The organism is Micromonospora sp. NBRC 110038 (assembly GCF_020884815.1).
In the GTDB taxonomy this organism is placed as follows: domain Bacteria; phylum Actinomycetota; class Actinomycetes; order Mycobacteriales; family Micromonosporaceae; genus Micromonospora; species Micromonospora haikouensis.
This window is the reverse complement of record NZ_BBOL01000011.1, coordinates 1-113,805: the sequence shown is the minus strand read 5'-3', so window position 1 is coordinate 113,805 and position 113,805 is coordinate 1. Positions and strand designations below refer to the sequence as shown.

Here is a 113,805-nt window from a genome sequence, read left to right as displayed (position 1 = left end):
CCGCGCACTCCCCGGGGCTGTGCGTGGCCGACCTGCGCATCGCCCGCGGGCTCGACTACTACACCGGCACCGTCTACGAGACGTCGCTGGCCGGCTACGAGCGGTTCGGCTCGATCTGCTCCGGCGGCCGGTACGACAACCTGGTCAGCGCCGGTGGCGCGTCCTTCCCCGGGGTCGGCATCTCGATCGGGGTGAGCCGGCTGCTCGGGCTGCTCTTCGGCGCGGGCGCGCTCACCGTGTCCCGCAGCGTGCCGACGTGCGTGCTGGTCGCGGTGACCAGCGAGGAGCGGCGGGCGGCGAGCAACGCCGTCGCCGACGCGCTGCGCCGCCGGGGGGTGCCCACGGAGGTCGCGCCGAGCGCGGCGAAGTTCGGCAAGCAGATCCGGCACGCCGAGCGGCGCGGCATCCCGTACGTGTGGTTCCCCGGCGCCGACGGGGCGCCCGACGAGGTGAAGGACATCCGCTCCGGCGAGCAGGTGGTCGCGGCGGCCGGGGAGTGGACCCCGCCCCGGGCCGACCTGTCGCCCCTGGTGAGCTGAGGGGACGCCGCGCGGGCCGGGCGCTACTGGCGCGTACGGCGCGGAAGACCTACGGTGGCGTAAGTTACGCCACCGTAGGGAGAACCTCGTGACCGAACTCAGCCAGACCGCCCTGCTCGTCGAGCTCGAACCCGTCGTGGCGAAGAACCTCGACCGCCACCTCTCGATGGCGAAGGAGTGGTTCCCGCACGAGTACGTGCCGTGGAGCGAGGGGCGCACCTTCGACGGCCCGCTCGGTGGGCAGGCGTGGTCGCCGCAGGACTCGACGATCCCCGAGATCGCGCGCACCGCACTGATCGTGAACCTGCTGACCGAGGACAACCTCCCCTCGTACCACCACCAGATCGCCACCCTCTTCGGCCCGGACGGGGCGTGGGGGACGTGGGTGGGCCGGTGGACCGCCGAGGAGGGCCGGCACGGCACCGCCATCCGCGACTACCTGACGGTGACCCGGGCGGTGGACCCGGTGGCGCTGGAGCGGGCCCGGATGGTGCACATGACCGCCGGCTACACCAACTCCCACGACGACTCGATGCTGCGCTCGCTGGCATACGTGTCGTTCCAGGAGCTGGCCACCCGGATCTCGCACCGCAACACGGGCCGGGTGGCCGGCGACCCGGTGTGCGAGGCGCTGCTGGCCCGCGTCGCCGCCGACGAGAACCTGCACATGGTCTTCTACCGCAACCTGCTCGCCGCCGCCCTGGAGGTGGCCCCGAGCCAGGCGATGCGGGCCATCGCCGAGGTCCTCGCCGACTTCCAGATGCCCGGCGTGGGCATCGAGGGCTTCGCCCGCAAATCGGTGGCGATCGCCCTGGCCGGCATCTACGACCTGCGTCAGCACCGCGACGAGGTGGTCGTCCCGGTGCTGCGGCAGTGGGACATCTTCAACGTGACCGGGCTGAACGCCGACGGCGAGGCCGCCCGCGACCAGATTGCCGCCCACCTGGACACCCTCCAGGTGCACGCGTCCCGTTTCGAGGAGAAGCGCGACGCCCGCGCGGCCCGCCTGGCCGCCGCCCGCTGACCCGTCCCCCGGAACGGGGGTGGCGGGTGGCTCGGGTGAAACGGGGCGAAGCCGGGTCTTGCGAGTGAATCCAAGTATGTGAATACTTCAGTTCACTCGGCCGGTTCACCCCAGCTCCGGCCGGTGGTCCTCGGGTCCGTCACCCCCGGCGCGACCCGTTCACCCCCTTCCGGGAGGTTGTTACATGCGACCCACGAGGTCAACGCTCCTCCGCGCCGTGTCCGTCGCCGCCGCCGGCACCCTGGTCGCCACCGCGCTGATCGGCGCCCCCGCCCAGGCCGCCCCCGCCGCCTCGCCCGACGCCGCCGCCACCCTGGCCGAGCGGCTCGGTGACCGCTCCGCCGGCACGTACGCCGACGCCAGCGGCAGGATGGTCGTCACCGTGACCGACGCGGCCGCCGCCCGCCAGGTCCGCGCCTCCGGCGCCATCGCCAAGCTCGTCAAGCGGGGCGCCGCCGAGCTGGACCGGGCCACCGCCGAGCTGGAGCGCTCCGCGAAGATCCCGGGCACCGCGTGGTGGACCGACCCGGTCACCAACCAGGTCGTCGTCTCCGTCGACAGCACCGTCACCGGCGCCAAGCTGGAGCGCGTCAAGGCCGCCGCCGCCCGGACCGGCGGCGCCGTCCGCATCGAGGCCGAGGCCGGCGTGCTGAGCACCCGCATCTCCGGCGGCCAGGCGATCTACGCCGCCGGCGGCGGCCGCTGCTCGCTCGGCTTCAACGTGCGCAGCAGCTCCGGCGTGACCTACTTCCTGACCGCCGGGCACTGCACCAACATCGCCTCGACCTGGTACTCGAACTCGGGCCAGACCAGCGTCCTGGGCACTCGCGCCGGCACCAGCTTCCCGGGCAACGACTACGGCATCGTCCGGCACAGCAACTCCGCCAACGCGACCGGCAACGTCTCCCTCTACAACGGCAGCTACCAGGACGTCACCGGCGCGGCCAACGCGTTCGTCGGCCAGAGCGTGCAACGCTCCGGCAGCACCACCGGCCTGCGCGGCGGCACGGTCGGGGCGCTCAACGCCACGGTGAACTACGCCGAGGGCTCCGTCTCCGGCCTGATCCGCACCAACGTCTGCGCCGAGCCGGGCGACAGCGGCGGCTCGCTGTTCAGCGGCACCAGCGCCATCGGCCTCACCTCCGGCGGTAGCGGCAACTGCACCCGCGGCGGCACCACCTACTTCCAGCCGGTCACCGAGGCGCTCAGCGTCTACGGCGTCAGCATCATCTGATCCACCGCGCCCTCGCGAAGCGGGTCGCCGGCCTCCGGCGGCCCGCTTCCGGCGTACCCCGGCACCCGGCGGAGCCGGAAGAGGCCGGGACCGGCGGCCCGGTCGGGCGGGATCCGCGCGCGGATCGACTGGGCGGGCCGAACCGGGGTACCTTGCGCCCGGTGAGCGCCACACCGCCTTCCGCCCCGCCCGCGTCGGCCTGGGCCCCGCTGCGCCTCGCCGTGTTCCGCAGCCTGTGGCTGGCCGTGCTGGCCAGCAACGTCGGCACCTGGATGCAGACCGTCGGCGCCCAGTGGCTGCTGGTCGACCAACCCAACGCCCCCACCCTGGTCGCCCTCGTGCAGACCGCGAGCATGCTGCCGGTGCTGCTGCTGGCCCTGCCGGCCGGCGCGCTCGCCGACACCCTCGACCGGCGTCGGCTGCTCATCGGCGTGCAGTGCTTCCTGGCCGCCGTGGGGGTGCTGCTGACCGCGCTCACCGCCGCCGACCGGATGCCGCCGGCCCTGCTGCTCACCCTCACCTTCGCCCTCGGCGTCGGCCAGGCCCTCACCCTGCCCGCCTGGCAGGCGGTGATCCCGGAGCTGGTGCCCCGGGAACAGCTCGTCAACGCCTCCGCGCTCGGCTCGATCAGCGTCAACCTGGCCCGCTCCGTCGGCCCGGCGGTGGCCGGCGTGCTGGTCGCCCAGGCCGGGGTGGCGGTGGTCTTCGCGGTGAACACCGCGTCCTTCGCGATCTTCGCCGGGGCGCTGCTGCGCTGGCGGCCGGACCGCCCCGACGGCCCGGCCATGCCGGAGCGGTTCACCGCCGCGCTGCGCGCCGGCGGCCGGTACGTGCGCCACTCGCCGGTCGTCCGCCGCATCCTGCTGCGGGCCGCGCTGTTCGTGGTGCCCGGCAGCGCGCTGTGGGCGCTGCTGCCGCTGGTGGCCAGCCAGCGCCTCGGCCTGGGCCCCGGCGGGTACGGCGTGCTGCTCGCCGCGCTCGGCGTCGGCGCGGTCGCCGGCGCGCTCGTGCTGCCCCGGGTGCGCCGGGCGCTCACCGCCAGCCAGCTCCTCCTCGTCGCCGGGCTGGTCTACGGCGGGGCGCTGCTGGTGCTCGCCCTCGTGCCCGTGCCGGCCCTGGTCACGGCGGCGCTGGTGCCCGCCGGGCTGGCCTGGATGACCGTGCTGTCCACCGTGAACGCCGCGATGCAGCTCTTCCTCCCCGGCTGGGTACGCGCCCGGGGGCTGTCGGTCTACCAGATGGTCTTCGCCGGCGGGCAGGCGCTCGGCGCCCTCGCCTGGGGCGCGCTCGGCGAGCTCGCCGGCCTGGTCACCGCGCTCGCCGTGGCCGGGGCGGCCATGGCCGTCGCCGCGCTCACCGTGCCGCTGTGGCCGCTGCGCGACACCCGCGGGGTCGACCGGAACCCGGCCGTCTACTGGCCCGAGCCGCACCTGATGCTGGACGCGCACCCGCGCACCGGGCCCGTGCTGGTGACCGTCTCCTACACCGTGCCGCCCGAGCGGCAGGACGCCTTCGTCGAGGCGATGCGGGCGGTGGGCCGGTCGCGGCGGCGCACCGGGGCGATGCGCTGGGGGCTGTTCCGGGCGGGGGAGCGGGCGCACGGCTTCGTCGAGGTGTACCAGGTGCCGTCCTGGGAGGAACACCTGCGCCAGCACGGCGGCCGGCTCACCGGCGCCGACCGGGCGGCGGAGGAGCGGGCGAGGGCGCTCACCGAGGGCGACGTCCACGTCGCCCACCTCCTCCCCGCCGACGAGCCGTAGCGACCGCGCCGTGGTCAGCGCCGGCTCAGCCACCCGGCGACCAGCGCGGGGCAGAGCGCCTCCGCGCCGGCGGCCACCCGCTCGGCCAGGCCGATCCGCTCCCCGCCGGTGGCCAGCTCGATCGCGAACCAGGCCACCGGCACCAGCAGCCCCACCGCAAGCGCGGCCCAGGCGGCCCGCCCGTGGGTGTGGTGAGCCGGGTGCCCGCCTCCCGGGCGCAGCGCGTCCCCGCGCGGGCGGCCGGCCCGTGGCCCCCCGGTGCCGGCGGGGGCGAACGCCGGCCAGACGGCCAGCGCGCCGAACGCTACGGCGGCGGCCAGCGCGTGCGGCGCCGAGCCGCCGTCGGCCGGCAGCGGGAACGCCGCCACCGCGAGCGTGGCGACCCCGCCCAGCGCGAGCAGCGCCCGCCCCCCGACCGCCAGCGGCCGCAACCCGGCGGCGGTCACGCAGTGGCACAGGCCGAGCCCGACGAGGCCGAGCGTCATGATCCACCGGTCGGCCGCGCCGACGGCCGCGAGCGCGCTGATCGTGCCGGAGACCTGGTCGAACCCGCCGGGCTGCCGGGCCGCGCCGAGCAGCCAGCCGCCGACCAGGAACACCGGCGCCGCGCCGGCGGAGAGCAGGGCCCACGGGGGTACGACACGCATCCGGCACACCGTACGCGGCGCGGGGCGGGTCGGCCGCTCGGCGGTGCTCCGGCGGCGCATCGGCGGCGCTCCCACGGCGCGGGACGGGTTAGCAGGGGTCCCTTGTACAACAGAAAGCGTTGACAAGGGCCCCTCCTTACCCCCAACCGCGCCCGGTGACGGCAGGGGGCGGGGCACCCTGACAGAATGCGAGGGCAGACCGAACGCAGACGATGAGGAGACGCAAGCCGTGATCCGTACCCATGACGCCGGCAGCCTGCGCGCGACGGACGCCGGCACCACGGTGACGCTCGCCGGGTGGGTCGCCCGCCGGCGCGACCACGGCGGTGTCATCTTCGTCGATCTGCGCGACGCCTCGGGCGTCGTGCAGGTGGTCTTCCGCGAGGAGGACGCCCACGCGCTGCGCAACGAGTTCTGCGTGAAGGTGACCGGCGAGGTGACCCGCCGGCCCGAGGGCAACGAGAACCCGGAGCTGCCCACCGGCGAGATCGAGGTGACCGCGAGCGGGCTGGAGGTGCTCTCGGAGGCCGCGCCGCTGCCGCTGCCCGTCGACGACCAGGTCGAGGCCGGCGACGACATCCGGCTCAAGTACCGCTACCTGGACCTGCGCCGGGGCGGCCCGGCGAAGGCGATGCGGCTGCGGTCGCGGGCCAACCAGCTCGCCCGGGGCGTGCTGCACGAGCGTGACTTCCTGGAGATCGAGACGCCGACGCTGACCCGGTCCACCCCGGAGGGCGCGCGCGACTTCCTGGTCCCGGTCCGGCTCCAGCCGGGCAGCTGGTACGCGCTGCCGCAGTCCCCGCAGCTGTTCAAGCAGCTGCTGATGGTCGGCGGCATGGAGCGTTACTACCAGATCGCCCGCTGCTACCGCGACGAGGACTTCCGCGCCGACCGGCAGCCGGAGTTCACCCAGCTCGACATCGAGATGTCCTTCGTCACCGAGGACGACGTGATCGACCTCGGCGAGGCGATCGTGTCGGCGCTCTGGTCCGACCTGGCCGGCTACGAGATCCCCCGGCCCATCCCGCGCATCACCTGGCACGACGCGATGGCCCGGTACGGCTCCGACAAGCCGGACCTGCGCTACGGCGTGGAGCTGACCGAGCTGACGGACTACCTGCGCGGCACGGCGTTCCGGGTGTTCGCCGGGGCGATCGACGCGGGCGGCTACGTCGGCGCGGTCGTCATGCCGGGCGGCGCGGGCCAGACCCGCAAGGAGCTGGACGGCTGGCAGGACTGGGCGAAGGCGCGCGGCGCGAAGGGCCTCGCGTACGTGGTGCTCGACGCCGAGACCGGCGCGCCGCGGGGCCCGGTGGCGAAGAACCTCTCCGAGGAGCACCTGGCGGGGCTGGCCGACGCGGTCGGCGCGAAGCCCGGCGACGCGGTGTTCTTCGCGGCCAGCGCCGACGCCCGGGAGGCGCAGGAGCTGCTCGGCGCGGCCCGCATCGAGATCGCCAAGCGGGCGAAGCTGATCGACGAGTCGGCGTGGGCGTTCTGCTGGGTGGTCGACGCCCCGATGTTCGAGAAGACCGACGAGGGCGGCTGGACGGCCGTGCACCACCCGTTCACCTCGCCGAACGCCGAGTGGGTGGACCGGTTCGAGGAGGCACCGGACCGGGCGCTGGCGTACGCGTACGACATCGTCTGCAACGGCAACGAGATCGGCGGCGGGTCGATCCGTATCCACCGGGGCGACGTGCAGCAGCGGGTGTTCGACCTGCTCGGCATCACCCCCGCCGAGGCGCAGGACAAGTTCGGCTTCCTGCTGGAGGCGTTCAAGTACGGCGCCCCGCCGCACGGCGGCATCGCGTTCGGCTGGGACCGGGTCTGCATGCTGCTGGCCGGCGCGGACTCGATCCGCGAGGTGATCGCGTTCCCGAAGACCCGGGGCGGCTTCGACCCGCTGACGGGCGCGCCGACGCCGATCACCGCGCAGCAGCGCGCCGAGGCGGGCATCGACGCCAAGCCGAAGGCCCCGACCGGCGCGCACGCCGGCACCGCCGGCCCGGCCGCCCCGGTGGCCGACCCGGTCTGAGCGAGCGGCGATCCCGGCGGGCGGCGCTTCGGCGGCCGTCCGCCGGCCGGCGGGAGGAAGCGGGGGCGTGACGCTGCTCGTGGTGGGTGCCAGCGGGTACCTCGGCGGCGAGGTGTGCCGCCGGGCCGTCGCGGCGGGGCAGCGGGTGGTCGGCACGTACCACGCCAACCCCGGCGCGCCGGCCGGCGTCGAGGCGCGCCGGCTCGACGTGACCGACCGGGCCGCCGTGCGCGCGCTGGTCGCGGAGGTGCGGCCGGCCGCCGTGGTGAGCACCCCCTACCGGTACGACGACTGGACGGTCACCGCCGACGGCGCGGCGAACGTGGCGTACGCCGCCGCGGAGGCGGGGGCGCGGCTGGTGCACCTGTCCAGTGACGCGCTGCACGCCGGCCGGCCCGAGCCGTACGCCGACGACGACGTGCCGACGCCGGTGTTCGCGTACGGGGCGGCGAAGGCGGCGGCGGAGACCGCCGTGCGGGCGGTCGACCCGGGCGCTGCGCTGGTGCGTACCTCGTTGATCGTGGGCGACGAGCGGAGCAAGCAGGTCCGGCTCTGCCTGGCCGCCCTCGCGGGCCGGGGGGCCCTGTTCACCGACGAGCTGCGCTGCCCGGTCGACGTGGGCGACCTGGCCGCCGCCGTGCTGGAGCTGGCCGCGTCGGACTACGCCGGCCTGCTCAACGTGGCGGGGCCGGACGCGGTCAGCCGCGCCGAGCTGGGGCTGCTGGTGGCCCGGCGGTTCGGGCTCGACCCGGGCGGCCTGCGCACCGCCACGAGCGCCGCGTCGGGCCTGGTCCGCCCCGTCGAGGTACGCCTCGACAGCTCCCGCGCCGCCGGCCTGCTGCGCACCCGCCTGCGCGGGGTGCACGAGCTGCTCGGCTGAACCGACCCGCCGCATCCCCGACTCTGCACAGATGTTGTGCACAACTTCTGTGCACAGTTATTGTGCATGCCATGGAGAACGTCTCGGAAACCTCGGAGAACGGGGCGGCGCGGCCCGCGCCGCGTACCGTCCGGCTCGACCACCGGCAGGTGCGGGTGCTCGCCCACCCCCTGCGCATGCGCCTCGTCGGGGCGCTGCGGGTGAAGGGCCCCGCCACCGCCACCGACCTCGCCGAGACGCTCGGCACCAACACCGGCGCGACCAGCTACCACCTGCGGCAGCTCGCCGAGGTCGGCCTCGTCGTGGAGGACCCGGAGCTGGGCACCGGGCGGCAGCGCTACTGGCGCGCCGCGCACCAGGTGACCCAGTGGGAGCCCAGCGACTACGACGACGACCCCGACGCCCGCGCCGCGATCGAGTGGATCGAGGGCGACCAGGTGCGCTACCTGACGCAACACGCCGAGCAGTGGTTCGCCCGGCGGCACGAGTGGCCGCCGGCCTGGCGCGACGCGTTCGGCATGGGCGACGTGTTCATGACCGTTCCGCCCGAGCGCCTCCAGGCCCTCAAGGACGAGCTCTGGGCGGTCTTCGAGCGCTACCGCGCGGAGGCCGACCCCGCCGCGCCCGGCGCCGAGCAGGTGCAGATCTACCTGGCCGCCTACCCGATGCTGGCCGAGCTGCGCCTCGCCGCCCCGATCTCCGACGCCGCCCCGCTTCCCGACGAGGACAAGCCGTGACCGCGCTGACCGTACGCCAGGTCCACGTCCGCTACCTGGTCCTGTACGGCCTGCGCTGGCTGCCGGGCGGCCTGATGATCCCGGTGATGATCCTGCTGATGCAGGAGCGCGGGATGTCGCTGTCCCAGATCGGCCTGGCCGGCATCGCGCAGGGCCTCATCGTCCTCGCGCTGGAGCTGCCGACCGGCGGGCTCGCCGACGCGCTCGGCCGCAAGCCGGTGCTCGCCGCGGCCTGGGCCGTCGGCCTCGTCTCGTTCGCCGTCTTCGCCGTGGCGCACTCGTTCTGGCTGTTCTTCCTGGCCTGGGCGTTGCAGGGCGTCTACCGCGCGCTCGACAGCGGCCCCCTGGAGTCCTGGTACGTCGACGCCACCCTCGCCGCCGACCCCGACGCCGAGTACGAGCGCGGCCTCGGCCACGCCGGCACCGTCATCGGCCTCGCCATCGGCGCGGGCGCGCTGCTCAGTGGCGGCCTCGTCGCCCTCGGCCCGGTCGGGCCGGTCAGCGCGCTGACCCTGCCGGTGCTGGCCGCCATCGTGCTGCAGGCCGTGCTGCTGGTCGCCTTGCTGGTCCTGCTCCGGGAGGCACGCACCGCCCGGGGGCCGGCGGCCCTGCGCGCCTCGGTGGCGGCGGCCCCCCGCATGGTCGGGCAGGCGGTGGGCCTGCTGCGCCGCTCCCGGGTGCTGCTCGCCCTGGTCGCGGTCGAGCTGTTCTGGGGCTTCGGCATGGTCACCTTCGAGACGCTGCTGCCCGTACGCCTCGCCGAGGTGGTCGGCGACGCCGACCGGGCCGCCGCGCTGCTCGGCCCGGCCAGCTCGGCGGCCTGGCTGGCCAACGCCCTCGGCGCCGCGCTCATCCCGCTCCTGTCCCGCCGGATCGGGGCCGCGCCGGCCGCCGGGCTGCTGCGGATCCTGCAGGGCGCGACCGTGGTCGGCATGGGCCTGCTCGCCGGCCCGGTGGGGGTGATCGTCGCCTACCTGGCCTGCTACGCCGTGCACGGCGCGTCCAACCCGCTGCACATGGGGCTGCTGCACCGCCAGGTCGACGGCCCGTACCGCACCAGCGTGCTCTCGCTCAACTCGATGGTGGCCCAGCCGGCCGGTGCGCTCGGCGCGCTGACGCTGACGGCCCTCGCCGAGCACACCAGTGTCAGCGCGGCGATGCTGGTCGGCGCGGTGGTGCTCGCCATGGCCGCCCCGCTGTACCTGCCCGCCTGGCGGGCCGGTCGCGCCCCCGCCGTTGCCGATCCCACCCCCGCCCCCGCCGCTTCCAGGGAGCCCGTTCCTGCACCGCGGGCGAGCGGGCGGTGACCCACCGTCGCGCAGGCGAGCCCGGTCCACCGTGGAGATTGGCGATCGGACCGATTGGGTACATCACGCGGCGACCTACTGGGAACCCCCACCGGAGGACCGTCATGCTCGCCATTCTCGCGGCCGTCGTCTTCGGCTTCGCCCTGTTGCTCGACCTGCTCGACACCGACTTCGGCGCGCCGGACCTGTTCAACGTGCACACCCTGCTGATGCTGGGCCTGCTGCTGCTCTCCCTCTACCTGGCCGGCGTGGGCAGCGGTCCGCGCGGCGGTGGTGGCGGCCGCTGGTACCGGGGCCGCCGCCCCGGCCGCGGCTGACCGTAAATGATCTAACCGGGCCGGGCCCGCAGCGCAGTTCCGGCGCGGCGGACCCGGCCCGGTACTGTCTTCGTGATGGAGTCCGACGCTCTCTTCTCCCTCGGCGCACCCGCCGGGGCGCACAGCGCCCCCACGGGTGCCGTCGGCGTCGACGGCTTCACCCCCGTGGGGGCCGACTCCCCGCTTCCCGTCCGGATGCGCCCGGCCAGCATCGACGAGCTGGTGGGGCAGCAGCACCTGCTCGCGCCGGGCGCGCCGCTGCGCCAACTCGTCGGCGGCGCCACCCCGATGTCGGTGATCCTCTGGGGGCCGCCCGGCTGCGGGAAGACCACGATCGCCCACCTTGTGGCGAACGCCACCGACCGCCGCTTCGTGGCCATGTCGGCGCTCACCGCCGGGGTCAAGGACGTCCGCGCGGTGATCGACACCGCCCGCCGGCAGCGCCGCTCCGGGGGCCCGCCGACCGTCCTGTTCATCGACGAGGTGCACCGGTTCAGCAAGACCCAGCAGGATTCGCTGCTCGCCGCGGTGGAGGACCGGACGGTCACCCTGCTCGCGGCGACCACGGAGAACCCGTACTTCTCGGTCATCTCACCGCTGCTGTCGCGGTGCGTGCTGCTCACCCTCCAGCCGCTGGACGACGCGGCCGTGCGCGACCTGCTGCGCCGGGCGGTCACCGACGCGCGCGGCCTCGCCGGCGCGTTCACCCTCCAGGCCGACGCCGAGGACCATCTCGTCCGCCTCGCCGGCGGCGACGTGCGCAAGGCCCTGACCGCCCTGGAGGCCGCGGCTGCCTCGGCGGCGGCGCTGGGCGTCGACCGGATCGACCTGGCCACCGCCGAGCAGGCGGTGGACGTCGCGGCGGTGCGCTACGACCGGGCCGGCGACGCGCACTACGACGTGACCAGCGCCTTCATCAAGAGCATGCGCGGCTCCGACGTCGACGCGGCGCTGCACTGGCTGGCCCGGATGCTGGTGGCCGGCGAGGACGCCCGGTTCATCGCCCGCCGCCTGGTCATCTTCGCCAGCGAGGACGTCGGGATGGCCGACCCGGGCGCGCTGGGTGTGGCCACCGCCGCCGCGCAGGCCGTGGAGTTCGTCGGCCTGCCCGAGGCGCAGCTCAACCTCGCCCAGGCCGTGATCCACCTGGCCACCGCGCCGAAGTCCAACTCGGCGACCACCGCGATCGGGGCCGCCACGGCCGACGTCCGCGCCGGCCGGGGCGGACCGGTCCCGCGCGGCCTGCGCGACGCCCACTACTCCGGCGCGCGGGGGCTCGGCCACGGCACGGGCTACCGCTACCCGCACGACGACCCCCGGGGAGTGGTCACCCAGCAGTACGCTCCCGACGATCTTGTCGGTGCCGACTACTACCGTCCCAGCGGGCACGGTGCGGAGCGGGCGGTGGCCGCCCGGCTGCCCCTGCTGCGCCGGATCGTCCGGGGGCTGCCGGCCCCGGCGCGTCCGGACGAACCCGCCCCGGCAGGGAACGGCCGCCACCCGTCGGGCAACGGGCACGCCAGCGCGGCGGACGAGGACGGCACGGGCGCCGTCGGGGAGGGTCAGCAGTGAGATCCCGTGGTTCGGAGCGACCGGAGGACGGCCCCGAGGAGCGGCGCGAGCCGCGCCCCAAGGGGCGCCGGTGGGGCCGGGGCCGACCCGACAGCGAGCCCGAGGAGCCGGTGGCCGGCGAGGAGTTCGGCTGGATCGACGACCTGCGCTCCGCCAAGCAGCAGCGCGGCGAGCTGGGGCCCGGCGGCGCGCCGGGGCAGGCCCCGCCGCCCGACCAGCCCGACCCGCAGGCACGACAGGCTCCGACCGCGCCTGCGGCCCCGGCGCGCGGCGGCGAACCGGGTCCGGCGCGTCCGCGACCGGTCGACGGCCCGTGGCCCGGCTCGCCGCAGCCGGCCCGCCGCCCCGGGCCCGCCGAGCCGCCCCGCCCGCCGCAGGCCGCACCGCCGCACCTCCTGCCGCAGGGCCCTCCGCAGCCGCCCCACCAGCCGAACCGCCCGCCGCACGGCTCGGCGGAACCGCCCCGGGCTCCCCAGCAGGCGGCCCGGCCACCGCAGGGCCCCGCGCAGCCGCCGGCAGGGCCGTCGGCCCCGCCGGCCGGGCCGATGCCGGGGCCGGCCCAGTCGTCGGTCCCGCCCCGCCCGACGGGTCAACCGTCCGGGCCGCCGTACCCGGCGGGTCAGCCCGCCCGGGCCCCGTACCCGGCGGACGCCGCGCCCCGGCGTCCGCGCGACGACGGTGAACCGTCCGGCGAACTGCCCCGAGCGGCGGCACCGGCGGGCGAGCGGGCCGGCGGACCCTCGGCGTCGGCGACCGGTGCACCCGGGCAGCGCCCCCGCCCGCTGGGTCCACCCGGAGCACCCGTGGCCCCGCCCGCGCGTGTTGGTCAGTCCTCGACCGGCGACTGGCCGGTCGTCCCCGCCGGGTCGCCCCCGGCCGGCCGGGCCGCCGCCCCGGCACCTCCCGCCGGCCGGGCCGCCGCCCCGGCACCTCCCGCCGGCCGGGCCGCTGCCCCGCCGCCGCCTGCCGGCCGGGCCGTCAGCCCGCCGCCTCCGGCCGGTCGGGCCGCGGCTCCGCCGTCCGGGCCGCACCGCGCCGCGCCGGGGCCCGCGGGCCCGCCCTACCCGGCCCCGATGCCTCCCGGCGACGGGCCCCGGCGCGGGCCGGCGGGCGAGCGCCCCGGCGGCCCCGCCGCACCCGCCGCGGACGAGCCGACGGGTCGTGGCACCGCCGGGCCGGTCGCGCCCGTGCCCGGCCCGGTCGGTCGCCGGCGGGCCGCCGAGGAGCAGCCGCCGATCGTCCCGCTCAGCGGCAACGCCCCCGAGGTGCCCGGGGTGCCCAACGGCCCCACCGGCGCGGATCCGGCCGTCGCCCAGGGGCCGGCGGCCGCAGGCCGGGAGCCCGGCCGCCGCCGGGCCCAGCCCGAGGCGGACCCGGGCGAGGCGACGTCGCACCGTCCGACCGGCCCCGTCGACGCCGGGTACCCCGGCCCCGTCGAGCCGGGCGGCCCCCCGCAGGGCCGGGGCGACCGGCCGCAGCGTCCGGCGGAGTGGCTGCGCCAGGCCGGTCGGGGCACCCACACGGACACCGCGATGCCGATGGTCAACCGGGCGGGCGTGCCCGCGCCGCCACCGGGTGTCGCGCCGCCGGTCGGGGAGCCGGGCCACCGGCCCGGTGACGGCGGCCGGGGCACCGGGGCGCCGCACGGCACCGGTGCCGGGCCGGCAGCCCCGATGGGCAGGGCCCGGCCCGCCACCGCGCCCGTCGACCCGGCGGAGGAGCCGGTCCCACTGCCCACCGGCCGGGCGGCGGCGCCGTCCCGTCCGCAGGTCGCGGGCCCACGCACCGGGGAACCCCGTCCGCCGGCAGATCCCCGTGCGGGAGGCCGCCGTCCGGCAGCGGACCCGCGTACGGGCGAGGTGGGCCGGCCACCGGTGGACCCGCGTACGGGTGAGCTGCGGCCCCCTGCGGTGGATCCGCGCACCGGTGAACTGCGTCCCGGGCCGGCGGAGGAGCGCCGCCCGCAGGCCCCGCCGGTCGGGTCCGGCCCTCGGCCCGGTGCCGGCCCCCGCTCCAGCCCGGATCCCCGGTCCGAGGCTGCCGCCGTCCCTCGGCCCGCAGGCTCCGCCCCCGAGTCCGGGCCGACCGCCCGGGCCTCGGCGGCCCCCACCGCGCCCGGTCGAGCCACCCCACCCGGTGGTCCCGCCGCCGGCCGGGTCGTTCCCGGGCCCGGTGGCGCCGGCCCGGTCCACCCGCCGTCCGGCCCCGCCGGCCGGGCCGCGCCTCCGTCCGGCCCCGCCGTACCTCCGTCCGGTCCCGCTGGCCGGGACGTGCCTCCGTCCGGTCCCGCCGGGCGCGCGACGCCGCCGGGGGGTCCCGCCGGCCGGGCCGCGCCGCCCGGCGCACCGACCGCCGGCCCCCACCAGCCCGGCGTGGCACGGGTGGTGATCCCGCCCGGTCGCCCGGGCGAGCGGCCGGCCGACCAAGCCGACGGCCGCGCGGCCCCGCCGCAACGCGACTCCGGCAGCGCGGCGGTGCCGCAGCGCGGCCCCGGCCCCGTGCCGCCGGCGCAGCCGGGCGGGCCCGGCGAGGCGCACCCGCACCACCGTCCGCCGGAGCCGGCCGCCGGTGCGGCGTCGGTGGTCCGCCCCGACCAGCCGCCCGCGGTGGCCCGGGCCGCCGCCGTGGTGCCGGCCGTCGACGCGCCCCCGGCCCGGCCCGGCCCGGACGCGGACCGGTCCGGCCCGCAGGAGCACCGGCCCGGCCTGGAGGTGCACCGGCTCGGCCCGGGCCCCGCCGTCCGTCCGGGCGGCGACGCATCCGGCCCCGGCCCTGGCGGCGCGGAGCCTGCCGGGGCGGCCCAGTTGCGCCGGGCCGCGAACGCGGACGACCCGGACGATGCGGACGAGGACGCGTCGGGTGGCCTGCGCGGCGCCCGGTCGGAGCTGCGGCGGCAGATGCGGGAACGCCGTCGGCTGCGGATGGGCGTGCTCGCGCTGGTCAGCGTGGTGCTGCTGGGTGCCCTGCCGCTCTACTTCGGCATCCGTACGCTGAGCCGCGACCCCGTCTTCGACACCCTCGACGGGCTGAACGTGCCCGGCTGGGCGGCCACGAAGACCGTCGACAACGTCAGCGGCAGCCGCTGGTGTGTGGAGGAGTGCCGGCTGCGCGAGCGCACCGTCGAGTCGCAGCGGCCGGTCGAGGAGACGGCGCGGGCCTACGAGCGGGCCCTGACCGAGTCCGGCTGGCAGCAGTGGAAGGTGACCCGCTGCCCCGAGCAGCCGGCGAAGGGCGACTACACCTGCTGGCGTCGCGACGAGCTGACCCTCGACCTGTGGGTACGCGAGCCGACCTGCGTCCCGCCGCCGATCGACGGGGAGCCCGCGCCGACGTCCCTGGCCACGCCCCCCGCAGCGGGGGAGTGCAATGGGTCGTTGGTGTCGGTGAAGGTCCGCAACGCCATCGACGACGAGCGGACCCGGCCCCAGCCGAGCACCGACCCGTCGCTCACCGGCGAGGATCCCTTCCCGACCCTGAGCGAGGATCCGCTCGGCGAGTTGACGCCGACACCGTCACCGTCGTGAGCCGGGTTTCATCACTGACGGTAGGGTCTGGGGCTGGTAGGCCCGCCTGCCCCCGCTGACCCGGGGCGGGTCGCCGTACGACGGTGTGGGTATGACGGTCGCGCGTTCCGGGGCGTCGGGCCCCGGAACTCTGCTGGAGGAGGACAGGCGTGAGTTTTGGAGAGGTCGCGGCGCTGATCGCGGCGATCGCGTTCGCGATGCTCGTGTTGATCCTGACGCTGCCCATCCTGCGGCTGCGGCACACCGTGGACGCGGCCACCCGCATGATCAACGACCTCAACGACCGCACCGCGCCCCTGCTCGGTGACGTCAACACCACCGTGAAGAACGTCAACACCGCCCTGGAGCAGGTGCAGGTCTCGCTGGACGGGGTCAACCTCCAGCTGGCCAAGGTGGACACGATGACCACCCACGCCCAGAACGTCACCGCCAACGTGGCGAACCTGGCCACCGTGGTCTCCGCCGCCGCCGCGAACCCGCTGGTGAAGGTGGCCGCCTTCGGCTACGGCGTACGCCGGGCCGCCGCCGCCCGCCGGCACGCCGAGACCGAGCGCGAGGTGCGCGACACCATCAAGCAGCAGCGCCGCGCCGCCAAGCGCGGCAACGCCTGAGCCGGCCGGCGACGGAGGGATGAGATCATGAGGCGCCTGTTCTGGCTGGGCATCGGGCTGGCCGTCGGCGTGGTGGTGGTGCGCAAGGCGACCCAGGCCGCGCACGCGTACACGCCGGCCGGCATCGCCGGTGGCCTGTCGCAATCCGCTGGCGGTCTGGTGGAGTCGCTGCGTAGCTTCGTGGAGGACGTCCGGATCGGGATGGCCGAGCGCGAGCAGGAGATCCACGAGGCGTTCGCCCGGGGCGAGGCGTTCGACGACCAGTTCGCCGAGCTGCGGGAGGACCCGCGCATCGGCGACCGAGAGATCTTTCCGGAGGAGCACCAGCGATGAAGACGGCGGAGATCAAGCGGCGGTATCTCGCCCACTTCGAGGCGAACGGCCATGCCGTGGTGCCGTCCGCTCCGCTGCCCGCCATCAGCGACCCGAACCTGCTGTTCGTCAACGCCGGCATGGTGCAGTTCGTCCCCTACTTCCTGGGGCAGCACACCCCGCCCTACTCCCGGGCGGTCAGCGTGCAGAAGTGCATCCGCACCCCGGACATCGACGAGGTCGGCAAGACCAGCCGGCACGGCACGTTCTTCCAGATGAACGGCAACTTCTCCTTCGGTGACTACTTCAAGGCCGGGGCGATCCCGCTCGCCTGGGACCTGGTCACCAAGTCGGTCGCCGAGGGCGGCTTCGGGCTGGACCCGGAGCGGATCTGGGCGACGGTCTACCTCGACGACGACGAGGCGGCCGAGATCTGGCGTTCCGTCGGCATGCCGGCCGAGCGGATCGTCCGGCGGGGCAAGAAGGACAACTTCTGGTCGATGGGCATCCCCGGCCCGGCCGGCCCGTGCTCCGAGCTGTACTACGACCGGGGCCCCGCCTACGGGCGCGAGGGCGGCCCGGAGGTCGACGAGGACCGGTACCTGGAGTTCTGGAACCTCGTCTTCATGCAGTTCCAGATCGACGACGTGCAGAGCAAGGAAATCTTCCAGATCGTCGGCGACCTGCCGAAGAAGAACATCGACACCGGCATGGGCCTGGAGCGGATGGCGTCCCTGCTGCAGGGCGTCGACAACCTCTACGAGATCGACGAGGTCCGGCCGATCCTGGCGCGCGCCGCCGAGCTGACCGGCAAGCGGTACGGCGCGCACTCCGGCCACGTGGCCAGCGAGTCGCACCCCGACGACGTGCGGCTGCGGGTGATCGCCGACCACGTGCGCACCGCGCTGATGCTGATCGGCGACGGGGTCACCCCGAGCAACGAGGGGCGCGGGTACGTGCTGCGCCGCATCATGCGCCGCGCCATCCGGGCGGTGCGGCTGCTCGGCTGGCAGGACCGGGCGCTGCCCGAGCTGCTGCCGGTGGCGCGGGACTGCATGGCCCCGTCGTACCCGGAGCTGGCGGCCGAGTTCGACCGGATCTCGCAGTACGCGTACGCCGAGGAGGACGCCTTCCTGGCGACGCTGCGCGCCGGGACGACGATCCTGGACACGGCGATCGCCGAGACCAAGTCGGCGGGCAAGCCGGCGCTGTCGGGCGACAAGGCGTTCCAGCTGCACGACACCTACGGCTTCCCGATCGACCTGACCCTGGAGATCGCGGCCGAGCAGGGCCTCCAGGTCGACGCCGACGGCTTCCGCCGGCTGATGGCCGACCAGCGGGCCCGGGCCAAGGCCGACGCGCGGGCGCGCAAGACCGGGCACACCGACCTGTCGGCGTACCGGTCGGTGCTGGACGCGGGCGGGCCGGTGGAGTTCACCGGCTACACGGAGCTGAACCGGGAGTCCCGGGTCCGCGCCGTGCTCTCCGGCGGCGACCAGGTCGGCGCGGCCGCCGAGGGTGACACGGTCGAGCTGGTGCTCGACACCACCCCCTTCTACGCCGAGGGCGGCGGCCAGCAGCCCGACCAGGGCCTGATCACCGTCGGCGGCGGCCAGGTCGAGGTCTTCGACGTGCAGCAGCCGGTGCCGGGCCTGATCGTGCACCGCGCCCGCGTCGTCCGGGGCGAGGTGCGCGCCGGCGAGACCGGGTACGCCGAGATCGACGTGACTCGGCGGCGGGCCATCTCCCGCTCGCACACGGCCACCCACCTGGTGCACCAGACGATGCGCAACTTCCTCGGCGAGTCGGCCACCCAGGCGGGTTCGCTGAACGCGCCGGGCCGGCTGCGGTTCGACTTCAACACCCCGACCGGGGTGTCGCCGAGCGTCTTGCACGACGTGGAGCAGCAGGTCAACGAGGTGCTCCTGGCCGACCTGGAGGTGCACGCCTTCGTCACCAGCCAGGAGGAGGCCCGCCGCATCGGCGCGATGGCCCTGTTCGGCGAGAAGTACGGCGAGCGGGTGCGGGTCGTCGAGGTCGGCGACTACGCCCGGGAGCTGTGCGGCGGCACCCACGTGGCCCGCTCGGCCCAGCTCGGCCTCGTCAAGATCCTCTCCGAGGCGTCGGTCGGTTCGGGCGTACGCCGCATCGAGGCGCTCGTCGGCATGGACGCGTTCGGCTTCCTGGCCCGCGAGCACCTGCTGGTCTCCCGGCTCGCCGAGCTGTTCCGGGTCCCCGGCGACCAGGTCGCCGACCGGGTGGAGCAGACCGTCACCCAGCTCCGCGACGCCGAGAAGGAGCTGGAGAAGCTGCGCGCCCAGCTCGTGCTCGGCGGAGCGGCGGCCCTCGCCGGGCAGGCGAAGGACGTGCGCGGGGTGGCGTACGTCGGCACCGAGGCGCCCGAGGGCGCGGCCGGCAACGACGTGCGGACCCTGGCCCAGGAGATCCGCGGCAAGATCGACCCGGCGCGGCCGGCCGTGGTGGCCGTGGCGGCCCGGTCGAACGGCAAGGCGTCCCTCGTGGTGGCCGTGAACGCGGCGGCCCGCAGCCGGGGCCTGGCGGCGAAGGACCTGGTCAAGGCGGCGTTCTCCGGTCGGGGCGGCGGCAGCGACGACCTGGCCCAGGGCGGCGGCCTGCCGGCGGCCGAGGCGCCGAAGCTGCTGGCCACGGTCGAGCAGGCGATCGCCGACGCGTAGCGCGCCGCACGTCGGGTCAGGGCGGGCCGTCACGGTCCGCCCTGACCCGTTCCAGGGCAGGACGAAAACCGCTTCCGGGCGGACAACGGTCTTTTCAGGGCAGGATGAACGGTCTTTCAGGGCAGGATGAACGGAAGATGACCGAAACGGTGCACGGTGTCCGGCTGGGCGTCGACGTGGGGCAGGTGCGGGTCGGGGTCGCCCGGTCCGACCCGCACGGGGTGCTGGCCACCCCGCTGGTGACACTCGCCCGGGACCTGACAACGGCCGAGGATGCGGTGCCCAGCGACATGGCCGAGCTCGTCGCCCTGATCGCCGAGCACGAGTGCGTCGAGGTGGTCGTCGGCCTACCGGTCAACCTCTCCGGCCAGCACGGCCCGGCCGCCCGGAATGTGAAGGCGTATGCTGACCGGTTGGCTGACGTAATAGCGCCCGTTCCGGTAACGCTCACCGACGAGAGGATGTCGACGGTCGTGGCTTCTCGTAGGCTTGCCGAGCGTGGCGTCCGGGGAAAGCGCCAACGCGCGGTGGTCGACCAGGCCGCCGCGGTCGAGATCCTGCAGAGCTGGCTGGACGCGCAGCGGAGGCGGACGCGATGATCGACGATCTGGACCTCGGTTTCGACGAGTCGGAACGGAGTGGTGACAAGGGCAAGCACCGGCGCAGCTACGTACGCAAGCGCAAGGGCGAGTCGGGCGGGAGCGGGGGCAAGACCGCGCTCGCCCTGCTGATGGCCTTCGTGCTGCTCGGCGTCATCGGCGGCGGGGCCTTCTACGGCTTCGACCGGGTGCAGAGCTACTTCGTCACCCCCGACTACGACGGGGCCGGCACGGGCGAGGTGACCGTCGAGATCAAGCAGGGCGCGCTGATCGCCGACATGGCCGTCGCGCTCTACGACGCCGGGGTGGTCAAGAGCGCCAAGGCGTTCATCGAGGCGGCCGAGGCCAACTCGCGCAGCAAGAACATCCAGCCCGGCACCTACAAGGTGCGCAAGCAGATGAGCGGCGAGCAGGCCCTGGTCATGCTGCTCGACCTGAAGAACAAGATCACCAACCAGGTCACCATCCCCGAGGGCCGCACCGCCAAGAACATCTACAAGCTGCTGTCGGAGAAGACCAAGATCCCGGTCAAGGAGTTCGAGGCCGCCGCGAAGGACCCGGAAGGGCTCGGCGTGCCGGACTGGTGGTTCAAGCGCACCGACGGCAAGCCGGCGAAGAAGTCGGTCGAGGGCTTCCTCTACCCGGACACGTACGAGATCCCGCCCAAGGCCACCGCCGAGATCCTGCTGTCGACGATGGTGCAGAACTTCCTCACCGTCACCGGCGAGATGAAGTTCGCCGACCGGGTGCAGGAGGAGCGGGGCGGCATCAGCCCGTACGAGGCGCTGATCGTCGCGTCCCTCGCCCAGGCCGAGGCCGGCAACAAGGACGACCTCGGCAAGGTCGCCCGGGTGGCCTACAACCGGGTGTACGGCGAGTTCCCGTGCAACTGCCTGGAGATGGACGTCACGGTCAACTACTACCTGGAGCTGACCGGGCAGAAGACCAAGACGTCGAAGGACATGACCGACGCCGAGTTGGACGACAAGAAGAACCCGTACAACCGCAAGCTGCGCGGGATGATCCCCAGCCCGATCAACAACCCTGGCAAGCAGGCCATGGAGGGGGCAATGGACCCGCCGCCCGGTAAGTGGCTCTACTTCGTGGCGATCGACAGGCAGGGGCACTCCGCCTTTGCCGAGACGTACGAGGAGCAGCTCCGCAATCAGAGGAAGGCGGAAGAGGCCGGAATCATCTGAGTTGCCGAGGGATCGTCCGGTCCGCCCAACGGGTGGGCCGGACCGTCGCGGGTTGGGTCTGCATCGATAATCACCTTGATGAGCTATTGATGGATCCCTACGCTCTGACGGACGGTAGTCACTACACGGACGGGGAGCGGGCTTTGATCAAGATGAACGCATGGGCCACGAGGGCTGGAATCGTCGCTACGGGCACCGCGGTGGTGCTCGCTTTCGCAGCGGTGCCGGCCCAGGCGGCCGAGATCACCAAGAGCACCACCGGCGCGTCGGGACGTGCTGTCTACATCAAGAATGGTGACTGGGACCTCTTTGCCACCGACACGCTGACCGACGGGCACTGCGCGCGTTGGCAGGAGCGGGCCCCCAGCAGTAGCAGTTGGTCTTACAAGGGCAACTCCATCTGCACCGCGACCGAGGGTTGGGCGGGTTTTGCGCGCTCCGGCTACTCCTACCGGATCTGCCGCACCGGTGTCGGCAACTGCTCGACGGTGGCTACGCTTCCCTAGTTCGGAACCTTGGATGAGGGAGTGACGTGTCGGTTTACAGGGCGGCGGTGGTCGGCAAGCCGATCAGTCACTCCCTCTCCCCGGTGATCCACAACGCCGGCTACGCCGCCGCCGGCCTCGCCGGGTGGTCGTACACGACGATCGAGTGCGCGGAGGCGGAGCTGGCGGCGATGGTCGCCGGCCTCGGCCCCGAGTGGGCCGGGCTGTCGGTGACCATGCCCTGCAAGGAGGCCACCCTCGCCCTCGCGGCCGAGGTGTCGCCCGTCGCCGCCGCGATGGGCGCGGCGAACACGCTGGTCCACCGCCCCGACGGCTCCTGGTACGCGGACAACACCGACGCCGCCGGCATGATCGAGCTGCTCGGCGCGGCCGGCGTGCCGCCGGGGGCCCGGTTCACCGTGCTCGGCGCGGGCGGCACCGCGCGGGCCGCCCTGGCCGCCGCCGCCCGCCTCGGCTCGGGCACGGTGACCGTGGTGGCCCGTCGCGCGTCGGCCATCGACGAGCTGCGCCCGGCCGCCGACGCGCTCGGCCTGCGCCTGGCCGGTGCCGACTGGGCCGACGCGGCCGGGCACACCGACGCCGACGTGGTCGTCTCCACCGTCCCGAAGGGCGTCGCCGACCCGATCGCGGCGCACGCCTGGTGGCGGCCCGGCGCGGTCTACTTCGACGCGTTGTACGACCCGTGGCCCACCCCCCTCGCCGCCTCGGCCAAGGCGGCCGGCTGCCGGGTGGTGTCCGGGCTGGACCTGCTGGTCGCCCAGGCGGTCGGCCAGTTCGAGCACTTCACCGGCGTCCGCGCCCCGGTCGCGGCGATGGCCGCCGCGCTGTCGGCCGAGGTGGGCATCGAGATCCGCCCGACCCGCTAGCCCCGGTCCTGCTCGCCCCGCCCCGCCCCGGTCGCGCCCGCCCCGCCCCGCGCGGCGGCGCGCTCGGTTCAGCGCCGCCATGTCGGCGACATGGCGGTATCCGCACCCACGGATACCGCTACCTCCCCGACATTCGCCGTCGACCGAGCGGGCCGGGCCCCCGGTGTGCATCCGGGGGCCGGCCGGCGTCAGTGGGGGCGACACCAGGCGTTCGGGTGCGGTTCCTAGCGTCCGGGGCATGTTGACCTTGAACCGACGGCCGCGCCGGCCCGTGGCCGTTCTCGCGGCACTCGCCACGACCGCCGGCCTGCTCGCCGCCGTCCAGATATCCGCCCCCGCCCCGGCCGCTGCGAAGCCCGGTGACGTCGTCGTCGCCGAGGACTTCTCCGCCGGTACGCTGCCCGCCGGCTGGCGGGCCATCGACGGGGAGTGGACGGTGCGCGACGGCCGGCTGCGCGGCACCGCCACCAGCGGCACCAAGAAGATCACCTTCGGCCGGCACCTCACCGACTTCCGGTTCTCCGCGACCGTCCGCTTCGAGTCCGTCGCCGAGGCGACCCGGTGGACGGCGCTCGGCCTCGACGTGCCCGCCGACGGGCGTACCCCGTGGTGGATCGCCACCATGCGCAGCGGCACCACCGCCGCGAACGGCCTGGAGTTCGCCCAGCTCACCACCGCCAACGCCTGGAACGTCACCAACACCGGCTCCGCGCCGTACGCCGCCGGCACCGGGCGGGACATGTTGGTCGCCGTGGAGGTGCACGGCAACCAGGCCCGCTGGTTCCTCGACGGCCGCCAGCTGCTGCGCACCAGCAGCCTCACCCGGTCCACCGACGGCGGGCAGGCCCTGATCGTCAACGGCGGCAGCGTCTCCTTCGACGACGTGCTGGTCACCGAGCTGCCGCCGAACGGCTACCTGCGCCCGGCCGGCGCACCGCTGACCGTCATCGCGCACCGGGGCGCGTCCGCCGCCGCCCCTGAGAACACCCTCGTCGCGCAGGAGATCGCCCGCCGCTCCGGCGCGGACTTCGTCGAGAACGACGTGCAGCCCAGCCGCGACGGGGTGCCGTTCGTGCTGCACGACGCCACCGTCGACCGCACCACCGACGGCTCGGGCGCGATCCGTACCCTCACCGCCGCCCAGCTCAAGGCGCTCGACGCCGGCTCCTGGTTCGCCCCGCAGTACGCCGGGGCCCGGCTGCCCACCCTCGCCGAGCAGCTCGCCGACCTGCGGACCCGGGGCGGCAACCTGCTGCTGGAGATCAAGGGCGCGCACACCCGTGACGAGGTCGCCCGCATCGTCGAGGTGATCCGCGCCGAGAAGATGACGACCCGCGTCTTCGTGCAGAGCTTCGAGGTCGACGCCCTGCGTTACACCCGGGAACTCGCGCCCGAGCTGCCGACCGGCCTGCTGCGCAGCGGCCTGGACGCCGATCCGGTCGCCGTGGCGCGGGAGCTGGGCGTCACGGCTTACAACCCGACGGGTACGGCGCTGCTGGCCCGGCCGTCGGTGATCGCCGACCTGCACGCCGCCGGTGTCGCCGTCATGGCCTGGACGGTCGACTCGCCGGCCCAGTGGCAGCAGCTGGAGCGGATCGGCACCGACGGGATCATCACCAACCGGCCGGCGGAGCTGGCCGGTTGGAACGCCGCCGGTCAGCTCGGCGCGGCCGTCCCCACCGTGTCGATCGCCGCCCCGGCCGACGGGGTCGAGCTGGACCGGGCGCAGCGGCCGGTGCTCACCGTGCCGGCCACCGACGCCGACACCGTGACCGTCACCCTCGACGGGGCGGCGGTGCCGGTGGGCAAGCCCCTCGACCTGACCGCGCTGGCTGCCGGCGCGCACCGGCTGCGCGCCGTGGCGAGCGGCCCGAAGGGCACCGCCACCGCCGAGGCCACCTTCACCGTCGCGGTGACCCCGGCCGGCCTCGGTCACCTGGTGCTCACCTCCGGCGCTGCGGACCAGGCGCTGACGGTGCTCACCAACCACCTGGTGAAGGGCCGGTACGCGCAGCTGGCCCGGTACGCCGAACGGCACGCCGGCCGCTTCCTGCCGGAGGCGAAGGCACGCGTCATCGCCGCCGACGCCCGCACCCTGGCCACCCGCTAACCCCGCCCCGCCCCGCCCCCGCTTGCGCCCCGCCTCGCCCCGCCCCGGTCGGTGATCAAGAGGTTTGCGTCATCGTGAAGATCAAACTTGACGCTTTTCTCTTGATCACCGGGCCTGGGGCGGGGCGGGGGGCGGGTGGGGTCCGGGTCGGGTGCCCCGCGTTGGGTCCGTGGCGTCGGGGCGGCGCGTCCGTAGGGCGGGACGCGGTGGGCGGCCCGGTGGGACGTAACCCGGGCGTGACAGACTTGCCCACGTGTTGCGCTGGTTGACTGCAGGTGAATCGCACGGTCCCGCCCTCGTCGCGATGCTGGAGGGCGTGCCCGCCGGGATCGAGGTGACCACCGGCGAGATCGCCGGTGAGCTGGCCCGCCGCCGGCTCGGCTACGGCCGGGGCGCCCGGATGGCCTTCGAGCAGGACGTCGTCGAGATCATCGGCGGGCTCCGGCACGGCGTCACCCTCGGCAGCCCCGTCGCCATCCGGGTCGGCAACTCCGAGTGGCCCAAGTGGCAGACGGTGATGGCCGCCGACCCGGTGGACCCCGACGAGCTGGCCCGGCAGGCCCGCAACGCGCCGCTGACCCGCCCGCGTCCGGGCCACGCCGATCTCGCCGGCATGCAGAAGTACGGCCACACCGACGCCCGGCCGATCCTGGAGCGGGCCAGCGCGCGGGAGACCGCCGCCCGGGTCGCCGTCGGCACCGTCGCGAAGGCCCTGGTGAAGCAGGCCCTCGGCATCGAGATCGTCTCGCACGTCGTGGAGCTGGGCCCGGTCGCCGCGAAGCCGGGGCTGCGCCCCACGCCGGAGGACGCCGAGCGGATCGACGCCGACCCGCTGCGCTGCCTCGACTCCGACGCGAGCGCCCGGATGGTCGCCGAGGTCGATGCCGCGAAGAAGGCCGCCGACACGCTGGGCGGCGTGGTCGAGGTGCTGGCGTACGGTGTGCCGCCGGGCCTGGGCAGCCACGTGCAGTGGGACCGCAAGCTCGACGCCCGGCTCGCCACCGCGCTGATGTCGATCCAGGCGATCAAGGGTGTGGAGATCGGCGACGGCTGGTTGCAGGCCCGCTCCCGTGGCTCGGAGGCGCACGACGAGATCGTGCCGACCGCGACCGGGGTGCGCCGGGTGACCGACCGGGCCGGTGGCCTGGAGGGCGGCATCACCACCGGCGAGCCGCTGCGGGTGAAGGCGGCGATGAAGCCGATCTCGTCGCTGAACCGGGCCCTGGCCACGGTGGACGTGACCACGGGGGAGCCGGCGACCGCCATCAACCAGCGCTCCGACGTGTGCGCCGTGCCGGCCGCCGCCGTGGTCGCCGAGGCGATGGTGGCGCTGGTGCTCGCCGAGGCCGCCGTGGAGAAGTTCGGCGGCGACTCGGTGGCCGAGATGCGCCGCAACCTGGCCGGCTACCTCGACTCCCTGGTGATCCGGTGAGCCCGACTTCGCCCGACGACTCGGCGCTGCCCGGTGACCCGGTCGGCCGGACGCGGCCGGTGGTCGTCCTCGTCGGGTCGCCTGGCTCCGGGAAGACCACCGTCGGGGAGACGCTCGCCGCGCTGCTCGGGGTGGAGTTCCGCGACACCGACGCCGACATCGAGGCGATGGCCGGCAAGCCGATCCCGGAGATCTTCGTCGACGAGGGCGAGGACCACTTCCGTGCCCTGGAGCGGGCCGCCACCGCCGCGGCGCTGACCTCCTGCGCCGGGGTGCTCGCCCTCGGCGGCGGCGCGGTGCTCGCCGAGGAGAACCGCGCCGCCCTGGTCGGGCACACCGTGGTGCACCTGAGCGTCGAGCTGGCCGACGCGGTGAAGCGGGTCGGGCTGGGTGCCGGCCGGCCGCTGCTGGCGATCAACCCGAGGGCGACGCTGAAGCACCTGATGGACCAGCGCCGCCCGCTCTACGCGGAGGTGGCGACCGCGACGGTGGTCACCGACGGGCGTACGCCGGAGGAGATCGCCGCCGAGGTCGCCGCCCTGCTCAAGCCCTGACGCGCTCCCCGCCCCCGGTTGCCTTCATGGAGCTGAGCAGCCCGACCTCCGGCTCCAGCGCGCCGTCCTGACCCAGCGACAGGAAGTCGGCCTCGACCGCCGCCCGGTCGAGCACCCCCGCGCGCACCGCGTGGTAGCGCACCACCGACCAGACGAAGACGTCGAGGCTGTCGAAGCGGGTGCCGCCCTCGACGACCTCCTCCTCGTGGAACCACAGGCCGACCTGCCCGTTGGCGAGCACCACGTGCAGGTTGCCGCCCCCGTCGGCGCCGACGGAGTAGACGTCGTCGTCGGTGAGCACCGTCTCGTAGTCGGCGTCCAGGATTCCGCAGTCGTTGCCCGCGAAGTCGAACCCGTAGGACCAGTCGTAGCTGTCCAGGAACTGGGGCATGCGCCCCGACCGCACGCGCTGGTCGAACGCCGCCAGGGCCGTGGCGGCCGTCGGCGGGAGCCGGTCGAGCATCGGCGCGACCGGCCGGGTCCCGGCGGGAACCGTGACGGGCGGACGGTCGGCGAACCAGCGGGCGAGGTCGGCGTCGAGCCCGTTGGCGACGTAGCCGACGAGGTCGTCAGGGGTGAGCGTCACCGGCGGATGCTAACCGGCCCCACCGACACGCGGCGGTGCCTCACCCGCGGGCGCCAGGTGGCGAGCAGGGCCAGCGCCAGGGCGATCTCGGCCAGGTCGCCGCCGTAGTACATGACCGTCGCCCCGGCGCGCAGCTGCTCCGGCGGGGCCGGGACGTCCACGGCGAGTCCCGCGTACAGCAGTTGGGCGAGGGCGGCGTGGGCGGCCACGGCGACCCCGAGCACCACGAGCCGCGCCGGCACCCGGGGGCGGTGCGGGCCGGGGTCGGGGCCGGCGACCGACCAGGTGAAGAGTAGCCCGGAGAGCAGGAAGTGCAGGTGCACCAGGTGGTGCAGGGCCGGGTGCGCCAGCGTCGCCCGGTACAGCGGCGTCAGGTACAGCGCGTACAGCCCGCCGGTGGTGAGCGCGAGGCCGGTCACCGGGTGGCCGAGCGCGGCGAGGGCGGGGCGGCGCAGCAGCCGTACCAGGGCCCGGCCTCGCCGCCGGTCGATGCTGCGCAACGCCAGGGTGACCGGCGCGCCGAGCACCAGCCCGAGCGGCGCGAGCATGCCGACCAGCAGGTGCTGCCACGCGTGCGCGGCGAAGCCGCCGGCCGGCAGGGCCAGCCCCGCCGCCAGCAGGCCGGCCCCCGCGCCGAAGGCCGCCGTGCGCCGGTGCGGCCAGCCGCCGCCCGGCCCGCGCTGCCGCAGCGCGGCGGCGAGATAGACCCAGAACAGCACCAGGGGTACGAGCAGCGCGGGCCCAGGCGCGTACCCGTCGTGCCCGCCGTGGCTGCCTCCGCCCACTGCCAGGCCCCCGATCATGTCGGGTCACCGGCGGTCGGCGCAGACGTCCACGGTCGTGCCGCGGCGCTGCACCAGCCAACCGACGGCGACCAGCGCCGCCCCGAGCGCCAGGAACCCGAGGTCCCACCACGTCCGGTACGCGCCCTCGCGCACGTGGTGGATGCCGAGCAGGTGGTGGTCGACGATCCCCTCGACGAGGTTGAACAACCCCCAGCCGACCAGCGCCCAGCCCCACAGCACGGGGGAGCGCCACAGCAGCCCCCGCGACCCGGTGACCCGGGCGTAGAGCAGGGCCAGGCCGGTCAGCACCGCCACCCAGGTCACCACGTGGAAGATCCCGTCCCACAGGGTGTTCATCTCCAGGCCGGGCACGGTGTCCACCGGGTACGCCTTGACCCCGACGTTGTCGCTGCCGGTGCCGCTGAGCATGTGGTGCCACTGGAGCACCTGGTGCAGCACGATGCCGTCGGCGAAGCCGCCGAGGCCGACGCCGAGGATCGTGGCGGGCAGCCGGATGTCGGCGCCCTCGGTGCTGGGTGTGCTCATCGCGGGGTACCTCCGCCTCGTCGGCCGGCCCGTGCCGGAACGCCGTCCGTGCTGGAAACGCTGCCCCCGCCCTGCCCGGCTAAACGCCGCCGGCCGCCGCCGGTGACGTGCGGGTGGCGCTGCGCCGAGCGCGGGCGTCGCGCCGCGCGTGGTGTTAGGAAGGGGCCCTTCCTATGCAGGAAGCGTTAACAAGGTGCCCTTCCTTGCATGCGATCCGTGCGCCACGGAGTGGACAGGCGGCGTCGTGGGGGCCGTGGCTGGACTAGGCTGCCGGGCGATGGACGAGGTGACCCGGATTCCGGTCGGCGGCGAACGGCCGTACGACGTGTTGGTGGGACGCGACCTGCTCGATTCGCTCCCGACGTTGCTGCCCGGCGCGACCCGGGTGGCGGTGCTGCACGCGCCGCCGCTGAAGGGGCTGGCCGACGCGATCGGCGCGCGCCTGGCGGCGGCCGGGGCGGCCCCCCTGCTGGTGGAGGTGCCGGACGCCGAGGCGGGCAAGGCCATCGAGGTGGCCGCCGCGTGCTGGGACCGGCTCGGCGAGGCGGGCTTCACCCGCACCGACGCGGTGGTGGGGGTGGGCGGCGGCGCGGTCACCGACCTGGCCGGCTTCGTCGCGGCCTGCTGGCTGCGCGGGGTGCGCTGGGTGCCGGTGGCGACGTCGCTGCTGGGCATGGTCGACGCGGCGGTGGGCGGCAAGACGGGGATCAACACGGCGGCCGGCAAGAACCTCGTGGGCGGCTTCCACCCGCCGGTCGGGGTGCTGTGCGACCTCGCGGTGCTCGACAGCCTCCCGCCGGCCGACTTGGCGGCCGGGCTGGCCGAGGTGGTCAAGTGCGGGTTCATCGCCGACCCGGTGATCCTCGACCTGGTCGAGCGGGACCGCGCGGCGGCGACGGACCCGACGTCGCCGGTGGTCCGGGAGCTGATCGAGCGGGCGATCCGGGTGAAGGCCGACGTGGTCTCCGGCGACCTGCGCGAGTCCGGGGTGCGCGAGGTGCTCAACTACGGTCACACCCTGGCCCACGCGATCGAGAAGGTGGAGGGGTACCGCTGGCGGCACGGGCACGCCGTGTCCGTCGGCCTGGTCTACGCGGGGGAGTTGGCGCGGCTGGCGGGCCGGCTTGACCCGGAGACCACGGCGCGGCACCGCACGGTGCTGACGGCGCTGGGGCTGCCGACGGCGTACCGGGCCGACGCGTGGCCGCAGCTGCTGGCCGCGATGCGGGTCGACAAGAAGAGCCGCGGCTCGCGGCTGCGGTTCGTGGTGCTCGACGCGCTGGCCCGCCCGGCGATCCTGGAGGGCCCGGACGACGAGCTGCTGCACGCCGCCTACCGGGAGGTCTCCTCATGAGGGTGTACGTGCTCAACGGGCCGAACCTGGGCCGGCTGGGCACCCGCCAGGTCGACGTGTACGGGGCGACCAGCTACGCCGACCTGGTGGGGCTGTGCGAGGCCACCGGCCGGGAGCTGGGGCTGGACGTGACGGTGCGGCAGACCGACGCCGAGCACGAGCTGGTGGGCTGGCTGCACGAGGCGGCCGACGAGCAGGCGGCGGTGGTGCTCAACCCGGCCGCCTGGTCGCACTACTCGATCGCGGTGCGGGACGCCTGCGCCCTGCTGCGCGGCCCGCTGGTGGAGGTGCACATCTCCAACATCCACGCCCGGGAGGAGTTCCGCGCGCACTCGGTGGTCTCGGCGGTGGCGACGGGGGTGATCTGCGGGTTGGGCGTGGACGGCTACCGGCTCGCCCTGCACCACCTGGCGGCCCGCGCGGAGGCGGCCGGCGCGAGCGCGGAGGCTGCCCGCGCGGGCGCGGGAACGACCGGCGGCTGACGGCGGGTACGGCCGGCGGCGGCAGCTAGTAGACTTGCCAGGTCTGTCCGCCAATTGATGATCAAGGCAGGAAATGGCCACCACCAACGACCTGAAGAACGGCCTGGTACTCAACCTCGACGGGGAGCTCTGGGCCGTCGTGGAGTTCCAGCACGTCAAGCCCGGTAAGGGTGGCGCCTTCGTGCGTACCACGCTGAAGAACGTGCTGTCCGGCAAGGTGGTCGACAAGACCTTCAACGCGGGCACCAAGGTCGAGACCGCGACCGTGGACAAGCGCACGATGCAATACCTCTACGCCGACGGCGAGGACTACGTCTTCATGGATCTGGAGACGTTCGACCAGATCACCGTCCCCGGGGGCACCGTCGGCGAGGCCGCCAACTACCTCCTGCCGGAGGCCGAGGCGACCGTCGCCACCCACGAGGGCGTGCCGCTCTACATCGAGCTGCCGACCTCCGTGGTGCTGGAGATCACCTACACGGAGCCGGGCCTGCAGGGCGACCGGTCCACCGGCGGCAACAAGCCGGCGACGGTCGAGACCGGCGCGACCGTGCAGGTGCCGCTCTTCATCACCACCGGCGAGAAGATCAAGGTCGACACCCGCGACGGCCGTTACCTCGGCCGCGCCTGATGGCCGAGGGGCCCAAGCAGCAGATGCCGGCGCGCCGCAAGGCGCGTAAGCGGGCGCTGGACGTGCTCTTCGAGGCCGACCTGCGCGACCGGCCGCCGGTGGAGGTGCTCGCCGGCTACGTCGAGCGGATCGAGAAGCCCCACCCGGAGCACCTGGGGTACGCGGTCGGCCTCGTCGAGGGGGTGGCCGCGCACCTGGACCGGATCGACGAGCTGATCGCCAGCTACGCCGAGGGGTGGACGCTGGACCGGATGCCGGCGGTGGACCGCAACCTGGCCCGCATCGCCGTCTACGAGCTGCTCTACGTCGACGAGCTCGACGACGCGGTGGCGATCAGCGAGGCCGTCGAGCTGGCCCGGCAGATGTCGACCGACGACTCGCCGCGCTTCCTCAACGGGGTGCTCGGCCGGATCGCCGAGTACGCCACCCGCTGACCGTCGCCCCTCGGGGCGCCGGCCGGCGAGGCGGTGTCGAAAAGGGCCCGTGCCTGCGGCACGGGCCCTTTCGGCGTGACCTTTGTCGGGGCGCGAAGAGCTCCCCGTGGGCGCGTCAGGACGCGAAGAACGCCCGCGGGTCGGCGACGAGCACGCCGTGCTCGGTGAGGCGCTCGATCAGCCCGGACGGCGAGGCGTCGTAGACGATCGCCAGGGCGCGCAGGTCGTCGGCGCGGATGGAGAGCACCCGGCCGTTGTAGTCGCCCCGCTGCTGCTGGATGGCGCGGGCGTACCGGGCGACGTAGGCCAGGTCCTCGGAGGCGTCGTCGTAGAGCCGCTCCAGGTCCAGGACGATCTTGCTGGTGGGCTCGTGTCGCACCCCGCTGCCGTCGGGCAGCAGCTCGGAGACGGGCACCCGGTAGAAGTCGGCCAGCTCGGCCAGGCGGGACACCGTGACGGCGCGGTCACCGCGCTCGTACGAGCCGACCACCACGGCCTTCCACCGCCCGTTGGACTTCTCCTCCACTCCCTGCAGGGACAGGCCCTGCTGCTGGCGGATGGAGCGCAGGCGGGCGCCCAGCGACTTGGCGTATTCAGAGGGCATTCGGACACTCCCAGTGCTGCTCGGGGTTCACCCCGCGATCGCTACGGAGCGTGACGGTACGGGGATTGCGACAACTGGTCAAGTGGTCGTGACCCTACCGTTGGGCTGGGCGGGTGGAGTTATCCCGATTCGCCAGCCTGATTCTGGGGTCAGTGCCGGCGTCGGCCCCTCCCATGACCGCTGGTAACGTGGCATGCAGCCCCCGCCCGGGTCGCCCGCGGCCCGCCGGAGGCGTCAGACGTCCTTTAACGACCCGTCCCGTGAGGCGGGGAAGGAGGTCCGCCGTGGCCTACCCGTCGGCTGCCCACACGTCGCCACCGCGACAACCCTCGGTGAAGGTGATCCTCGCCGCAGCGGACGTCTCGCGCGTGGTCGACCGCATCGCACACCAGATCCTCGAGAAGACCCAGGGCGCCGCCGACACGGTGCTGCTCGGGATTCCCACCCGCGGGGTGCCGCTCGCCCGGCGGCTCGCCGCCCGGATCGGCACCTTCGAGGACGTCGCCGTCCCGGCCGGCGTGCTCGACATCACCCTCTACCGCGACGACCTGCGCCGGCACGCCACCCGCGCGGTCGGCCCGACCCAGCTCCCGGCCGGCGGGATCGACGGCAAGCGGGTCGTCCTCGTCGACGACGTCCTCTTCTCCGGCCGCACCGTCCGGGCCGCCCTCGACGCGCTCAGCGACGTGGGCCGCCCCGCCTCGGTGCAGCTCGCCGTCCTGGTCGACCGCGGCCACCGGCAGCTGCCGATCCGCGCCGACTACGTCGGCAAGAACATCCCGACGGCGCTGGCCGAGAACGTGAAGGTCACCCTCGCCGAGACCGACGGCGCCGACGAGGTCAGGCTGTACGGGGAGGCGACCGCCGCATGATCCGCCACCTGCTCTCCGGCGCCGACCTGGACGCCGCCACCGCCACCCTGATCCTGGACACCGCCGCCGAGATGGCCACGGTCGCCGGCCGCGAGGTCAAGAAGCTGCCCGCGCTGCGCGGGCGGACCGTGGTGAACCTCTTCTACGAGGACTCCACCCGCACCCGGATCTCGTTCGAGGCGGCGGCGAAGCGGCTCAGCGCCGACGTGATCAACTTCTCGGCCAAGGGATCCAGCGTGACCAAGGGCGAGAGCCTGAAGGACACCGCGCTCACCCTCCAGGCGATGGGTGCCGACGCGGTCGTCGTCCGGCACCCCGCCTCGGGCGCCCCGCACCGGCTGGCCGACTGGGTCGACGGGTCGGTGGTCAACGCCGGCGACGGCACCCACGAGCACCCCACCCAGGCGCTGCTCGACGCGTACACGATGCGGGCCCGGCTGGGCCGGCTCGCCGGCCTGCACGTCGCGGTCGTCGGGGACGTGCTGCACTCCCGGGTCGCCCGCTCCAACGTGCTGCTGCTGTCCACCCTCGGGGCGAAGGTCACCCTGGTCGGGCCGCCCACGCTGATCCCCGTCGACATCGCGCAGGCCCTCGCGCCCGGCATCGACGTCTCCTACGACCTCGACGCCGTGCTGCCGAACGTGGACGTGGTGATGATGCTGCGGGTGCAGCGGGAGCGGATGACCGACTCCTACTTCCCCTCGGCCCGCGAGTACGCCCGCCGCTACGGGCTCGACGCGCCCCGGATGCGCCGGCTGCCGGAGCACGCGATCGTCATGCACCCCGGGCCGATGAACCGGGGCATGGAGATCACGCCCGAGGTCGCCGACTCGCCCCGCTCCACCATCGTCGAACAGGTCGCCAACGGGGTCTCCGTGCGGATGGCCGTCCTCTACCTGCTGCTCGGGGGGAACAACCTGTGACCGCGTACCTGATCACCAACGTGAGCGTCGTCGGCGCCGCGCCGACCGACCTGCTGATCCGCGACGGCGTCGTCGCGCAGACCGGCGCCGGCCTCACCGCGCCCGACGCCACCGTGGTCGACGGCACCGGGCTGGTCGCCCTGCCCGGCCTGGTCGACCTGCACACCCATCTGCGCGAGCCGGGCCGCGAGGACGCCGAGACCGTGGAGTCCGGCTCCCGGGCGGCGGCGCTCGGCGGCTACACGGCGGTCTGCGCGATGGCGAACACCTCCCCGGTCGCCGACACCGCCGGCGTGGTCGAGCAGGTCTGGCGGCTCGGCCGGGAGGCCGGGCTGGTCGACGTGCAGCCGATCGGCGCGGTCACCGTCGGCCTGGCCGGCGAGCGCCTGGCCGAGCTGGGCGCGATGGCCGACTCTGCGGCCCGGGTGCGGATCTTCTCCGACGACGGGCACTGCGTCGCCGACCCGAAGCTGATGCGCCGGGCGCTGGAATACGTCAAGGCGTTCGACGGGATCATCGCCCAGCACGCCGAGGAGCCCCGGCTCACCGAGGGCGCGCAGATGCACGAGGGCGAGGTGTCCACCCGGCTCGGGCTGACCGGCTGGCCGGCGGTCGCCGAGGAGGCGATCATCGCCCGGGACGTGCTGCTCGCCGAGCACGTCGGCAGCCGCCTGCACGTCTGCCACGTCTCCACCGCCGGCAGCGTCGAGGTGCTGCGCCAGGCCAAGGCCCGGGGGGTACGCGTCACCGCCGAGGTGACCCCGCACCACCTGCTGCTGACGGACGCCGTCGTGAGCGGGAGGAGCGAGCTTGCGAGCCCCGCACTCGCGAACAACTGGAGCCCAGCCGGAGCCTACGACCCGGTGTTCAAGGTCAACCCGCCGCTGCGCACGGCCACCGACATCGCCGCGCTGCGCGCCGCGCTGGCCGAGGGCGTGATCGACGTCATCGCCACCGACCACGCCCCGCACGCCGTGGAGGACAAGGAGTGCGAGTGGGCGTACGCCCGGCCGGGCATGCTCGGCCTGGAGACGGCGCTGTCGATCGCGCTGGACGTGCTCGGCCCGCAGTGGGACCTGATCGCCGAGCGCATGTCGCGCGCCCCGGCCCGCATCGCCGGGCTGGACGGCCACGGCGTCGACCCGGCCCCCGGCGTGCCGGCCAACCTGACCCTGGTCGACCCGGCGGCCCACCGGGTGATCGAGCCCGCGGAGCTGGCCAGCCGCAGTCGCAACACCCCGTACGCCCGCATGACGCTGCCGGGTCGCATCGTGGCGACCTTCCTGCGCGGCGAGCCGACGGTCCTGGACGGAAAGGCTGTTAACTAATATGGAGAAGCGCAGGAGCGCGATCCTGGTCCTGGAGGACGGGCGTACGTTCCACGGCGAGGCGTACGGCAGCGTCGGCGAGACGTTCGGCGAGGCGGTCTTCAACACCGGCATGACCGGCTACCAGGAGACCCTGACCGACCCGTCCTACCACCGGCAGGTGGTGGTGCAGACCGCCCCGCACATCGGCAACACCGGCGTCAACGCCGAGGACGACGAGTCCGCCCGGATCTGGGTCGCCGGCTACGTCGTGCGCGACCCGGCCCGGGTCCCCTCGAACTGGCGGTCCACCGGCACGCTGGCGGACCGGCTCGCCGCCGAGGGCGTGGTCGGCATCAGCGGCGTGGACACCCGGGCGCTGACCCGGCACCTGCGCGAGCGCGGCGCGATGCGGGTCGGCATCTCCAGCGTCGACGACGACCCGCGCGCCCTGCTGGCCCGGGTCCGCCAGTCGCCGCAGATGGTCGGCGCGGACCTCTCCGCCGAGGTGAGCACCGCGCAGCCGTACGTCGTCGAGGCCGAGGGCACCCACCGGTTCACGGTGGCCGCCCTGGACCTGGGCATCAAGCGCAACGTGCCGCGCCGGCTCGCCGCGCGCGGCGTCACCACCCACGTGCTGCCCGCCGGGTCGAGCATCGACGACCTGCTCGCCACCGGCGCGGACGCCGTCTTCTTCTCGCCCGGTCCGGGCGACCCGGCGACCGCCGACGGCCCGGTGGGGCTGGCCCGGGAGGTGCTGACCCGGCGGATCCCGCTGTTCGGCATCTGCTTCGGCAGCCAGATCCTCGGCCGGGCGCTGGGCTTCGGCACCTACAAGCTCGGCTACGGCCACCGGGGCATCAACCAGCCGGTGCTCGACCGGGCCACCGGCAAGGTCGAGGTGACCAGCCACAACCACGGCTTCGCCGTGCAGGTGCCGGGGGCCGGGCAGGGCGCGGTCGTGCCCGACCAGGTGATCGACACCGAGTTCGGCGGCGTCGAGGTGTCACACGTCTGCCTCAACGACAACGTGGTCGAGGGGCTGCGGGCGCTCGACGTGCCCGCCTTCACCGTCCAGTACCACCCGGAGGCGGCGGCCGGCCCGCACGACGCGGACTACCTGTTCGACCGCTTCGCCGAGCTGATCGAAGGCCGGACCCACAGCGAGGGGCGCGCGCATGCCTAAGCGGACCGATCTCAAGCACATCATGGTGATCGGCTCGGGGCCGATCGTCATCGGGCAGGCCTGCGAGTTCGACTACTCCGGCACCCAGGCGTGCCGGGTGCTGCGCAGCGAGGGGATCCGGGTCAGCCTGGTCAACTCCAACCCGGCGACGATCATGACGGACCCGGAGTTCGCCGACGCCACGTACGTCGAGCCGATCACCCCGGAGTTCGTCGAGCTGGTCATCGCCAAGGAGCGCCCCGACGCGCTGCTGCCCACCCTCGGCGGGCAGACCGCGCTGAACACGGCGGTCGCCCTGCACGCGGCGGGCGTGCTCGACAAGTACGGCGTCGAGCTGATCGGCGCGAACATCGAGGCGATCAACCGGGGCGAGGACCGGCAGCTGTTCAAGGACATCGTCGCCAAGGCGGGCGTACGCCTGGGGCTGGCCGACCCGGCGGGCCTGGTGCCCCGCTCGCGGGTCTGCCACTCGATGGCCGAGGTCGAGGCCACGGTCGCCGAGCTGGGCCTGCCGGTGGTGATCCGGCCGTCGTTCACGATGGGCGGCCTCGGCTCCGGCATGGCGCACACCGACGCCGACCTGCAGCGCATCGCCGGTGCCGGCCTGGCCGCCAGCCCCGTGCACGAGGTGCTCATCGAGGAGAGCGTGCTCGGCTGGAAGGAGTACGAGCTCGAACTGATGCGCGACCGCCACGACAACGTGGTGGTCGTCTGCTCGATCGAGAACGTCGACCCGATGGGCGTGCACACCGGCGACAGCGTGACCGTCGCCCCGGCGATGACGCTGACCGACCGGGAGTACCAGCGGCTGCGCGACCTCGGCATCGCGGTGCTGCGCGAGGTCGGGGTGGACACCGGCGGCTGCAACATCCAGTTCGCGGTGAACCCGGCCGACGGCCGGATCGTGGTGATCGAGATGAACCCCCGGGTGTCGCGCTCGTCGGCCCTGGCGTCGAAGGCGACCGGCTTCCCGATCGCGAAGATCGCCGCGAAGCTGGCCATCGGCTACACCCTCGACGAGATCCCCAACGACATCACGTTGAAGACCCCGGCGGCGTTCGAGCCGACCCTGGACTACGTGGTGGTGAAGATCCCCCGGTTCGCGTTCGAGAAGTTCCCCGGCGCGGACCCGGAGCTGACCACCACCATGAAGTCGGTCGGCGAGGCGATGAGCCTCGGGCGCAACTTCACCGAGGCGCTCAACAAGGCGATGCGCTCGATGGAAACCAAGGCGTCGGGCTTCTGGACCACCCCGGACCCGGAGGGTGCGACGAAGGAGAACACGCTCGCCGCGCTGGGCACGCCGCACGACGGCCGGCTCTACACCGTGGAGCGGGCGCTGCGGCTCGGCGCGTCGGTCGCGGAGGTCTCCGCCGCGTCCGGCGGGATCGACCCGTGGTTCCTGGACCAGATCGCCGCGCTGGTGGAGCTGCGCGCGGAGATCGTCGACGCCCCGGTGCTCGACGTGGACCTGCTGCGTCGCGCCAAGCGGGCCGGCCTGTCCGACCGGCAGCTCGCCGCGCTGCGCCCCGAGCTGGCCGCCGAGGACGGGGTACGCACCCTGCGCCACCGGCTCGGCGTCCGCCCGGTCTACAAGACGGTGGACACCTGCGCCGCCGAGTTCGAGGCGACCACGCCCTACCACTACTCGACGTACGACTCCGAGACCGAGGTCGCGCCGTCGGCCCGGCCCAAGGTGATCATCCTGGGCTCGGGGCCGAACCGGATCGGCCAGGGCATCGAGTTCGACTACTCGTGCGTGCACGCCGTCCAGGCGCTGCGCGCCGCGCCCGTCGGCTCGGCCGCCGCCGGTGGCGGCGGCTACGAGACCGTCATGGTCAACTGCAACCCGGAGACCGTGTCGACGGACTACGACACGGCCGACCGGCTCTACTTCGAGCCGCTGACCTTCGAGGACGTCCTGGAGGTCTGGCACGCCGAGGACTCGTCCGGCAAGGCGGCCGGCGGGCCGGGCGTGGTCGGGGTGGTCGTGCAGCTCGGCGGGCAGACCCCGCTGGGCCTGGCGCAGCGGCTGAAGAACGCGGGCGTGCCGATCGTGGGCACCTCCCCGGAGTCGATCCACCTGGCCGAGGAGCGCGGCGCGTTCGGCGCGGTGCTGGCGCGGGCCGGGCTGCGCGCCCCGGCGCACGGCATGGCCACCTCCTACGAGGAGGCGAAGGCGATCGCCGCCGAGATCGGCTACCCGGTGCTGGTCCGCCCGTCCTACGTGCTCGGCGGGCGGGGCATGGAGATCGTCTACGACGACCCGACGCTGCGCGACTACATCGGGCGGGCCACCGACATCTCCCCGGACCACCCGGTGCTGGTGGACCGGTTCCTCGACGACGCCATCGAGATCGACGTGGACGCCCTCTGCGACGCCGACGGCGAGGTCTACCTCGGCGGCGTGATGGAGCACATCGAGGAGGCCGGCATCCACTCCGGCGACTCGTCCTGCGTGCTGCCGCCGATGACGCTGGCCGGCTCGCACCTGGCGCAGGTGCGCCGCTACACCGAGGCCATCGCCCGGGGCGTGGGGGTGCGCGGCCTGCTCAACGTCCAGTACGCCCTCAAGGACGACGTGCTGTACGTGCTGGAGGCCAACCCCCGCGCGTCGCGGACGGTGCCGTTCGTGTCGAAGGCCACGGCGGTGCCGCTGGCCAAGGCGGCGGCCCGGATCGCGCTCGGCGCGACGGTCGCCGAGCTGCGTGCCGAAGGGCTGCTCCCGCCGACGGGCGACGGCGGCACCCTCCCGGCCGACGCGCCGATCGCGGTGAAGGAGGCGGTGCTGCCGTTCAAGCGGTTCCGCACCCCGACCGGCAAGGGCGTCGACTCGCTGCTGGGCCCGGAGATGAAGTCCACCGGCGAGGTGATGGGCATCGACACCAAGTTCGGGCACGCCTTCGCCAAGAGCCAGTCCGCCGCGTACGGGTCGCTGCCGACGTCCGGGCGGATCTTCGTCTCGGTGGCCAACCGGGACAAGCGCGGCATGATCTTCCCGATCAAGCGCCTGGCCGACCTGGGCTTCGAGATCGTGGCGACCGCCGGCACGGCGGAGGTGCTGCGCCGGCACGGCATCGCCTGCGAGCAGATCCGCAAGCACTACGAGGCCGGGGCGGGCGCCGACGCGGTGTCGATGATCCTCGCCGGCGACGTGGCGCTGGTGGTGAACACCCCGCAGGGTTCCGGGGCGAGCGCCCGTTCCGACGGCTACGAGATCCGCAGCGCCGCCGTGACGGCGGACATCCCGTGCATCACCACCGTCCCGGGTGCGGCGGCGGCGGTGATGGGCATCGAGGCCCGCATCCGGGGCGACATGACCGTGCGTCCCCTGCAGGACCTGCACGCCACCCTGCGGGCGGGCGAGTGACCGCCGACGGCCGGGGGAGCGGCCGGTGATCTTCGAGCGGGTGGTGCGGCCCGGCCTGTTCCGCCTCGGCGCCGGCGACGCCGAGGCCGCCCACGAGTGGACGCTGCGCCGGCTGGCCGCCGTGTCGCGGTCGCCGGTGGCGCTCGCCGCGCTGCGGGCCCGCTACGCCGTGCGGGCGCCCCGGACGGTGTTCGGGGTGGACTTCCCGAACCCGGTGGGGCTGGCCGCCGGGATGGACAAGGACGGCGCGGCGCTGCCGGCGTGGCCGGCGCTGGGCTTCGGCTTCGTCGAGGTCGGCACGGTCACCGCGCACGCCCAGCCGGGCAACCCCCGGCCCCGGCTGTTCCGGCTGCGCGACAGCGAGGCCGTGGTCAACCGGATGGGCTTCAACAACGCCGGGGCGCGGGCCCTGGCGGACCGGCTGGCGGCGCTGCCCCGCCCGGTCGGCGCGCCGCTGGGGATCTCGCTCGGCAAGTCCAAGGTGACCCCGCTGGACGAGGCCGTGGAGGACTACCTCGCCTCCTACCGGGCGCTGCGCGACCACGGCGACTACTTCGCCGTGAACGTCTCCTCGCCCAACACCCCGGGCCTGCGCTCGTTGCAGGACCGCGCCCACCTGGACGCGCTGCTGGCGGCCCTGGTGGGGGAGAAGCCGGTGCTGGTGAAGATCGCCCCGGACCTGACCGAGCCGGCGATCGCCGAGCTGCTGGAGGTCTGCCTCGACCGGGGTGCGGCCGGGGTGATCGCCACCAACACGACCCTGGCCCGCGACGGGCTCGCCCCCGCCGACCGGGAGCGCGGCGGGCAGGCGGGCGGCCTGTCGGGGCGTCCGCTGGCCGCGCGCGCCCGCGCGGTGGTGTCGTTCGTCCACCGGGAGACCGGCGGGCGGCTGCCGGTGATCGGCGTGGGCGGCATCGTCGACCCCGACGACGCCGCGCGCATGTTCGACGCGGGGGCGGCCCTGGTGCAGCTCTACACCGGCTTCATCTACCGGGGCCCCGGCCTCGTCCGCGCCGCCGCCCGGGCCGCCCGCCCGCTGCCCGCGCCGGTGCCGTCGGGCGGTCGGTCGTGACCGGGGAGCCGGCCACAGCGCGCCTCGCCGGGGCCGCCAGGGGGCGCGGGTGACGCCGGAGGAGATCCTCGCCGCCGACCGGCAGCACGTGTGGCACCCGTACGCGCCGCTGCCCCCCGCGACGCCCCCGTACGTGGTGGCGGGCGCGCGGGGGGTGCGGCTGCGGCTGGCCGACGGGCGGGAACTGGTCGACGGGATGTCGTCGTGGTGGGCGGCGATCCACGGCTACCGGCACCCCGTGCTGGACGCGGCGGTCGTCGACCAGCTCGGCCGGATGAGCCACGTGATGTTCGGCGGGCTCACCCACGAGCCGGCCGTGCGCCTGGCGCAGACGCTGGTCGAGCTGGCCCCGGAGGGGCTGGAGCGGGTCTTCCTGTGCGACTCGGGCTCGGTGAGCGTCGAGGTGGCGGTGAAGATGTGCCTGCAGTACCAGCGGGCGCTCGGGCGGCCGGAGCGCCGGCGGCTGGGCACCTGGCGGGGCGGCTACCACGGCGACACCTTCCACCCGATGAGCGTGTGCGACCCCGAGGGCGGCATGCACCACCTGTGGGGCGACGTGCTGCCCCGGCAGGTCTTCGCGCCCGTGCCGCCGGCCGGCTTCGACGCCCCGCCCGACCCCGCGTACTGCGCGGCGCTGGCCGACGCGGTGGCGCGGCACGCGCACGAGCTGGCCGCCGTGATCGTGGAGCCGGTGGTCCAGGGCGCGGGCGGGATGCGCTTCCACCACCCGCACTACCTGCGGGTGCTGCGCGAGGTGACCCGCGCCCACGGGGTGCTGCTGGTCTTCGACGAGATCGCCACCGGCTTCGGCCGCACCGGCACGATGTTCGCCGCCGAGCACGCCGGGGTGAGCCCCGACGTGCTCTGCGTCGGCAAGGCGCTCACCGGCGGCTACCTGACGCTGGCCGCCGCGCTGTGCACGGCGGAGGTGGCGGCGGGCATCTCCCGCGACGGGGTGCTCGCGCACGGGCCCACGTTCATGGCCAACCCGCTCGCCTGTGCGGTCGCGAACGCCTCCATCGGCCTGCTGCGGGCCGGAGACTGGGCGGCCGAGGTGTCAAGGGTGGGCGCGGCCCTGCGCGCCGGCCTGGAGCCGCTGCGGGGCGCCCCCGGGGTGGCGGACGTCCGCGTGCTGGGCGCGATCGGGGTGGTCCAGCTCGACCACGAGGTGGACCTGGCGGCGGCGACCGCCGCGGCGGTGGACCGGGGGGTGTGGCTGCGGCCGTTCCGCGACCTGGTCTACGCCATGCCGCCGTACGTCGCCGACGACGCGGACGTCGCCCGGATCGCCGCCGGGATGGCCGCCGCCGTGGCGGCCGGCTGACCGGCGTTCCCGGGCGGCCGTGCGGGGTGGCCGCATGACCGCGATCGGACAGGCATGGCGCGCCGGCGGACGCCGGGTGCCCGGAGGAGTCGAGAGGAAGAGGCGCGGATGGAGACCTTCGGTGACCGGTTGCACCGGGCGATGGAGCAGCGCGGCCCGCTCTGCGTGGGCATCGACCCGCACCCGGGGCTGCTGACCCGCTGGGGGCTGACGGACGACGTCGACGGTCTGGAGCGGTTCTGCCGCACCGTGGTGGAGGCCCTAGGCGACCGGGTCGCGGTGGTCAAGCCCCAGTCGGCGTTCTTCGAGCGCTTCGGAGCGCGGGGCGTGGCGGTGCTAGAGTCAACTATCCGACAGTTGCGGGATTCTGGCTCGCTCGTTCTGCTCGACGTCAAGCGCGGAGACATCGGCTCCACCGTCGCCGCGTACGCCTCCGCGTACCTCGATCCATCCAGCCCGCTGTATGTCGACGCGGTCACCGCGAGCCCCTACCTGGGAGTAATGTCGCTGGCCCCGATGTTCGAGCTCGCCGCCACGCACGGCGGCGGGGTGTTCGTCCTGGCGCTCACCTCCAACCCCGAGGGAGCCGCCGTGCAGCGCGCCGTGGGCGCCGACGGGCGCACCGTCGCGCAGGCGGTCATCGACGAGATTGCCCAGCTCAACCGGGGTGCGCAGACGCTGGGCAGCTTCGGTCTGGTGGTCGGGGCGACCATCGGCGACACCGGCCACGACCTGTCGGCGGTGCGCGGCCCGCTGCTCGCCCCGGGGCTCGGCGCGCAGGGCGCCACGGCCGCCGACCTACGGACCGTGTTCGGCGCGAGCCTGCCGTGGGTCCTGCCGTCGTACTCCCGCGAGGTGCTGCACGCCGGGCCCGACGTGGCCGCCCTGCGGGCCGCCGCGCAGCGGGCCCTGGCCGACTGCCGGGCGGCCCTCGACGGCTCCTGACTGAGTGACGGCTCGGTCATTTTGCCGTGGTCGTGGCGTGCCCACGTTGCCGAATGCGTCCGCGACCGCTAGTTTTCCCCGCGCTGGGAACCACGGACCCCTTTGGTTTCCGGCGACTCCACGTTTCACATCTGCGGCGTGGCGTCCCGCCCGTCGCGACAAGGACCTGAGGAGAACTGGTGCCCCTCCCGTCACTTACCCCCGAGCAGCGCGCAGCTGCGCTCGAGAAGGCTGCGGAGATCCGCAAGGCCCGCGCTGAGCTGAAGGAGCAGCTCAAGCAGGGCAAGACCACCCTCGCCGCGGTCCTGGAGCGGGCCGAGGGCGACGACGTCGTCGGCAAGCTGAAGGTCTCGGCCGTCCTGCAGGCGATGCCGGGCATCGGCAAGATCCGGGCGACCCAGATCATGGAGAAGCTCAAGATCGCCGACAGCCGTCGCCTGCGTGGTCTGGGCGAGCAGCAGCGCAAGGCCCTGCTCGGCGAGTTCGCCGCCAACTGAGCCCGGCGGTTCGCCGCCGGCCGCGCACGGCGCCGTGTAGAAACGAGCCGTGAGCACGGATGACGAGGCGCGCCCGGCGGCTCGGCTCACCGTCCTGACCGGTCCCTCCGGGGCTGGCGTGGGCAGTGTCGTCGAGCCGTTCCGGGCGCGTTCTCCGTCGGTCTGGATCCCGGTGCCGGCCACCACCCGGCCCCGCCGGGCGGGCGAGGTGGACGGCGTCGACCGGGTCTTCCTCGCCCCGGCGGCGTTCGACCGGCTGATCGCCGCCGGCCAGCTGCTGGAGTGGGCCCGCATCGGGCCGTACGCCCGCGGCACCCCGGCCCCGCCGGTGGCCGGGCGGCTCGCCGCCGGCCGGCCGGTGCTCCTCCCGCTCGACCTGCCCGGCGCGCTCGCCGTCCGCGCGGCGCACCCCGACGCCCGGCTGGTCCTGCTCGCCCCGCCCGGCTGGCGGCCGGAGGCGGTCGACCCGGCCGGCGACGCGCACGTCGTGGCGCACGACCACACCGAGCGGGCGGTGGATGAGCTGGTAGGCTTGTTCGGTTCTTCCCATCTGGCTCCGGCCCGACCGCGGCGGAGCGGCTGAGTGACCCACCAACCGCGTCCGCGTGGTGGGGCCAGACGAACCGCGTCCGCGCGGTGACGACAGACGCAGAGGTTATTTCGTGGGATCCATCGCCAACCCCGAGGGCATCACCAACCCGCCGATCGACGAGCTGCTCGAGAAGACGACGTCGAAGTACGCCCTGGTGATCTTCGCTGCCAAGCGCGCCCGCCAGGTCAACGCCTACTACAGCCAGCTCGGCGAGGGCCTGCTGGAGTACGTCGGCCCGCTCGTGGAGACCACCCCCCAGGAGAAGCCCCTCTCCATCGCCATGCGCGAGATCAACGCGGGCCTGCTCACCGCCGAGCCGACCGACCAGCCGTAACCGCGCCGCACGCCGATGTCCGCCGAGATCGTCCTCGGGGTCGGCGGCGGCATCGCCGCCTACAAGGCGTGTGAGCTGCTGCGGCTCTTCACCGAGTCGGGCCACCGGGTCCGCGTGGTGCCCACCGCGTCGGCGCTCCGCTTCGTCGGGGCGCCGACCTGGGCCGCCCTGTCCGGCCAGCCGGTCGCCGACGACGTCTGGGCCGACGTGCACGAGGTCCCGCACGTCCGGCTCGGCCAGCGGGCCGACCTGGTGGTGGTCGCCCCGGCCACGGCCGACCTGCTCGCCAGGGCGGCCCACGGCCTCGCCGACGACCTGCTCACCAACACCCTGCTCACCGCCCGGTGCCCGGTGCTGCTCGCCCCGGCGATGCACACCGAGATGTGGGAGCATCCCGCCACCGTGGCCAACGTCGCCACGCTGCGCTCCCGGGGCGTCCGCGTCGTCGAGCCCGCCGTCGGCCGGCTCACCGGCGCCGACACGGGCAAGGGCCGGCTGCCCGACCCGGCGGAGATCTTCGCCGTCGCCCGGCGGACCCTGGCCCGCGGCCTGCACGCCCCGGCCGACCTCGCCGGCCGGCACGTGGTGGTGACCGCGGGCGGCACCCGCGAGCCGCTCGACCCGGTGCGGTTCCTCGGCAACCGCTCCTCCGGCAAGCAGGGTTACGCCTTCGCCCGGTCGGCGGTCGCCCGGGGCGCCCGGGTCACCCTCGTCGCCGCCAACGTGGCGCTCGCCGACCCGGCCGGCGTGGACATGGTGCGGGTCGGCACCACCGAGGAGCTGCGGGAGGCCACGCTTCGTGCGGCGGCCGGCGCGGACGCCGTGGTGATGGCCGCCGCGCCCGCGGATTTCCGCCCCGCCACCTACACGTCGGCCAAAATCAAGAAAACAGCAGCCGGGGCACCTACGATCGACCTCGTCACCAACCCGGACATCGCCGCCGAGCTGGGCCGGCAACGCCGGCCCGGGCAGGTGCTGGTGGTGTTCGCCGCGGAGACGGACGACGCCGAGGCCAACGGCCGGGCCAAGCTCGCCCGTAAGCGGGCCGACCTCATCGTCATCAACGAGGTCGGGCCGGACAAGGTCTTCGGCGCCGAGACCAACGCGGCGACCGTCATCGGCGCGGACGGCTCGGTGCACCCGATGGCCGAGCAGTCCAAGGAGGATCTGGCCGACGCCGTCTGGGACCTCGTCGTGGCGCGCTGGCCACCTTCCCGACCAGTGACGGGGTAGCGACCGTTCCAGCGCGCGTTTAGCCCGGGTGACTACACTTCCGCGGAACGACTTTTCCATAACTTAGGAGTGCCGTGACACGCCGCCTCTTCACGTCCGAATCGGTCACGGAAGGCCACCCGGACAAGATCGCCGACCAGATCAGCGACGGCATTCTCGACGCACTGCTGGCTCAGGACGCGCACAGCCGCGTCGCCGTCGAGACCCTGATCACCACCGGCCAGGTGCACGTGGCCGGCGAGGTGACCACCAAGGCGTACGCCGACATCCCGACCATCGTGCGGGAGACGATCCTCGACATCGGCTACGACTCGTCGAAGAAGGGCTTCGACGGCGCGTCCTGCGGCGTCAGCGTCTCCATCGGCGCGCAGTCCCCCGACATCGCGCAGGGCGTCGACAACGCGATGGAGCTGCGCACCGGCTCCTCGGAGAGCGCGCTGGACGCCCAGGGCGCCGGCGACCAGGGCATGATGTTCGGCTTCGCCTGCTCCGAGACGCCCGAGCTGATGCCGCTGCCGATCGCCCTGGCGCACCGGCTCGCCCGCCGGCTCACCGCGGTCCGCAAGGACGGCACGATCCCCTACCTGCGGCCGGACGGCAAGACCCAGGTCACCATCGAGTACGAGGGGCTGCGCCCCGTCCGGCTGAACACCGTCGTCGTGTCCAGCCAGCACGCGGCCGACATCTCGCTGGACTCGCTGCTCACCCCGGACGTGCGCGACCACGTCATCGCGCCGGAGCTGGAGAGCCTCGGCCTGGACACCGACGGCTACCGGCTGCTGGTCAACCCGACCGGGCGGTTCGAGATCGGCGGCCCGATGGGCGACGCCGGCCTCACCGGCCGGAAGATCATCGTCGACACCTACGGCGGGTACGCCCGGCACGGTGGCGGCGCGTTCTCCGGCAAGGACCCGTCCAAGGTGGACCGCTCGGCGGCGTACGCGATGCGCTGGGTCGCCAAGAACGTGGTGGCCGCCGGCCTCGCCGAGCGCTGCGAGGCGCAGGTCGCGTACGCGATCGGCAAGGCGCACCCGGTGAGCCTGTTCATCGAGACGTTCGGCACCGAGACCGTGCCGGTCGCCTCGATCGAGAAGGCCGTGACCGAGGTCTTCGACCTCCGCCCGGCCGCCATCATCCGGGACCTGCACCTGCTGCGCCCGATCTACCGGCAGACCGCGGCGTACGGCCACTTCGGCCGGGAACTGCCCGAGCTGACCTGGGAGAGCACCGACCGGGCCGCCGACCTCAAGTCGGCCGCGGGAGCCTGACCGGCAACACGCGCGGCGACCGGCGACCCGCCGACGGGTCGCCGGTCGCTCGCGTCTGCGTCGACGTGCCCCTGGCCCACCTCGACCGCCCCTTCGACTACCTGGTCCCCGCCGAGCTGGCCGACGCGGCCGTCCCCGGCACCCGGGTGAAGGTGCGCTTCGCCGGCCAGCTCGTGGACGGCTGGCTGCTGGAACGGGCCGACGACTCGGGGCACACCGGCAGGCTGGCCTACCTCGACCGGCTCGTCTCGCCCGAGCCCGTGCTCGCCGACGAGGTCGTCCGGCTGGCCCGGGCCGTCGCCGACCGGTACGCCGGCAGCCTCGCCGACGTGCTCCGGCTGGCCGTGCCGCCCCGGCACGCCCGGGTGGAGAAGGAGCCGCACGTCCCGCCGGAGCCGCCCGCGCCCCTGGCCCCGCCGGAGGCGGCCGGCTGGCGGGCGTACCCGGCCGGGCCGGCGTTCCTGCGGGCGCTGACCGAGGGCCGCCCCGCCCGGGCGGTCTGGTCCGCGCTGCCGGGGGAGGACTGGCCCGCCCGGTACGCCGAGGCGGTCGCCGCCACCGTGGCCGGCGGGCGGGGGGCGGTGGTCGTCGTGCCCGACGCCCGGGACCTCGACCGCCTCGACGCGGCGCTGACCGCCGCCCTCGGCCCCGGGCGGCACGTCAGCCTCTCCGCCGCCCTCGGCCCCGCCCGCCGCTACCGCGCGTTCCTGGCCGCCCGGCGCGGGGACGTGCCGGTCGTCATCGGCACCCGCGCGGCGATGTTCGCCCCGGTGGCCCGGCTCGGCCTGGTCGCCATCGTCGACGACGGCGACGACCTGCACGCCGAGCCGCGCGCCCCCTACCCGCACGCCCGCGACGTGCTGCTCACCCGCGCCCGGCTCGCCGACGCGGCCGCCCTGGTCGGCGGGTACGCCCGCAGCGCCGAGGCGCAGCTGCTGGTGGAGACCGGCTGGGCGCGGGAGGTGGTCGCCGACCGGGCCACCGTGCGGGCGCGTACCCCCGCCGTCGCGCCGACCGGGGACGACCCGCAGCTGGCCCGCGATCCCGGCGCGGCGACGGCCCGGCTGCCCAGCCTGGCCTGGGTCGCCGCCCGGGACGCGCTCGGCGCCGACGCCCCGGTGCTGGTCCAGGTGCCCCGCCGCGGCTACCTGCCGTCGATCTCCTGCGCGGACTGCCGGACCCCGGCCCGCTGCCCGCACTGCGCCGGCCCCCTCGCCCTGCCGTCGGCGCGGGGGACACCGGCCTGCCGCTGGTGCGGCCGGATCGCCGCCGCGTACGCCTGCCCGGAGTGCGGCGGGCGGCGGCTGCGCGCGGCCGTCACCGGCGCCCGGCGCACCGCCGAGGAACTGGGCCGGGCCTTCCCCGGGGTGCCGGTGCGCACCTCCGGCCGGGAGGAGGTGCTCACCACCGTGCCCGGCGGCGCCGGCCTCGTGGTGGCCACCCCGGGGGCCGAGCCGGTCGCCGACGGCGGCTACGGCGCGGTGCTGCTGCTCGACTCGTGGGCCCTGCTGACCCGGGCCGACCTGCGGGCCGGCGAGGAGGCGCTGCGCCGCTGGCTGGCCGCCGCCGCCCTGGCCCGACCCGCGACGGCCGGCGGCCGGGTGGTGGTGGTCGCCGACGGCGCCCTCGCGCCGGTGCAGGCCCTGCTGCGCTGGGACGCCGCCTGGTTCGCCGCCCGGGAGCTGGCCGAGCGCCGCGAGCTGGGGTTCCCGCCGGCGGTGCGGATGGCCAGCGTCACCGGCCCGCCCGAGGCGGTGGCCGACCTGCTGGCCGCCGCCCGGCTGCCCGAGGAGGCCGAGGTGCTGGGCCCGGTCCCCGCCGACGGCGAGAAGGAGCGGATGCTCGTCCGGGTGCCCCGGGCGCGGGCGGCGGCCCTCGCCGAGGCGCTGCACGCCGCCGCCGGGGCGCGCACTCTCCGTAAGGCCACCGATCCGGTCCGCGTCCAGATCGACCCTCTTTCGCTGTTCTAGTCGATCGGAGTGGCGGTCACGATCCGTGGTCGCCGCTGCGTGATAGCATCGCCCGTCATGCCCGGGCGCACGACGGCGTGTCGGTACGACGCCACGTCGACGACGCCAGTCAGCCGGTGATCAGGGGTGGACCAGTCGTGACCGTTCGTCAATCGATCGTCTTCAACGGTGACCTCGGCAGCGGCAAGAGCACCGTGTCCGTCGAGATCGCCAAGCGGCTCGGGCTGCGCCGGGTCAGCGTCGGCGACCTCTACCGCCAGATGGCGCAGGAGCGGCAGATGACCGCGCTCCAGCTCAACCTGCACGCCGAGCTGGACCAGGCCGTCGACGGCTACGTCGACCAGCTCCAGCAGGACATCGCGGCCTCCGGCGAGAGCCTGGTCATGGACTCCCGGCTCGCCTGGCACTTCTTCACCGACGCGCTCAAGGTGCACATGATCACCGAGCCGACCGAGGCGGCCCGCCGGGTCCTGGCCCGCCCCTCCGGCCCGGCCGAGAGCTACGCCTCGCTGGAGGAGGCCCGGGCCAAGCTGCGCGAGCGCAGCGAGAGCGAGCGGGGCCGGTTCATCGTCCGCTACGGCGTCGACAAGGCCCGGCTGCGCAACTACGACCTGATCTGCGACTCCACCCGGGCCAACCCGGAGCAGGTGATCGGCCACATCATCGACGTGTACGAGGGGCGGCTCGGCGCGGACGTGCTGCGCGACGCCCCGCCGCTGCTGCTGCTCGACCCGACCCGGGTCTACCCGACCGAGGACGTCGGTGCCCTGCGCGGCCTGTGGGACGCGGGCTTCGTCGACGAGGTCGCCGCCGCCGGCGACGAGGCGCTGGAGCCCCTGACCATCGGCTTCACCGGGGAATACTTCTTCGTCGTCGACGGCCACCGGCGGCTCAGCGCCGCCATCCGCAGCGGCTTCCCGCTGGTGCCCGCGCGGCTGGTCGCCGAGGTCGACGAGCCGGTGGTGGGCGGGACGAGCGCGGCGGAGTACTTCGCCGCCCAGGTCCGCCCCGGCACCGTGTACGACTGGGAGGCCGCCCACGGCATCACCCTGCCGCTGCCGGCGCACTGCCTGCTGGCCGGCGACGCCGTGCTCGCCGGCGATCCGGCCCCCGGCGCCTGACCCGTCCCGGTCGCGGGCGGGGGGGAGGCCCCCGGGCAGTCCGTAGACTGGTACGGCCCTGACCCGCCCGACCGAAGGAGCCATCCCGCGTGACCGTCCAGCCCATCCGTCTGTTCGGGGATCCGGTGTTGCGCACGCCGGCCGATCCGGTGGTCGACTTCGACGCCGAGCTGCGCAGGCTCGTTGCCGACCTCACCGACACGATGCGTGAGCAGAGCGGCGCGGGTCTCGCCGCGCCGCAGCTCGGAGTGGGCCTGCGGGTGTTCACCTTCGACGTCGACGACGTGCTCGGCCACCTGGTCAACCCGGTGCTGGAGTTCCCCGACGCCGAGGAGCAGGACGGCCCCGAGGGCTGCCTGTCCATCCCCGGGCTCTACTTCGACACCAAGCGCCGGCAGAACGTCGTCGCCAAGGGCTTCAACAGCTACGGCGACCCGGTCCAGATCGTCGGCACGGGCCTGATGGCCCGCTGCGTGCAGCACGAGACCGACCACCTCGACGGCGTGCTCTTCGTCGACCGGCTGGACCCGGCCGGCCGCAAGGAGGCGATGAAGGCGATCCGCCAGGCCGAGTGGTACGACGCGGCGGCCCCGCCGACGGTCAAGCTCGACCCGCACGCCGGCAACCCCTTCGGCCTGGGGCGGTGACCCGGTGCGCCTGATCTTCGCCGGCACGCCGGCCGTCGCCCTGCCCGCCCTGGACGCCATCGCGGCCTCCGGCCACGACCTCGTCGCCGTCGTCACCCGCCCCGACGCCCCCGCCGGCCGGGGCCGGGGCCTGGTCCGCTCGCCCGTCGGGGCCTGGGCCGACGAGCGCGGCGTCGAGGTGCTCACCCCGGCCCGCCCGCGCGAGCCGGAGTTCCTCGACCGGCTGCGCGCGCTGGCCCCCGACTGCGTCCCGGTGGTCGCCTACGGCGCGCTGGTGCCCCCGGTCGCGCTGGAGATCCCCCGGCACGGCTGGATCAACCTGCACTTCTCGCTGCTGCCCGCGTGGCGGGGCGCGGCCCCCGTCCAGCAGGCCGTGCTGCACGGCGACGAGCTGACCGGGGCGAGCGTCTTCGCGCTGGAGGAGGGGCTGGACACCGGCCCGGTCTACGGCACCGTCACCGACGAGATCCGCCCCACCGACACCTCCGGCGACCTGCTGGAGCGGCTCGCCCACTCCGGTTCCGGCCTGCTGGTGGCCGTCCTCGACGCGCTCGACGCGGGCACCGCCCGGGCCGAGCCGCAGCCGGCCGACGGGGTGTCGCTCGCGCCGAAGCTGACCGTCGACGACGCCCGGGTGCGCTGGGGCGACCCCGCGTTCGCGGTGGACCGGCGGATCCGGGCGTGCACCCCCGCGCCCGGCCCGTGGACCACGTTCCGGGGCGAGCGGGTCAAGCTCGGCCCGGTCGTGCCGGTGCCCGACGGCCCCGACCTGAAGCCCGGCGAGCTGCTGGCGGAGAAGTCCCGCGTGCTGGCCGGCACGGCCACCGTCCCGGTGGCCCTCGGCGAGGTGCGGGCCGCGGGCAAGAAGGCCATGCCGGCGAGCGACTGGGCGCGCGGCGCCCGGGTCGGCGCGGGGGAGGAGCTCGCGTGACCGGGCCCACGGAGCGGCCCCGACGACGGTACGACGAGCAGTCCGCCCCCCGCACCGACCGGCGGCCCGACCGGTCGACCGGCGGCCCCCGGGGCGACCGCCCGGCCTTCGGCGACCGCCCGGCCCGGGGCGGCCGGGGCGACGACCGGCGCGGCGCGCGGCCGGCGCGGCCCGCCGTCGACCTGCCCCGGCACGTCGCCTACCAGGCGGTCGCGGCGGTGCACCGCGACGACGCGTACGCCAACCTGGTGTTGCCGGCGTTGCTGCGGCAGGAGCGGCTGACCGGCCGGGACGCCGCCTTCGCCACCGAGCTGACGTACGGCACGCTGCGCCACATCGGCACCCTCGACGCGATCCTCACCGACGCGGCCGGCCGGGACGTGGCCCGGATCGACCCGCCCGTGCGCGACGCGCTGCGGCTGGGCGCCTACCAGCTGCTGCACACGCGGGTGCCGGCGCACGCGGCGGTCTCCTCGACCGTCGACCTGGTGCGCGCGGTCGGCATCGGGGCGACGGGCTTCGCCAACGCGGTGCTGCGCGAGGTGGCGGGGCGCGACGCCGACGCCTGGGTGGCGAAGCTCGCCCCGCCCTTCGAGACGGACCCGATCGGGCACCTGGCCCTGGCGTACAGCCACCCCCAGTGGATCGTGCGGTCCTTCGCCGAGGCGCTCGGCGGCGACCTCGGCGAGACCACCCGGCTGTTGATCGAGGACAACGAGCGCCCGCCGGTGCACCTGTGTGCCCGGCCCGGCCTGGCCGACCCGGTCGCCCTGGCCGACGAGGTCGGCGGCGCACCGGGGGCGTTCTCCCCGTACGCGGTCTATCTCGCCGGCGGCGCCCCGGGCGACCTGCCGGCGCTGGCCGAGGGGCGGGCGCACGTGCAGGACGAGGGCTCCCAGTTGGTGGCCAACGCCCTCGCGGTCGCCCCGCTCGACGGCCCGGACGCCCACTGGCTGGACCTGTGCGCCGGGCCGGGCGGCAAGTCCGGCCTGCTCGGGGCGCTCGCCGCCCAGCGGGGGGCCCGGCTGACCGCGGTGGAGGTCTCCGAGCACCGGGCCCGGCTCGTCGGCCAGGCCACGCGGGGGCTGCCGGTGACGGTGCTGCACACCGACGGCCGCACCGTGGGCGCCGACCCGGAGCTGCCGGAGGGGCACTTCGACCGGGTCCTGGTCGACGCCCCGTGCACCGGGCTGGGCGCGCTGCGTCGCCGGCCGGAGGCCCGCTGGCGCAAGCAGCCGTCGGACCTGCCGCCGCTGACCCGCCTGCAGCGGGAGCTGCTGTCGGCGGCGCTGCGGGCGGCCCGGCCGGGCGGCCTGGTGGCCTACGTGACGTGTTCCCCGCACACGGTGGAGACGCACGTGACGGTGACCGAGGCGGCGCGGCGGGCCGGGGTGCCGGCGGACTTCGTCGACGCCCGGCCGCTGCTGCCGGCCGGCATGCCGGGGCTGGGCGACGGGCCGTCGGTGCAGTTGTGGCCGCACCGGCACGGCACCGACGCCATGTTCCTGGCGGTCCTGCGCCGGGGCTGAGCCGAGACCGCGGTGGGGCGGCCCCTCCGGGCCGCCCCACCGCGTCAGCCGTCCGCCGGGCGGGTCACTGCACCGGCAGGCCCTTGGTGCCGACGCCCTTCACCGAGCGGGTGAGGTCGCGGTCGACCCAGAGGAAGCACTGCACGCCCCGGTTGCCGTCCTTCCACTCCTGCTCGAAGGGGTGGTAGAAGATGGTGCCCGCCCGATACTCCAGGTCGCCGTTGTTCGGCACCTTCGCGTACGAGGCGATCAGCGTCCGGCAGCCCTTGTGGATGCGCATCCGGTTCTTGTCGACCTGGGCGAAGGAGATGTCGGGGGCCTGGTAGACGCCGACGAACTCGACGCGGTGCTTCCTGGTGCAGGCGACGGGGGTCATCTCCTGCACGTCGTCCTTCTTGATCTTGGGGTTGAAGCAGCGGTGGGCCAGCGCCGAGGCGCCCTTCAACGCGCCGGCGAGGCTGCCGGTGCGGGGCACGGCGCTGGGGTCGTCGACGCTCTCCACCTCGCTCACGTCGCAGCGGAACCAGCGGGCCCCGCCCGACCAGGCCTGCCGGGACGGGAAGACCGGGGACAGGAACAGCCGCCCCGCGCGCCAGTCGGACCCGAGGGCCTTGTTGACCTCCCGGTCGCACTCGGCGCGGACGGCCTTCATCCCGGCCGAGCCGGCGGCCGGTGGCGCGCTCAGCTCGGCGGCGGCGCCGGTCAGCGTGCCGACGTGCAGGGTCTCCACCCGGTGCGACGTCGCGCAGTCCACCGGGTTGTAGCCGCTGAGGTAGCCGACGTCGGCGAAGACGGTGTGGCACGTTCCGGCGGCGGGCACGAACTGCGTCGGCGCCGCCATCGTCCGCCAGTCGTCGGCGAGGTCACCGTCCAGCCCGGCCGGCGTGCCGCAGCCGGCCAGCGCCAGCGCCGCCCCCGCCGACACGGCGACCGCCGTCCACCATCGCCGCATCAGTCCGACCTCCCCGTCGCCGGTGGTCGCGGACACCGGCCTCCGTCGCCGGGCGCGCCACGGAGCGGCACTTTACGCCACCGGCGCTCAGCTCGCGGGTAGTCCCTTCGGCCCAGCGCCGCGCATCGACCGGGTGAGCTTGCGGTCGTCGCTCCACAGGAAACACCGCACCCCGCGGTCGCCCTCGTCCCACTCCCGCTGCGACGGGGGATAGAAGATCGACCCCGCCCGGTACGGCAACTCGCTGTTGTTGGGCACCTCGGCGAACTCGGCGATCAACCCCATGCAGCGGCGGTGCACCTTCTGGTTGGACCGGATGAACTCGGCCCAGGTCATGTCGCGTTCGGTGTAGACCCCGACGAACTCGGCGCGGTGCGGCTCGGTGCACAGCACGGGCGCCATGTAGTTCAGGTTCGCCCCGATCAGCTTCGGGTCGAAGCAGCGGTGGGTCAGCGGCGAATCGCCGACCATCGCGCCGCGCAGGCTGCCGACGCGGTTGACCGGCCGGGTGTTGTCGATGCTGTCGGTCTCGCTGAGGTCGCAGCGGTACCAGCGGGCCCCGCTCGCCCAGGCCGACGTCGACGGCAGGGCGATGGTGAGGCTCAGCCGGGCCGAGTGCCAGTCGCCGCCGAGCACCTCCCGGGCCCGCTGGTCGCACTCGGCGCGGGCGACACGCAGGACGGGCGTGCCCGCCTCGGGGCGCGGGCCCGCGTCGATGGCCGGGTCGGTGAAGATGCCGACGTGGATCGTCTCGGCCAGGTGGCTGCGGGCGCAGTCCACCGTCTCGTACGTGCCGGCCTGCACGACCGCCGTGATCCGGGGCAGGCAGGCGTCGGTGGCCGGGATGAACATCTTCGGTTCCCGCAGCGTCGGCCAGTCGTCGGTGAGGTCGCCGTCTGCCCCGTGCGGGCGGGCGCAGCCGCCCAGCAGCATCACCACCGTGCCGGCCAGCGCCAGCGCCACAAGCCACCGTCGCATCGTCCGCCCTTTCCGGGAGCTGACGGTCGGGCGCCACGGCCCGTGGGGGCGTTTCCGCCACCGGGCGTGCAGCTTACGTGACCGTCCTGCATGGAGTCTTGCCGCGTTTCCCTCGATCGGCCAGTCGCGGCTGACTTTTCGTCCGGGATTCCCATCCGGACCGGTTTATCTTGCACCACCGGTCACGGCTGGGTCACAGCGCGTCCGGGAAGGTGCCGCGATGCGGGCGGCTGATGGCCGCGTTCGTACACTGACCTCGTGACCGTACCGCCGCCGATCATCGCGCCCAGCATCCTCGCCGCCGACTTCGCCCGCCTCGCCGAGGAGGTCCGCGCCGTCGAGGGCGCCGCGGACTGGTTGCACGTGGACGTCATGGACAACCATTTCGTGCCGAACCTGACCATCGGGCTGCCCGTCGTGCAGAGCCTGCGCGCCGCGACCGAGCTGCCGTTCGACGTGCACCTGATGATCACCGACCCGCGCCGGTGGGCCCCGGGGTACGCCGACGCCGGGGCGCACAACGTCACCTTCCACGCCGAGGCGTGCGACAACCCGGTGTCACTGGCCAAGGACCTGCGGGCGGCCGGGGCGAAGGCCGGGCTGGCGATCGACCGGGACACCCCGATCGAGCCCTACCTGGAGCTGCTGCCCAGCTTCGACACGCTGCTGATCATGACGATCAAGGCCGGCTTCGGCGGGCAGCGGTTCATCCCCGAGCTGCTCGACAAGGTGCGCGCCGCCCGCCGGCACGTCGACGCCGGCCACCTGGAGCTGCGCATCGAGGTCGACGGCGGGATCGCCGCCGACACCATCGAGCAGGCGGCCGCCGCGGGCGCGGACGCGTTCGTGGCCGGCACCGCCGTCTACGGCGCCGAGGACCCCGCCGAGGCGGTCCGCCGCCTGCGGGGCCTGGCGGAGCGCGCGACCGCCGGGGCCTGAGGTGGACCCGGCCGACGAGCGACCCGACCTCATCCTCGTCGTCGACGACGACGCCGACATCGCCCGGTTCGTCGAGTTCAACCTGCGGCTGCACGGCTTCGAGGTGATCCACGCCGGCGACGGCCAGGAGGCCCTGGAGATGATCGAGCGGCAGCGGCCCGACCTGGCGGTCGTCGACCTGATGATGCCGCGCGTCGACGGGCTGGAGCTGACCCGGCGGCTGCGCGCCGACCCGATGACCTCCGCCCTGCCGGTGATCATGCTGACCGCCAAGGGGATGACCGTGGACAAGGTCCACGGGCTCAGCGCCGGCGCGGACGACTACCTGGTCAAGCCCTTCGACACCGCCGAGCTGGTCGCCCGGGTCAGCTCCACGCTGCGCCGCAACAAGGAGTTCCGGGAGGTGTCCCCGCTGACCGGCCTGCCCGGCAACTCCCGCATCCGGCGGGAGATCAGCGACCGGGTCCGCAGCGGCGTCGACTACGCCGTCGGCTACGTCGACATCGACCGGTTCAAGAGCGTCAACGACCGGTACGGCTTCGTCCGGGGCGACGAGTTCATCTCCGCCCTGGCCCGCAGCCTGCACCGGGCGGTCGTGGCGATCGGGCTGCCGCCGGCCTTCCTCGGTCACGTCGGCGGCGACGACTTCGTCATCGTCTGCGCCCCCGACCAGGTGCGCCCGCTCACCTCCCGGGCCGTGGTCGACTTCGAGACCGCCGCCGACAAGCTCTACGACCCCTCCGACGCCGCGCGCGGCTACGTCGAGCTGAAGGACCGGCGGGGCAACATCCGGCGGGCCGCCCTGGTCACCCTGTCGATCGGGGTGTCCGTCTCCGACGCCGGCAAGCGCCTGACCAACCCGCTGGACGCGATCGCGGTCGCCTCGGAGATGAAGTCCGTGGCCAAGAGCCAACCCGGCTCGTACGTGGCGGTCGACCGGCGACGCAGCCTTTCTTGAATCTTGCCCACCTGTGTGAGGTAGCTCCCCGAGGGCAGACGCGCGGCGGGTGCCGTGCCACACTTCTCGCAGTACCCACCACGCGCTGGCGGGACTCGGTGTAATTCCGAACCGGCGGTGATCCACGGCTGCGGCCGTGGTAAGCCCGCGACCCGGACGGCCCTGCCGCCCGGTGGACCTGGTGAGACTCCGGGGCCGACGGTTGGGGGCGGGCCAACCCACCCCCAGACAGTCCGGATGGGAGACAGCGCGCGGGACGGGGCGGGCCCTGTGCCGACGGCTGTCCTCGGCCGCCGCGTGGGCTCCCCGGGGTCGGCTCTGCCGTCCCCGGACCGCCGCCGCCTGCCCGCGGCCTCCCGTGTTCGCCCGCGCGGACCGGCGAGTGAGAGGGCAGGACAGGGCGATGGCCAGCGTCTCCGTGGACGACGCGATGCGTCGGGCGATTGCGCTCGCGGCCCGTGGCCTCGGCACCACCAGCCCCAACCCCGTGGTCGGCTGCGTGCTGCTCGACCCGGACGGCGAGGTCGTCGGCGAGGGATTCCACGCGTACGCGGGCGGACCGCACGCCGAGATCGTCGCGCTCGCCCAGGCCGGCCGGCGGGCCCGGGGCGGCACCGCCGTCGTCACCCTGGAGCCCTGCGACCACACCGGCCGCACCGGCCCCTGCAGCCACGCCCTCATCGCCGCCGGCGTCGCCCGGGTGGTGATCGCCGTGCCCGACCCGAACCCCGTCGCCTCCGGCGGCGCCGCCACCCTGCGGGCCGGCGGCGTCGACGTCGAGCTGGGGGTGCGCGCCGCCGAGGCCGAGGCCGGCAACGTCGCCTGGCTGACCTCGATGCGCCGGGGCTGGCCGTACGTCGTCTGGAAGTACGCCGCCACCCTCGACGGGCGCTCCGCCGCCGCCGACGGCACCAGCATGTGGATCACCTCCGAGGCCGCCCGAATCGACGTGCACGCCCTGCGCGGCACCGTCGACGCGGTCATCGCCGGGGTCGGCACCGTCCTCGCCGACGACCCCCGGCTCACCGCCCGCAACCTGCGCGACGGCACCCTGGCCATCCGGCAGCCGCTGCGGGTGGTCGTGGACACGTTCGGGCGTACCCCCGCCGAGGCCCGGGTCCGCGACGGCGCCGCCCGGACGTGGGTCGCCACCGCCGCCGAGGTCGGCACCGGCCCGGACGGCCGGGTCGACCTGCCGGCGCTGCTCGCGGAGCTGCACCACCGGGGGGTCCGGGCCGCGCTGCTGGAGGGCGGCCCGAAGCTGGCCGGCGCGTTCCTCGCCGCCGGCCTGGTCGACCGGGTCGTCGCCTACGTCGCGCCGAAGCTGCTCGGCGCCGGGCCGACCGCGCTGGCCGACGCCGGTGTGGGCACCATCGCCGACGCCATCGACCTGGAGATCACCGACGTCACGCAGGTCGGTCCGGACCTGCGCATCACCGCGCTGCCTCGGAAGAAGGAGGGCTGACATGTTCACCGGCATCGTCGAGGAGCTGGGCGAGGTCGTCCGGACGGCCGAGACCGGCGACGACTCCGCGCTGGTCGCCATCCGGGGGCCGCTGGTCACCGGCGACGCCCGGCACGGCGACTCCATCGCCGTCAACGGGGTCTGCCTGACCGTGGTCGACGTCGACGGCGACGTCTTCACCGCCGACGTCATGGGCGAGACGCTGCGCCGCTCCGCCCTCGGCGCGCTGCGCCCCGGCGCGCCGGTCAACCTGGAACGCGCCGCCGCGCTGGGCAGCCGCCTCGGCGGGCACCTCGTGCAGGGCCACGTCGACGGCGTCGGCGCGGTGCTGTCCCGCCAGCCGGCGGCGCAGTGGGAGACGGTCCGCTTCCGGCTCCCCGCCGCCCTGTCGCGGTACGTGGTGGAGAAGGGCTCGATCACCGTCGACGGGGTGTCGCTGACCGTGGCCGGCGTCGGGCCCGACTGGTTCAGCGTCGGGCTGATCCCCACCACCCTCAAGCTGACCACCCTCGGCGAGCGCGCCGTCGGCGACCCGGTCAACCTGGAGGTGGACGTGCTCGCCAAGTACGTCGAGCGGCTCCTCGGCGACCGGCTGCCCGGTGGAAGCGACCAGCCGCCCGGTGCGGGCGGGCCGACTCCCGGCGCAGTGGAGCCGACTCCCGGCGGGGGCGGGCGGTGACCGGCCCGCTCGGCTGGCTGCTGGAGGCCCAGGTGCACGTCGCCGGCTCGCCCGTGCTGGTCCGCGAGATCGTCGGCAACGCCTTCGGCCTCGTATCCGCCCTGCTCGGGCTGCGCCGGCTGGTCTGGGCCTGGCCCGTCGGCATGGTCGGCAACGCGCTGCTGCTCACCGTGTTCCTCGGCGGGGCGTTCGCCACCCCGCAGGCCCACGACCTCTACGGCCAGGCCGGCCGGCAGGTGTTCTTCTTCGCCGTGAGCGTCTACGGCTGGTGGCGCTGGACGCGCAACCGCCGCGCGGGCTCCGGCGGCGACGACGCGGCGGTCGCCCCGCGCTGGGCCACCCGGCGGGAGCGCCTCGGCCTGCTGCTGGCCGCCGCGGCGGGCACCGCCGCCGCGTACCCCGTGCTGGCCGCGCTCGGCTCCTGGGGGCCGCTGCCCGACGCGTGGATCCTCACCGGCAGCCTGCTCGCCACCTACGGCATGGCCCGCGGCTGGGTCGAGTTCTGGCTGGTCTGGATCGCCGTGGACGCCGTCGGCGTGCCGCTGCTGCTGCGCGGCGGGTTCTACCCGTCGGCGGCCATGTACCTCGTCTACGGGGCGCTCTGCGTCTGGGGCTTCGTCTCCTGGTGGCGCACCTCGCGCGCCGCCCGCCCGGCCCCCGCCACCCTGTCACCCACCTACTCGGAGGTCGTGGCATGACCACCTTCGCCAGCATCGAGCAGGCCGTCGCGGACATCGCCGCCGGCCGGCCCGTCGTCGTGGTCGACGACGCCGACCGGGAGAACGAGGGGGACCTGATCTTCGCGGCCGAGCTGGCCACCCCGGAGCTGGTCGCGTTCATGGTCCGCTACACCTCCGGCTACGTCTGCGTGCCGCTGACCGAGGACGAGTGCGACCGGCTGGACCTGCCGCCCATGCACCACACCAACCAGGACCGCCGGGGCACCGCGTACACGGTGACGGTGGACGCCCGGGAGGGCGTCGACACCGGCATCTCGGCGGCCGACCGCGCGCACACCATCCGGCTGCTCGCCGCCGCCTCCACCGACCCGACCGACCTGGCCCGGCCGGGGCACGTGGTGCCGCTGCGCGCCCGCGCCGGCGGGGTGCTGCGCCGCCCCGGGCACACCGAGGCGGCCGTCGACCTGACCCGGCTGGCCGGCCTGCGCCCGGCCGGCGTGCTCTGCGAGCTGGTCAACGACGACGGCACCATGATGCGCCTGCCGGACCTGGAGAAGTTCTGCGCCGAGCACGGCCTGACCCTGGTCACCATCGCCGACCTGATCACCTACCGGCGGCGCACCGAGAAGCAGGTCGAGCAGGTCGCGGCGGCCCGGATGCCCACCCCGCACGGGGTGTTCACGGCCTTCGGATACCGCGCCGAGCACGACCCGGCCGAGCACGTCGCCCTGGTCATGGGCGACCTCGGCGACGGGCAGGACGTGTTGGTGCGGGTGCACTCGGAGTGCCTCACCGGCGACACGTTCGGCTCGCTGCGCTGCGACTGCGGCCCGCAGTTGCAGGCCGCGCTGGCCCGCGTCGCCGCAGAGGGGCGCGGGGTGGTGCTCTACGTGCGCGGGCACGAGGGGCGGGGGATCGGCCTGCTGCACAAGCTGCGGGCGTACCAGCTGCAGGACCTCGGCCGCGACACCGTGGACGCGAACCTCGACCTGGGCCTGCCGGCCGACGCCCGCGACTACGGCACCGGCGCGCAGATCCTGCACGACCTGGGCGTGCGGTCGATGCGGCTGCTGACGAACAACCCGGCCAAGCGGGCCGGGTTGGAGGGGTACGGCCTGACCGTCACCGGCCGCGAGTCGCTGCCGATCCGGCCGCACCCGGAGAACGTGCGCTACCTGCGCACCAAGCGGGACCGCATGGGCCACCTGCTGGACGAGTTGGACGAGACGACCGAGGCGCCGCTGGGCCGCCCGGTGGCGAACGACGAGATCGGAGCGTAGGGCGATGGCGGGTTTCGGTGAGCCGGGGGTGGCGGCGGTCGACGCTGCCGGGATGACGGTCGGCGTCGTCGCCGCCCGCTGGCACGGGGAGCTGACCGACCACATGCTCGACCGGGCGGTGGCCGCCGCGCAGGCGTGCGGGGCGCGGGCCGTGGTCGCCCGGGTCGCCGGCTCGGTGGAGCTGCCGGTGGTGGCGCAGGCGATGGCCCGCCGCTTCGACGTGGTCGTCGCCCTCGGCGTGGTGGTGCGCGGGGCCACCGCCCACTTCGACTACGTGTGCAAGTCGGTCACCGAGGGGCTGACCCGGGTCGCCCTCGACGAGGGCAAGCCGGTGGCGCACGGGGTGCTCACGGTGGACACGATCGAGCAGGCCCGGGACCGGGCCGGGCTGCCCGGCTCCGCCGAGGACAAGGGCTGGTCGGCGACGGTGGCGGCGCTGGACGCGGCGCTGGCGGTACGCGGCCTGGACGCGGCGGCGGCCCACCGGGTCGGCTTCGGCCGCTGACCCGCCCCGCCCGGTCTGGCCCGCCCGGCTGGGCTGGGCGGCCTGGCTGGGCGGGACGGGGGCGGCCTGGCTGGGCTGGGCGGGCGTCGGGCGGGGCGGGCGTTTGGGCGTCGCCATGTCGGCGACATAGCGGTATCAGCGGGCTCGGGATACCGCCATGTCGCCGACATGACGCGGGCGTCGGGCGGCGCGGGGCGGACAGGCGGGCGGCCGGCGCCGTCAGAGCCGTCCCGCCTCGATGATGCGGCGCAGGAACTGGCGGGTGCGGGGCTCGGTCGGGTCGCCGAGCACCCGTTCCGGCGGGCCCGACTCGACGACCCGCCCGCCGTCGAGGAAGCACACCTGGTCGGCGACCTCGCGGGCGAAGCCCATCTCGTGGGTGGCCAGCACCATCGTCATCCCGTCGGCCTTCAGCTCGCGGACCAGGGCCAGCACCTCCCCGACCAGCTCCGGGTCCAGCGCCGAGGTGACCTCGTCGAGCAGCATCAGCCGGGGCGAGTTGGCCAGCGCCCGCACGATCGCCACCCGCTGCTGCTGCCCGCCGGAGAGCCGGTCGGGGTAGGCGTTCGCCTTGGCCCCCAGCCCGACCCGGTCGAGCAGCTCCCGGGCCTGCGCCTCCGCCTCGGCGCGGGGCCGCCGGTGCACCCGCACCGGGGCGAGGGTGACGTTGTCCAGCACGCTCAGGTGCGGGAACAGGTTGTACGCCTGGAAGACCATCCCGATGCGCCGGCGCACCCGGTCGGGGTCGACCCGGGGGTCGGAGATGTCCTGGCCGTCCAGCTCGATGGTGCCGTCGTCCAGCTCTTCGAGCAGGTTGACGCAGCGCAGCAGCGTGGACTTGCCCGACCCGGACGCGCCGATCAGCGCCACCACCCGGTGCTCGTCGACGGCGAGGTCGAGCCCGTCGAGCACCACGTGACCGCCGAAGGTCTTGCGCAGCCCCCGGCACCGCAGCAGGCTCATCGTCGTCACCTTCCCTGCCGGCGGGCCGCGCGCAGCGTCACCCAGTCGGTGACGGCGATCAGCGGGATCGCCAGCAGCACGAACAGCGCCCCGGCCACGATGTACGGGGTGTAGTTGAACGTCTCGGCGGTGGCGATCTGCGCGGCGCGTACCGCGTCGATCGGCCCGGCGAGGGAGACCAGCCCGACGTCCTTCTGCAGCGCGACCACGTCGTTGAGCAGGGGCGGGGCCACCCGGCGGACGGCCTGCGGCAGCACCACGTGCCGCATCGTCTGCCGGTAGGTCAGCCCGAGCGACCGGGCCGCCGCGAGCTGGCTGGGGTGCACGGACTCGATGCCGGCCCGGAACACCTCGGCCAGGTAGCCGCCGTAGGTGAGCACCAGCGCCAGCCCGCCGAGCACCAGCACCGGCGGCATGCCCTGCAACCGCAGGCCGGGCACGCCGAGGGTGAGCACGTACAGCACGATGATCAGCGGCAGGCCCCGGAACGTGTACGTGTAGCCGGTCGCGAGGGCCCGGACCGGGAAGAAGACCGGGCCCCGCAGCGTGCGCAGGATCGCCACGAGCAGGCCGAGCAGCAGCGCGCCGGCCGCGCAGCAGACCAGCAGCCGCACGTTGAGCCAGAGCCCGGCGAGCACCTCGGGCAGCGCGTCCCGGGCGATCGCCGGGTCGGCGAAGGAGGCACGGACCCGGTCCCAGCCGGGCGCGCCGGTGACCGCGACGACGAGCAGCGTGCCGAGCGCGGCCGTGGAGGCGGCGGCGACCAGCACGCTGGTGACGGTCTGGCGGCGGCGGTGGGCCTGCCGCCGCCGCTGCGCCGCGGAGGGTTCGTGCGGTGCGAGGATCACTTCAGCTCGTACGCCCCCGCGACCTGGGTCAGCCACTTCTGCTCCAGCTTCTTGAGCGTGCCGTCGGCGGTGAGCTGGCCGACCGCGCCGCTGAGGCAGGGGGTGAGGGGCGAGTTGTGGTCCAGCAGCAGCCCGAACACCTCGGGCGTGCCGACCTGCGGCAGCTGCCCGACGACCGTCGCGTCGGTGATCTCCGCGCCGGTGATGTAGAAGGCGGTCGGCAGGTCCACCACGAGGCCGTCGATCTGCCCGTTCTGCAGCGCCTTCTTGGCGTCGTCGTTGCTGTTGTAGACCTGCGGCTTGGTCTTCGGCTTGATGACGTCGGTGATCGCCTGGTAGCTGGTGGTGCCGACCTGCGCGCCGAGTTTGGCGTCCCGCAGGTCGGCCAGCGACGTCTTCCCGGCGATCTTCGCGGACTTCCGCGCGATCACGGCCTGCCGGACCAGGTAGTACGGCCCGGTGAAGTCGACGGCCTTCTTGCGCTCCTCGGTGATGGAGAACTGGTTGATGTCGAAGTCGAACTCCTTGGGGCCGGGGGCGACGGCGACGTCGAACTTCACCCGGGTCCAGGTGACGTCGGCGCGGGCGTACCCGAGCTTCTCGGCCACCGCGTAGGCCACCGCGGCCTCGAAGCCCTCGCCGGTCTCCGGCTTGTTGCCGACGAACCACGGCGCGTACGCCGGCTCGTCGGTGGCGATGGTGAGCTTGCCCGGGGTCCGGGTGGGCAGTTTGTCCTTCAGGCAGTCCGGGCCGGCGGTGGCGGCGGGGGTGAGTGCGGTGACGGGGGTGGCGTCGTCCTGGGGCGCGCAGGCGGCCACCGCGACGAGGACGGTGCCGGCGGCGGCGAGCGCGACGGTACGGGAGCTGAGCATGGCGGACAGCGTAGAGCCATCGACGCCCGTCGCGCAGGTGCGTCCCGCCGCCGTGCCGCCCGATCCGGGCCGGTGGGACCGGCGGACCCGCCGCGCGCCGGGCCGGGCGGGTGCTGGAAGAATCGCACCCCGTGAAGACGTTCGAGGAGTTGTTCGCCGAGCTGCAGGCCAAGGCCGCTGCCGGCACCCCCGGCTCGGGCACGGTGGCCGCGCTGGAGAAGGGGGTGCACTTCATCGGCAAGAAGGTCGTCGAGGAGGCGGCCGAGTCGTGGATGGCGGCCGAGCACGAGGGCCCGGAGCGGGCGGCCGAGGAGATCTCCCAGCTGCTCTACCAGGCGCAGGTGCTGATGCTGGCCACCGGGCTGGAGCTGAAGGACGTCTACCGACATCTGTGAGTGCGCCGTCCGCTGATCATCTCCACCGATCGAGGGAGCACTCCGTCATGCTGCGTGTCGCCGTACCCAACAAGGGCGCCCTGGCCGAGAAGGCCGCCCAGATGCTGCGCGAGGCGGGCTACCGTCAGCGCACCGACCCCAAGGACCTGGTCTGCCCGGACGAGGCCAACGACATCGAGTTCTTCTACCTGCGGCCGAAGGACATCGCCACCTACGTCGGCTCGGGTGACCTCGACGTCGGCATTACCGGCCGGGACCTGCTGATCGACTCCGGCGCGCCCGCCGAGGAGGTGGTCGACCTGGCGTTCGGCCGGGCCACCTTCCGGTTCGCCGCCCGGCCGCAGGACGTCGCGGGCGTCCAGGAGCTGGGCGGGCACCGGATCGCCACCGCGTACCCGGGGCTGGTCGAGCGGTACCTCGCGGAACTCGGCATCAAGGCCGAGGTGATCCGGCTCGACGGCGCGGTGGAGAACGCCATCCGGCTCGGCGTCGCCGACGTCGTCGCCGACGTGGTGGAGACCGGCGCCACGCTGCGCCAGGCCGGGCTGGTCGTCTTCGGCGACCCGCTGCTGCGCTCCTCGGCGGTGCTGGTGCGCCGGGTCGACGCCCCCGAGCACCCGCAGGCCGCGCAGCTGCTGCGCCGGCTGCACGGGGTGCTGGTCGCCCGCCGCTACGTGATGCTCGCCTACGACGTGCCGGCCGGGCTGCTGGACCGGGCCAGCTCGCTGACCCCCGGCATCGAGTCGCCGACCGTCTCGCCCCTGCACCGCGAGGGCTGGGTGGCGGTGCAGGCGATGGTGCAGCGCGACGACGTGCACCGGATCATGGACGAGCTGTACGAGCTGGGCGCCCGCGCCATCCTGGTCACCAACATCCACGCCTGTCGGCTGTGAGGCCGCTGCCGCCGGCAGCCGCCCTCGCGACCGTGGTGCTGGGCGGGGTGGCGTCGGCGGCGCAGGCGGCGGGCAACGCGGTGCTGGGGGAGCGGGCCGGTGACCCGGTCCTCGGCGCGCTGGTGAACAACCTCGGCGGCTGCCTGGTGGTCCTCGTCGGCCTGTCGGGCCTGCCGTCGACCCGGGCCGGGCTGGAGGCGCTGCGCCGGGCCCGGCTGCCGTGGTGGTCGTACCTGGGCGGGCTCGGCGGGGCGGCGATCGTCACCGTCGCCACGTACGTCGTGCCGGTGCTCGGGATCGCGGTCTTCACCATCGCCCAGGTGGCCGGGGGCAGCCTCGGCGGGCTCGCGGCGGACCGGGCGGGCCTGGCCCCGCTCGGCCGGCTGCGGCTGACCGGGCCCCGGGTGGCCGGCGCGCTGCTCGGCGTCCTCGCCGTGGCCCTGGCCCAGCTCGGCCGGCCGGTCGGCGGGGTCGCGGTCGGCGGGGTGCTGATCGCCGTCGCGGGCGGGGCGGCGGTTGCCCTGCAGTCGGCCCTCAACGGGCGGGTGTCGGCGGCGGGCACCACCACCGCCGCAATCGCGGTCAACTTCGCCGTCGGCACCCCCGTCGTCGTGCTGGTGGCCGCGTTCGTCGGGGCCTTCTCCGGCCCCGCGCCGACCTGGCCGCACGACTGGTTCCTCTACCTCGGCGGCCTCTACGGCGTCGGCATCGTCCTCGCCCTGATGCTCGGCGTGCGCGCCGTGGGGGTGCTGCGCACCGGGCTGGCCCTGGTCGCCGGGCAGCTCGGCGGCGCCCTGCTGCTGGACGTGCTCCTGCCCGGTGGTGCCGGGCTGCGCTGGCCGGTGCTGGTCGGCGCGCTGCTGACCCTGCTGGCGGTGGTCGTCGCCGGCCGCGGCCCTGGCTTGCGGCGGGTCGGCGACACGGTGGGACCGCGCACCGGCCCCGCGCCGGTGGGTGGCAGACTGGGCGGGTGAGCGAAACCGCACCGGTGACCCTGCGTCCCCGCCGGATCCGGCTGGTGTGCTGGGCGTCGGCCGCCACGCTGCTGGTCGTGTTCAGCCTGGTGGCCACGTCGCTGGCCGGCCCCACCGGCAACGGCTACGGCACCTTCCAGCGTGGCGACCAGCTCGCCATGGCCGGCCTGGGCGTCCTCGGGGCGCTCGGCATCCTGCTGTTCACCCGGCCCCGCGTCGAGGCCGACGCGCTGGGCGTGCGGGTGCGCAACGTGCTCGGCTCGTACGAGCTGCCCTGGGAGGTCGTGCGGGGGGTGCGCTTCGACCGGGGCGCGCCGTGGGCGAGCCTGGAGCTGCACGACGACGACCTGGTGCCGATGGTGGCTCTCCAGGCGGCCGACAAGGAGCTGGCGGTCGAGGGCGTGCGTGCCCTGCGCCGGCTGCACCAGGCCCACCTCGCGGCGCTGGCCGAGGGCGCGGCCGGGCGCTGACCCACCGCGCCGGGCCCGGCGCCCGGTTTGGGGGCCGGCCCGGTGACGGTGTAGTGTTGCTGAGTCGACCAGACTGCCCCCGTGTCCCACGTGTGGGTGGTCCTGAAGCGGAGCGCCTGCTCCCACCCGAGTCGCCCCAGTTGGTGGCCGGGTCCCGGTCACCGGTTCCGGGCACGTCCCGGTCCCGGATGCGCGATCCTGTGATCGTGCCGACCGGTCGAGCGGGCCCTGGCATGCGCCGGGGCCTTCTGCTTTCCGGGTCGGCCCCCGCCACGGGGGCCGCGGGAGTCGGCCACCGCAGAGCACTCGACTCGAGGAGGCCCCATCAGCGTCGAACCACGCGTGAACGAGCAGATCCGGGCACGTGAGGTCCGACTGGTCGGTCCCGAGGGTGAGCAGGTGGGCATCGTCCCGCTTGAGCGCGCCCTTCAGCTGGCCGCGGACGTCGACCTGGACCTGGTCGAGGTTGCGCCGATGGCGCGCCCGCCGGTGTGCAAGCTCATGGACTTCGGCAAGTTCAAGTACGAGAGCGCACTCAAGGCGCGCGAAGCGCGGCGTAACCAGCAGCAGACCGTCATCAAGGAAATGAAGCTCCGACCGAAGATCGACCCGCACGACTACGAGACCAAGAAGGGTCACGTGGTGCGGTTCCTCAAGGCCGGCGACAAGGTCAAGGTGACGATCATGTTCCGCGGTCGGGAGCAGAGCCGCCCGGAGCTGGGTTACCGGCTCCTGCGTCGCCTCGAGTCCGAGATCACGGAGCTGGGCTACGTGGAGGCCGCCCCGAAGCAGGACGGCCGAAACATGATCATGGTTCTCGCTCCGCACCGGGCCGTCAAGGCATCCGCGGTCGCCGCCACGGCGTCCCGCGGCGCCGGCCGGGAGCGGGCCGCGGAGGAGTCCGCGGCGCCGGCGGCGGGCGAGACCCCGGCGGCCGGCGAGACCGCAGCAGCCGGTGAGACCGGCACGACCGCCGACACCGGCGGTCAGTAACAGGGGAGAGACGTTCCACATGCCGAAGATGAAGAGCCACACGGGTATGGGCAAGCGGGTCAAGGTGACCGGCAAGGGCAAGATCGTCGCCGAGCAGGCCGGCAAGCGCCACCTGCTGGAGAAGAAGTCGTCCACCCGGACCCGTCGGCTGACCGGCACGGTCGAGCTGGCCAAGGCCGACACCAAGCGCATCAAGAAGCTGCTCGGCCGCTGACGCGCGCCACCTGAACCGAAGAAGGAGTTGAGATGGCACGCGTCAAGCGGGCTGTGAACGCCCAGAAGAAGCGTCGTACCCTGCTGGAGACCGCGAGCGGCTACCGCGGTCAGCGCTCCCGGCTCTACCGCAAGGCCAAGGAGCAGGTGCTGCACTCGATGCAGTACGCCTACCGGGACCGTCGCGACCGCAAGGGCGACTTCCGGCAGCTGTGGATCACCCGGATCAACGCGGGTGCCCGCGCCAACGGGATGACCTACAACCGGCTGATCCAGGGCCTGCGCCTGGCCGGCGTCGAGGTCGACCGCAAGATCCTCGCCGACCTGGCCGTCAACGACGCGGCGGCCTTCGCCGCGATCGTCGAGGTCGCCCGCGCCGCCGTGGCGGCCGAGGGCACCGGTGGCGCGGCGGCCCAGGCCGCCTGATCCGCCAGCACCCGACCGAGGCGCCCCCCGTGTCGTCCACGACGCGCGGCGGGCGCCTCGGTCGCGCTGCGGAGCCGCACACCATGCCCTTCACCCCGCGTACGCCCCGGGTCGTCGCCGCCCGCCGGCTGCACCGCCGCCGGGACCGCGACGCCACCGGCCGGTTCCTCGCCGAGGGCCCGCAGGCCGTCCGGGAGGCCCTGGCCCGCCCCGGCACGGTCGCCGAGCTGTTCGGCACCCCGGCCGCCCTCGACCGGCACGCCGACCTGGCCGCCCGCGCCGCCGCCGACGACGTGCCGGTGTCCGAGGTCACCGACGACGCCCTCGCCGCGCTCGCCGAGACCGTCGCCCCGCAGGGCCTCGTCGCCGTCTGCCGGCACCTCGACGTGCCGCTGTCCGAGGCCCTCGCCGCCGGCCCCCGGCTCGTGGCGGTGCTCGCCGAGATCCGCGACCCGGGCAACGCCGGCACGGTGCTGCGCACCGCCGACGCCGCCGGGGCCGGGGCGGTCGTCTTCGCCGGCGACGCCGTCGACCCGTACAACGGCAAGTGCGTGCGGGCCTCCGCCGGCAGCCTCTTCCACGTCGACGTGGTCCGGGCCGGCGACCCCCTCGCCGTCGTCGCCGCGTTGCGCGCCGCCGGGCTGGCGGTCCTCGCCACCACGGGGTACGGCGACCGTGACCTCGACGACCTCGCCGACGCCGGCGCCCTCGCGACGCCGACCGCCTGGCTGTTCGGCTCCGAGGCGCACGGGCTGCCCGACGGGCTGACCGCCGCCGCCGACGCCCGGGTCCGGGTGCCCCTGCACGGGCGCGCCGAGAGCCTCAACCTGGCTGCGGCCGCCGCCGTGTGCCTGTACGCTTCAGCCAGAGCACTGCGCCGCCGCCCCTGACGGGTGCGGCGCGGCCATCCAGCAGGGAGTCGCCCGAGATGATGAACGCGCCACGGCGTTCGTTTAGCCAGCCCGCCGGTGTCGGCGGGCGGCGGGCCTGACCCTTCCCCTGCACGAACTCCCCACCGGCGGGCTGCGGCGAAGCCGCGCGTCCGTAGACTCGCCTCGCCGCCCGCGCAGGGCCGGCGCCGCCGTGAGGAGTGCCCGTACGCCATGACCTACCGCAACGATCCGTACGACCCGAAGCAGGTCGCCCTGCTCGACCCGGACGCCCTGGCCGGTGCCGTGGCCGACGCCGAGCAGGCGTTCGCCGCCGCCGCCGACCCGGACGCGTTGACCGCGCTGCGCCCCGCGCACCTCGGCGACCGGTCCCCGGTCGCCCTGGCCCGCCGGGAGATCGGCGCCCTGCCGCCGGCCGCGAAGGCCGACGCCGGCAAGCGGGTCAACGAGGCCCGCCGCGCGATCGAGGCCGCCTACGCCGCCCGCGCCGAGGTCCTCGACCGCGAGCAGGCGCAGCGGGTGCTGGCCACCGAGCGGGTCGACGTCACCCTGCCCTACGACCGCCGCCCGCGCGGCGCCCGGCACCCGCTGAGCACCCTGATGGAGCAGATCAGCGACCTGTTCGTCGGGATGGGCTACGAGGTGGCCGAGGGGCCCGAGGTCGAGCTGGAGTGGACCAACTTCGACGCCCTCAACATCCCCGCCGACCACCCGGCGCGGGGCCTGATGGACACCTTCCACATCGCCCCGCCGGCCGGCGCGGACAGCTCCGGGCTGGTGCTGCGCACCCACACCTCCCCGGTGCAGGCGCGCACCATGCTGGCCCGCAAGCCGCCGATCTACGTGGTCGTGCCCGGCCGGGTCTACCGCACCGACGAGCTGGACGCCACCCACGCGCCGGTCTTCCACCAGGTCGAGGGCCTCGTGGTCGACAAGGGCATCACCATGGCCCACCTGCGCGGCACCCTCGACCACTTCGCCCGCGCCATGTTCGGCGAGGGCGCGAAGACCCGCTGGCGGCCGCACTACTTCCCGTTCACCGAGCCGTCGGCCGAGTTCGACGTGTGGTTCCCCGAGCACCGCGACGGGCCGCGCTGGGTCGAGTGGGGCGGCTGCGGCATGGTCAACCCCCGGGTGCTGCGCGCCTGCGGGATCGACCCGGAGGTCTACTCCGGATTCGCGTTCGGCATGGGCATCGACCGCACCGTGATGTTCCGCCACGGGGTCAGCGACATGCGGGACATGGCCGAGGGCGACGTGCGGTTCACCCGCGCGTTCGGGGCCGGGGCGTAGACGGTGCGGGCACGAGACAACGAGACGGTGGTCTGAGAGTCATGCGAGTTTCTGTCAGCTGGCTGCGGGAGTACCTCGACCTCCCCGCCGACCTGCCCGCCGCCGACCTGGAGCAGGCGCTGGTCGACCTCGGCATCGAGGTCGAGTCGATCGTGGACCTGCGGTCGACGGTCACCGGCGCGCTCGTCGTCGGCGAGGTCCTCGACATCGAGGAACTGACCGGCTTCAAGAAGCCGATCCGGTTCTGCCGGGTCGACGTGGGCGCCGCCAACGGCACCGGCGAGCCGCAGGAGATCGTCTGCGGGGCGCGCAACTTCGCCCCCGGCGACCGGGTCGTGGTGATCCTCCCCGGCGGCGTGCTGCCCGGCGGCTTCGCCATCGGCGCGCGCAAGACGTACGGGCGCAACTCCCACGGCATGATCTGCTCCGCCAAGGAGCTGGGCCTGGGCGACGACCACTCGGGCATCATCGTGCTGCCCGAGGACACCCCCGCCAAGCCCGGCGACGACGCCCGCCCGGTCGTCGGCCTCGACGACGTGGTCGTCGAGGTGGAGATCACCCCCGACCGGGGGTACGCGCTCAGCGTCCGGGGCATCGCCCGGGAGCTGGCCCACGCCCTCGGCGTGCCGTTCCGCGACCCGGGGCTGGCCCCGGCCCCCGGCGCGACGGCCGAGCCGGCGTACCCGGTGGAGGTCCGCGACACCGTCGGCTGCGACCGGTTCGCCGCCCGGATGGTGCGCGGCATCGACCCGACCGCGCAGACGCCAGGCTGGATGCGGCAGCGGCTCACCGTCGCCGGGGTGCGCAGCATCTCGCTGCCGGTCGACATCACCAACTACGTGATGCTCGAACTGGGCCAGCCGATGCACGCCTTCGACGCCGCCCGGATCACCGGCCCGCTCGTGGTGCGCCGCGCCGCGGCGGGGGAGAAGGTCACCACCCTGGACGGGGTGGCCCGCACCCTCACCGCCGAGGACATGGTCATCTGCGACGACACCGGTCCGGTCTCGCTCGCCGCCGTGATGGGCGGCGAGACCAGCGAGGTCGTCGCGTCCACCACCGACGTGCTCTTCGAGGCCGCCCACTGGGACCCGGTGATGGTGGGCCGCACCGCCCGCCGGCACAAGCTGTTCAGCGAGGCGGCGAAGCGCTGGGAGCGGGGCGTCGACCCCGCCCTGCCGCTGGTCGCCATCGAGCGGGCCGTCGGGCTGCTCACCGCCCACGCGGGCGGCACCGCCGGGGCCGAGATCCTCGACCTCGACCACGTCCGGCCGCGTACCCCGGTCACCCTGCCGGTGGACCTGCCGGGCCGGCGGGTCGGCGTCGCCTACTCCCCGGAGCGGGTGGTCTCCCTGCTGGAGCAGGTCGGCTGCCACGTCACCCGGGGCGTCGACCGGCTCGGCGAGGACCCGGGCACGGCCGGCGTGCCGGCCGGCGGCGCGGACGTGCTCACCGTCGTCCCGCCGAGCTGGCGTCCGGACCTCACCGACCCGGCCGACCTGGTCGAGGAGGTGGTCCGCCTCGACGGGTACGACCGGGTGCCGTCGGTGCTGCCCACCGCGCCCCCCGGGCGCGGCCTGACCTGGCAGCAGCGCCGCCGCCGGGCGGTGGCCCGCTCGCTGGCCGAACGCGGCTACGTGGAGGTGCTGGCCCACCCGTTCGTCGCCGGGTCGCTGGCCGACCTGCTCGGGTTGCCCGCCGACGACCCGCGCCGGGCGGCGGTGCGGGTGGCCAACCCGCTGTCGGAGGAGGAGCCGCTGCTGCGCACCACGCTGCTCGGCCCGCTGCTCGGCATCCTCAAGCGCAACCTCGGCCGGGGCCACCGCGACCTGGCCCTCTACGAGATCGGGGCGGTCTTCCACCCGCGCCCCGGCGTCGGCGCCCCGCCCGCCATGGGCGTGGACCGGCGGCCCACCGACGCCGAGTTCGCCGCCGCCGACGCGGTCGTGCCCGACCAGCCCCGGCACGTCGCCGTGGTGCTGACCGGGGACGTCGAGCCGGCCGGCTGGTGGGGCGCGGGTCGCCCGGCCGGCTGGGCGGACGCCGTCGAGGCCGGCCGGGCGGTGCTCGCCGCCGCCGACCTGCCCGCCGACCGGGTCGAGGTGCGGGCCGCCGAGCACGCCCCGTGGCACCCCGGCCGCTGCGCCGAGCTGCTCGTCGACGGGGTCGTGGTCGGGCACGCCGGCGAGCTGCACCCGGCGGTGCTGGCCGCGTTGGAGCTGCCGAAGCGCACCAGCGCCATGGAGCTTGACCTCGACGCGCTCCCGGCCGCCCCGGTCGCCCCGGCCCCGACGATCTCCGGCTTCCCGCCGGCCCTGATCGACGTGGCCCTCGTGGTCGACGAGCGGGTGCCGGCGGCGCAGGTGCAGCAGGCCCTCGTCGAGGGCGCGGGCGAGCTGCTGGAGGGCGTGCGGCTGTTCGACGTCTACGCCTCGGAGCAGCTCGGGGCGGGGCGGCGGTCGCTGGCGTACAAGCTGACGTTCCGCGCCCCCGACCGCACCCTGACCGTCGAGGAGGCGGTGGCGGCCCGCGACGCGGCGGTGGCCCGCGCGGCCGAACGCTTCGGGGCCACCCTCCGCGGCGCCTGAGGTGTAAGCAGGGGCCCCCTCCTCACGCTTTCTGTGAAGGTGGGGCCCCTGCTGGCCGCCGCTGCCCGGGCCCGGTGGGCCGTCAGCGCTCCTCGGGGTCCAGCTCGCCGAGGGCGCGCAGCCGGGGCAGGTCGCGTACGGTGATGCGCCGGTAGTCGGTGTCCACCAGGCCGTCGGCCCGCAGCTCGCGCAGCGTCTTCTGGATGGACGTCTCCGCCGCCCCGCAGATCGTGGCCAGCTCCGGCTGGGTGAGCCGGACGTCGATGACCACCCCGTCGCGGCTGCGCCGGCCGTGGGTGCGGCACAGCTCGGCGATCACCCGCGCCACCCGGATCTTCACGGCGTACGAGGTGAAGTCGATCCGACGGCGGTTGGACCAGCGCAGCCGGTCGGAGACCATCGCCGCCAGTTCGAGCGCGGCCTGCGGGTGCGTCCGCAGGAACTGGTTGAACCGGTCCCGGGAGATGACGCTGTAGACGGTGGGCCCGCAGGTGGTGACCGTCGCCGAGCGGGGCTTGTCGTTGAGGGCCGACATCTCGCCCATCAGGTCCCCGCCGACGCGCAGCGACAGCAGCGCGGCCCGTCCGTCGGGCACACTGGCCGTCACCTTCGTCAGCCCCTCCTCCAGCAGCACCAGGTGCGACTCGCGGACCCCCTCGTGGATCAGGATCTGTCCGGCCGGCACCTGGCGCCGTACGCCCAGGTCGAGCAGCGCGGTGCGGGCCGGCGGCTCCAGCCGCCGCAGGAAGGTGCCGTACGGCCACTCGGCCCGGGGCGGTTCGTGGTGTCGCATCGACGACCTCGCACTCCTTGTCCGACGGAAACCGTCGAAGCGTAGCCGCCCCTGCGCGTAGCGCGAGACCCCCGCGCGGATCAGGGCGACCGCCACGGTCTGGAGGGCCAGTGCCACGAGTGCCTCGACCGGCGACCAGCCGGCGGCCAGCAGGAGTTCGGTCATGCGTCCAGCACACCCGGTCCGGCCCGCCCGGATACCGGATCCGAGGGGGATGACCTGTGTTGGACAGATTCCGCGGAAGCCGTACTTCTACGGGGTCCCGGCCGGCCGCCGCCGTTTCGATGTTCCGGGCGGCCCGCCCGACGGGGGCGGGCCGGTGACGAAGGGCGGCACGGCGATGGACCATCCCGAGCGACGACTGCTGATCTCCGTGGACATGGAGAGTTACAGCCGGCGCGGGAACATCCTGCAGTACGAGGCGCAGCAGGCGTTCCGCGAACTGCTGCAGGCTGCCGCCGGGGCCGTCGGGCTGGACCGGGTGACCTGGAGCACGCAGCGGGCCGGCGACGGGGAACTGGCGATCCTGCCGCGCGACGTCTCGGAGTCGCGGGTGATCGGCCGGTTCGTGCCCGAGCTGAACCGGCGGCTGCGGGCGTACAACAGCAGTCGGCTGCCGGCGGCGCGGGTGCGGCTGCGGATCGCCGTCCACCAGGGACTCGTGCACCTCGACGGGGCGAACGGCTTTCCCGGCAACGCCGTGGTGTTCGTCAGCCGGCTGTGCGACGCCGACCCCGTCCGGCGGGCGCTGGCGGCGTTCCCCGACGCGGGCGTCGCCCTGGTGGTCTCCACCGACATCTACCGCGACGTGGTGTCCGAATACCCGGAGGAGATGCGGCCCGACCGCTTCCGCCGGGTGCGGATCAGCAAGCCCGACAAGGGCTTCGACGAGTACGCCTGGCTCTGCGTGGTGGACGAGGACCTGTCGATGGTGCCGGCACCGACCGGGGAGGGGCCGGACGGTCCCGAGGGCGGCGCCGGAAGTCCGGCGGTCCCGCCGCCGGGTCCGGTCCGCCCCGACTCCGGCCAGGCGCACCCGGCCGGCGGCATCAGCGTCGGCGACGTCCGGGTGCGCGGGCAGAACGCGATCGGCCCGGGGGCCACGGCGATCGGCTCGGTCGGCCGGGACGCGATCCTCGGCGGGGGCGACCGGTGAGCGGGCCGCCGGCCTGGTCCGTGCCCCGGCACGCCGGGCACGACGCCGATCCGGGCGGTTCGGTGGCGGACCCCGAGGGGGTCCCGGGGGAGCCGCCCGGCGGCGCGACCCCTCCGGACGCCGACGGTGGGTGGGCAGGCCCCGGCGGCGGCCCGGAGAGCCCACAGCAGGCAGAGCCGGCGGAACAACCCGTGGATGTGCCGGACGAGGAGCCCGACGACGTGCTGGCCGACGAGCCGGAGGAGACGCCGGATCCCGGGGAGATCCTCACCCGGCTCGCGTCCCTGCTCGGGCCCTCGTCGGCGATCGGCGTCGGCGACGTGTGGGTGCGGGGCCAGAACGCCACCGGGCCCGGGTCGACGGCCATCGGCACGCTGAACATCACGACGGCGCGGACGGACGGCAGCGGCCGGACCTGGGCCGAGACCCTCACCGGGACCTGGGTGCGGCAGCTGGCCGACGGCTATGCCCCCACGCCGAGCGACCCGCAGCTCGACCGGTGTCTCAAGCAGCGTCACCTGGTCTGCCTGTCGGGTGCCGCCGGCACCGGCCGGCACGCCGCCGCGTGCCTGTCCTCGGCCCGCCGGCACGGTTTCGACCGGGTGGCGGTGCTGCACGCGGAGCAGCCGAGCGACCTCCTGCTGCCCGAAGCCCCGTGGCGCGACGGGCACGGCTACGTGTGGCGGCTCACCGGGACGGCCGTACGGGACCTGGACGGGATGGCCCTGGTCGGGCTGGCCGCCCGGGCCGAGGCGAGGGGCGCCACCCTGGTGCTGGTCGGCGACTTCGACCACCGCGACCAGGAGCTGGCCGGTCACCTGGTGGAGCACCGGCCGGCCGCCCCCGTCGACGTGTTCCGGGCCCAGCTGCGCCGCCAGTTACGGGGCCGCTGCGTCGGGTGGTGCGCCCCCGGCTGCGTCGGTGACTGCGTCGACGGCTACGTCGAGGACGAGTGCGTCGGCAACCCGCTGCTGGCCGCGCACCTGGCCGCCGGTCCCCGGCCCGGCGAGGTGGTCCGCCTGGCGGAGCTGCTGGCCCGCACCGCGCCCCGGGGCGCGGAGCTCACCGAGCGGCTGGAGCGCCTGCTTCCGCGCCAGCTCCGGGAGCGGGCGGCCCGCGTCCTCGCCGCCGCCGACGGCGGCGACACGCCCGCCTGGGGCGTCGACCGGCGGCGCGCGTTCCGGCTGGCCTGCGCGGTGCTGGCCGGGCAGCCGGTGGCCGAGATCCACGCTGCTGCCGGGGCGCTGGCCGCGCCGGGGTTGGCCGGGGTCGGGCCGGGGCCGGCGTCGGACCCGGGCGGCGTCGCGGGTCCGCCGGGCGCCGGCGCGGTGCCGGGCTTCCCGTTCGCCGGTGCCCCGCTCGCCCCACCACCCACCGGCCGGTCGGGCGGGGCGCTCGACGCGCTGCTCGGCCCGGTCCTGCGGGAGGCGGTGCTGGTGGTCGACGACGACCGCGTGCCGGGCGGGCGGCGCATCGAGTTCGCCCCGGGCAACGACCCGCTGCGGCGCAGCCTGCTGGAGGTCGCCTGGTCGGACTGGTGGCTGCCGGAGCAGCTGCTCGGCTGGCTGGGCAGCCTCGTGCGGGACGGCACCCCCGGGGTCCGGCAGGCCGCCGCCGGGGCGGTCGGCTGGTCGGCGGCGCACGGGGTGCACGCCGCCCTGCGCGTGGTGGACCAGCTCGCCCGGGAGCGCCGGGCCGGGGTCCGGCAGGCCGCCGCCATCGCGCTGGTCGGCATGGCCATGCAGCCGGAGCTGCGCCAGCGGGTCCGGATCGAGCTGGACCGGTGGGCGGCCGGCGGGGCGGCGCACCTGCGCGACACCGTCGCGCGGGCGTACGCGCTGGGCCTGGCCCGGCTCTGGCCGGAGACCGCCCTGGGGCAGCTGCGCCGGGTCGCCGAGGCGCGCATGCAGCGGCGGAACAACTCGGTGGTACGCGGCCTGGTCGAGGTGTACGTGGGTGGCCATGCGGCCAGCGTGCTGCCGGCGCTGGCGCAGTGGGCCGTCGACGAGGACGAGCCGGAGGTGCGGCTGCACGCCGGGCGGGCGCTGCGGGTGCTCGCCGACCGGTGGGCCCCGGCCCCCCGGGAACGCTGGCCGGAGCTGCTCGACCTGGCCCGCGTCGGCACGGTGCGGATGGCGGACCTGGCCACCTGCTGGGCGACGGCGCTCAGCCTGCCGGGGACCGCGTACCGCGCGTGGCGGACGCTCGGCTTCTGGCTGAGTCGGGCCGAGGGGCACCCCGAGGTGTCTGACCTCTGCCTGCGTCTGATCGGCCTGGTGGTGGAGGGGCGGGAGCCGCTGCGCCGCCGGCTGGACCACCAGCTCCGGCACGTATGGGGCCCCCTGATGCGCGACAACACCCTGCTGCACGACGTACGACGCCTGATCGACGAGGACCCCGCATGAGCACTCGGTACATTCCCCGCCCGTCGGCCCGGCGGCGCTGGTGGCAGATCCTGCTCTCGCTGTTCGGGCCGGCGCCCGTGAGTCCGCCGCCCGCGCCGCCCCTGCCGCCGCTGCCGCCGCCGGCACCCCCGCAGGTGGTCACCTACCGCCTGGACGCGCCGCAGCCGATCCTGGTGCCGGCCAGGGGAGACGCGTTCGACTTCCGCCTGTTCGCCGTCTACAGCTGGCGGGCGCAGCACATGAGCGCCGAGGCGTTGCGCCAGCGTGCGGAGAGCTACCTCGCCTGGGCCGCCGGGATCGTCCGGGAGCGGGCCGCCGACCTGGCCCGGGAGCACGAGCCGCACCGTTCGCACGAGCTGGAGCGGGCCCTGAACAACCTGCTGCTGGGCCAGCACTGGCCGCGGGACGAGAGCCGGCCGCACTTCACCGTGCAGGTGCGGGTGAGCCCGGACGAGCGGGTCCGGGAGCGGCTGCGCCCGTACTGGGAGGAGCGGATCAGGTTGGAGTGCGACCACGAGTTGCAGCAGCTGCGGGCCCGCCACACCGACGAGCTGACCCGCCGGTGGTGCGAGGTGCTGCGGGCGCTGGAGGACGATCCGGTCACCGCGCACGCCGCCCGCCTGGCGGGGGAGCAGTTCGCCGAGGTCTTCCGCCGCTACGTCACCGAGCGCCGGGAGGCGGTGCCGGAGCTGCTGGGCCTGCTGCGGGAGGCGGTACGCGGGCACAACGACCTCGGCCTGGGCCCGTCGGAGTACACCGAGGCGTGGGACGCCGCGCTGCGTACGTACCAGCGGCAGCACGGCATCGACCAGCGGGCCAACTGACCGGCTCCCTTCCCGGCGCTCCCCCGCCGGGAAGGGGGTCTCCAGGCCTACGGCTGGGCCTTCTCATGCTCATGCAGTGGGGTGTATGACCTTGCGATGCGGCGTAATGAGCGGGTAACCTTCTCTGCATAGTCATGCGGAGGTTAGAATGGGTATCCGAGTTGCGGTCGCCGGGGCGAGCGGCTACGCCGGGGGCGAGCTGCTGCGCCTGATCGCCGGCCACCCCGAGCTCGACCTGGTCACCGCCACCGCGCACAGCCAGGCCGGCGCGCCGGTCACCGCCGTACACCCGCAGCTCACCGGGCTGGACCTGGTGTTCGCGGCGACCGAACCGGCGGCCCTGGCCGACGCGGACCTGGTCTTCCTGGCCCTGCCGCACGGCGAGTCGGCGGCCCTGGCCGCCGCCCTGCCGGAGTCGGTCCGGGTGGTCGACCTGGGCGCGGACCACCGGCTGCGCGACGCCGCCGCCTGGTCACGGTACTACGGCGGCGAGCACGCGGGGGCCTGGGTCTACGGCCTGCCCGAGTTGCCCGGCCAGCGCGCGCGCGTCGCCGCCGCGACCAGGGTGGCCAACACCGGCTGCTATGCCGCGGCCATCACCCTCGCGCTCGCCCCGCTGGTCGCCGCCGGTGCGGTCGCCCCCGCCGACGTGGTCGTGGTCGCCGCCTCCGGCACCTCCGGCGCGGGCCGGGCCGCCAAGGCGCACCTGCTCGGCAGCGAGGTGATGGGCGACCTGTCGCCGTACAAGGTCGGCGCGCACCAGCACGTGCCGGAGATCAAGCAGGCCACCGGCGCGACCAGCCTGTCCCTCACCCCCGTGCTCGCGCCGATGCCGCGCGGCATCCTCGCCACGGTCACCGCCGTGCCGGCCGGCGACGCCGACCCCCGGGCGGTCCTCGCGGCGGCGTACGCGGACTCGGCGTTCGTGCACGTGCTGCCCGAGGGGACGTGGCCGCACACCGCCGCCACCCTCGGCGCCAACTCCTGCCACCTCCAGGCGGCCGTCGACGTCGACTCCGGCCGGGTGATCGTGGTCAGCGCCATCGACAACCTCGGCAAGGGCGCCGCCGGCCAGGCCGTGCAGTGCGCCAACCTGATGCTCGGGCTCCCCGAGACCACCGGCCTGTCCACCTACGGAGTAACCCCATGACCGTCACCACCCCCCGGGGGTTCCGGGCGGCCGGCGTGGCCGCCGGCCTCAAGAGCGGCGCCGCCGCCGACGTCGCCCTCGTCGTCAACGACGGCCCCGACGCCGGGATCGCCGGGGTCTTCACCGCCAACCGGGTCAAGGCCGCCCCCGTGCTCTGGACCCGGCAGGTCGTCCGGGGCGGGGTGGCCCGGGCCGTGATCCTCAACTCCGGCGGCGCGAACGCCTGCACCGGCCCGGCCGGCTTCCAGGACACCCACGCCACCGCCGAGCACACCGCCGCCGCGCTCACCTCGGCCAGCCCCCGGCTGCGGCTCGGGGCCGGCGACGTGGCCGTCTGCTCCACCGGACTGATCGGCGAGCGGCTGCCGATGGACAAGCTGCTGCCCGGCGTACGCGCGGCGATCCGCGCCCTGTCCCGCGACGGCGGCGCGGCGGCGGCCGAGGCGATCATGACCACCGACACCCGGCCGAAGACCACCGTGGCGGCGGGCAGCGGCTGGACCGTCGGCGGGATGGCCAAGGGCGCCGGCATGCTGGCCCCGGCCATGGCGACCATGCTGTGCGTGCTCACCACCGACGCGGTGGCCGGGCCGGCGGCGCTCGACGCCGCGCTGCGCGCCGCCTGCCGGGTCACCTTCGACCGGGTCGACTCCGACGGCTGCATGTCCACCAACGACACGGTGCTGCTGCTGTCCAGCGGCGCGTCCGGCGTCGAGCCCACCGAGGCCGAGCTGACGGCGGCGGTCACCGCCGCCTGCCACGACCTGGCCCAGCAGCTGGTCGCCGACGCGGAGGGCGCCACCAAGCAGATCGCCATCGAGGTCGTCGGCGCGGCCGACGAGGACGACGCCGTCGAGGTGGGCCGGTCGGTGGCCCGCAACAACCTGGTCAAGACGGCGCTGTTCGGCAACGACCCGAACTGGGGCCGCATCCTCGCCGCCGTCGGCACCACCGCCGCCGCGTTCGAGCCGGACGCCCTCGACGTCGCCGTCAACGGCGTCTGGGTGTGCCGCTCCGGCGCCGCCGCCGAGGACCGGTCCAAGGTGGACCTCACCGGGCGCGACGTCACCATCCGCATCGACCTGCACGCCGGAGGGGCCCAGGCCACCGTGTGGACCAACGACCTGTCGCACGCGTACGTGCACGAGAACTCGGCGTACTCGACGTGAGCGCCGTCGACGACCTCGCCCGGGCCCAGACCCGGGCCGAGACGCTGATCGAGGCGCTGCCCTGGCTGGCCCGCCTGTCCGGGGCCACCCTCGTGGTCAAGTACGGCGGCAACGCCATGATCGACCCCGAGCTGCAGCGGGCCTTCGCCGCCGACATGGTCTTCCTGCGCTACGTCGGCATCAAGCCGGTCGTGGTGCACGGCGGCGGCCCGCAGATCTCGGCCATGCTCGGCCGGCTCGGCATCGACAGCGAGTTTCGCGGCGGCCTGCGCGTCACCACCCCCGAGGCGATGGACGTGGTCCGCATGGTGCTCGTCGGCCAGGTCGGCCGGGAACTGGTCGGGCTGATCAACGCGCACGGCCCGTTCGCCGTCGGCCTCTCCGGCGAGGACGCCGGCCTGTTCACCGCCGTGCGCCGCCCCGCGTACGTGGACGGGGAGCCCGTCGACGTCGGCCAGGTCGGCGACGTCGAGTCGGTGAACACGTCGGCGGTGACCGACCTGATCGCGGCCGGCCGCATCCCGGTGATCTCGACCGTCGCGCCGGACGCCGACGGGGTGCTGCACAACCTCAACGCCGACACGGCCGCCGCCGCCCTGGCGATCGCCCTCGGGGCCCGCAAGCTGGTCGTCCTCACCGACGTGCCGGGCCTCTACGCCAACTGGCCGGACACCGACAGCCTGGTCAGCGAGATCACCGCCGACGAGCTGGCGGAGCTGCTGCCGTCCCTGGAATCGGGGATGGTCCCCAAGATGGAGGCGTGCCTGCGGGCGGTGCGCGGCGGGGTGCCCGCCGCGCACGTCGTCGACGGCCGGGTCGCCCACTCCACACTGCTTGAGGTCTTCACCTCGGAAGGATTCGGCACGATGGTGATCAACTCATGAGTCAGTTGGTGGAGCGCTGGCAGCAGGCGCTGATGGACAACTACGGCACGCCGCCGCTGGCGCTGGTCTCCGGCTCCGGCGCCGTCGTGGTCGACGACGCCGGCCGCGAGTACGTCGACCTGCTCGGCGGCATCGCCGTCAACGCCCTCGGCCACGCCCACCCGGCCGTGGTGGCCGCCGTCTCCAGGCAGGTCGCCACCCTCGGGCACGTGTCCAACCTGTTCGTCGCCGAGCCGCCGGTGGCCCTCGCCGAGCTGCTGCTGGCCCTCGCGGGGCGCCCCGGCCGGGTGTTCTTCGCCAACTCCGGCGCGGAGGCCAACGAGGCCGCGTTCAAGCTGTCCCGGCTCACCGGCCGCTCGCACGTGGTCGCCACGGTCGGCGGTTTCCACGGCCGCACCATGGGCGCGCTCGCGCTCACCGGGCAGCCCGCCAAGGCGGATCCGTTCCGCCCGCTGCCCGGCGACGTCACCCACGTCCCGTACGGCGACGCGGCCGCCCTCGCCGACGCGGTGACCGACGCCACGGCCATGGTCATCCTGGAGCCGGTGCAGGGCGAGAACGGCGTCGTCGTCCCGCCCCCCGGCTACCTCGCCGAGGCCCGGCGGATCACCGCCCGGCACGGCGCGCTGCTGGTGCTCGACGAGGTGCAGACCGGCGTCGGCCGCACCGGGCACTGGTTCGCCCACCAGGCCGAGGGCGTCGAACCCGACATCGTCACCCTCGCCAAGGGCCTCGGCGGCGGCCTGCCGATCGGCGCCTGCCTGGCCTTCGGCCCCGCCGCCGACCTGCTGCGCCCCGGCTCGCACGGCACCACCTTCGGCGGCAACCCGGTCAGCTGCGCCGCCGCCCTCGCGGTGGTGTCCACCATCGCCAGCGAGGGGCTGCTCGACCACGTCAAGCGGGTCGGCGAGCGGCTGCGCCGGGGCGTCGAGGCGCTCGGCCACCCCCTCGTCGCGCAGGTGCGCGGCGCGGGCCTGCTGCTCGGCATCGTGCTCACCGCCGACGCCGCCGGGCCGCTCGCGGCGGCGCTGCGCGACGCCGGTTTCCTGGTCAACCCGGTGCAGCCGGGCGTGATCCGGCTCGCTCCGCCGCTCATCCTCACCGGCGGGCAGGCCGACGCGTTCCTGGCCGCCCTGCCCGCCGCCCTCGACGCCGCCACCCCGGAGGCCACCGCATGACCCGCCACCTGCTGCGCGACGACGACCTCTCGCCCGCCGAGCAGGCGACCGTGCTCGACCTCGCCGCCCGGATGAAGGCCGAACGGTTCGCCCACCGGCCGCTGGCCGGGCCGAGGTCGGTGGCCGTGCTGTTCGACAAGCAGAGCCTGCGCACCCGGATCTCCTTCGACGCCGGCATCGCCGAGCTGGGCGGCCATCCCCTCGTGGTGGACACCCAGGTCACCCACTTCGGCCGGGGCGAGACCCTCGCCGACGCCGGCCGGGTGCTGTCCCGCTACGTGGCCGCGATCGTGCTGCGCACCCACGGCGACGACCGGATCGCCGAGGTCGCCGCCGGGGCCAGCGTCCCGGTGATCAACGCCCTCACCGACGGCTTCCACCCCTGCCAGCTCCTCGCCGACCTGCTCACCGTCCGCGAGCGGTGCGGCGGCACCCACGGCCGGACCCTGGTGTACGTGGGGGACGCGGCGAACAACATGGCCCAGTCGTACCTGCTGGCCGGGGCGACCGCCGGGATGCACGTGCGCGTCGCCGGCCCCGACGGGTTCGACCCCGACCCCGAGGTGGTGGCCCGCGCGGAGAAGATCGCCGCCGGCACCGGCGGGTCGGTGCGCGTGCTGCGCGACCCCGTCGCCGCCGTCCGCGACGCCGACGTGCTGGCCACCGACACGTGGACCTCGATGGGGCAGGAGGACGACGGGCTGGACCGGATCACCCCGTTCCTGCCGTACCAGGTCAACACGGAGCTGCTCGCGCACGCCGCGCCGGGCGCGATCGTGCTGCACTGCCTGCCGGCGCACCGGGGCGAGGAGATCACCGACGAGGTGCTCGACGGCCCCGCCAGCGCCGTGTTCGACCAGGCGGAGAACCGGCTGCACGCGCAGAAGGCCGTGCTGACCTACCTGCTGGAGCAGTCGGCATGACCGCGCCGCTGACCCGCGCCGCCCGGCACGCCCGCATCGTCGAGCTGATCCGCGACAAGGCGGTCCGCTCGCAGACCGAACTGGCCGACCTGCTCGCCGGCGACGGCGTCGCCGTCACCCAGGCCACGCTGTCGCGGGACCTCAAGGAACTCGGCGCGGTCACCGCCCGCGGCGGCGACGGCCGCCCCGTGTACGTCATCCCGGAGGACGGCCACCGGCCCCTGCGCGACGCCGAGGCCGCCCCGGCGCGGCTGATCCGGCTGCTGCGGGAGCTGCTCAACGAGGTCGACTCCAGCGGCAACATCGCCGTGCTGCGCACCCCGCCGGGCGCAGCCCAATACCTGGCCAGCGCGTTGGACCGGGCGGGCCTGCCCGAGGTCGTCGGCACCATCGCCGGCGACGACACCATCCTCGTGGTGGCCCGCGAGGCCGTCGGCGGGGCCGCGCTGGGCGAGAAGCTCGCCGCGTGGTCCCGCCGCGAGGAGAGCGCGGAAGGGAACACCACACCATGACCGAGCGGGTCGTCCTCGCGTACTCCGGAGGGTTGGACACCTCCGTCGCGATCCCCTACCTGGCCGAGCAGACCGGCGCCGAGGTCGTCGCCGTCGCGGTGGACGTCGGGCAGGGCGGCGAGAACCTCGACGTGATCCGGCAGCGCGCCCTGGACTGCGGGGCCGTCGAGTCGGAGGTGGTCGACGCGCGCGACGAGTTCGCCGCCGACTACTGCCTGCCGGCGCTGCGCGCCAACGCCCTCTACATGGACCGCTACCCGCTGGTCTCCGCGCTGTCCCGGCCGCTGATCGTCAAGCACCTCGTCGCCGCCGCCCGCCGGCACGGCGGCACGATCGTGTCGCACGGCTGCACCGGCAAGGGCAACGACCAGGTGCGCTTCGAGGTCGGCCTCGGCGCGCTCGCCCCCGACCTGAAGATCATCGCCCCGGCCCGGGACTTCGCGTGGACCCGGGACAAGGCGATCGCCTTCGCCGAGGAGAAGGGCCTGCCGATCGACGTGTCGGCGAAGTCGCCGTACTCCGTCGACCAGAACCTGTGGGGCCGGGCCGTGGAGACCGGGTTCCTGGAGGACATCTGGACCGCCCCGGTCGAGGACCTGTACGCGTACACGGCCGACCCGGCGCAGGAGCGCGACCCCGACGAGGTCGTCGTCACGTTCGACGCCGGCGTGCCGGTGGCGATCGACGGCGAGACCGTCACCCCGTACCAGGCGATCCTGGAACTCAACCGGCGGGCCGGCGCGCAGGGCGTCGGCCGGCTCGACATGGTCGAGGACCGCCTCGTCGGCATCAAGAGCCGCGAGGTGTACGAGGCCCCCGGCGCGATCGCGCTGATCACCGCCCACCAGGAGCTGGAGGCGGTCACCGTCGAACGCGACCTCGCCCGGTTCAAGCGGGGCGTCGACCAGCGCTGGGGGGAACTGGTCTACGACGGCCTGTGGTTCTCCCCGCTCAAGCGGGCTTTGGACGCGTTCATCGACGACGCCCAGCGGCAGGTCAGCGGCGAGGTGCGGCTGGTGCTGCACGGCGGCCGGGCCACCGTCACCGGCCGGCGCTCCGAGGCCGGCCTGTACGACTTCGGCATGGCCACCTACGACACCGGCGACACCTTCGACCAGTCCCTGGCGAAGGGATTCGTGCAGCTGTGGGGCCTGCCGAGCAAGCTGGCCGCCGCGCGGGACGCCCGGTGGGGAGGCTGCTGACCGTGGGAACCAGAATGGGCGACGTGGACGACAAGAGCCTCACCGAGAACAGCGCCGCGACCAACCGTACGAGCCTGTGGGGTGGCCGCTTCGCCGGCGGCCCCTCCGAGGCGCTGGCCCGGCTGTCCGTCAGCGTGCAGTTCGACTGGCGCCTCGCCCCGTACGACATCGCCGGGTCCCGCGCGCACGCCCGGGTCCTCGCGGGCGCGGGCCTGCTCGACCCCGAGGAACTGGGCAGGATGCTGGCGGCCCTCGACGACCTGGAGGCCGCCTGCGCCTCCGGGGCGTTCCGGCCCACCGTCGACGACGAGGACGTGCACACCGCCCTCGAACGGGGGCTGCTGGAACGCCTCGGCAGCCTCGGCGGCAAGCTGCGCGCCGGCCGGTCCCGCAACGACCAGGTCGCCACCGACCTGCGCCTCTACCTGCGCGACCACGCCCGGGGCGTGGCCGGTCGCCTCGTCGAGCTGGCCGAGGCCCTGGTCGAGCAGGCCGCCCGGCACGTCGACACGGCCGCGCCCGGCATGACCCACCTCCAGCACGCCCAGCCGGTCACCTTCGGGCACTGGCTGCTGGCCCACGTGCAGCCGCTGCTGCGCGACCTGGAGCGGCTGCGCGACTGGGACCACCGCACGGCGGTCAGCCCGCTCGGCGCGGGCGCGCTCGCCGGCTCCGGCCTGCCGCTGGACCCGGTGGCCGTCTCCAAGGAGCTGGGCTTCCGCACGTCCTTCGCCAACTCGATGGACGCCGTCGCCGACCGCGACTTCGTCGCCGAGTTCCTCTTCGTCACCGCGCTGGTCGGGGTGCACCTGTCCCGCCTCGGCGAGGAGGTGGTGCTCTGGACGTCGCAGGAGTTCGGCTGGGTCGAGCTGGACGACGCGTTCGCCACCGGGTCGTCGATCATGCCGCAGAAGAAGAACGCCGACATCGCCGAACTGGCCCGGGGCAAGTCCGGCCGGCTCGTCGGCGGGCTGATGGCCGTGCTCACCATGCTCAAGGGCCTGCCCATGACGTACGACCGGGACATGCAGGAGGACAAGGAGCCGGCCTTCGACGCCGTCGACACCCTGGAACTGCTGCTGCCGGCCCTCGCGGGGATGATCTCCACCATGACGGTACGCGTCGACCGCCTCGTCGCCGCCGCCCCCGTTGGCTTCTCCCTGGCCACCGAGGTCGCCGACTGGCTGGTCCGGCGCAACGTGCCGTTCCGCGACGCGCACGAGATCACCGGCAAGCTGGTGGCGCTCTGCGCCGTCCGCGAGTGCGCGCTCGACGAGGTCTCCGACGCCGACCTGGCGGCGGTCAGCGAGCACCTCGACCCGTCGGTGCGGGACGTGCTGTCGGTGCGGTCGGCCCTGGCCGCCCGGATCACCCCCGGCTCCACCGGCCCGGGGCCGGTCGCCGACCAGCTCGCCACCGCCGCCGACAAGCTGGCGGGCTGGCGGGAGTGGGCCGCCGAGACCGTCGTGCCCCGCTGACGTCCCGCGTCACCCCGAAGGCCCTCCGGCAGCACGCCGTGGGGCCTTCACCGTGCTCCCCACCGCATTCACCGGACCGTCGCCTGCGCCGTGCGGCCCTGCGCCGTGCCGTCGCCCCCGCCGGCTCGCCCCGCCGCCCGCTCGCCGCCACCCCACCCTGCGGCGATCTTGCACATTGGGCCCGGGCAAAAGGGGTGAAGCGCCCTTCTACGGGGCCCTAAGTGCAAGATCTGTGCGTGGTGGGGGAGCGGGCCGGGGTGCGGCGGGGCTGGGTGTGGTGCGGGTGCCGGGGGAGCGCACTCGATCAGGGAAAGAGTGGGATCGGTGCGACGCCGATGCCACTCTTTCCGGGAATGAGCACGATCTTGCGCGCCAGCCTTGGGCACTTCGCCCGGAGGCGTGCGCGTAGCGGTGGCCGAGGCAGTGTCCCGGCTGGCCCAGCTCATGGTGGAGGCGCGCGCGCAGCTCGCCCGGCTCCACCCCGAGCGCGCCCCTGACCTGCATGAACGGTTCCTCAGTTGGGCCCGGGCCCGGGGCGGTGCCGCACCCCGCCCCGACGGCGACCCGGATCGCTGACCACGCCCCGGTGCCGGGATCAGGCCGGCGTCGTCGGGCGCTCGCGGCGCGGCAGTTTCGCCACCACCGCCTCGTACGACGTGTCCACCGCCTCGAGCAGCTCGTCGTCGTCGATCGCCCCCGCCAGCCGGAGGCTGTTCCAGCCGAACCGCCCGACGTGCGAGGACGCGACGGCGTCGCCGGGGAACCGGTGCAGCCACTCGTCGGCCAGTTCCCGGGTCGGGGCGCACTTGAGGCCCACCCGGTCGTCGGAGTCGGGGCCGAGGAAGGCGAAGATCTTGTTCCCGACCTTGACCACGACCTCGGCGTCCCACGGCTGGTCGAGCCACGCGCCGGGTTTGCCCAGGCAGTACGCCATCAGCTCCGCGCGGTCCATCACGCCTCCCCGTCGTTGTCGGTGCCGGTGTGCGGGTCTCCGCCGACCCGGCCGGCGAGTCGTTCGTGGCGCTGCCGGGCGGCCTGCGCCGAGCCGAGCCCCAGCCCGTGGCCGATCGCCTGCCAGGTCAGCCCCCGGTCGCGGGCGAGCCGGAGCAGGCCGGCCTCCAGCACGTCCACCTCGGCGCGCAGGTGCGGCACGAGGGTGAGCGCGGCGACCAGGTCGGCCTGGTCGACCGGCTCCTCGCCGTCGGCCAGCTCCGCGCCACCGGCGGCGAGTGCGGTCACCAGGGCCACCGCCTCGTACGGGTCCAGCACGTGCGGGTGGGCGTAGCGGTGGCGGCGCGCCTCGTCGCCCGCGTGCCGCTCGGCGATCCGGGCCAGCGCGGCGTAGGTGCGGTGCGCCCGCGCCCGCCCCGGATCGGGCGCGGCGAACGGTTCCTGCTGCTCCAGACTCATGCCCCGATACCATCACTTGAACGGTACGTTGTCAACGTGCCGTTCATGGATGGCGTAATGATCGACTCCATGTCGGCGACATGGGGCGGTCCCGGCCCCGGGGAAGCCCCCATGTCGCCGACATGGCGACGCCCCGCCCCGCCCAAGCCAGCCCCGCGCCGCCCAGACCGGCAGGGCGGGTCGGGGCTGGGTAGGGTCGGGCTCATGTCGTACCCCGACGTGGGTGTCGCCGGGCTGGCCGAGCTGCTCGCCGGGCCCGTCGTGCCGGCCGCGCGCGGGCTGCTCGGCTGCCGGCTCTCGGCCGGCGGGGTCACCGTCCGGATCACCGAGGTCGAGGCGTACGCGGGCACGGCCGGCGATCCCGCCTCGCACGCGCATCGCGGGCGCACCCCGCGCAACGCCGTGATGTTCGGCCCGGCCGGGCACGCCTACGTCTACTTCACCTACGGCATGCACTGGTGCGTGAACGTGGTGACCGGGCCGGAGGGGGAGGCCTCGGCGGCGCTGCTGCGGGCCGGCGAGGTGGTCGAGGGCGTCGAGGTCGCGCGGTCCCGGCGCACCGCCGTACGCCGGGATGCCGACCTGGCGCGCGGCCCGGCCCGCCTCTGCGCCGCCCTCGGCATCGACCGCACGGCGTACGGGCGCTACCTGCTCGGCGACGGGCCGGTGCGGCTGCGGCCGGCGGCCGAGCCGGTGCCCGACGCGGCGATCGCCGCCGGCCCCCGGGTCGGGGTGACCGGGGCGCACGACGTGCCGTGGCGGTTCTGGGTCGACCGCGAGCCGACCGTGAGCCAGTACCGCCGGCACGTGCCCCGCACCCGCCGTTGACCACCCCCGCTCCCGCCGTTGACCACCCCGCTCCCGCCCGTCGGCCTGCCCCGTTGCGCGCCGCTGACCTGCGGCTGGGCCCCGCCGTTCCCGGTGCGTCGCCCGGTTTCTGTCGGACCCGGTGGTGATAATCACGCCATCCGGCTCCCGGCTCGGCGAAGGACGCACCCATGACGACCCTGCTCGCGATCGGCACCGGCAAGGGCCTCTTCCTCGCCACCAGCACCGACGGCCGCCGCACCTGGCAGCTCAGCGGCCCCCACCACCCCATGACCGGGGTGTACGCGGTGGCGGTCGACACCCGGCGCGAGGTGCCCCGGTTGCTCGCCGGGATGACCAGTTCCCACTTCGGGCCGAGCGTGGCCACCAGCGACGACCTGGGCACGTCCTGGCAGGAGCCGGAGCAGGCCCCGGTCGCGTTCCCGGCCGACACCGGGGCGAGCCTCGGCCGGGTCTGGCAGCTCACGCCCGCCGGGCCGGCGGAGCCGGACGTGGTCTGGGCCGGCACCGAGCCGTCGGCGCTGTTCCGCTCCACCGACGCGGGGCGCACCTTCGAGCTGGTCCGCGCGCTGTGGGAGCACCCCCACCGGGAGCAGTGGGGCGCGGGCTTCGGCGGCCAGGCGGTGCACACCGTCCTGCCGCACCCGCACGACCCGACCCGGATCGCGGTGGCCATGTCGACCGGCGGGGTCTACCACTCCGCCGACGCGGGCGCGAGCTGGGCGCCGGGCAACACGGGCATCCGGGCCTACTTCCTGCCCGACGAGTGGCCCGAGTTCGGCCAGTGTGTGCACAAGGTCGCCCGGGACGCCGGCGACCCGGAGCGGCTCTACGCGCAGAACCACCACGGCGTCTACCGTTCCGACGACGGGGGCCGCACGTGGCTGTCGATCGCCGCCGGCCTGCCCAGCGACTTCGGCTTCCCGATGGTGGCGCACCCCACCCGCCCGGGGATGATCTGGTCGTTCCCCCTCGCCGCCGACTCCCGGCGCTTCCCGGTCGACGAGCGCTGCCGGGTCTACCGCTCGGCCGACGCGGGCGGGACGTGGGAGGCGCTCTCGGCGGGCCTGCCCGCCGGGCCCTACTATCCGGCGGTGCTGCGCGACGCGATGTGCGCCGACGACGCCGACCCGACCGGCGTCTACTTCGGCACCCGCTCCGGCGAGGTCTACGCGAGCCGCGACGAGGGCGACTCCTGGTCCCTGGCCGCCGCCCACCTGCCCGACGTGCTCTGCGTCCGCGCCGCGGAGGTCTGAGTGGTCACCGTCCTGGTGCCGGGGCCGCTGCGCGGCGAGGTCGGGGGCGCGGCGCGGCTCACCGTCGCCGCGGCCGGCACGCTGCGCGACGTCCTCGACGAGCTGGCGGGGGAGTGGCCCCGGCTGGCCCGGCGGCTGCGCGACGAGCGCGGCGAGGTGCGCCGGCACGTCAACGTCTACGTCGATGGCGAGGACTGCCGCCACCTGGGCGGGCTGGACGCGCCGGTTCCGTCGGGCGCCGAGGTGCAGGTGCTCCCGTCGGTGGCTGGCGGCTGACCCGTTCCACTGGGTGGACCCCGCCGCCGCGTCCGGCCACCGGGACCGGGACCCCCCGACCGGCGGAATAGTTGACTCGTCAAATATGTTGTGCGCTGCGTCCGGGGCCGGAACGGTCCGGCAGCCACACGAGGAGTCGTCATGCAGTTCGGGGTCTTCACCGTCGGAGACGTGACCGTCGACCCGACCACCGGGCGGGAGCCGTCGGAGCACGAGCGGATCAAGGCGATGGTGACCATCGCGCGCAAGGTCGAGGAGGTCGGTCTCGACGTCTTCGCCACCGGCGAGCACCACAACCCGCCGTTCGTGCCGTCGTCGCCCACCACCATGCTGGGCTGGATCGCGGCCCGCACCGAGCGGCTGCTGCTCTCCACCGCCACCACCCTGATCACCACCAACGACCCGGTGAAGATCGCCGAGGACTACGCGATGCTCCAGCACCTCGCCGACGGCCGGGTCGACCTCATGCTCGGCCGGGGCAACACCGGCCCGGTCTACCCGTGGTTCGGCAAGGACATCCGGGCCGGCATCCCGCTGACCATCGAGAACTACGACCTGCTGCGCCGGCTCTGGCGCGAGGACGTGGTCGACTGGTCGGGCAAGTACCGCACCCCGTTGCAGTCGTTCACCTCGACGCCGCGCCCCCTGGACGGGGTGCCGCCGTTCGTCTGGCACGGCTCGATCCGCAGCCCGGAGATCGCCGAGCAGGCCGCCTACTACGGCGACGGCTTCTTCGCCAACCACATCTTCTGGCCGAAGGAGCACACCCAGCGGATGGTCGGCCTCTACCGGGAGCGCTTCGCCCACTACGGGCACGGCTCGCCGGACCAGGCGATCGTCGGCCTCGGCGGCCAGGTGTTCATGCGGCGCAACTCGCAGGACGCGGTGCGCGAGTTCCGCCCGTACTTCGACAACGCCCCCGTCTACGGTCACGGGCCGGCGCTGGAGGACTTCATGGCGCAGACCCCGCTGACCGTCGGCAGCCCGCAGCAGGTGATCGACCGTACCCTCGGCTTCCGCGACTACGTCGGCGACTACCAGCGGCAGCTCTTCCTGATCGACCACGCGGGCCTGCCGCTGAAGGCCGTGCTGGAGCAGCTCGACCTCCTCGGCGAGGAGGTGGTCCCCGTGCTGCGCCGGGAGTTCGCCGCGCTGCGGCCCGCGCACGTGCCCGACGCCCCGACGCACGCGTCGCTGAAGGCCGCCCGGGACGCCGCCGCCACAGCCGAGGCCGCCGTCGACGCGGCTGCCGACCCCACCGACGCCGTCGGTGCCGGCGCGGAGGTGGGGCGATGAGCCGCCGTACCCTCGCCGTGGTCTCCGCCGGGCTCTCCCAGCCGTCGTCGACCCGGCTGCTCGCCGACCAGCTCGCCGCGGCCACCCGCGACGAGCTGGCCCGGCGCGGCGTCGAGGCCGAGCTGCGCCCGATCGACCTGCGTGACCACGCCCACGACGTGGTCAACCACCTGCTCACCGGCTTCCCGCCGCCGGCCCTGCGCGACGCGCTGGACACGCTCGCCGCGGCCGACGGCGTCGTGGCGGTCACGCCGATCTTCAACGCGTCCTACAGCGGCCTGTTCAAGTCGTTCTTCGACCTGTTCGACGCCACGACGCTGGCGGACCGGCCCGTGCTGATCGCCGCCACCGGCGGCACCGCCCGGCACTCCCTCGCCCTGGAGCACGCCGTCCGGCCGATGTTCGCGTACCTCAGGGCGGTGGTCGTGCCCACCGCGGTCTTCGCCGCCACGGAGGACTGGTCGCAGGCGGCGGCCGACGGCGCCCTGCGCTCCCGGATCGTGCGCGCGGCCGGCGAACTGGCCGACCAGGTGGCGCGCCGGGCCCCCGCCGCGCCGCCCGACCCGTTCGCGCTCACCGCAGGCTTCGACGAGCTGCTCGCCGGCCGCGACCCCTCCTGACCGCCCGGGGCCGCGGGGCCGGCGGGGCGGCCGTCGAGGTCACGCCGCGTCGGCCGGCTGCGGGTGGGCGACCAGGACCGGACAGTGCGCATGCTGTACGAGCGCCTGGCTGACCGAGCCGAGCACGAGGCCGACGAAGCCGCCGCGCCCGCGCGAGCCGATCACCACCAGGGCCGCGTCCCCGCTCAACTCGATCAGGACGCGCTCGGGCTTGGCCGCCCGCACCGGCCGCCGCTCGACGGTCAGGCCCGGGTGGGCGGCCGTCACCTCGGCGGCGGTGGCGTCGAGCAGGTCCGCCGACTCCGCCCGGGCCGCCGCCCCGGACTCCGCCACCGCGTCGGGCACCGGGCGGGCGTCGTCGGCGCTCGCCACGTGCACCAGCACCAGGCCCGTGCCCCGGCGGGCCGCCTCGTCGGCCGCGAGCACGGCGGCGAGCCGCCCCGGCTCCGACCCGTCCACCCCGGCGACCACCGGGCCGCCGACCGGGATCGGCTGCTCCTCGGGCCGCACCACGAGCACCGGGCAGTGCCCGTGCCCGGCCACCTGCGCACCGACCGAGCCGAGCAGCAGGCCGGCGAAGCCGCCCAGCCCTCGGCTGCCGACCACCACCAGCTCCGCCCGGCGGGACTCCGCCACCAGGGTCGCGGCGGGACCGCCGGCCACCTGGTGCGCCTCGACGGCGACGCCGGGCCAGCGCCCGCGCAGCTCCTCCGCCGTCCGGTCCAGCATCCGCCGGGCCTCCTCGGTGGGCGCGGGCAACCCCATGTCGTACGGGTTGAGCGGCACGCCGTAGCCGAGCGGGTGCAGGTAGCCGTGCACCAGCAGCAGCGGCAGGGACCGCCAGGCGGCCTGCTGCGCCGCGTGCTCGGCGGCGACCAGGCTCGACGGGGATCCGTCCACCCCCACCACGACAGGTCGGTTCATCAGCTCTCCCGGTGCTCGATCAGGCCATTGTCGGCGTGGCCTCCGCCCACCACCGGCATTTACCCCGAACCCGCCGCGCCGCGCCCTTCTCCGCCGGTCGACGGCGTACCGCTGTGCGCGGCGTCGCGCGCACTGCATCGCGGGCGCGGCGTCAGGAAGGGCCCCTTCCTATGCAGAACGCGTTGAGAAGGGGCCCTTCCTTGCACCTCAGCGGTGGTGGCGGACGATCGCCAGCGGGGAGTCGGCGTGGTGCAGCACGGCGTGGCTGACCGAGCCGAGGAGCAGCCCGCCCCACGCGCCTCGGCCGTGCGCGCCGACGACCGTGAGCTGCGCGGTCCGCGACACCTCGACCAGCACCCGGGCCGGTGTGCCCCGGACCAGGCGCCGGTGCACCGTCACCTCCGGGTACCGCTGCGACCAGCCGGCGACGGACTCGGCGAGCACCCGCTCCTCCTCCTCGGCCAGCGCGTCGAGGTCGTACACCAGGGGCAGCACCGCGCCGGGGGCGGCCGGGGTGGGGAAGAGCCACGCGTGCACGACCACCAGGTCGGTGTCGCGGTGCGCCGCCTCCTCGAAGGCGAACCCGATCGCCTCGTCGGACAGCGCCGAACCGTCGACGCCCACCACCACGGGCCCGTCGGCGCGGGCCTCGCCGCGCACCACGAGCACCGGGCAGTCGGCGCGCGCGGACACCCCGATCGCCGCCGAGCCGACCAGCAGCTCGGCGAAGCCGCCCAGGCCCCGCGAGCCCAGCACCAGCAGGGCCGCGTCGCGGGACTCGCGCAGCAGCACCGGGACGGGGGAGCCGTCGACGAGTTCGCCGGTCACGTCCACCTCGGTGGAGACCTTCTTCGCCTCGGCGACGGCGTCGGCGACGATCCGCTCCGCGTAGTTGCGCAGCCCGGCGTCGGGCGGGCCGCCGGGGGCCGGCCCGAGCGGGGTGCCGAGCAGCGGCCAGATGAAGGCGTGCACCACCCGCAGCGGGCGGTGCCGCGCCTCGGCCTCCCGGGTCGCCACCCGCACCGCGTTCAGCGCGGAGTCGGAACCGTCCACGCCCACCACGACGGGGGCACCGGATCTGATGGTCATCACGTCCTCCTTCTTCCGCTTCCAGCCTGCCCCGACCGGGCCGCGCCGGTCAGGGCCGCCGGACCCGACCGGCGGGCCGTTGGTCCCGGTCCGGGTGCCCCGGCCCGTCGGTCGCCGGGTCGTGCGGGCCCTCCGAGGCGCCCCGGGGCCGCAGCAGGCGTAGCGCCACGCCGGGGAGCACGGCCACGGCCGCGCAGGCGAGCAGGTCCGCCGCGCCGAGCGGGTCGGTGCCGAGCAGCACCCGCAGCGGCTCGACCAGCACGCCGGCCACCTGCAGCAGCGCCGAGACGGCCACCGCGACCAGCAGCGCCGGGTTGCCCGCCCGCCCGGCCGCGAGGACGCTGCCGCGGCGCGCCGGCCGCGGGGCCCGCACCGCCAGCGCCACCCCGAGCTGGGCCAGCCCGAGGACCACGAAGACGACCGACTGCCAGGGCCGGTCCCACCGGGCGGCGAGCACCCCGGCGCCGAGCACCACGGCCGCGATCAGCGCCCCGGTGAGCAGCACGTCGCGCCCCAGGCCTGCGCCCAGCACCGACTCCTGCGGCGAGCGCGGTGCCCGGCGCAGGGTGCCCGGCTCGGCCGGCTCCGCGCCGAGCGCCACCCCCGGCACCCCGTGGGTGAGCAGGTTGACCCAGAGGATCTGCGCCGGCAGCAGCGGCACGGCCAGCCCGCACAGCGGGCCGAGCAGCATCACCGCGATCTCGGCGACCCCGCCGGACAGCGCGTAGCGCAGGAACCGGCGGATGTTGTCGTAACTGCGCCGCCCCTCGCCGATCGCGGCGGCCACCGTGGACAGGTCGTCGTCGACCAGCACCAGGTCGGCGGCCTGGCGGGCCACCTCCGTGCCGCCGCCCATCGCCACCCCGATGTCCGCGCGGCGCAGCGCGGGCGCGTCGTTGACGCCGTCGCCGGTCATCGCCACCACGTGCCCCTGCGCCTGCAACCCGGCGATGATGTCGAGCTTCTGCTCCGGCTGGGTGCGCGCGTACACCCGGGCCGCCGGGTGCGCGTCGGTCACGTCGCCGTCGTCGCCCCGCACCACCGGGTCGCCGTCGCGCCACAGGCCGAGCTGCCCGCCGATGGCGGCGGCCGTCGCCGGGTGGTCGCCGGTGACCAGCAGCAGCCGTACGCCGGCGGCGTCGAACCGGCGCGCGATCTCGGCGGCCCCGGCCCGCAGCGGGTCGCCGACCGCGACCAGCCCCACCGGGCGCAGCCCGGTCGGCGCGGCCGGGTCGGGGATCGTGTCCACCAGCGCCGCCGCGACCGCGAGCACCCGCAGCCCCGCCCCCGCCAGCTCGTGCGCCCGCGCGGTCAGCGCCGCGATCTCCGCGTCGTCCGCGTCGAGCAGCGGCGCGGCGAGCACGTTCTCCGGCGCGCCCTTGCACACCACCAGCCAGCGGCCGTCGCAGGACCGGTGCACCGTCGTCATCCGCCGGTTCGCCTGGTCGAACGGGTGCTCGGCGACCCGGGGCCACGCCGCCCGGGTCATCACCGGGTCCAGCCCGCACCGCGCGGCGAAGGCCACCAGCGCCGCCTCCAGCGGGTCACCGACCGCCGCCCACCCCGGCCGCTCCTGCGTAGGCGGGGCCAGCGCGGCGTCGTTGCAGAGCAGCCCGGCCCGCGCCAGGCGGCGCAGCTCGTCGGGTACGCCCACCGCCCCGCCCTCGCGGCGCACCGTCCCGCGCGGCTCGTAGCCGGAGCCGGTCACCTCGTAGCCGGAGCCGTCGGCGGTCACCGCCCGCTGCACCGCCATCCGGCCCTCGGTGAGCGTGCCCGTCTTGTCGGACGCGATGACGGTCACCGAGCCCAGCGTCTCCACCGCGTGCAACTGCCGGGGAATCGCCCGCGCCGTGGCCATCCGTCGCGCCCCCAGCGCCAGGGCCAGGGTCACCACGGCCGGCAGCGACTCCGGCACCGCCGCGACGACCAGGCTCACCGCCGTGATCGCCATGTCCACCACGGGCCGGCCGCCGAGCACGCCGATGCCGAAGACCAGCGCGGACAGCCCCACCGCGACCAGCCCCAGCAGCCGACCCAGGCCGGCGAGCCGGCGCTGCATCGGGGTGGCCCCGGGGCGGGTGGCCGACACCAGCGTGCTGATCCGGCCCAGGGCGCTCGCGGGGCCGGTGCGGACCACCGTGCCGGTGCCCCGGCCCACGGTCACCACCGTGCCGGCGGCGACCTCCTCGCCGACGTCCCGGCTCACCGGTACCGACTCGCCGGTCAGCGCCGACTCGTCCAGGTGCAGCCGGTTGGCCCGCTCCAGCCGCAGGTCGGCCGGGACGACGTCGCCGGCCTCGACGCGTACCAGATCGCCACGGACCACGGCGGATGCCGGCACGATCAGGTCCGTGCCGTCGCGGACGACCCGGGCGGTCGGTGCGGCGAGCTGGTCCAGCGCGGCGATCGCGCGGTCCGCGCGGACCTCCTGCACCACCCCGATCGCGGTGTTCACCAGCACCACCAGGGCGATGACGGCGGTGTCCGGCCAGTCGCCGAGCACGCCGGTGACCACGGCCGCGGCCAGCAGGAGCGCCACCAGCGGGTCGGCGAGCTGACGCAGGACGCGGGTCGCCAGGTGCCGGCGCTGCGGCCGGGCGACGCTGTTGGGGCCCTCGGCGGCCAGCCGCGCGGCGGCCTCGGCGGCCCCCAGGCCCGTCGGCTCGGCGGGGCCGTCCGGCGCGGCCGTGCGGGGTCGGGTGTCAGCGAGCATCGGTCCGCTCCCGTCCGACGGGTACTGCCACCACTGACCTCCCTGTCCGCGCGGCGCGTCACCGGGCACGCCGTCCCCCTCCACCGTCGCGCCGCCGGCCGGCGCGGCGGCAGAGGCGTTTCTCCCGCGTGGCCCGGGACCAACGGCCCTGACGCCACAGGCCGCACAGGAGTCGGATGGGAGGCAGGACGATCGACAAGGAGGTCGAAGATGTCCACCGTCACGAAGTTCAGGGGCGGCGGCACGCTCGCGCCGTTCGACTGGACCAACCTGTCCTGGCTGCCGATGCTGGCCCCGACCATCAGGGTCGAGGACTACCTCGACGGCGACCGGTACGTGGTGCGCGCCGAACTGCCGGGCGTCGACCCGGCCAAGGACGTGCGGATCACCCTGACCGGGGAGAACCTGCGGCTGGACGTGGTGCGCCGGGAGAGCCACGCCGACAAGGTCCGCACCGAGTTCCACTACGGCTCCTTCTCCCGGCTGGTCCCGCTGCCCGCGGGGCTGAAGCAGGAGACCCTCAGGGCCGCGTACGCCGACGGGATCCTGGAGATCACCGCCACGGTCGGCGAGACGGAGCCGACCGCCCGGGAGATCCCGATCACCGTCGAGCACGGCGGCGCCCACTGAGGTGACCACGGGGCCCGGCCGCGCGCCGGGCCCCTCCCACGACGAGGAGACCCGCCGATGACCCCGCTCGACATGCTCCGCGAACATCCGTTCCTGACCGGCGTGCCCGAGGAGTGGCTGCCCCGGCTCACCGGGTACGCCCGACCCGTCGTCTGGCACCCCGGGCACCGGCTGTTCCGGGCCGGTCAGCCCGCCGAGCGGTTCTGGCTGGTCCGGGGCGGTGAGGTGGCCCTGGACTTCCCGGTCCCCGGGCGCGGCGACGTGGGCATCGACACGATCGGCCCGGGCGGGGTGCTCGGCTGGTCCTGGCTGTTCCCGCCGTACCGGTGGCAGTTCGGCGCGGTCGCCGTGCGCCGCACCCCGGCCGTGGAGTTCACCGCCGCCGGGGTACGCCGGATGATGGAGTACGACGACGCGTTCGGCCGGCAGCTCACCACCCGGTTCATGAGCGTGGTCGTGGACCGGCTCCAGTCGGCCCGCATCCGCCTGCTCGACCTCTACGGCTACCCGATGGCGCTGCCCCCGACGGGCTGACCCGGACCTCGGGCCGGGTTCTGGCCCGTCTCGCCCCTGGGTGCGCCGTCCGGTGGGGGCGGCTCCTGCCGGCGCATAGGGAGCTGAGTCGAAAACGACATCACGCACTCACGCACTCACGCGCGCCCGCCGGGTTGACCTCGGCGACGACGCAGGCCTCTTGATCACCGTGCGCCGGGGCGGGGCGGGGCGGAGGGGTGGGTGATGACGTAGATGACTCAGCTCCCTATGTGCCGTCTCGCAGCATCGACGGCCCTGTCCCACGGCCTCGCCCCGGCTGCGGACCCTGGCCACGGCCGACCATCCCCGCGACCGGACGTCACCCGGCTTCGGTGGAGCCCCGGACGGCGTCGCCGTCGACGCGGCGGTGCACGATCAGCTCGTCGACCTCCAGCCGACCGATGCGCAGCTCCCGGATCACCGCCCGGCGGATCGCCAGCCGCCCGATCGCGACGACGGCCAGGGCGCTCGCCCCCACCGCCAGCGCCCCGACGGCCATCGCCCCCGCGGAGAGCGCGCCCACCGCCCGCGCCCCCGTCGCCTGGGCGCCGGTGGCCGCCGCGCCCGTTGCCCGCGCCGGGGCCAGCCGGCCCAGGACCCGATGGGACGTCCGTGATTCCCTCATGGCACCCGATCCTGTCATGATCCCGCGACCCGGCGGGCCGACGTCCCGGGACTGCCGGGTGCTCAGTTGACGGTCAGGCCCCGGGCGGCGAACTGGCCGCGTACCCGGTCCAGCAGCTCCGGCGTGGGCGGCTCGGTGTCGGCGAGCGGGAACGTCAGGCCCAGCTCGGCGTACTTGTGTGCGCCGAGCCGGTGGAACGGCAGCACCTCCACCCGTTGCAGGCTGGGCAGCTCGGCGGCGAAGTCGGCGACCCCGGCGACGTTGTCGGGCGCGTCGGTGAGGCCGGGCACCAGCACGAACCGGATCCAGATCGGGGTGCCCCGGGCCGCCAGCCGGCGGCCGAAGCGCAGGGTCGGGCCGATCTCCCCGGTGCGGGTCACCCGCCGGTACGTCGCCGGGTCGCGCGACTTGACGTCCAGCAGCACCAGGTCGGTGGCGTCGAGCAGGGCGTCGTCGGCGCGCGCACCGAGGAAGCCGGAGGTGTCCAGGGCGGTGTGCAGGCCCAGGGCGTGGCAGCGGCGCAGCACCTCGCCGGTGAACCGGGGCTGCATCAGCGGCTCGCCGCCGCTGATCGTCACCCCGCCGCCGGCCACCGAGATGAACCGCCGGTACCGCTGGACCTGGGCCATCAGCTCGTCGACCGTCTGGTGCCGGCCGCTGCGCCGGTACCAGGTGTCCGGGCTGTGGCAGAACCGGCAGCGCAGCGGGCAGCCGGCCAGGAACGCCACGAACCGCGTGCCGGGGCCGTCCACCCCGATCGACAGGTCCCACGAGTGCACCGCGCCGGTCAGCTCCCGCCCGGCCGGCGGGGCGGAAGCCCCGCCGGCCCGGCCGGTCGCCAGCGGCCCGGTCACAGCGAACCGTGGAAGGTGCGGGAGACCACGTCGCGCTGCTGCTCCGGCGTGAGCCGGACGAAGTTCACCGCGTATCCGGAGACCCGGACGGTGAGCTGCGGATAGCGCTCCGGGTGGGCCATCGCGTCGAGCAGGGTGGCCCGGTCCAGCACGTTGACGTTGAGGTGGAACCCGCCCGCGTCGGCGTACCCGTCGAGCACCCCGGCCAGGTTGGCGATCCGCTCGTCGCGGGTGTGCCCCAGCCCGTCGGGGGTGACCGTGCCGGTCAGCGAGATCCCGTCGCGCGCCGCGTCGTACGGCAGCTTCGCCACCGACAGCGCCGATGCGACCAGGCCGTGGGTGTCCCGCCCGTTCATCGGGTTCGCGCCGGGGGCGAACGGCTCGCCGGCCCGCCGCCCGTCGGGGGTGTTGCCGGTGTGCTTGCCGTACACCACGTTCGAGGTGATGGTGAGCACCGACATGGTCAGCTCCGCGTCGCGGTAGGTGCGCTGCCGGCGCAGCTTCTCCGCGAACGTCTCCACCAGCCACACCGCGATCTCGTCGGCCCGGTCGTCGTCGTTGCCGTACGTGGGCGGCTCGCCCTCCACGGCGTAGTCGACGGCCAGCCCGGTGGCGTCGCGCAGCACCTTCACCCGGCCGTACCGGATGGCGGCGAGGCTGTCCACCGCCACCGACAGCCCGGCGACCCCGGTGGCCATGAACCGGTGCACCGGGTGGTCGTGCAGCGCCATCTCCAGCCGCTCGTAGGCGTACCGGTCGTGCATGTGGTGGATGACGTTCAGCGCGTCCACGTACGTCTCGGCCAGCCAGTCCAGCGTCCGGTCGTACGCGGCGAGCACCTCGTCGTAGTCGAGCGTCTCGCCGCCGACCGGCGGGGCGGGCGGGGCGACCTGGTCGCCGGTCAGCTCGTCCCGGCCGCCGTTGATCGCGTACAGCAGCGCCTTGGCCAGGTTCGCCCGCGCCCCGAAGAACTGCATGTCCTTGCCGACCCGCATCGCCGACACGCAGCAGGCGATCGCGGTGTCGTCGTCGTACGCGGGCCGGATCAGCTCGTCGTTCTCGTACTGGATGGCGCTGGTGTCCAGCGACACCTGGGCGCAGAACCGCTTGAACCCCTCCGGGAGCCGGGGCGACCACAGCACGGTCAGGTTCGGCTCCGGCGCCGGCCCGAGGTTGTAGAGGGTCTGCAGGTAGCGGAAGCTGGTGCGGGTCACCAGCGGCCGGCCGTCGGCGCCGATCCCGCCGAGGGACTCGGTGACCCACGTCGGGTCGCCGGAGAAGAGCTGGTCGTACTCGGGGGTGCGCAGGAACCGCACGATCCGCAGCTTGATCACGAAGTCGTCGACCAGCTCCTGCGCGCCGGCCTCGTCCAGCCGCCCCTCGGCGAGGTCCCGCCGCAGGTAGGCGTCCACGAAGTTCGCGGTCCGCCCGAGCGACATCGCCGCGCCGTTCTGCTCCTTCGTGGCGGCCAGGTACGCGAAGTACAGCCACTGGATCGCCTCGCGGCCGGTCGTGGCGGGGCCGGAGATGTCGTACCCGTAGGCGGCGGCCATCTGCGTCAGCTCGCCGAGGGCGCGGATCTGCTCGGCCAGCTCCTCCCGCTCGCGGATCACGTCGTCGGTCGACGGCCGGTCGTCCAGGGCCGCCTTCAGCGCCCGGCGCTCGGCGACGAGCCGGTCCACCCCGTACAGGGCCACCCGCCGGTAGTCGCCGATGATCCGGCCCCGCCCGTACGCGTCGGGCAGGCCGGTGATGATGTGCGAGCGCCGCGCCGCGAGGACGTCCGCCGGGTACGCGTCGAACACCGCGTCGTTGTGGGTCCGGCGGTAGCGGGTGTAGATCCGGTGCACCGCCGGGTCCGGCTCGTAGCCGTACGCCCGCAGCGCGGTCTCGACCATCCGCAGCCCGCCGGCCGGCATGATCGCCCGGCGCAGCGGCGCGTCGGTCTGCAACCCGACGATCAGCTCCCGGTCGGCGTCGATGTACCCGGGGGCGTGGGCGGTGATCGTGGACGGAGTGGCCGGGTCGACGTCGTACACGCCGCGGCGGCGCTCCTCGCCGAACATGTCGGTGAGCCGTCCCCAGACCGCCAGGGTCCGCTCGGTCGGGCCGGCGAGGAAGCCGGCGTCGCCGGTGTACGGCTCGTGGTTGCGGCGCACGAAGTCCGCCACGTCGATCCTGGTGCGCCACGCCCCGTCGGCGAAGCCCCGCCACGGGTCGCGGATGTGCTCGGTGCCGGTCATCGTCGTGTCCTTCCGGTCGGTGAGGTGGCGGGTCACGGCTGGAGCACGAGGCGGGCGGCTACCCGGCCGGCCAGCACGTCCTCGATCGCCTCGTTGATCTCGTCGAGCTTGCGCACCTCGTACGCGACGTGGGTGCGGCCGGCGGCGTGCAGCCGGAACACCTCCGCCAGGTCGGCGCGGGTGCCCACGATCGAGCCGATGACGGTGATGCCCTTGAGCACGGTCTCGAAGACCGGCAGGGTGACCTCGTTGTCCTTCGGCAGCGACACCAGCACCAGCCGGCCGCCGCGGCGCAGGCAGCGGTGCGCCTGCTCGACGACGCGCGGGTCGGCGGCCAGCACGATCGCCACGTCCACCCCGCCGAGCGCGGTGATCGCCTCGACCGGGTCGACGTCGGCGGCGTCGACGGTGTGCGTCGCGCCGAGCGAGGCGGCCAGGGCCAGCTTCTCGGCGGTGACGTCGACGGCGACCGTCTCGCCGCCGAACAGTTGCGCGTACTGCTGGGCGAGGTGGCCCAGGCCGCCGATGCCGAAGACAGCCACCCGGTCGCCCGGCCGCACCCCGGCTACCTTCACCGCCTTGTACGTGGTGACGCCGGCGCAGGTCAGCGGGGCCGCCTCGGCCGGGTCCACCCCGGCGGGGACGGCCACGGCGTAGCGGGCCGACGCGACCGCGTACTCGGCGTGCGCGCCGTCGATGGCGTACCCGGTGTTGCGCTGCGACTCGCACAGCGTCTCCCACCCGGTGACGCAGTACGCGCAGGTCCCGCACGCCCAGCCGAGCCAGGGCAGGGCCACCCTGTCGCCGACGGCGTGCTCGGTCACCCCCGCGCCGATCCGCTCGACGATGCCGACGCCCTCGTGCCCGGGGACGAACGGCGGGTTCGGCTTGACCGGCCAGTCGCCGCGCGCGGCGTGGATGTCGGTGTGGCACAGGCCGCTGGCCTCGATCCGGACGAGGATCTCGCCCGGGCCCGGCTCCGGCACGGGCAGGTCGAACATCTCCAGTGGACGGTCGAACGCGGTGACGACACTCGCACGCATCGGGGGCCTCCCAGCTCCGTTGTCGCTTCCACCCTCAATCTGCTCCGCCCGCCCCGCCGAAGGCAGAGTCCCCGGACCACCCCACCCAGGACCTTCGCCCCCCGCCCCCCGCCCGGTGATCAAGAGGTTTGCGTCATGGCCGGGGCGAAACCTGACGCAAACCTCTTGATCACCGAACCAGGGGGCACCGGTTCAGCGGGTCAGCGGGGGGATGCGGGGAGGCGGTGGGCGCGTAGGACGTGGGCCCACCAGGGGCGGGGGGCGGTCGAGCGCAGGGCCGGGGCACGCACGCCCCGCAGGCTCACCCACCCGCCCGGTCCCATCCGCACCGTGCCGATGGCCGGCGGGCGACGCCGGCCGGCCACCACCGCCACCGCAGCGGTGACCAGCCCGACGGCCAGCGCCCCGGCCGCCGCGGCGAGCACCTGGTCCGGGCCGACCAGCGAGCGGTAGCGCACCCGCCCACCGGCGAGCACGAACGCGCCGACCGGTCGGCCGTCGCGGGCCACCGGCACCACCGCCGCCGGCGACGTGCCGGGCAGGACGAGCACGGGCCCGACCTGCCCGCCGGGCCGCTGCCCGGCCTCCGGGCACGCCTGCGACGCTTGCGCCTGTGCCTGCGACATCTGCGCCGGCACCTGCGACAGCGCCGCCGCCGACGGTGCCTGCGCCGACTGGGCCTGCGACTGCGGAGCGGGCGACGGCGGGCGCGGGAGTGGGGAGAGCGGGGCGGGTCCGGTGGCGTTCAGGATCGCGGTCATGGCGCGACCTCCGTTCGGTTGTCGGGTCAGCGGCTGTCGGACGGCGCGCCGGCCGGGCGCACCGCGGCCCGTCCGGCGGCCAGGCGGGCGATCGGGATCCGGTACGGCGAGCAGGAGACGTAGTCGAGGCCGACCTCGGCGAAGAACTCGACCGAGTCGGGGTCGCCGCCGTGCTCGCCGCACACGCCGACGGTCAGCTCCGGCCGGGCCGCCCGGCCCTCCGCCACGGCCAGGCGGACCAGCCGCCCCACCCCGGCGGTGTCGATGCTCTCGAACGGGGAGACCGGGAAGATCCCGCGTTCCAGGTACGCCCCGAAGAACGCCCCCTCCACGTCGTCGCGGGAGAACGCCCACGCCGTCTGGGTCAGGTCGTTGGTGCCGAAGGAGAAGAACCGCGCCTCGGCGGCGATCTCCCCGGCGGTCAGCGCCGCCCGGGGCACCTCGATCATCGTGCCGATCGGGATCTCCGGCGCGCCCTCGACCCCGGCGAGCACCTGCTCGGCCTCGACCCGCACCGCGGTCAGCTCCCGCACGTCGCCGACCAGCGGCACCATGATCTCGGGCCGGGGATCGCCGCCGTCGCGTCGCCGCTGGGCCGCCGCCTCGGCGACCGCCCGCACCTGCATCGCGAACAGCCCCGGCACGACCAGTCCGAGCCGCACCCCGCGCAGCCCCAGCATGGGGTTCGCCTCGTGCATCCGGCGCACCGCGACCAGCAGCGCCCCGTCGCGCCCCGGGTCCTCGCCCAGCGCCTCGGCCCGGGCCACCCGGGCGGTCAGCTCGTGCAGCGGGGGCAGGAACTCGTGCAGCGGCGGGTCGATCAGCCGGATCGTCACCGGCAGCCCGTCCATCGCGGCGAGGATGCCGACGAAGTCGGCCCGCTGCAACGGCAGCAGCGCCGCCAGGGCCGCGTCCCGCTCCGCCGGCCCGTCGGCCAGGATCAGCCGTTCCACCAGCTCGCGGCGCTCGCCGAGGAACATGTGCTCGGTGCGGCACAGCCCGATCCCGCCCGCGCCGAACGCGCGGGCCCGCCGGGCGTCGGCGGGGGTGTCGGCGTTGGCGCGTACCCCGAGGCGGCGCACCGCGTCGGCGTGGCCGAGCAGCCGGTGCACGGCGGCGACCAGCGGATCGGCCTCGGGCGACAGCTCGCCGGCGAGGTAGCGGGCGACGGGGGAGGGCCGCACCGGCACCGACCCGGCGTACACCCGGCCGGTGCTGCCGTCGATGGAGATCACCTCGCCGGCCCGGACCACCCGGTCGCCGACGGTGAACTCGCCGCGCTCCGGGTCGATCCGCACCGCCTCGGCCCCGCAGACGCAGGTGCGGCCCATGCCCCGGGCCACCACCGCGGCGTGCGACGTCTTGCCGCCCCGCGAGGTCAGCACCCCCTGCGCGGCGATCATGCCGGGCAGGTCGTCGGGGTTGGTCTCGCGCCGCACCAGGATCACCGGGTCGGTGGCCGCCGCCGCGGCGGCGGAGTCGAACACCACCCGCCCCACGGCGGCACCGGGCGACGCGCCGACGCCGGTGGCCAGCGGCACGGGCGCGGCGTCGAGGTCGAAGCCGGGGAACATCAGCTGCGCGAGCTGCCCCCCGCTCACCCGGTGCAGCGCCTCGTCCGCGCTGATCAGTCCCTCGTCGACGAGCTGCGCGGCGATCACGAACGCGGCGGCCGGGGTGCGCTTGCCGACCCGGGTCTGCAGCATCCACAGCTTCCCGCGCTCGATGGTGAACTCCACGTCGCACAGGTCCCGGTAGTGCCGCTCCAGCGTCCGCATGATCTCCGTGAGCCGGCGGAAGCTCACCGGGTCGATCCGCTCCAGCTCCGGCAGGCCGACGGTGTTGCGGATGCCCGCCACCACGTCCTCGCCCTGCGCGTCGGGCAGGTAGTCGCCGTACACCCCGGGCGCGCCGGTGGCCGGGTCGCGGGTGAACGCCACCCCGGTGCCCGAGTCGGGGCCCAGGTTGCCGAAGACCATCGCCATCACGTTGACCGCCGTGCCCAGGTCGTCCGGGATGTGCTCGCGGCGGCGGTACAGCACCGCCCGGTCGGCGTTCCACGACTCGAAGACCGACCGGATGGCCAGGTAGAGCTGCTCGTGCGGGGACTGCGGGAAGTCGTGCCCCACGTGGTGGGCGTACACCTTCTTGTACGTCTCCACCAGGTCGCGCAGCGCCGCCGCGCCCGGCCCGCCCGGCCCGGCCGCTGCCCGCACCGCCGCCAGCTCCCGCTCGAACTCCTCGGCCGGCACCCCGTGCACCGTCCGGCCGAACATCTGGATCAACCGCCGGTACGAGTCCCAGGCGAACCGCTCGTCCCCGCTGTGCGCGGCCAGGCCGCCCACGGTCGCGTCGTTGAGCCCGATGTCGAGGATCGTCTCCATCATCCCCGGCATCGAGAACCGGCCGCCGGAGCGCACGGCCAGCAGCAGCGGGTCGTGCCGGTCGCCGAGCCACCGGCCCAGCCGCGCCTCCACCTCCCGCAGGTGGGCGTTCACCTCGTCGAACAGGCCGGCCGGCGGGGCACCCTGCGCGAGGTACGCCCGGCAGGCGGCCGTGCTGATCGTGAAGCCCGGCGGCACGGGCAGCCCGAGCCGCGTCATCTCCGCCAGGTTCGCCCCCTTGCCGCCCAGCAGGTCCGCCCGGCTCCGGTCACCCTCGAAGAAGTCGTAGACGTACTTGAGCATGGCGTCGGCCCTCCACTCCGCTACCGTGCGGGAACGTCGTCCCCCTCCTTGGTAGCGGGCCGCGCCGGGCCGCCGACAGGGCCGGATGGAACGACCGCCGGGCCGGAGGTCCCGGCCTGTCGGACCCCGCCGGTACCCTGCCTGCGTGACCGCCGAGGATCTGCGCCCGCCCGCCGCGACCGGCGAGGCCGTGCGCCTGCGCCCCGTGCGCGACGACGACCTGCCGCACTTCTTCGCCTTCGAGCAGGATGCGCAGGCCAACTGGGTGGCGGCATTCGGCCCCGTCGACCCGGCGGACCGGGCGGCGTTCGAGGCGCACTGGCGGCGCATCCGCGCCGACCCGGCGATCGTCACCCGCACCGTCACCGTCGACGGCACCGTCGTCGGCCACGTGGCCGCCTTCCCCGTCGACGACCAGACCGAGGTCAGCTACTGGATCGACCGGGCCCGCTGGGGCCGCGGCCACGCCACCGGAGCCCTCGCCGCCCTGCTGGCCGAGCTGCCGCGCCGCCCGGTGCGCGCCCGCGCCGCCAAGGACAACGCCGCCTCCCTCGCGGTGCTGCGCAAGTGCGGCTTCGTCGTCGTCGGCGAGGACTCGGGGTACGCCAACGGCCGCCGCGCCGTCGTCGAGGAGTGGGTCCTCGAACTGGCCGCCTGAGCGCCGGCACCCGCCCGGCACCGCCCCACAGCCGGCCTGAGCTGGGCGGGCACTAGTCTCGCGGGGTGAACTGGCTGGACTTGATCGGCTGGACCGGCTCGGCGCTGCTGGTCTGGTCCCTGCTGCAGGCGCGCATCCTCCGGCTGCGCGCACTCAACCTCGTCGGCTGCCTCGTGCTGATCGGCTACAACACCGCTCTCGCCGTGTGGCCGATGGTCGGGCTGAACGTCGTGCTCGCCGTCATCAACGTGTGGTACCTGCGCAAGATGCTCGCCACCCGGCACGACGAGCAGACGTACCAGGTGGTCGAGGTCGGCGTCGACGACCAGTTCCTGGCCCACACGCTGCGCGTGCACGCCGCCGACATCGCCCGGTTCAACCCGGGCTTCCACTGGGGCGAGCACACCGCCCGCCGCTCCGCGTTCCTGGTCGTCCGCGCCGACGAGGTGGTCGGGGTGGTCCTCTCCCACGCCGAGGGCGACACCGCCCAGGTCGACCTCGACTACGTCACCCCGCCGTTCCGCGACTTCACCCCCGGCGAGTTCGTCTACCGGCGCAGCACCCTCTTCACCGACCGGGGGTTCCGTCGGGTGGTCAGCCCGCCCGGCATGGTCGCGCCCTACTACCACCGGCTCGGCTTCCGCGCCGAGGACGACGCGTACGTGCTCGATCTGGCCGCCACCGACCGGGCCTGACCGGCGCGGACGGGGCGGCCGACCGGCGGACCCGCCGCCCCGCGACCGCCCGGCCGGCGGCGGGAGGATTCGCCGACCCGCCGACGGGGCACAGAGGGGCCTACGCCGGCCCGGGCCCGCCGGGCGGCGCCACCGGTCGTCGCGACCGGGGCCGTCGGAGCGAGGGAGAGAACCGGGCGTGCAGAGCTACTGGAGCCAACTGGCCCTGGTCGGAGTCCTGGTCGTCCTCAACGCGATCTTCGCCGGCAGCGAGATGGCGCTGGTCTCGCTGCGCGACAGCCAGGTCCAACGGCTGGAACGCAGCGGACGGGCCGGCCGGGTGCTGGCCCGCCTCGCCAAGGACCCGAACCGCTTCCTCGCCACCATCCAGATCGGCATCACCCTCGCCGGGTTCCTCGCCTCGGCCGCCGCGGCGGTCTCCCTGGCCAAGCCCCTCGTGCCGCTGCTCGGGGTGTTCGGCTCCGCCGCCGAGACGGCCGCCATCGTGCTGGTCACCCTGGTGCTGACGTTCGTCACCCTCGTCTTCGGGGAGCTGGCCCCCAAGCGGATCGCCATGCAGGCCGCCGAGCGCTGGGCGCTGCTGGTGGCCCGCCCGCTGGACCTGCTCGCCAGCCTCACCCGCCCCGCCGTCTGGGCCCTCGGCGCGACCAGCGACCTGGTGGTCCGCCTCGTCGGCCTCGACCCCAAGCACGAGCCGGACGAGATCGGCCCGGACGAGCTGCGCGACATCGTCGCCGGCAACCACGGCTTCACCAAGGAGCAGCGGACCATCATCGCCGGGGCGGTCGAGATCGCCGACCGGCGGCTGCGCGCGGTGCTCGTACCCCGGTTGCAGGTCTTCACGCTCGACAGCGGCACCACGGCGGAGGCCGCGCGGCTGGTGCTGGCCGCCACCGGCCACTCCCGCGCGCCGGTGGTGCGCCACGGCGGCCTCGACGACGCGGTCGGCGTGATCCACCTGCGCGACCTGGTCGGGGTGCCCGACGACCGGCCCGTCGACGAGTGCGCCCGCCCGCCGATGCTGCTGCCCGACTCGCTGCCGGTCGTCGACGCGCTGCGCCAGTTCAAGGCGGAACGGCAGCACATCGCCCTCGTCGTCGACGAGCGTGGCGCCGTCGACGGGATCGTCACCCTGGAGGACATCCTCGAGGAGATCGTCGGCGAGATCTACGACGAGACCGACCGGGACGTGCGCGCCGTGCGCACCGAGGCCGACGGCGCGATGCTGCTGCCCGGCACCTTCCCCGTCCACGACCTCGTCGACGTCGGCGTCGAGCTGCCCGGCCGCCCCGCCGGCGACTACACGACCGTCGCCGGCCTGGTCCTGACCCTGCTGGGGCACATCCCCACCGTGCCGGGGGAGGACGTCACCATCGACGGCTGGGCCCTGGAGGTCGCCGACATCGACCAGCGGGCCATCACGGCGGTACGGCTGCGCCGCGTCGCCGCCCCCGCCGAGCCGGACGCCGACGCGGAGCCCGACGCCGAGCCCGCCCTCGACCCGGCCCGGGGCTGACCCTCAGCCCGGCCCGGCCGGTCCCTCCGGCTGCTCCGGCGGTGCGGGCGGCCCCTCCGGCTGCTCCGGTCCCTCCGGCTGCTCCGGCTGCGCCGCGCCGAACGGGAAGCCGGGCACCGGCGGCACCAACCGGACGGCGTCGGCGGGCACCTGACGGCTGCTGCCGCGCAGCACCCGGGCGACCAGGCGGATCAGCCACGGGCCCGACGGGTGCCGCTCCGCACCGATCAGCCGCCCGGTGACCCGGGCGTACCAGCGCCCGGCGACGACGACGTCGGTCAGCCGCAGCCGCCCGTCGGGGACCGCGCTGCGCACCACCACGTCCACCACCCGACCCAACCGCCGGCCGTGCAGGTCGTACGCGGTGCGGCCGAGCAGCTCACCCGCCCGCACGGTCCGCCCCCGGGATCCGGCCGATCAGGTGCCGGCGCAGCCACTGCTCCACCGGAGAGGAGGGCAGGTCGTCGAGGCAGGCCCGCAGCCGCACCGCGCTGTCCACCCGCTCCACCAGCCGGTACGGGATGCGCAGCGGCGTCACCGCCCGCTCCTCGGTGAACCGGTCGGCAACCGCGACGAGGAGCCGCCCGATCCGGCCGCCGATCCGCTGCCCGAGCGCCCCCTGCCCGGTGAGCAGGGCGGCCACGTACAGCACCCCGTCCGCATCGACGCCGAACTCCACGTCGTCGACCTTGCCGACCAGCCGGCCGTCGCGGTCGACGATCTGCCGGTCGAGCAGCTGCCGGCCGAGCTGCATCCTCATCGGCCCATCCCCGTCACCACCGCCAGCGGGACCGCCGCCACCGACGCCACCACGATCACCAGCAGGAACACCACCCCCAGCAGGTTCGCCAGCGGCCCGTTCACCCGATCGCCCAGGTACGTCCGGTCGTTGGCCACGATGAGGATCGGCAGGTACGTCAGCGGCAGCACCACCGCGCTGAGGACCAGCATGTACTCCGTCAGCGTCACCGGGTCGACCGTCGTCAGCAGCACCAGCATCCCGAGCAGGACGCTGACCAGCAGCACGCTGTGGAACCGGGCCGCCTCGCGGGGGCTCACCCACTTGCCCCACTGCCAGCCGAAATACTGCGCGGCGGCGTACGCGGCGGACAGCCCCGTCTCCAGCGCGGCCCCGAACGTGACGGCGAAGAACGCCAGCGCCGCCACCGCCAGCCCCGCCGCCCCGAACGCGAGGACCGCCGGCTGCGCCACCTGGGCGAGGGAGTCCGGCGACGTCCCGCCCGGGTGGTACACCACCGCGGCCGTGGCGATCAGCGACAGGGCGAGGAAGCCGCCCACCGGGAAGCCGATCAGCACGCTGGACCGGGCGTCGGCCAGGTCGGCGGCGCTCCACCGCTCCTCCACCGCGCCCGAGGAGAAGAAGAACACCTCGTACGGGCTGACCGTGGAGGCGAACAGCGCCACCGCCACGAACCAGTAGGCCCCCCAGCCCTGCCCCGCCGCGCCGCCGTGCACCGCCGACCGCCCGAGCGCCGCCCAGTCGGTGGGCAGCCAGAACAGCGCCACCGCGAACCCCACCAGGGCCAGCCCCGCCAGGCCGAACACCCGCTCCATCAGCTGGAAGCGCATCCGCCACAGCACCAGCCAGACCGCCGCCGCGGCGACCGGCACCCAGAGCAGGTAACTCAGCCCGGAGGCCAGCTGCAGGGCCAGCGCCACGCCGCCCAGCTCGGCGGCGAGGGTCAGCACGGTCACCAGGTAGGAGGCCACCAGGTTCAGCAGCGCCACCCGGGGACCCAGCCGCTCCCGCACCAGGTCGAACACCGCCCGGCCGCTCACGGCCGCGACCCGGCCGGCCATCTCGGCGTACGCGCAGATGCCCACCACCCCGAGCAGCAGCACCCAGGCGTGCGCCATGCCGAAGCGCGCCCCCGCCTGGCTCGCCGCCACCAGGTCGCCGATGTCCACGAACCCGCCGACGGCGGAGAGCACGCCGAGCGTCGCGGCGAGGAGCTTCCTCACCTCGGACGCGGGTCGACGGGTGCCATCGCCGCGACGATATCCGGACAGAAAGCCCCTTAAGCCCCGAACCGGGCATCCGGCCGGCGGGTCGGCAGGGCCGGCCCGGCTCTGCCGGCGGCGAGATCAGGCGCCGGTGAGGTTCTGCAGGCGCACCTGGCCCCGGGAGACCAGCCGCCCCGCGTCGTCGGAGATCTCCACCTGCCAGAGTTGCTGGCTGCGGCCCCGGTGCACCGGGGTCCCCACGGCCGTCAGCTCGCCCTCGCGGACCGCGCGCAGGAAGTCCGTCTGGTTCGACACCCCGACCACCCGGCCCTGCCCGCCCAGCCACAGCGAGCCGCCGACGCTCGCGGCGGTCTCCACCACCGCGCAGTACACCCCGCCGTGCTGAATGCCGAACGGCTGGTGCAGGTCCGGGCGGACCCGCCACCGGATGACGACCCGATCGGCGCTCACCTCGTCGAACTCCAGGCCGAGCAGGGCGACGAAGCCCCCGGTCAGCTCGGGCATCTCCACGGCGGCTCCTCCTCGCGTCAGGGAGGGCCAGCCTAGCCAACCGTGATCAGCGGCAAACCCGGTACCGGCCGGTTCCGGCGATGGGGGAGAATCGGTGACCGTGACCGACAGCAGCCTCCCGCCGACCGGGCGGGACTCCCTGACCGAAGACCTGCAGTGGCGGGGCCTCATCCAGGACTCGACCGGCCTCGACGAGCTGCGCGCGCTGCTCGACGGCGGGAGCGCCACCTTCTATGTGGGCTTCGACCCGACGGCGGCCAGCCTGCACGTCGGCCACCTCATGCAGGTCACCACGGCCCGCCGCCTCCAGCTCGGCGGGCACCGGCCGCTGCTGCTCGTCGGCGGGGCCACCGGGCAGATCGGCGACCCGAAGGAGAGCGCCGAGCGGACGCTGAACCCGCCCGAGGTGGTGGCCGGCTGGGTCGACCGCATCCGCGACCAGCTCTCGCCCTTCGTGTCCTACGCCGGCGAGAACGCGGCGCGGCTGGTCAACAACCTGGACTGGACCGGCGAGATGTCCGTGGTCGAGTTCCTCCGCGACGTCGGCAAGCACTTCCCGGTCAACAAGATGCTGGCCCGGGAGGTGGTGAAGGCCCGGCTGGAGACGGGCATCAGCTTCACCGAGTTCAGCTACCAGCTGCTCCAGTCCCACGACTTCTACGAGCTGCACCGCCGGCACGGCTGCCAGCTCCAGTTCGGCGGCTCCGACCAGTGGGGCAACATCACCGCCGGGGTCGACTACGTCCGCCGCCGGGGGGCCGGTCCCGTCCAGGCCTTCGTGACACCGCTGGTGACCAAGGCCGACGGCACCAAGTTCGGCAAGACCGAGGGCGGCGCCGTCTGGCTCGACCCGCAGCTGACCACCCCGTACGCGTTCTACCAGTTCTGGCTCAACGCCGACGACCGCGACGTGGTCCGCTACCTGCGCTACTTCAGCTTCCGCTCCCGCGACGAGATCGAGCAGCTGGAGAAGGAGACCGCGGAGCGGCCGGCGGCCCGGCTCGCCCAGCGGGCCCTCGCCGAGGAGCTGACCACCCTCGTGCACGGCGAGCGGGAGACGGCCCAGGCCGTCGCCGCCAGCCAGGCCCTCTTCGGTCGGGGGTCGCTGGACGACCTGACCCCGGAGACGCTGCGGGCGGCCCTGACCGAGGCCGGGCTGGTGCACGTCGACGAGCTGCCCGACGTCGCCGGGCTGCTGCGGGAGTCGGGTCTGGTGCCGAGCGCCAAGGAGGCGCGTCGGGTGATCGCCGAGGGTGGCGCGTACGTCAACAACACCCGGATCACCGAGGTGGACGCGAAGCCCACCCAGGCGGACCTGCTGCACGGCCGGTACCTGGTCCTGCGTCGCGGCAAGAAGTCGTTCGCCGGCGTGGAGCTGCGCGGATAGCGGCGCGCGGGAAGTGTGACGCGGGACGCCCCCGACGGATTTGACGACCAATCCGTCGGGGGCGTAACTTTCTCTCTGCCAGCGCGGAACGGGCGAAACGGGGCGAAAAGCCTCCAAGGCCGGAGCGCGGCGACGAGCATCGGGTCACGATGGGATTACCCACTGTGATCCGGCCCGGGTGGTGCCCCGGATCTGCCGCAGGGCGGATTTGGTGAGGCGAGACCGACCGGGTAAGGTTCACCGCCGGTAGGGAACCGGGCGAGCGTGCGGGAGACCGCAGCGGCCGGCCTGCCGGAAACCACGGGTGGGGCCGGTGTGGACCGGTTTGTGAG

The 113,805-nt window shown here is 74.9% G+C and carries 109 protein-coding genes (1 of these 109 only partly in view); 83 read left to right on the top strand and 26 right to left on the bottom strand.

Translation table 11 applies throughout. From position 1 onward, the window contains the following. The 4 genes from hisS to LPU61_RS28975 form a co-directional block, all read left to right on the top strand. Positions 1-539: the end of a histidine--tRNA ligase gene (gene hisS / locus LPU61_RS28990; protein ID WP_077939383.1), read on the top strand. Its footprint begins 790 nt before the window's first position; only the last 539 of its 1,329 coding nucleotides appear in the window; the start codon falls outside the window, past its left edge; it ends in the stop codon at positions 537-539. A gap of 88 nt (positions 540-627) precedes the next feature. Continuing rightward, complete coding sequence (locus tag LPU61_RS28985) at positions 628-1,563, top strand: acyl-ACP desaturase (RefSeq protein WP_043967903.1); 936 nt, start codon at positions 628-630, stop codon at positions 1,561-1,563. 184 nt (positions 1,564-1,747) lie between these two features. Beyond that, on the top strand, positions 1,748-2,797 hold the full coding sequence (locus LPU61_RS28980; RefSeq protein ID WP_043967906.1) for a S1 family peptidase: 1,050 nt from the start codon (positions 1,748-1,750) through the stop codon (positions 2,795-2,797). Positions 2,798-2,958: 161 nt separating this feature from the next. After that, complete coding sequence (locus LPU61_RS28975) at positions 2,959-4,557, top strand: MFS transporter (RefSeq protein ID WP_229406739.1); 1,599 nt, start codon at positions 2,959-2,961, stop codon at positions 4,555-4,557. Positions 4,558-4,571: 14 nt separating this feature from the next. On the opposite strand, the gene LPU61_RS28970 is transcribed toward LPU61_RS28975, so the two are convergent. After that, on the bottom strand, positions 4,572-5,204 hold the full coding sequence (locus tag LPU61_RS28970; RefSeq protein WP_043967911.1) for a DUF998 domain-containing protein: 633 nt from the start codon (positions 5,202-5,204) through the stop codon (positions 4,572-4,574). Positions 5,205-5,433: 229 nt separating this feature from the next. Between LPU61_RS28970 and aspS the strand changes: the two genes are divergently transcribed. The 17 genes from aspS to LPU61_RS28885 all read left to right on the top strand — a co-directional run bounded on the left by aspS (position 5,434) and on the right by LPU61_RS28885 (position 26,461). Then, positions 5,434-7,239, top strand: coding sequence for an aspartate--tRNA ligase (aspS, locus tag LPU61_RS28965; protein WP_074478700.1), 1,806 nt, complete (start codon positions 5,434-5,436; stop codon positions 7,237-7,239). A 67-nt stretch (positions 7,240-7,306) separates the two neighbouring features. Next, a complete protein-coding gene (locus LPU61_RS28960) occupies positions 7,307-8,119 on the top strand; it encodes a sugar nucleotide-binding protein (protein ID WP_229406738.1) in 813 nt (270 codons plus the stop codon). A gap of 71 nt (positions 8,120-8,190) precedes the next feature. Next, complete coding sequence (locus tag LPU61_RS28955) at positions 8,191-8,856, top strand: helix-turn-helix transcriptional regulator (protein ID WP_229406737.1); 666 nt, start codon at positions 8,191-8,193, stop codon at positions 8,854-8,856. Beyond that, positions 8,853-10,163, top strand: a complete 1,311-nt coding sequence (locus LPU61_RS28950; protein ID WP_229406736.1) for an MFS transporter — start codon at positions 8,853-8,855, stop codon at positions 10,161-10,163. The genes LPU61_RS28955 and LPU61_RS28950 overlap by 4 nt, the downstream gene beginning before the upstream one ends. 104 nt (positions 10,164-10,267) lie before the next feature. Continuing rightward, positions 10,268-10,480: a hypothetical protein gene (locus tag LPU61_RS28945; protein WP_043967919.1), complete on the top strand. Its 213-nt coding sequence runs from the start codon at positions 10,268-10,270 to the stop codon at positions 10,478-10,480. Between the two features lie 75 nt (positions 10,481-10,555). Continuing rightward, entirely contained in the window at positions 10,556-12,052 is a 1,497-nt protein-coding gene (locus LPU61_RS28940) for a replication-associated recombination protein A (protein ID WP_308102616.1), read from the top strand. A 2,921-nt stretch (positions 12,053-14,973) separates the two neighbouring features. Further along, on the top strand, positions 14,974-15,576 hold the full coding sequence (locus LPU61_RS28935; protein WP_374199728.1) for a hypothetical protein: 603 nt from the start codon (positions 14,974-14,976) through the stop codon (positions 15,574-15,576). A 149-nt stretch (positions 15,577-15,725) separates the two neighbouring features. Then, positions 15,726-16,187, top strand: a complete 462-nt coding sequence (locus LPU61_RS28930) for a DUF948 domain-containing protein (RefSeq protein WP_043967924.1) — start codon at positions 15,726-15,728, stop codon at positions 16,185-16,187. A 27-nt stretch (positions 16,188-16,214) separates the two neighbouring features. Then, the gene (locus LPU61_RS28925) at positions 16,215-16,520 is read left to right on the top strand and encodes a hypothetical protein (protein WP_043967926.1); all 306 of its coding nucleotides are present in this window, start codon (positions 16,215-16,217) and stop codon (positions 16,518-16,520) included. Beyond that, positions 16,517-19,195, top strand: a complete 2,679-nt coding sequence (alaS, locus tag LPU61_RS28920; protein ID WP_043967928.1) for an alanine--tRNA ligase — start codon at positions 16,517-16,519, stop codon at positions 19,193-19,195. The genes LPU61_RS28925 and alaS overlap by 4 nt, the downstream gene beginning before the upstream one ends. Before the next feature lie 137 nt (positions 19,196-19,332). Then, positions 19,333-19,794, top strand: coding sequence for a Holliday junction resolvase RuvX (gene ruvX, locus LPU61_RS28915; protein WP_043967933.1), 462 nt, complete (start codon positions 19,333-19,335; stop codon positions 19,792-19,794). Beyond that, positions 19,791-20,993, top strand: coding sequence for an endolytic transglycosylase MltG (mltG, locus tag LPU61_RS28910; RefSeq protein WP_229406735.1), 1,203 nt, complete (start codon positions 19,791-19,793; stop codon positions 20,991-20,993). The genes ruvX and mltG overlap by 4 nt, the downstream gene beginning before the upstream one ends. Positions 20,994-21,145: 152 nt before the next feature. Then, positions 21,146-21,499 carry a hypothetical protein gene (locus LPU61_RS28905; RefSeq protein WP_043969383.1) on the top strand — a complete coding sequence of 118 codons (354 nt, stop codon included), beginning with the start codon at positions 21,146-21,148 and terminating at the stop codon, positions 21,497-21,499. Between the two features lie 26 nt (positions 21,500-21,525). Next, a complete protein-coding gene (locus tag LPU61_RS28900) occupies positions 21,526-22,365 on the top strand; it encodes a shikimate dehydrogenase (protein ID WP_255700254.1) in 840 nt (279 codons plus the stop codon). A gap of 238 nt (positions 22,366-22,603) precedes the next feature. Continuing rightward, on the top strand, positions 22,604-24,475 hold the full coding sequence (locus LPU61_RS28895) for a glycerophosphodiester phosphodiesterase family protein (protein WP_229406734.1): 1,872 nt from the start codon (positions 22,604-22,606) through the stop codon (positions 24,473-24,475). A gap of 253 nt (positions 24,476-24,728) precedes the next feature. Next, on the top strand, positions 24,729-25,907 hold the full coding sequence (gene aroC, locus LPU61_RS28890; RefSeq protein ID WP_077939401.1) for a chorismate synthase: 1,179 nt from the start codon (positions 24,729-24,731) through the stop codon (positions 25,905-25,907). Between the two features lie 26 nt (positions 25,908-25,933). Continuing rightward, entirely contained in the window at positions 25,934-26,461 is a 528-nt protein-coding gene (locus tag LPU61_RS28885) for a shikimate kinase (protein ID WP_043969385.1), read from the top strand. On the opposite strand, the gene LPU61_RS31675 is transcribed toward LPU61_RS28885, so the two are convergent. The 3 genes from LPU61_RS31675 to LPU61_RS28870 are packed head-to-tail and all read right to left on the bottom strand — an operon-like array spanning position 26,451 to position 28,378. Continuing rightward, entirely contained in the window at positions 26,451-27,047 is a 597-nt protein-coding gene (locus tag LPU61_RS31675) for a hypothetical protein (RefSeq protein ID WP_305072017.1), read from the bottom strand. The two genes, LPU61_RS28885 and LPU61_RS31675, sit on opposite strands and share 11 nt — an antisense overlap. Beyond that, positions 27,044-27,850, bottom strand: coding sequence for a cytochrome c oxidase assembly protein (locus LPU61_RS28875; RefSeq protein WP_229406733.1), 807 nt, complete (start codon positions 27,848-27,850; stop codon positions 27,044-27,046). The genes LPU61_RS31675 and LPU61_RS28875 overlap by 4 nt, the downstream gene beginning before the upstream one ends. A 6-nt stretch (positions 27,851-27,856) precedes the next feature. After that, positions 27,857-28,378 (bottom strand): DUF2243 domain-containing protein, encoded by a 522-nt coding sequence (locus tag LPU61_RS28870; protein WP_043967954.1) that lies wholly within the window; start codon positions 28,376-28,378, stop codon positions 27,857-27,859. A 277-nt stretch (positions 28,379-28,655) separates the two neighbouring features. Between LPU61_RS28870 and aroB the strand changes: the two genes are divergently transcribed. From aroB to nusB, 4 genes are all read left to right on the top strand, one after another. Beyond that, entirely contained in the window at positions 28,656-29,732 is a 1,077-nt protein-coding gene (gene aroB / locus LPU61_RS28865) for a 3-dehydroquinate synthase (protein WP_043967957.1), read from the top strand. Further along, a complete protein-coding gene (aroQ, locus tag LPU61_RS28860) occupies positions 29,729-30,214 on the top strand; it encodes a type II 3-dehydroquinate dehydratase (RefSeq protein ID WP_043967959.1) in 486 nt (161 codons plus the stop codon). Before aroB ends, aroQ begins: the two co-directional genes overlap by 4 nt. A 73-nt stretch (positions 30,215-30,287) precedes the next feature. Continuing rightward, positions 30,288-30,845, top strand: a complete 558-nt coding sequence (gene efp / locus LPU61_RS28855; RefSeq protein ID WP_007075814.1) for an elongation factor P — start codon at positions 30,288-30,290, stop codon at positions 30,843-30,845. Between the two features lie 23 nt (positions 30,846-30,868). Next, on the top strand, positions 30,869-31,279 hold the full coding sequence (nusB, locus tag LPU61_RS28850) for a transcription antitermination factor NusB (protein WP_176734315.1): 411 nt from the start codon (positions 30,869-30,871) through the stop codon (positions 31,277-31,279). A gap of 115 nt (positions 31,280-31,394) precedes the next feature. Here the strand turns inward: nusB and LPU61_RS28845 are convergent, their stop codons facing one another. Next, positions 31,395-31,883, bottom strand: a complete 489-nt coding sequence (locus LPU61_RS28845) for a transcriptional regulator (protein ID WP_007075816.1) — start codon at positions 31,881-31,883, stop codon at positions 31,395-31,397. Between the two features lie 284 nt (positions 31,884-32,167). Between LPU61_RS28845 and pyrR the strand changes: the two genes are divergently transcribed. The 18 genes from pyrR to LPU61_RS28755 all read left to right on the top strand — a co-directional run bounded on the left by pyrR (position 32,168) and on the right by LPU61_RS28755 (position 53,004). Further along, a complete protein-coding gene (pyrR, locus tag LPU61_RS28840; RefSeq protein ID WP_043967965.1) occupies positions 32,168-32,755 on the top strand; it encodes a bifunctional pyr operon transcriptional regulator/uracil phosphoribosyltransferase PyrR in 588 nt (195 codons plus the stop codon). After that, positions 32,752-33,678, top strand: coding sequence for an aspartate carbamoyltransferase catalytic subunit (locus tag LPU61_RS28835; RefSeq protein WP_043967966.1), 927 nt, complete (start codon positions 32,752-32,754; stop codon positions 33,676-33,678). Before pyrR ends, LPU61_RS28835 begins: the two co-directional genes overlap by 4 nt. Further along, complete coding sequence (locus LPU61_RS28830) at positions 33,675-35,006, top strand: dihydroorotase (protein WP_229406732.1); 1,332 nt, start codon at positions 33,675-33,677, stop codon at positions 35,004-35,006. Before LPU61_RS28835 ends, LPU61_RS28830 begins: the two co-directional genes overlap by 4 nt. 1 nt (position 35,007) lies before the next feature. Then, entirely contained in the window at positions 35,008-36,171 is a 1,164-nt protein-coding gene (gene carA / locus LPU61_RS28825) for a glutamine-hydrolyzing carbamoyl-phosphate synthase small subunit (RefSeq protein WP_043967970.1), read from the top strand. Then, on the top strand, positions 36,164-39,541 hold the full coding sequence (gene carB, locus LPU61_RS28820) for a carbamoyl-phosphate synthase large subunit (RefSeq protein WP_229406731.1): 3,378 nt from the start codon (positions 36,164-36,166) through the stop codon (positions 39,539-39,541). Before carA ends, carB begins: the two co-directional genes overlap by 8 nt. A 25-nt stretch (positions 39,542-39,566) precedes the next feature. Continuing rightward, entirely contained in the window at positions 39,567-40,613 is a 1,047-nt protein-coding gene (locus tag LPU61_RS28815; RefSeq protein WP_229406730.1) for a quinone-dependent dihydroorotate dehydrogenase, read from the top strand. 49 nt (positions 40,614-40,662) lie between these two features. Beyond that, complete coding sequence (locus LPU61_RS28810; RefSeq protein ID WP_043967975.1) at positions 40,663-41,937, top strand: adenosylmethionine--8-amino-7-oxononanoate transaminase; 1,275 nt, start codon at positions 40,663-40,665, stop codon at positions 41,935-41,937. 108 nt (positions 41,938-42,045) lie between these two features. Next, entirely contained in the window at positions 42,046-42,882 is an 837-nt protein-coding gene (gene pyrF, locus LPU61_RS28805; RefSeq protein ID WP_043967977.1) for an orotidine-5'-phosphate decarboxylase, read from the top strand. Between the two features lie 179 nt (positions 42,883-43,061). Beyond that, on the top strand, positions 43,062-43,379 hold the full coding sequence (gene mihF, locus LPU61_RS28800) for an integration host factor, actinobacterial type (RefSeq protein WP_007075824.1): 318 nt from the start codon (positions 43,062-43,064) through the stop codon (positions 43,377-43,379). 49 nt (positions 43,380-43,428) lie between these two features. Beyond that, the gene (locus LPU61_RS28795) at positions 43,429-43,962 is read left to right on the top strand and encodes a guanylate kinase (protein ID WP_043967979.1); all 534 of its coding nucleotides are present in this window, start codon (positions 43,429-43,431) and stop codon (positions 43,960-43,962) included. Positions 43,963-44,041: 79 nt separating this feature from the next. Next, positions 44,042-44,305: a DNA-directed RNA polymerase subunit omega gene (gene rpoZ, locus LPU61_RS28790; protein WP_007075826.1), complete on the top strand. Its 264-nt coding sequence runs from the start codon at positions 44,042-44,044 to the stop codon at positions 44,303-44,305. Between the two features lie 15 nt (positions 44,306-44,320). Further along, positions 44,321-45,538, top strand: a complete 1,218-nt coding sequence (coaBC, locus tag LPU61_RS28785) for a bifunctional phosphopantothenoylcysteine decarboxylase/phosphopantothenate--cysteine ligase CoaBC (protein ID WP_229406729.1) — start codon at positions 44,321-44,323, stop codon at positions 45,536-45,538. A 74-nt stretch (positions 45,539-45,612) separates the two neighbouring features. After that, entirely contained in the window at positions 45,613-46,806 is a 1,194-nt protein-coding gene (metK, locus tag LPU61_RS28780) for a methionine adenosyltransferase (protein WP_043967984.1), read from the top strand. Then, positions 46,803-48,776, top strand: coding sequence for a primosomal protein N' (locus LPU61_RS28775; protein ID WP_229406788.1), 1,974 nt, complete (start codon positions 46,803-46,805; stop codon positions 48,774-48,776). Before metK ends, LPU61_RS28775 begins: the two co-directional genes overlap by 4 nt. 137 nt (positions 48,777-48,913) lie before the next feature. Continuing rightward, positions 48,914-49,897, top strand: coding sequence for an AAA family ATPase (locus LPU61_RS28770; RefSeq protein WP_229406728.1), 984 nt, complete (start codon positions 48,914-48,916; stop codon positions 49,895-49,897). Positions 49,898-49,986: 89 nt separating this feature from the next. Next, complete coding sequence (gene def, locus LPU61_RS28765) at positions 49,987-50,544, top strand: peptide deformylase (protein ID WP_043967988.1); 558 nt, start codon at positions 49,987-49,989, stop codon at positions 50,542-50,544. 4 nt (positions 50,545-50,548) lie between these two features. Beyond that, positions 50,549-51,475 (top strand): methionyl-tRNA formyltransferase, encoded by a 927-nt coding sequence (gene fmt, locus LPU61_RS28760; RefSeq protein ID WP_043967991.1) that lies wholly within the window; start codon positions 50,549-50,551, stop codon positions 51,473-51,475. Beyond that, complete coding sequence (locus tag LPU61_RS28755) at positions 51,472-53,004, top strand: RsmB/NOP family class I SAM-dependent RNA methyltransferase (protein ID WP_229406727.1); 1,533 nt, start codon at positions 51,472-51,474, stop codon at positions 53,002-53,004. Before fmt ends, LPU61_RS28755 begins: the two co-directional genes overlap by 4 nt. A gap of 64 nt (positions 53,005-53,068) precedes the next feature. Here the strand turns inward: LPU61_RS28755 and LPU61_RS28750 are convergent, their stop codons facing one another. Both LPU61_RS28750 and LPU61_RS28745 read right to left on the bottom strand, forming a co-directional pair. Further along, entirely contained in the window at positions 53,069-53,956 is an 888-nt protein-coding gene (locus LPU61_RS28750) for a septum formation family protein (RefSeq protein WP_229406787.1), read from the bottom strand. An 87-nt stretch (positions 53,957-54,043) separates the two neighbouring features. After that, positions 54,044-54,934: a septum formation family protein gene (locus LPU61_RS28745; protein ID WP_229406726.1), complete on the bottom strand. Its 891-nt coding sequence runs from the start codon at positions 54,932-54,934 to the stop codon at positions 54,044-54,046. Positions 54,935-55,192: 258 nt separating this feature from the next. Between LPU61_RS28745 and rpe the strand changes: the two genes are divergently transcribed. The 7 genes from rpe to ribH all read left to right on the top strand — a co-directional run bounded on the left by rpe (position 55,193) and on the right by ribH (position 61,440). After that, positions 55,193-55,873: a ribulose-phosphate 3-epimerase gene (gene rpe / locus LPU61_RS28740; protein ID WP_043967995.1), complete on the top strand. Its 681-nt coding sequence runs from the start codon at positions 55,193-55,195 to the stop codon at positions 55,871-55,873. Between the two features lies 1 nt (position 55,874). Next, entirely contained in the window at positions 55,875-56,831 is a 957-nt protein-coding gene (locus LPU61_RS28735; RefSeq protein ID WP_229406725.1) for a response regulator, read from the top strand. A 403-nt stretch (positions 56,832-57,234) separates the two neighbouring features. Beyond that, positions 57,235-58,296: a bifunctional diaminohydroxyphosphoribosylaminopyrimidine deaminase/5-amino-6-(5-phosphoribosylamino)uracil reductase RibD gene (gene ribD / locus LPU61_RS28730; protein ID WP_229406724.1), complete on the top strand. Its 1,062-nt coding sequence runs from the start codon at positions 57,235-57,237 to the stop codon at positions 58,294-58,296. A gap of 1 nt (position 58,297) precedes the next feature. Then, positions 58,298-58,975 (top strand): riboflavin synthase, encoded by a 678-nt coding sequence (locus tag LPU61_RS28725; RefSeq protein WP_043968001.1) that lies wholly within the window; start codon positions 58,298-58,300, stop codon positions 58,973-58,975. Beyond that, positions 58,972-59,673 carry a nicotinamide riboside transporter PnuC gene (pnuC, locus tag LPU61_RS28720; protein ID WP_043968003.1) on the top strand — a complete coding sequence of 234 codons (702 nt, stop codon included), beginning with the start codon at positions 58,972-58,974 and terminating at the stop codon, positions 59,671-59,673. Before LPU61_RS28725 ends, pnuC begins: the two co-directional genes overlap by 4 nt. Continuing rightward, on the top strand, positions 59,670-60,935 hold the full coding sequence (locus LPU61_RS28715) for a bifunctional 3,4-dihydroxy-2-butanone-4-phosphate synthase/GTP cyclohydrolase II (protein WP_043968005.1): 1,266 nt from the start codon (positions 59,670-59,672) through the stop codon (positions 60,933-60,935). Before pnuC ends, LPU61_RS28715 begins: the two co-directional genes overlap by 4 nt. Positions 60,936-60,939: 4 nt before the next feature. Next, entirely contained in the window at positions 60,940-61,440 is a 501-nt protein-coding gene (ribH, locus tag LPU61_RS28710) for a 6,7-dimethyl-8-ribityllumazine synthase (RefSeq protein ID WP_229406723.1), read from the top strand. 219 nt (positions 61,441-61,659) lie between these two features. Here ribH and LPU61_RS28705 read toward each other — a convergent pair whose 3' ends face one another. Genes LPU61_RS28705 through LPU61_RS28695 form a run of 3 tightly spaced genes read right to left on the bottom strand, consistent with a single transcriptional unit; the run spans position 61,660 to position 64,123 of the window. Further along, complete coding sequence (locus LPU61_RS28705) at positions 61,660-62,403, bottom strand: amino acid ABC transporter ATP-binding protein (RefSeq protein WP_305072015.1); 744 nt, start codon at positions 62,401-62,403, stop codon at positions 61,660-61,662. Positions 62,404-62,408: 5 nt separating this feature from the next. Further along, positions 62,409-63,251: an amino acid ABC transporter permease gene (locus LPU61_RS28700; RefSeq protein ID WP_229406722.1), complete on the bottom strand. Its 843-nt coding sequence runs from the start codon at positions 63,249-63,251 to the stop codon at positions 62,409-62,411. Next, the gene (locus LPU61_RS28695) at positions 63,248-64,123 is read right to left on the bottom strand and encodes an ABC transporter substrate-binding protein (protein WP_043968012.1); all 876 of its coding nucleotides are present in this window, start codon (positions 64,121-64,123) and stop codon (positions 63,248-63,250) included. The genes LPU61_RS28700 and LPU61_RS28695 overlap by 4 nt, the downstream gene beginning before the upstream one ends. A gap of 131 nt (positions 64,124-64,254) precedes the next feature. Here LPU61_RS28695 and LPU61_RS28690 point away from each other — a divergent pair, with 131 nt between their 5' ends. The 10 genes from LPU61_RS28690 (at position 64,255) to pheT (ending at position 73,258) form a co-directional block, all read left to right on the top strand. Then, positions 64,255-64,518: a phosphoribosyl-ATP diphosphatase gene (locus LPU61_RS28690; RefSeq protein ID WP_036375234.1), complete on the top strand. Its 264-nt coding sequence runs from the start codon at positions 64,255-64,257 to the stop codon at positions 64,516-64,518. A gap of 47 nt (positions 64,519-64,565) precedes the next feature. Next, positions 64,566-65,411: an ATP phosphoribosyltransferase gene (gene hisG / locus LPU61_RS28685; RefSeq protein WP_043968014.1), complete on the top strand. Its 846-nt coding sequence runs from the start codon at positions 64,566-64,568 to the stop codon at positions 65,409-65,411. Beyond that, positions 65,408-66,385, top strand: a complete 978-nt coding sequence (locus tag LPU61_RS28680; RefSeq protein WP_229406721.1) for a DMT family transporter — start codon at positions 65,408-65,410, stop codon at positions 66,383-66,385. Before hisG ends, LPU61_RS28680 begins: the two co-directional genes overlap by 4 nt. Continuing rightward, positions 66,382-66,855: a PH domain-containing protein gene (locus LPU61_RS28675; protein WP_043968017.1), complete on the top strand. Its 474-nt coding sequence runs from the start codon at positions 66,382-66,384 to the stop codon at positions 66,853-66,855. The genes LPU61_RS28680 and LPU61_RS28675 overlap by 4 nt, the downstream gene beginning before the upstream one ends. Positions 66,856-67,197: 342 nt before the next feature. Then, positions 67,198-67,848 carry a translation initiation factor IF-3 gene (gene infC / locus LPU61_RS28670; protein ID WP_229406720.1) on the top strand — a complete coding sequence of 217 codons (651 nt, stop codon included), beginning with the start codon at positions 67,198-67,200 and terminating at the stop codon, positions 67,846-67,848. Positions 67,849-67,867: 19 nt separating this feature from the next. After that, a complete protein-coding gene (gene rpmI / locus LPU61_RS28665; protein WP_043968020.1) occupies positions 67,868-68,062 on the top strand; it encodes a 50S ribosomal protein L35 in 195 nt (64 codons plus the stop codon). A 32-nt stretch (positions 68,063-68,094) separates the two neighbouring features. Further along, positions 68,095-68,487, top strand: coding sequence for a 50S ribosomal protein L20 (gene rplT / locus LPU61_RS28660; protein ID WP_007075852.1), 393 nt, complete (start codon positions 68,095-68,097; stop codon positions 68,485-68,487). 83 nt (positions 68,488-68,570) lie between these two features. Then, entirely contained in the window at positions 68,571-69,377 is an 807-nt protein-coding gene (locus tag LPU61_RS28655) for an RNA methyltransferase (RefSeq protein ID WP_229406719.1), read from the top strand. A gap of 213 nt (positions 69,378-69,590) precedes the next feature. Further along, positions 69,591-70,670, top strand: coding sequence for a phenylalanine--tRNA ligase subunit alpha (gene pheS / locus LPU61_RS28650; protein WP_043968024.1), 1,080 nt, complete (start codon positions 69,591-69,593; stop codon positions 70,668-70,670). Positions 70,671-70,711: 41 nt separating this feature from the next. Further along, entirely contained in the window at positions 70,712-73,258 is a 2,547-nt protein-coding gene (pheT, locus tag LPU61_RS28645) for a phenylalanine--tRNA ligase subunit beta (protein WP_229406718.1), read from the top strand. A gap of 82 nt (positions 73,259-73,340) precedes the next feature. On the opposite strand, the gene LPU61_RS28640 is transcribed toward pheT, so the two are convergent. Then, the gene (locus LPU61_RS28640; RefSeq protein WP_229406717.1) at positions 73,341-74,216 is read right to left on the bottom strand and encodes a Crp/Fnr family transcriptional regulator; all 876 of its coding nucleotides are present in this window, start codon (positions 74,214-74,216) and stop codon (positions 73,341-73,343) included. A gap of 175 nt (positions 74,217-74,391) precedes the next feature. On the opposite strand from LPU61_RS28640, the gene LPU61_RS28635 reads away from it, so the two are divergent. The 12 genes from LPU61_RS28635 (at position 74,392) to LPU61_RS28580 (ending at position 87,508) form a co-directional block, all read left to right on the top strand. Beyond that, positions 74,392-75,207, top strand: a complete 816-nt coding sequence (locus LPU61_RS28635) for a hypothetical protein (RefSeq protein ID WP_229406716.1) — start codon at positions 74,392-74,394, stop codon at positions 75,205-75,207. A 191-nt stretch (positions 75,208-75,398) separates the two neighbouring features. Beyond that, on the top strand, positions 75,399-77,612 hold the full coding sequence (locus LPU61_RS28630) for a hypothetical protein (RefSeq protein WP_229406715.1): 2,214 nt from the start codon (positions 75,399-75,401) through the stop codon (positions 77,610-77,612). Beyond that, entirely contained in the window at positions 77,609-78,436 is an 828-nt protein-coding gene (locus LPU61_RS28625; RefSeq protein WP_043968030.1) for a hypothetical protein, read from the top strand. The genes LPU61_RS28630 and LPU61_RS28625 overlap by 4 nt, the downstream gene beginning before the upstream one ends. A 148-nt stretch (positions 78,437-78,584) precedes the next feature. Beyond that, on the top strand, positions 78,585-79,586 hold the full coding sequence (gene argC / locus LPU61_RS28620) for an N-acetyl-gamma-glutamyl-phosphate reductase (protein ID WP_229406714.1): 1,002 nt from the start codon (positions 78,585-78,587) through the stop codon (positions 79,584-79,586). Then, on the top strand, positions 79,583-80,755 hold the full coding sequence (gene argJ / locus LPU61_RS28615; RefSeq protein WP_229406713.1) for a bifunctional glutamate N-acetyltransferase/amino-acid acetyltransferase ArgJ: 1,173 nt from the start codon (positions 79,583-79,585) through the stop codon (positions 80,753-80,755). The genes argC and argJ overlap by 4 nt, the downstream gene beginning before the upstream one ends. Beyond that, entirely contained in the window at positions 80,752-81,639 is an 888-nt protein-coding gene (argB, locus tag LPU61_RS28610; protein ID WP_229406712.1) for an acetylglutamate kinase, read from the top strand. The genes argJ and argB overlap by 4 nt, the downstream gene beginning before the upstream one ends. Further along, positions 81,636-82,817, top strand: coding sequence for an acetylornithine transaminase (locus tag LPU61_RS28605; protein ID WP_229406711.1), 1,182 nt, complete (start codon positions 81,636-81,638; stop codon positions 82,815-82,817). Before argB ends, LPU61_RS28605 begins: the two co-directional genes overlap by 4 nt. Continuing rightward, positions 82,814-83,740 carry an ornithine carbamoyltransferase gene (gene argF / locus LPU61_RS28600; RefSeq protein ID WP_229406710.1) on the top strand — a complete coding sequence of 309 codons (927 nt, stop codon included), beginning with the start codon at positions 82,814-82,816 and terminating at the stop codon, positions 83,738-83,740. The genes LPU61_RS28605 and argF overlap by 4 nt, the downstream gene beginning before the upstream one ends. Next, complete coding sequence (locus LPU61_RS28595; RefSeq protein ID WP_043968040.1) at positions 83,737-84,252, top strand: arginine repressor; 516 nt, start codon at positions 83,737-83,739, stop codon at positions 84,250-84,252. Before argF ends, LPU61_RS28595 begins: the two co-directional genes overlap by 4 nt. Then, positions 84,249-85,454, top strand: a complete 1,206-nt coding sequence (locus LPU61_RS28590; protein ID WP_043968042.1) for an argininosuccinate synthase — start codon at positions 84,249-84,251, stop codon at positions 85,452-85,454. The genes LPU61_RS28595 and LPU61_RS28590 overlap by 4 nt, the downstream gene beginning before the upstream one ends. A gap of 14 nt (positions 85,455-85,468) precedes the next feature. Beyond that, on the top strand, positions 85,469-86,932 hold the full coding sequence (gene argH / locus LPU61_RS28585; RefSeq protein WP_043968044.1) for an argininosuccinate lyase: 1,464 nt from the start codon (positions 85,469-85,471) through the stop codon (positions 86,930-86,932). Between the two features lie 411 nt (positions 86,933-87,343). Then, complete coding sequence (locus tag LPU61_RS28580) at positions 87,344-87,508, top strand: hypothetical protein (RefSeq protein WP_229406709.1); 165 nt, start codon at positions 87,344-87,346, stop codon at positions 87,506-87,508. 19 nt (positions 87,509-87,527) lie between these two features. On the opposite strand, the gene LPU61_RS28575 is transcribed toward LPU61_RS28580, so the two are convergent. Further along, positions 87,528-87,884: an MmcQ/YjbR family DNA-binding protein gene (locus LPU61_RS28575; protein WP_043968046.1), complete on the bottom strand. Its 357-nt coding sequence runs from the start codon at positions 87,882-87,884 to the stop codon at positions 87,528-87,530. Further along, positions 87,884-88,342 carry a DNA-binding protein gene (locus LPU61_RS28570; RefSeq protein ID WP_229406708.1) on the bottom strand — a complete coding sequence of 153 codons (459 nt, stop codon included), beginning with the start codon at positions 88,340-88,342 and terminating at the stop codon, positions 87,884-87,886. Before LPU61_RS28570 ends, LPU61_RS28575 begins: the two co-directional genes overlap by 1 nt. A 204-nt stretch (positions 88,343-88,546) precedes the next feature. Here LPU61_RS28570 and LPU61_RS28565 point away from each other — a divergent pair, with 204 nt between their 5' ends. The 5 genes from LPU61_RS28565 (at position 88,547) to LPU61_RS28545 (ending at position 92,618) form a co-directional block, all read left to right on the top strand. Beyond that, positions 88,547-89,170, top strand: a complete 624-nt coding sequence (locus LPU61_RS28565) for a DNA-3-methyladenine glycosylase (RefSeq protein ID WP_229406707.1) — start codon at positions 88,547-88,549, stop codon at positions 89,168-89,170. Between the two features lie 170 nt (positions 89,171-89,340). Next, positions 89,341-90,426, top strand: coding sequence for an exo-alpha-sialidase (locus tag LPU61_RS28560; protein ID WP_229406706.1), 1,086 nt, complete (start codon positions 89,341-89,343; stop codon positions 90,424-90,426). Continuing rightward, a complete protein-coding gene (locus tag LPU61_RS28555) occupies positions 90,427-90,702 on the top strand; it encodes a ubiquitin-like small modifier protein 1 (protein ID WP_043968054.1) in 276 nt (91 codons plus the stop codon). A 141-nt stretch (positions 90,703-90,843) separates the two neighbouring features. After that, complete coding sequence (locus LPU61_RS28550; RefSeq protein WP_043968056.1) at positions 90,844-91,998, top strand: LLM class flavin-dependent oxidoreductase; 1,155 nt, start codon at positions 90,844-90,846, stop codon at positions 91,996-91,998. Continuing rightward, positions 91,995-92,618 carry an FMN reductase gene (locus LPU61_RS28545; protein ID WP_043968057.1) on the top strand — a complete coding sequence of 208 codons (624 nt, stop codon included), beginning with the start codon at positions 91,995-91,997 and terminating at the stop codon, positions 92,616-92,618. The genes LPU61_RS28550 and LPU61_RS28545 overlap by 4 nt, the downstream gene beginning before the upstream one ends. A gap of 39 nt (positions 92,619-92,657) precedes the next feature. On the opposite strand, the gene LPU61_RS28540 is transcribed toward LPU61_RS28545, so the two are convergent. From LPU61_RS28540 to LPU61_RS28530, 3 genes are all read right to left on the bottom strand, one after another. After that, positions 92,658-93,542 (bottom strand): universal stress protein, encoded by an 885-nt coding sequence (locus tag LPU61_RS28540; RefSeq protein ID WP_043968058.1) that lies wholly within the window; start codon positions 93,540-93,542, stop codon positions 92,658-92,660. 207 nt (positions 93,543-93,749) lie between these two features. Further along, positions 93,750-94,631: a universal stress protein gene (locus LPU61_RS28535; RefSeq protein WP_043968059.1), complete on the bottom strand. Its 882-nt coding sequence runs from the start codon at positions 94,629-94,631 to the stop codon at positions 93,750-93,752. 49 nt (positions 94,632-94,680) lie between these two features. Beyond that, positions 94,681-97,344 (bottom strand): cation-transporting P-type ATPase, encoded by a 2,664-nt coding sequence (locus LPU61_RS28530; protein WP_043968060.1) that lies wholly within the window; start codon positions 97,342-97,344, stop codon positions 94,681-94,683. A gap of 210 nt (positions 97,345-97,554) precedes the next feature. On the opposite strand from LPU61_RS28530, the gene LPU61_RS28525 reads away from it, so the two are divergent. Then, the gene (locus LPU61_RS28525) at positions 97,555-97,974 is read left to right on the top strand and encodes an Hsp20/alpha crystallin family protein (RefSeq protein WP_091283338.1); all 420 of its coding nucleotides are present in this window, start codon (positions 97,555-97,557) and stop codon (positions 97,972-97,974) included. Positions 97,975-98,031: 57 nt separating this feature from the next. Continuing rightward, entirely contained in the window at positions 98,032-98,508 is a 477-nt protein-coding gene (locus tag LPU61_RS28520) for a cyclic nucleotide-binding domain-containing protein (protein WP_043968061.1), read from the top strand. A 319-nt stretch (positions 98,509-98,827) separates the two neighbouring features. Here LPU61_RS28520 and LPU61_RS28515 read toward each other — a convergent pair whose 3' ends face one another. The 6 genes from LPU61_RS28515 to ppdK form a co-directional block, all read right to left on the bottom strand. After that, the gene (locus LPU61_RS28515) at positions 98,828-99,133 is read right to left on the bottom strand and encodes a hypothetical protein (protein WP_082106624.1); all 306 of its coding nucleotides are present in this window, start codon (positions 99,131-99,133) and stop codon (positions 98,828-98,830) included. 62 nt (positions 99,134-99,195) lie between these two features. After that, the gene (gene pflA, locus LPU61_RS28510) at positions 99,196-99,987 is read right to left on the bottom strand and encodes a pyruvate formate-lyase-activating protein (protein ID WP_374199726.1); all 792 of its coding nucleotides are present in this window, start codon (positions 99,985-99,987) and stop codon (positions 99,196-99,198) included. Then, positions 99,984-102,230 carry a formate C-acetyltransferase gene (gene pflB, locus LPU61_RS28505; RefSeq protein WP_043969393.1) on the bottom strand — a complete coding sequence of 749 codons (2,247 nt, stop codon included), beginning with the start codon at positions 102,228-102,230 and terminating at the stop codon, positions 99,984-99,986. Before pflB ends, pflA begins: the two co-directional genes overlap by 4 nt. A 32-nt stretch (positions 102,231-102,262) precedes the next feature. Further along, complete coding sequence (locus tag LPU61_RS28500) at positions 102,263-103,273, bottom strand: alcohol dehydrogenase catalytic domain-containing protein (RefSeq protein ID WP_043968062.1); 1,011 nt, start codon at positions 103,271-103,273, stop codon at positions 102,263-102,265. Between the two features lie 200 nt (positions 103,274-103,473). Beyond that, the gene (locus LPU61_RS28495) at positions 103,474-104,034 is read right to left on the bottom strand and encodes a hypothetical protein (RefSeq protein WP_229406705.1); all 561 of its coding nucleotides are present in this window, start codon (positions 104,032-104,034) and stop codon (positions 103,474-103,476) included. A gap of 26 nt (positions 104,035-104,060) precedes the next feature. After that, entirely contained in the window at positions 104,061-106,721 is a 2,661-nt protein-coding gene (ppdK, locus tag LPU61_RS28490) for a pyruvate, phosphate dikinase (RefSeq protein WP_229406704.1), read from the bottom strand. Between the two features lie 145 nt (positions 106,722-106,866). Between ppdK and LPU61_RS28485 the strand changes: the two genes are divergently transcribed. From LPU61_RS28485 to LPU61_RS28475, 3 genes are all read left to right on the top strand, one after another. Further along, positions 106,867-107,379, top strand: coding sequence for a GNAT family N-acetyltransferase (locus LPU61_RS28485; protein ID WP_228987124.1), 513 nt, complete (start codon positions 106,867-106,869; stop codon positions 107,377-107,379). Between the two features lie 65 nt (positions 107,380-107,444). Beyond that, a complete protein-coding gene (locus tag LPU61_RS28480; protein ID WP_043968067.1) occupies positions 107,445-108,074 on the top strand; it encodes a hypothetical protein in 630 nt (209 codons plus the stop codon). Positions 108,075-108,252: 178 nt separating this feature from the next. Beyond that, positions 108,253-109,590, top strand: coding sequence for a hemolysin family protein (locus LPU61_RS28475; protein WP_043968069.1), 1,338 nt, complete (start codon positions 108,253-108,255; stop codon positions 109,588-109,590). 3 nt (positions 109,591-109,593) lie between these two features. Here the strand turns inward: LPU61_RS28475 and LPU61_RS28470 are convergent, their stop codons facing one another. From LPU61_RS28470 to LPU61_RS28455, 4 genes are all read right to left on the bottom strand, one after another. Beyond that, positions 109,594-109,983: a hypothetical protein gene (locus LPU61_RS28470; protein WP_043968071.1), complete on the bottom strand. Its 390-nt coding sequence runs from the start codon at positions 109,981-109,983 to the stop codon at positions 109,594-109,596. Beyond that, complete coding sequence (locus LPU61_RS28465) at positions 109,970-110,350, bottom strand: PRC-barrel domain-containing protein (protein WP_043968074.1); 381 nt, start codon at positions 110,348-110,350, stop codon at positions 109,970-109,972. Before LPU61_RS28465 ends, LPU61_RS28470 begins: the two co-directional genes overlap by 14 nt. Beyond that, entirely contained in the window at positions 110,347-111,573 is a 1,227-nt protein-coding gene (locus LPU61_RS28460) for an NRAMP family divalent metal transporter (protein ID WP_043968075.1), read from the bottom strand. The genes LPU61_RS28465 and LPU61_RS28460 overlap by 4 nt, the downstream gene beginning before the upstream one ends. A 123-nt stretch (positions 111,574-111,696) precedes the next feature. Beyond that, entirely contained in the window at positions 111,697-112,086 is a 390-nt protein-coding gene (locus LPU61_RS28455; RefSeq protein WP_043968077.1) for a PaaI family thioesterase, read from the bottom strand. A 100-nt stretch (positions 112,087-112,186) separates the two neighbouring features. On the opposite strand from LPU61_RS28455, the gene tyrS reads away from it, so the two are divergent. Further along, positions 112,187-113,473 carry a tyrosine--tRNA ligase gene (gene tyrS / locus LPU61_RS28450; protein WP_229406784.1) on the top strand — a complete coding sequence of 429 codons (1,287 nt, stop codon included), beginning with the start codon at positions 112,187-112,189 and terminating at the stop codon, positions 113,471-113,473. Positions 113,474-113,805 lie beyond the last annotated feature (332 nt).

What these genes read in the sequence shown, in the direction of transcription:
- LPU61_RS28745 (WP_229406726.1), bottom strand. Translation starts at nt 54,934, where the DNA reads ATGCGACGGTGGCTTGTGGCGCTGGCGCTGGCCGGCACGGTGGTGATG.
- LPU61_RS28495 (WP_229406705.1), bottom strand. Translation starts at nt 104,034, where the DNA reads ATGACCGCGATCCTGAACGCCACCGGACCCGCCCCGCTCTCCCCACTC.
- LPU61_RS28955 (WP_229406737.1), top strand. Translation starts at nt 8,191, where the DNA reads ATGGAGAACGTCTCGGAAACCTCGGAGAACGGGGCGGCGCGGCCCGCG.
- argC (WP_229406714.1), top strand. Translation starts at nt 78,585, where the DNA reads ATGGGTATCCGAGTTGCGGTCGCCGGGGCGAGCGGCTACGCCGGGGGC.
- LPU61_RS28870 (WP_043967954.1), bottom strand. Translation starts at nt 28,378, where the DNA reads ATGAGCACACCCAGCACCGAGGGCGCCGACATCCGGCTGCCCGCCACG.
- LPU61_RS28935 (WP_374199728.1), top strand. Translation starts at nt 14,974, where the DNA reads ATGGGCGTGCTCGCGCTGGTCAGCGTGGTGCTGCTGGGTGCCCTGCCG.
- pflB (WP_043969393.1), bottom strand. Translation starts at nt 102,230, where the DNA reads ATGACCGGCACCGAGCACATCCGCGACCCGTGGCGGGGCTTCGCCGAC.
- ruvX (WP_043967933.1), top strand. Translation starts at nt 19,333, where the DNA reads ATGACCGAAACGGTGCACGGTGTCCGGCTGGGCGTCGACGTGGGGCAG.
- argH (WP_043968044.1), top strand. Translation starts at nt 85,469, where the DNA reads ATGGGCGACGTGGACGACAAGAGCCTCACCGAGAACAGCGCCGCGACC.
- LPU61_RS28635 (WP_229406716.1), top strand. Translation starts at nt 74,392, where the DNA reads ATGGACCATCCCGAGCGACGACTGCTGATCTCCGTGGACATGGAGAGT.
- LPU61_RS28725 (WP_043968001.1), top strand. Translation starts at nt 58,298, where the DNA reads ATGTTCACCGGCATCGTCGAGGAGCTGGGCGAGGTCGTCCGGACGGCC.
- ribH (WP_229406723.1), top strand. Translation starts at nt 60,940, where the DNA reads ATGGCGGGTTTCGGTGAGCCGGGGGTGGCGGCGGTCGACGCTGCCGGG.
- LPU61_RS28540 (WP_043968058.1), bottom strand. Translation starts at nt 93,542, where the DNA reads ATGAACCGACCTGTCGTGGTGGGGGTGGACGGATCCCCGTCGAGCCTG.
- LPU61_RS28845 (WP_007075816.1), bottom strand. Translation starts at nt 31,883, where the DNA reads ATGCCCTCTGAATACGCCAAGTCGCTGGGCGCCCGCCTGCGCTCCATC.
- LPU61_RS28835 (WP_043967966.1), top strand. Translation starts at nt 32,752, where the DNA reads ATGATCCGCCACCTGCTCTCCGGCGCCGACCTGGACGCCGCCACCGCC.
- LPU61_RS28525 (WP_091283338.1), top strand. Translation starts at nt 97,555, where the DNA reads ATGTCCACCGTCACGAAGTTCAGGGGCGGCGGCACGCTCGCGCCGTTC.
- ppdK (WP_229406704.1), bottom strand. Translation starts at nt 106,721, where the DNA reads ATGCTCAAGTACGTCTACGACTTCTTCGAGGGTGACCGGAGCCGGGCG.
- LPU61_RS28715 (WP_043968005.1), top strand. Translation starts at nt 59,670, where the DNA reads ATGACCACCTTCGCCAGCATCGAGCAGGCCGTCGCGGACATCGCCGCC.
- coaBC (WP_229406729.1), top strand. Translation starts at nt 44,321, where the DNA reads ATGTCCGCCGAGATCGTCCTCGGGGTCGGCGGCGGCATCGCCGCCTAC.
- alaS (WP_043967928.1), top strand. Translation starts at nt 16,517, where the DNA reads ATGAAGACGGCGGAGATCAAGCGGCGGTATCTCGCCCACTTCGAGGCG.
- LPU61_RS28550 (WP_043968056.1), top strand. Translation starts at nt 90,844, where the DNA reads ATGCAGTTCGGGGTCTTCACCGTCGGAGACGTGACCGTCGACCCGACC.
- LPU61_RS28875 (WP_229406733.1), bottom strand. Translation starts at nt 27,850, where the DNA reads ATGATCGGGGGCCTGGCAGTGGGCGGAGGCAGCCACGGCGGGCACGAC.
- LPU61_RS28695 (WP_043968012.1), bottom strand. Translation starts at nt 64,123, where the DNA reads ATGCTCAGCTCCCGTACCGTCGCGCTCGCCGCCGCCGGCACCGTCCTC.
- LPU61_RS28905 (WP_043969383.1), top strand. Translation starts at nt 21,146, where the DNA reads ATGAACGCATGGGCCACGAGGGCTGGAATCGTCGCTACGGGCACCGCG.
- hisG (WP_043968014.1), top strand. Translation starts at nt 64,566, where the DNA reads ATGCTGCGTGTCGCCGTACCCAACAAGGGCGCCCTGGCCGAGAAGGCC.
- LPU61_RS28565 (WP_229406707.1), top strand. Translation starts at nt 88,547, where the DNA reads ATGTCGTACCCCGACGTGGGTGTCGCCGGGCTGGCCGAGCTGCTCGCC.
- aroQ (WP_043967959.1), top strand. Translation starts at nt 29,729, where the DNA reads ATGAGGGTGTACGTGCTCAACGGGCCGAACCTGGGCCGGCTGGGCACC.
- ribD (WP_229406724.1), top strand. Translation starts at nt 57,235, where the DNA reads ATGGCCAGCGTCTCCGTGGACGACGCGATGCGTCGGGCGATTGCGCTC.
- nusB (WP_176734315.1), top strand. Translation starts at nt 30,869, where the DNA reads ATGCCGGCGCGCCGCAAGGCGCGTAAGCGGGCGCTGGACGTGCTCTTC.
- LPU61_RS28590 (WP_043968042.1), top strand. Translation starts at nt 84,249, where the DNA reads ATGACCGAGCGGGTCGTCCTCGCGTACTCCGGAGGGTTGGACACCTCC.
- LPU61_RS28655 (WP_229406719.1), top strand. Translation starts at nt 68,571, where the DNA reads ATGCCCTTCACCCCGCGTACGCCCCGGGTCGTCGCCGCCCGCCGGCTG.
- LPU61_RS28500 (WP_043968062.1), bottom strand. Translation starts at nt 103,273, where the DNA reads ATGCGTGCGAGTGTCGTCACCGCGTTCGACCGTCCACTGGAGATGTTC.
- LPU61_RS28705 (WP_305072015.1), bottom strand. Translation starts at nt 62,403, where the DNA reads ATGAGCCTGCTGCGGTGCCGGGGGCTGCGCAAGACCTTCGGCGGTCAC.
- carB (WP_229406731.1), top strand. Translation starts at nt 36,164, where the DNA reads ATGCCTAAGCGGACCGATCTCAAGCACATCATGGTGATCGGCTCGGGG.
- pyrF (WP_043967977.1), top strand. Translation starts at nt 42,046, where the DNA reads ATGGAGACCTTCGGTGACCGGTTGCACCGGGCGATGGAGCAGCGCGGC.
- pheS (WP_043968024.1), top strand. Translation starts at nt 69,591, where the DNA reads ATGACCTACCGCAACGATCCGTACGACCCGAAGCAGGTCGCCCTGCTC.
- pheT (WP_229406718.1), top strand. Translation starts at nt 70,712, where the DNA reads ATGCGAGTTTCTGTCAGCTGGCTGCGGGAGTACCTCGACCTCCCCGCC.
- rplT (WP_007075852.1), top strand. Translation starts at nt 68,095, where the DNA reads ATGGCACGCGTCAAGCGGGCTGTGAACGCCCAGAAGAAGCGTCGTACC.
- LPU61_RS28640 (WP_229406717.1), bottom strand. Translation starts at nt 74,216, where the DNA reads ATGACCGAACTCCTGCTGGCCGCCGGCTGGTCGCCGGTCGAGGCACTC.
- LPU61_RS28945 (WP_043967919.1), top strand. Translation starts at nt 10,268, where the DNA reads ATGCTCGCCATTCTCGCGGCCGTCGTCTTCGGCTTCGCCCTGTTGCTC.
- LPU61_RS28895 (WP_229406734.1), top strand. Translation starts at nt 22,604, where the DNA reads ATGTTGACCTTGAACCGACGGCCGCGCCGGCCCGTGGCCGTTCTCGCG.
- LPU61_RS28970 (WP_043967911.1), bottom strand. Translation starts at nt 5,204, where the DNA reads ATGCGTGTCGTACCCCCGTGGGCCCTGCTCTCCGCCGGCGCGGCGCCG.
- efp (WP_007075814.1), top strand. Translation starts at nt 30,288, where the DNA reads ATGGCCACCACCAACGACCTGAAGAACGGCCTGGTACTCAACCTCGAC.
- argJ (WP_229406713.1), top strand. Translation starts at nt 79,583, where the DNA reads ATGACCGTCACCACCCCCCGGGGGTTCCGGGCGGCCGGCGTGGCCGCC.
- LPU61_RS28750 (WP_229406787.1), bottom strand. Translation starts at nt 53,956, where the DNA reads ATGCGGCGATGGTGGACGGCGGTCGCCGTGTCGGCGGGGGCGGCGCTG.
- LPU61_RS28980 (WP_043967906.1), top strand. Translation starts at nt 1,748, where the DNA reads ATGCGACCCACGAGGTCAACGCTCCTCCGCGCCGTGTCCGTCGCCGCC.
- LPU61_RS28545 (WP_043968057.1), top strand. Translation starts at nt 91,995, where the DNA reads ATGAGCCGCCGTACCCTCGCCGTGGTCTCCGCCGGGCTCTCCCAGCCG.
- mltG (WP_229406735.1), top strand. Translation starts at nt 19,791, where the DNA reads ATGATCGACGATCTGGACCTCGGTTTCGACGAGTCGGAACGGAGTGGT.
- LPU61_RS28595 (WP_043968040.1), top strand. Translation starts at nt 83,737, where the DNA reads ATGACCGCGCCGCTGACCCGCGCCGCCCGGCACGCCCGCATCGTCGAG.
- argF (WP_229406710.1), top strand. Translation starts at nt 82,814, where the DNA reads ATGACCCGCCACCTGCTGCGCGACGACGACCTCTCGCCCGCCGAGCAG.
- carA (WP_043967970.1), top strand. Translation starts at nt 35,008, where the DNA reads ATGGAGAAGCGCAGGAGCGCGATCCTGGTCCTGGAGGACGGGCGTACG.
- LPU61_RS28535 (WP_043968059.1), bottom strand. Translation starts at nt 94,631, where the DNA reads ATGACCATCAGATCCGGTGCCCCCGTCGTGGTGGGCGTGGACGGTTCC.
- LPU61_RS28570 (WP_229406708.1), bottom strand. Translation starts at nt 88,342, where the DNA reads ATGAGTCTGGAGCAGCAGGAACCGTTCGCCGCGCCCGATCCGGGGCGG.
- rpmI (WP_043968020.1), top strand. Translation starts at nt 67,868, where the DNA reads ATGCCGAAGATGAAGAGCCACACGGGTATGGGCAAGCGGGTCAAGGTG.
- LPU61_RS28575 (WP_043968046.1), bottom strand. Translation starts at nt 87,884, where the DNA reads ATGGACCGCGCGGAGCTGATGGCGTACTGCCTGGGCAAACCCGGCGCG.
- LPU61_RS28940 (WP_308102616.1), top strand. Translation starts at nt 10,556, where the DNA reads ATGGAGTCCGACGCTCTCTTCTCCCTCGGCGCACCCGCCGGGGCGCAC.
- LPU61_RS28605 (WP_229406711.1), top strand. Translation starts at nt 81,636, where the DNA reads ATGAGTCAGTTGGTGGAGCGCTGGCAGCAGGCGCTGATGGACAACTAC.
- LPU61_RS28625 (WP_043968030.1), top strand. Translation starts at nt 77,609, where the DNA reads ATGAGCACTCGGTACATTCCCCGCCCGTCGGCCCGGCGGCGCTGGTGG.
- LPU61_RS28560 (WP_229406706.1), top strand. Translation starts at nt 89,341, where the DNA reads ATGACGACCCTGCTCGCGATCGGCACCGGCAAGGGCCTCTTCCTCGCC.
- LPU61_RS28530 (WP_043968060.1), bottom strand. Translation starts at nt 97,344, where the DNA reads ATGCTCGCTGACACCCGACCCCGCACGGCCGCGCCGGACGGCCCCGCC.
- LPU61_RS28465 (WP_043968074.1), bottom strand. Translation starts at nt 110,350, where the DNA reads ATGAGGATGCAGCTCGGCCGGCAGCTGCTCGACCGGCAGATCGTCGAC.
- LPU61_RS28520 (WP_043968061.1), top strand. Translation starts at nt 98,032, where the DNA reads ATGACCCCGCTCGACATGCTCCGCGAACATCCGTTCCTGACCGGCGTG.
- LPU61_RS28925 (WP_043967926.1), top strand. Translation starts at nt 16,215, where the DNA reads ATGAGGCGCCTGTTCTGGCTGGGCATCGGGCTGGCCGTCGGCGTGGTG.
- aroB (WP_043967957.1), top strand. Translation starts at nt 28,656, where the DNA reads ATGGACGAGGTGACCCGGATTCCGGTCGGCGGCGAACGGCCGTACGAC.
- LPU61_RS28515 (WP_082106624.1), bottom strand. Translation starts at nt 99,133, where the DNA reads ATGAGGGAATCACGGACGTCCCATCGGGTCCTGGGCCGGCTGGCCCCG.